Genomic DNA, 115,343 nt, shown 5'->3' with positions numbered 1-115,343 from the left:
GGGCTTTGGGCCCGGAGAGCTCGAGAATGGTCTGGCCGCCGCTGACGTTGACCACGGAGATGTGCTGGCCGTCCAGCGCCTTGCGCAGACGCTGTTCGACCTCGAACTCCTGGCCGCTCGGCACGATCAGCAGCCACTCGTCCGGCCCCAGCCACTGCAGCGAAGTCTCGCCACTGGCTACCAGGGTCAGGGCCACCGGCAGCTCCAGGCCCAGGGCGCTGTGCACGCCACCAGCGAAAGCCGGGTCCTTGGCGTCACCACGGATCACCAGGTGGCCGAGGAGCTTCTTCTCGCGCAGGGTAACCCCTGCGCTGCTCTTGCCTTTGCGCGCCAGCTCGTCGAGGCCGGCGTGGTACAGCGGCGATTCGGCATGGGCGGCATCAGGACGCTGTTTGTAGACGTTCACGTTAGACATTCTGGCGGTCCCCTTTCGGGTCATAGAACACGGAGCTGCAGATTTCGGCTTCGATCACGCTGCCATCGGCCAGCGGCGCGAACACGCGCTCGCCCATGCGCTTGAGGCCACCCTTGACCACGGCCATGGCGAAGGAATAACCCAGGGTCGCGCTCATGTAGCTGGAGGTGACGTGGCCGACCATCTTCATGGGGATGGACTGCTTCGGATCGAACACCAGCTGGGCGCCTTCCGGCAGCACCTTGTTCGGATCGATGGGTTTGAGGCCCACCAGTTGCTTGCGGTCTTCGCGCAGGCAGTCCTCGCGGTTCATGCCACGCCAGCCGATCCAGGAGAAGGCCTTGTTGCGACCGACGCACCAGCCCATGTTCAGGTCGTCCGGGGTCACCGAACCGTCGGTGTCCTGGCCGACGATGATGAAGCCCTTCTCGGCCCGCAGTACGTGCATGGTTTCGGTGCCGTAGGGGGTCAGGTTGTACTTCTTGCCCGCCTCGACGATTTTTTCCCAAACGCCCAGGGCATAGTCGGCCTGCACGTTGACTTCGTAGGACAGCTCACCGGTGAACGAGATGCGGAACACTCGTGCCGGTACGCCACCCACCAGGCCTTCCTTCCAGGTCATGAAGGGGAAAGCATCCTTGTCCAGGTCGATGTCGGTAACTTCGGCCAGCAGCTTGCGGCTGTTGGGGCCGGACAGGGTCATGGTGGCCCAGTGGTCGGTGACCGAGGTGAAGTACACCTTCAGTTCCGGCCATTCGGTCTGGTGGTAGATTTCCAGCCATTCCATCACCCGAGCGGCACCGCCGGTGGTGGTGGTCATGATGAAGTGGTTCTCGCCGACGCAGGCGGTCACGCCGTCGTCGAAGACCATGCCATCTTCCTTGCACATCAGGCCGTAGCGGGCCTTGCCCACGTCCAGCTTGGTCCAGGCGTTGGTGTACACGCGGTTGAGGAACTCACGCGCATCCGGGCCCTGGATATCGATCTTGCCCAGGGTGGAAGCGTCGAGGATGCCCACGCTGTCACGCACGGCCTTGCATTCGCGGGCCACTGCGGCGTGCATGTCTTCGCCGCGCTTGGGGAAGTACCACGGACGCTTCCACTGGCCGACGTCTTCGAACTCCGCACCCTGCTCCAGATGCCAGCGCTGCATCGCGGTGTAGCGCTTGGGCTCGAACAGGTGACCGCAGTGACGACCGGCTACCGCGCCGAAGGTCACCGGGGTGTAGTTCGGGCGGAACATGGTGGTGCCCATCTCGGCGATGCTGATGCCCATCGAACGGGCGGCAATGGCCAGACCGTTGATGTTGCCCAGCTTGCCCTGGTCGGTACCGAAGCCCAGCGCGGTGTAGCGCTTGACGTGTTCGACCGACTCGAAACCTTCACGGGTGGCCAGTTCGATACCGGCGGAGGTGACGTCGTTCTGCAGGTCGACGAACTGCTTCGGCGCGCGGGAAGTGGACTTGTCGTGGGGCACCTGGAACAGGCCCACGGACGCTTCTTCCTTACGTTTCTCGGTCTTGGGCAGAGTGCCTTCGACCAGTTTGAAGCCGGCTTCGCCAGCAGCCTTGGCACCGGCCTCGAAACCGTCGGCCAGAGCATCGCCCAGACCGAACACGCCATTCACGGCACCGGCGCAGATGCGCTTCTGGAAGCCCTCGCCGGGCACGAAGGCGAGGATGTCTTCACGCCAGGTCGGCTTGCCGCCCAGGTGCGACGCCAGGTGTACCACCGGGCTGTAGCCGCCGGAGCTGGCAATCAGGTCGCATTCCACCACTTCACCCGGACTGGTGACCTTGTGGCTCTTCAGATCGATGGCGCAGATGCGGGCACCTGTGACGCGCTTGCTGCCACGCGCCTCGACCACGGCGCTGCCGGTGAGGATACGTACGCCACGGGCGCGGGCCTCTTCGACCCAGGCACCGCGCGGGTTGCTGCGGGCGTCGGCCACGGCCACCACTTTCTGGCCGGCGTCGAGCCAGTCCAGCACGACACGGTAGGCGTAGTCGTTGTTGGTGGACAGCACCAGTTGGCGGCCCGGGGCCACACCATAGCGATTCACGTAGGTGGAGATGGCGCCGGCGAGCATGTTGCCGGGGACATCGTTGTTCGAATACACCAGCGGACGCTCGTGGGCACCGGCGGCCAGCACCACACGCTTGGCGCGGACGCGATGAACGCGGTGACGGGCCTGGCCATGGGGCGCGACTTCGCCCAGGTGGTCAGTCAGGCGCTGATGGATGGTGAGGAAGTTGTGGTCGTGATAGCCGTTCACCGTAGCGCGCGGCAGCAGGGTCACTTCCGGCAGTTTCGCCAGTTCAGCGATGGCCTTGGCCGCCCATTCCGAGGCGGGCTTGCCGTCCAGGGTCTCGCGGGTGTCCAGCAGGCTGCCGCCGAACTCTTCCTGCTCGTCAGCCAGGATCACGCGGGCACCGCTGCGGCCGGCGGCCAGTGCAGCGGCGATACCAGCAGGGCCGGCGCCGACCACCAGCACGTCGCAGTACTGGTTCAGGTGGTCGTAGATGTCCGGGTCGACTTCCAGGGGCGCACGACCGAGGCCGGCGGCCTTGCGGATGTACTTCTCGTAGGTCAGCCACAGGTTCTGCGGATACATGAAGGTCTTGTAGTAGAACCCGGGCGGCATCATGCCACCGCCGACCTTGCCGAGGATGCCCATGACGTCGTTGTTCACATTCGGCCAGCCGTTGGTGCTGGTCGCCACCAGGCCTGCATAGAGGGCCTGCTGGGTGGCACGTACGTTCGGCACCTGGGAACTTTCGGTGGAGCCGATCTGCAGCACGGCATTGGGCTCTTCCGCACCGGCGGCGACGATGCCGCGCGGACGGGAGTACTTGAAGCTACGGCCGATGATATCGACGCCGTTGGCCAGCAATGCGGCTGCCAGGGTGTCGCCGGCAAAGCCCTGATAGTTCTGGCCGTTGAAGGTGAAGGTCAGCGGCTGGCTGCGATCGACGCGGCCACCCTTGGGAAGGCGATTGACCTGGCTCATGCCGTTACTCCTGCGGTCGCGGCTTTCTTGTCGCCGACGTTGGCCTCGGTGACAGTGGGCTTCTCACCGATCTTGTAGGTTTCGAGGATCTCGTAGCTCACGGTGTGGCGCGTGGCGTTGAAGTATTTGCGGCAGCCGGCAGCGTGCACCCACAGCTCGTGGTGGATGCCGCGCGGGTTGTCGCGGAAGAAGATGTAGTCGCCCCACTCCTCGTCGGTGCAGGCGTTGGCGTCCAGGGGGCGCGGAATGTGCGCCTGGCCCTTGGCATGGAATTCCTCTTCGGAGCGCAGCTCGCCACAGTAGGGGCAGAAAATGTGCAGCATGGCGATTCTCCTTAGTGAGCCACGGCAGCGGCGCCGTGCTCGTCGATCAGTGCGCCGGTATGGAAACGGTCGATGGAGAAGGGCTTGGCCAGCGGGTGCATCTCGCCACGCGCCAGGCTCGCCGCGAAGACGTGGCCCGAACCCGGAGTGGCCTTGAAGCCGCCGGTGCCCCAGCCGCAGTTGAAGAACAGGTTCTTCACCGGGGTCTTGGAGATGATCGGGCAGGCGTCCGGGGTGGTATCCACGATGCCGCCCCACTGACGGTTCATGCGCACGCGGGAGAGGATCGGGAACATCTCCACGATGGCCTGCAGGGTGTGTTCGATGGTCCCGTAGGAGCCACGTTGGCCGTAGCCGTTGTAACCGTCGATACCGGCACCGATGACCAGGTCGCCCTTGTCCGACTGGCTGATGTAGCCATGCACGGCGTTGGACATGATCACGCTGTGGATGATCGGCTTGATCGGCTCGGACACCAGGGCCTGCAGCGGGTGGGATTCCAGCGGCAGGCGGAAACCGGCCTGCTTGGCCATGTGGCCGGAGTTACCGGCGGTGACCACGCCGACGCGCTTGGCGCCAATGAAACCGCGATTGGTCTCGACACCGATCACCGCACCATCCTGCTTGCGGAAACCGAGCACCTCGGTGTTCTGCAGCAGGTCGACGCCCAGGGCGTCGGCGGCGCGAGCGTAGCCCCAGGCTACGGCGTCGTGACGGGCCACGCCCCCACGACGCTGAACGGTGGAACCCATGATCGGATAACGGGTGTTCTTGCTGCAGTCGAGGAAAGGAATCTCCTCGGCTACCTGGCGGGCGTCCAGCAGTTCGCCGTCGACGCCGTTCAGGCGGTTTGCGTTCACCCGGCGCGCCGAGTCACGCATGTCCTGCAGGGTGTGGCAGAGGTTGTAGACACCGCGCTGGGAGAACATCACGTTGTAGTTCAGGTCCTGGGACAGGCCTTCCCACAACTTCATCGCGTGCTCGTACAGCTGTGCCGCCTCGTCCCACAGGTAGTTGGAGCGGACGATGGTGGTGTTGCGCGCGGTGTTGCCGCCGCCCAGCCAGCCCTTCTCCACCACCGCGACGTTCTTCACGCCGAATTCCTTGGCGAGGTAGTAGGCAGTGGCCAGGCCATGGCCGCCACCACCGACGATGATCACGTCATAGACCGGCTTCGGCGTCGGATTGCGCCACATGCGTTGCCAGTTCTCGTGGTGGCTCAGGGAGTGCTTGAACAGGCCGAAGCCGGAATAACGTTGCATGCTCGGACTCCTGGATCAGCGGTAGACGGGGAAGTCGGCGCAGAGGCCGGCAACCTGCTTGGCCACCTGGGCTTCGACGTCGGCATCGCCGAGGTGGTCGAGGATGTCGCAGATCCAGCCAGCCAGTTCGGTGCTCTGCGATTCCTTGAAGCCACGGCTGGTGATGGCCGGGGTGCCGATGCGAATGCCCGAGGTCACGAAAGGCGACTGTGGGTCGTTCGGTACGGCGTTCTTGTTCACGGTGATGCCGGCGCGGCCAAGGGCGGCGTCCGCTTCCTTGCCGGTCTTGCCCTGCTTGATCAGGCTGACCAGGAACAGGTGGTTGTCAGTACCGCCGGACACCACGTCGTAGCCGCGATCGATGAACACCTTGGCCATGGCCTGGGCGTTGTTGATCACCTGGGCCTGGTAATCCTTGAAGCCGGGTTCCAGCGCTTCCTTGAAGCACACGGCCTTGGCGGCGATCACGTGCATCAGCGGGCCGCCCTGGGCGCCGGGGAATACGGCGGAGTTCAGCTTCTTCTCGATCTCTTCGTTGGACTTGGCCAGGATCAGGCCGCCACGCGGACCGCGCAGGGTCTTGTGGGTGGTGGTGGTAACCACATCGGCGTAGGGCAGCGGGTTGGGGTACAGGCCGGCGGCGACCAGGCCGGCGACGTGGGCCATGTCGACGAACAGCAGCGCACCCACCTTGTCGGCGATGGCACGGAAGCGCGGGAAGTCGAGGGTCTTGGAGTAGGCGGAGAAGCCGGCAACGATCATCTTCGGCTTGTGCTCGACAGCCAGGCGCTCGACCTCGTCGTAGTCGATCAGGCCGGTGGCGGTATCAAGACCGTATTGCACAGCGTTGTACAGCTTGCCGGAAGACGACACCTTGGCGCCGTGGGTCAGGTGGCCGCCGTGGGCCAGGCTCATGCCGAGGATGGTGTCGCCGGCGTTCAGCAGGGCCAGGTAGACGGCGCTGTTGGCCTGGGAACCGGAGTGCGGCTGGACGTTGGCGTAGTCGGCGCCGAACAGTTGCTTGGCGCGGTCGATGGCCAGCTGCTCGACCTTGTCGACGAACTCGCAGCCGCCGTAGTAACGCTTGCCCGGATAGCCTTCGGCGTACTTGTTGGTCAGGCCGCTGCCCTGGGCTTCCATCACGCGCTTGCTGGTGTAGTTCTCCGAGGCGATCAGCTCGATGTGGTCTTCCTGACGGTGCTCTTCTTCCTGCATCGCGCTGAACAGTTCGTCGTCGTAACCCTGGATCTGGTCTTGCTTGCTGAACATCGATGATCTCCTGCGACAACCCGCTGTCGTCTCTGTTGTTTTGGGGCCCGGAACCGACCACTGGAGGGCTGTCGGTATCTGCCTGTTGGGGCCGATTGTGCGAGTTAGCCCGACACCCCGTTTGCCTGTTTGCGACGTGTAAATGCCCAAACCTACCCTGCCGGCGAAGGAATACCGTTCGATTACCGGAGACCGCCTCGCTGAACCCCGGATGTCGGGCAGGGACGCCGCTGATGCAGGGCTGGAATGGGTGTAAGCTGGACCCCGGCGCCGGCCCGCTCCAGCGCCGCAAAACAATAAAAAGACAGAACTGCACTTCGACTTCTGCCTCACCCGCCAATACCCAAAAACGACAGTCGATGCAGCGGAGGAAGAACCAATGGCTGTTGCAAACCTTGCGGCGCCGTCCGTCGACGAATTCCAGGCCCAGCCCCGGCCGGCCGCAGTGAAGACCTTCGGCTTTCTGCTGATCCCCAACTTCACCACCATCGGCTTCGCCTCGGCGATCGAGACCCTGCGCATGGCCAACCTGGCCGCCAAGCGCACCCTGTTCCACACCTTGCTGATCGCCGCCGACCACGAACCAGTGCAGGCCAGCAACGGCATGCGCGTGGTTCCCGATCACAGCCTTGACGACGCCCCCGAACTGGATGCCCTGTTCGTCGTCGGCTCCAACCCCATGCCGACCCGCTATGACCGGCGCCTGCTCAACTGGGTGCGCAAGCTGGCCCAGCACGACGTGGCACTGGGCGGAATCTGCACCGGCAGCCACCTGCTGGCCAGCGCTGAGCTGCTCAAGGGCTATCGCTGCACGGTGCACTGGGAAGACATCGAGCAGGTGAAGGACAAGTTCCCCGGCATCGTCATCTCCAACCAGCTGTTCGAGCTGGATCGCGACCGTTACACCTGCTCCGGCGGCACGGCGTCCATGGACATGACCCTGCAACTGATCGCCCGTGAGCCGGGTGGCGTGGAGATCGCCACCCGCGCTGCCGAACTGCTGCTCTGCGACCGCATGCGCAGCGCCCGCGAACAGCAGCGCATCCCCTTGCGGCAGAAGCTCGGCCACGCACAGCCGAAGCTGAGCCAGATCGTCGCAATCATGGAAGCCAACCTGGAAGAACCCCTGGAACTGGAAGAACTGGCGCAGCTCAACGAAGTGTCGGTGCGCCAACTGGAACGCTTGTTCCACAAGTACCTGGACCGCACCCCCAGCCAGTACTACCTGGAACTGCGCCTGAACCGCGCCCGCGACCTGCTGCTGCGCAGCGAGTCGCAGGTCCGCGACATTGCCCTGGCCTGCGGCTTCGCCTCACCGGCGCACTTCTCCAAGTGCTACAGCCGCTTCTTCGGCCACTCGCCGCGCGGCGAGCGCAAGCAGAGTCCCTTGCACTCCTGATCGTCGACCGAGAACTGCAGGGGCGAACTCATTCGCCACTGCAAGGGAGTCGCCTTGAACCTCGCCGAAAACAAAAACGCCGCCCTCCTCTCGGGGGCGGCGTTTTCATTTCCGTACCTCGCGCGTCAAGCGTCCTGTTCAACTCCTCCGCTCAGGGCCACTACCGGCTTCTTTGCCAACAGCCAATAGGCCAGCCCTGATACCAGGATGGCGGGGAAGCTCGCGGTGATCTGCTCGGCTACGTCCTTGAACACATGGGCCAACACGAAGTACACCGCAAAACCTAGCACCAGCGCAGTGATACCCGCCGGGTTCCAGCCATTGCTGCCGTAATAGGCGCCGCCGGACTCGGCAAAGAGGTCGCGGTCGCTGATGCGCTTGCCGCGCACGCAGAAGTAGTCGACCAGGATGATGGTCCAGAGCGGGATGAACAGGCCGCCGATGACGCCGAGGAAGGTCTCGAAGTAATGCAGGAAGGAGTCAAAGGCCATGGGCACGAAGCACAGCGCCAGCTGGAGCACAACGATAATCGCCAGGGCCTTTTTCGGGGTCAGGCTCTTGAACGCCCCCAGCAGCCCCATGCCGGAGCCGTAGAGCACGGTGACGTTGGTGCTGACGGTGGCGAAGATCAGCACCAGGAAGGACACCAGGCCTAGCCCCAGGGTAGCCAGGGTGGAGCTGGGGTCGGAGTTGTTGGGGTCGATGCTGCCGGTTTGCAGTGCCACCCCGATCGTGCCGATGGCGCCGATCAGCATGAACCAGCCCTGCCCTACGTTGAGCCCCAGCCAACTGCCCACGGTGGCAGCCTTGCCGGTCTTGGCGAAGCGTGAGAAGTCCGCCACCTGGGCCCAGGTCCAGGAGAAACCGAAGGCCAGGTCAATGTAGAAGGCCACCGAGTGGGCCGGGTTCGCCACCTTGAACGCCATCAGCTCACCCAGATCCCACTGCGACAGCACGATGTAGCTGACCCAGACACCGAGCACCAGCAGCAGCACGCCTGCCACGCGCTCCAGATAGCGGATCGCCTCATGGCCAAGGAAGGTGATGATGCCCTGCGCCACGGCGGTCAGCAGTATGCCGAGCACCATCGGTCCCGCCGAGCCGGGCTGGCCGAAGGTCGGCCAGCCGAACGCTGCGCCGAACACGTGGGTGAGGGAAATAGCGGCAATGAAGCTGTTCACGCTGGGCCAGCCGATCAGCACCAGGAACTGGGCCACGCCGGTCAGGCGCGACCCCTTGGTGCCCAGGGCGGGACGGGCCACCACGGCCGTACTGGCACCGTAGCGGTAGCCGATATAGGCCACTGCCGCCCATGGAATCATCATCAACGGTAGCCAGAGGAGGCTGTACTGCAGGACGAAGACCATGCCCAGTGAAGCGGCCATGCCGCCGAAAAACCAGGAACCGGTGTTGATGCCGGAACCGAACCAGGTCCACACGGTGTCGCCGAAGCCGAAGCTGCGCTCCGCCGGTTTGACCTGATTGAGTCCGTACTCTTTGTGCGCGTCTGAATTCGACATAGCTGAAACTTCCTCGCGAACCGCCGCGGCGGTCACTTGTTGTAATTGTGAAGTCGCTTGTTCTGTTCGGGGTGGCGCAATGCCTCGTCAGGTGGGCGGGAACTCCTCGCGGATAGCGTCGGCAATGCCCTGGACGCAGACCTCCAGGATCAACTCGCCCTTCTCTCGGCTGGCCGTCTTCGCCGACGACAGAGTGCCCGGCGCCGGCGTACGGGCCGGGTCGACCGGAAACACGTCATAGGGTGGGAAGGTTGCAGGTGGGTGATCGACGACGCGGTCCAGGTCCACCAGGTCCGGGTACAAAGCCAGCATCAGGGAGGTCTCGAAGACGCCGCCGTGCTCGATGTCCCAGCCGAGGAAGCCCTCGGGATAGAGCTGCTGGATCACAGCCGGGTCCTTGACGAAGTCCCAGTAGGAGAGCACCACCACTTTGAAGTCCTGGATGCCGGCATAGCGCAGCTCGCGCAGGGCGAGGTCGATGCCTTCGACGATGAACATGGAATTTTCGTAGTGGCCGTTCATCAGTACCAGGCGACGCGCACCATGGCGCGCCAGCTCGCGGATGATGTCCTGCACCGTGCCAGTCAGGGTGGCGCCATCCAGGCTGGTGGTGCCGGGGAAGTGATTGCCGCCGCCGGACTTCTGCTGGGACTTGTAGCCGTACTGCAGCCCCGGCATGACCAGCGCACCAATGCGCTCGGCGACCCGCTTGCACACCGCCGTGGGCAGCAGCACATCGACGTTCATGCACATGTGATGGCCGTGCTGTTCCAGGGCGCCGACCGGCAGCATGAGCACGCAGTCACCTGCCGCGACACGCGCCTCGTACTCCTTCCAGGTCAGCTCACCTACAAAAACACTCTTGCTCATCGAAATACTCCAGGAATTGTCGGCGCCAGACGGACTTCCGCTCATGGCATTGCAGCAGAAGTGAATGGCCGACTTTTGTACGTATCCGACCCGAAGTTGGCAGGATCGCCAGTCCTCAGTCGTCCGCCAGTGCGCGGTGCGCCGTCTCGCAGATGCACAGCATCGCCAGCAGGGCCACGGCCGCCGCTGCCACCAGCATCCAGGCCGGTGCGAGCTTGTCGCCGGTCTGGCTGATCAACCAGGTGGCGATGAAAGGCGCGGTGCCGCCGAACAGGGCATTGGCCGTGTTGAAGCTGAAGGCGAAGCCGCTGTAGCGCACTCGTGTCGGGAAGACCTCGGCGAGGAAGCACGGCAGGGTGCCGTCGTTCATTGCCAACATCAGCCCGAAGGCGATCTGGATCAGCAGGATGAAGGCGAAGCCCTGCCCTTCGAGCAGACCGAACAGCGGCACCGTGAGCCCCAGGAACAGCAGCGACGCACCGATCAGCATGGTTTTGCGGCCGAAGCGGTCGGACAGCTTGCCCATCAGGAAGATGAAACCGATGTAGGTCGCCAGCGACACGGTAGACGCCAGGAAGGAATCGGTTTCGTTCATGCCCATCTCGGTGGATAGATAGGTCGGCATGTAGCTGAGGATCAGGTAGAAGGCCACCGCGTTGAGGCAGGTGACGCCAATGGCCACCAGCACCTTCCTGCGGTGCACGCCCATGAGTTCGCGGATCGGCACTTTGTGCTCGGCTTCCTTCTTCTCCATCGCCTGTTCCATTTCGCGGAACTTGGGGGTGTCCTGCAGGTGCAGGCGAATGTAGCGGCCAATCAGGCCCAGCGGAGCGGCCAACAGGAACGGAATACGCCAGCCCCAGCTGTGCAGTTGCTCGGTATCGAGCTGCGAATAGAGCAGTGCCGCGAACAGCGAACCGAACAGCAACCCCGCCGCCGTACTGGCCGGCACCAGGCAGGTGTAGAAACCGCGCTTGTTGTCTGGCGCGTACTCGGCGAGGAAGGCCGCCGCGCCGGCGTATTCTCCGGAGGCGGAGAAGCCCTGCACCAGGCGGATCAGCAGGAGCAGCAGCGGCGCGAACATGCCCACCTGGGCGTAGGTCGGCAGCAGCGCGATGCAGAAAGTGGCGCCAGACATGATGAGGATGGACAGGGACAGGGCGTTACGCCGGCCGTAACGGTCGCCGATATGGCCCCAGACGATGCCGCCGATGGGGCGGACGATGAACGAAATGGCGAACACCGCGAAAGCCGCCAGCAGGCCGGTGGTCTTGTCGGTGGCAGGGAAGAACACGACTGCGATCACCGCGGCCAGATAGCCGTAGGCGGCGTAGTCGAACCACTCCACGAAGTTGCCCATGAAGCTGGCGGTCGCCGCGCGGCGGAGGGTGCTGCGCTCGATGCTGGCCATCTGGCTGTCGGACTGGCCATAGGCCAGGGTCTGGTTGGATGTACTCATTGGGCACCTCCGTCGATCGGGAGGTGCGCCTGGAAGACTGGAGTATGGACGGGAGCGCCCCGACCGTTGTTGAAGGACACACTGTCGGCCGCTCCCCGGAGGAGCGTTCCTGCAATAAACCTGACCATTGCCTGTACCTCTATTGTTATGTCGTGTTAGTTCGGCAGCGGGTAGTCAAAGGGCGGCGCGTGCGCGGGGCATGGGCCCCGTGAATGCCGCGCGTCGATTCTTGTTGTGGTGAGGCAAAACCACGGCCCGCGCAGGAGGTCGGCTCTGCGCGGGCGTGGTCTGGATCACTTGCGGATGATGTTTTTCTCCGGGCCGTAGGGGAACTTGGTGATGTTTTCGGCACCGTTCTCATTGACGATCAGGATGTCGTGCTCGCGGTAGCCACCGGAGCCCGGCAGGCCCTCCGGCAGCATGATCATCGGTTCCATGGACACCACCATGCCCGGCTCCAGCACCGTGTCGATGTCCTCTCGCAGCTCCAGCCCGGCCTCGCGGCCGTAGTAGTGGCTGAGGGTGCCGAAGGAGTGGCCGTAGCCAAAGGTGCGGTACTGCAGCACGTCGTGCTTGAGGAATATCTCGTTCAGCTCGCGGGCGATATCGCTGCAGCGCGCACCGGGCTTGATCAGCTTGAGGCCGGCTTCGTGCACCTCGACGTTGACCTGCCACAGCCGCAGGTGGTCGTCGGAGCAATGGTCGAGGAACAGGGTGCGCTCCAGCGCGGTGTAGTAGCCGGCGATCATCGGGAAGCAGTTGAGGCTGAGGATGTCGCCCTTGTTCACCTTGCGGGTGGTCACCGGATTGTGCGCACCGTCAGTGTTGATGCCGGACTGGAACCAGGTCCAGGTGTCCATCAGCTCCACTTCGTCGAAGGTGTCGGCAATGGCGCGGACCATGGCCTGGGTGGCGTGCAGCGCCACTTCATACTCCGGCACCTGGTCACGCAGCGCTTCCACCACCGCCGCGCCACCGATGTCGGCGATGCGCGCGCCGTGACGGATCATCACGTGCTCTTCGGCGGACTTGATCATGCGCATGCGCATGCAAGCGGCGGCCACGTCGACCAGTTCGGCCTCTGGATAGCGGGCGGCCAGCTTGTCGCGGTTCTGCAGGTTCAGGTGGTCGTGTTCGATGCCGATGCGGCGGGCCTTGGGCAGGGCCTGCTGGATGGCGACAAAGTAGTTATCGCGCTGCCAATCGGTGTAGACGATGTTGTCGGTGCCGACGGTGCGGCGCCACGGCTGGCCACCGTCGATGTTGGCGCTGATGCTGATGACGTCGTCCTGGGTGACCACCAGGGCATAGGGGCGGCCGAAGGAGCAGTAGAGGAAGTCGGAGTAGTAATTGATGTTGTGGTACGAGGTGAAGATCGCGGCGTCGATGTTCTCCGCTGCCAGATGAGCGCGCAGCTTGGCTTGGCGGTTGGCGTATTCCTGGGCGGAGAAGGTGGAGCGAACCTTGTCGCCGTTACGGATGCGGAGTGTCTTGGGCATTTGCATGGCGGTGAACCCTTGTTGTTTTCCACTGACTCGACACACCGGGCTGGTGGGCCGTTGGAAAGCATTGCAACAGAAGCCCCCCACCATCTTTTGTACGAATCCGACCCGAAATTGGTCAGATCCGCTGGGGCGCTCTGAGGCCAGGTCACCCTCTCCCGGAAGGCGAGGGTTGGGTGAGGGAAATGGGGTCGACTCGGGCTAGCCGGTAGGCGCGGACTGCTCTTCTGTAGGGGCGAATTCATTCGCCAAGGGCAGCACAGCTGCCCCGCCTGAAAGTCCCATTGGCAGGCCTTTGGTCTGCTTGGCGAATGAATTCGCCCCTACAAGGAAGTCGCCAACAGACCCACCAAAAAAACAGGCCCGAACCGTGCTGCCAGGCACGGGCGGGCCCTAAGGTGGTGCCACTCGGTATCAGTGCATGGCGCTGCGGCAGAGCTGCGGCTTGTCCAGCCGCTCGTTGCTGGGCGGGATGCCGAAGTGCTCGCGGTAGCACTTGGAGAAATTCTGCGCGGAGACGAAGCCGCAGCCGAAGGCCACCTGCACCACCGGCAGGGCGGTCTGGCGCAGGAGCTGACGGGCACGCAGCAGGCGCAGCTTGAGGTAGTAGCGTGATGGCGAGCAGCACAGGTACTTCTGGAACAGCCTTTCCAATTGGCGCCGCGACAGCTCGATGAAGCTGGCCAGATCATCCAGTTCGATGGGCTCTTCCAGGTTGGCCTCCATCAACGCGATCACTTCCTGCAGCTTGGGCTGCGCGCTGGCGAGGGCATCGCGCAGGGTCAGCCGGCTGGCCCAGGCCGGAATACTTTCGCCGTCCTGAAGCAGACCGGCCTCGGCCAGCACAGCGCGGGCAGACCCCAGGGCACCCAGCTTCACGCCGTGGGCAGACAGGTCGCGGAGTTGCGCGAGCAATCCGGAGTCGGCGAGTGGCGCGCCGTCGCCGCCGCAGAGGATCAGGGCGTCCAGTTCGCGTGCCTCGGCGAGGCTGCCTTCGGGCGTCAGTTGCATGCCGTTGTCGGCGCGCACCGGGGTGCCGTCGCAAGTCAGGGTGCACCAGCGATAGAGGCCCGTTGCGGACAACTGGTTGGCCAGCCGCAACGACTCCAGCGCACCGGCCAGGGCGATCAGGCTGAATTCGTCCAGCAGCAGGAAGCCGATGGATTCGAGGCGCTGCAGGGGCTTGGCAAGAGTCTGGAAGGCGCTCATGGCATCAGCACTCCACGGCACTCACGGCCAGACCACCGCGCGAGGTTTCCTTGTATTTGTCGTGCATGTCGGCGCCGGTGTCGCGCATGGTGCGGATCACCCGGTCCAGCGAGATGAAGTGCTCGCCATCGCCGCGCAGCGCCATCTGCGCCGCGTTGATCGCCTTCACCGCGGCAATCGCGTTGCGCTCGATGCACGGCACCTGCACCAGCCCGCCCACCGGGTCGCAGGTCAGCCCGAGGTTGTGCTCCAGGCCGATCTCGGCGGCATTCTCCAGCTGCGCCGGGGTCGCCCCCAGCACTTCCGCCAGCCCCGCCGCCGCCATCGCGCAGGCTGAGCCGACTTCGCCCTGGCAGCCCACTTCGGCACCCGAGATGGACGCGTTCTTCTTGCACAGGATGCCCACCGCCGCCGCGCCGAGGAAGAAGTTCACCACGTCGTCTTCGGTGGCCTCGGGGTTGAAGCGCATGTAGTAGTGCAGCACCGCCGGGATGATCCCCGCCGCGCCGTTGGTGGGCGCGGTGACCATGCGCCCGCCGGCGGCGTTTTCCTCGTTCACCGCCAGGGCGTAGAGGTTCACCCATTCCATGGCGCTCATGGTGCTGCCGATCACGTTCGGCTTGCCCAGTTCCTGCAGGCTGCGGTGCAGCTTGGCGGCACGCCGGCGCACGTTCAGCCCGCCGGGCAGGATGCCTTCGTGGCCGAGACCATTGCTCACGCATTCCTGCATGGCGTCCCAGAGTTTCAGGAGTCCGGCGCGGATCTCCGCCTCGCTGCGCCAGGCCTTCTCGTTGGCCAGCATCAGTTCGGCAATGCGCAGGTTGTGGCGCTGGCAGAGTTCCAGCAGCTCTTCGGCGCTGGAGAAGTCGTAAGGCAGCTCGGTGGTGTCCTGGTCGAGCTGACCGGAGCGGGCCTGGGCCTCGTCGACCACGAAGCCGCCACCGATGGAGTAGTAGGTGTCGCGGTGCAGCTCACCCGCCTCGCCTTCGACGATCAGCGTCATGGCGTTGGGGTGGTACGGCAAGTTTTCCTCGAGCAGCAGCAGGTCGCGCTGCCAGTCGAAGGCCACCGGGTGGCTGCCGCCCAACAGCAGTTCGCGGGACGCCTGCAGCGCCTCGATGCGCGGGGCGATCTGCTTCGGGTCGACCCGATCCGGCCATTCGCCCATCAGCCCGACCAGGGTCGCGCGGTCGGTGCCGTGGCCGACGCCGGTGGCCGACAGCGAGCCGTACAGGCGCACCTCGACCCGCGTCACCTGCTCCAGCAGGCCGCGCTCGCGCAGCGCCGTGGCAAACAGCGCCGCCGCCCGCATCGGGCCCACGGTGTGCGAGCTGGAAGGGCCGATACCGATCTTGAACAGGTCGAACACGCTGATAGCCATGCCGGTTCCCCGAATACATCTGTGGGAGCGATTTCAATCGCGATTGCAGGCCGCAGGCCTGCCCTTCCCTACAGGATTCTCCCGATCCGGCATCAGCAGAATCTGTCCGTATCCGACCCGAAAATGTACGGGGGCACCGCCCTCGCCCACAGAAACCGGGGATCATGCTGTGGATAAGCTGTAGAGCCACCGCCCAGCCCCAGGCACTGCGCCACTTCCAGCCAAATGGTCAATTCTTGAACCATTTCAGCCACTTGTAGAAAGAGCTGCCCCCAGAATCTGTGCAGGGGCTTGTGGATAAGGTGTGAGCGTCCGGCCAGGGGCCCGGTGGCCGGGGCCTTTGCCGGAACTGATCAGTAAATGCACAGCCCAGGGAAAATTAAACGCACGCTTAAATTTTGTAACCCGCGCCACCCCCGGCTTTGGCTGCTGGTATAAAAGTTTCCGTTCAAATTATGAGCAGCCCGAGACCCAGGCTAACGTTCAAGTCACAAGAACAACGGAGACCCGCCCCATGAATCCCGGCACCCAGGTAGAGGCTGATTTCATCGTCCTGCCCAGCGACACCGCCAAGGCCCTGCCCCTCTCCCCTGACGACGATTTCCCCGAGGTGTTCGCCACCTCACGCATGATCGCCCTGATGGAGCTGGCCGCATCGCGCTGCATGCGTCCCCTGCTGCAGGACGGCCAGCTCTCGGTGGGCGTCGGTGTGGATATCCGCCACCTCGGCGCCACCCCGGTGGGCGTCCGCGTATCGGCCCGCGCCACCTTCCTCGGTCAGGAAGGCAAACTCTACCTGTTCAAGGTCGAAGCCTTTGACGAGGGCGGCCTGATTGGCGAGGGCCAGCACAGCCGCGCCATCGTCGCCACCGACCGGCTGCTTGCCGGGGCCCATGCCCGCAACCAACGCTGAACCGAATTCCCCATGACACGACCCGATGCCCGGCCCCGGCGCTTGCGGCTGCCAGACGGCCGCACCCTGGCCTACCAGCTCTACGGCGCCAGCGAAGGCCGCCCGCTCTACTACTTCCACGGTTTTCCCGGCAGCCGCCTGCAAGCCGCGCTGCACCATGATCAAGCCCTGGCGGCCGACGTCTGCCTGGTAGCGCCGGATCGGCCCGGTTTCGGCTGGTCCGACTACCAGGCTGGTCGCAGCATCCTCGACTGGGCCGACGACGTGGCCTTCATGGCCGATACCCTTAGCCATCGGCGCTTCGGCGTGGTCGGCGTGTCTTGCGGTGGCCCCTATGCGCTGGCCTGTGCCCATCAGATGGGTCAGCGCCTGGACTACGTCGGGCTGCTGGCCGGCATGGGACCAATGGACATCCCCGAACTGCGTACGGCGCAATTGCCGGCTCTCAAGGTGATGTTCGGCCTTGCCCGCCTCCATCCCCACTTGGCCAGCCCGCTGCTGTCACTGGATCGACTGATGTTCCTGCACACCCCGGAGCGCGCACTGAAAGGCCTCGCTGGCCTTCTGGCAGAGCCGGATCGCCAGTTGCTGACAGATGATCCACTGGCTGCGCAAGACTTCGCGACCTTTCTGGCCGAGGCCTATCGCCAAGGCATTCGCGGTGCCTGCCTGGAAGCTGGGCTGATCGCCGCGCCCCGTCCCTACGCGCTGGAAGATATCCAGGCGCCCGTGCACCTCTACCAGAGCGGCCTCGACCGCCACGTACCGGAGGCCATGGGGCGCTATCTCCAGGCGCGCTTGCCCCGCGCGAGCCTGCGCCTTTACCCACAAGAGGGGCATCTTTCCATCGTGATCAACCAGTTCCCCCAGGTGCTGGCGGACTTTGAACATTCCCGGCAGAACGAGGCAGCCTGACATGAGTGATTCCCTGACCTACCGCGGTGCCGTCTATCCCTGGCATTGCGATCACATGGGTCACATGAACGTGATGTGGTACGTCGGCAAGTTCGACGAAGCGACCTGGCAGCTCTTCACGCTGTTGGGCCTGGCCCCTTCGCGCCTGCGCGGGGAGAACGCCGGGATGGCGGCGGTGGAACAGCGGATCGAGTACCGCCGCGAGCTGCATGCCGGGGATGTGGTGTCCATTCACTCGCGGGTGCTGGAAGTGAAGGACAAGTCGATCCGCTTCTGCCACGAGATGCGCAATGACGAGACCGGCGAGATCGCCGCCGTCACGACCCTGGTGGGCGTGCACCTGGACACCTTGGCACGCAAGGCCCGGGCATTTCCGGAAGATGTCCGCACGCGGGCGTTGGCCTGGCAGCCCGTCGACTGACGGCTATCCCCACAAAGCGTGGACGTTCCTGTGGACAAACTGTGGGAGCGGCCACGCAGCCCGCGAAATGCCTGGGCTGCAGCCGATCGAACAGATTGTGTTCAGCCGTTCAGCTGACTCAGGCAGGACTGGGACACCTTGATCAGGCGTTGGTGAGTCTGTTCGGGCAAGGGGGTTTTCTGGGTCTTCAACACTTCGAGTTCGGTGGTGCTGAACTCGCTGCTGACGCGGTCGGCGGCGCAACTGCAATAACGCTGTAGCTTGTCGCCGGGGACATTGGCCTGGGCACTGGTCTTGCACTCCTGAATGAAGTGGTCGCGCTCGCCGCTCGGCCATTCGGCGGCTACGGCCGGCAGGCCGACCAGCACGGGGATGAACAGGGCAATCAGGGTCGGGTAACGCATGTCGGTTCCTCCTTCCTGGGCAGGGCGTCGCCGTGAGGCGGGCTCTTGGTTTCTGAGGGTTGGATGGCCTCGGGAGTTCCCCTTGCCTGACCAGGCGCCAGCCATGGAAAAGGATGTCGCCTCTAACGAATCCCAAGCGTCCAACCTGGCGTAAAGTTAGGCCCCATACGCCTGTGCCTGCAGGCGAACGGACAGAAGGACCAGGACATGACCGACCAGACCCAGCAATTCGCCAGCGACAACTACTCCGGTATCTGCCCGGAAGCGTGGGCCGCGATGGCCGAGGCCAATCGTGGCCATGAACGCGCCTATGGCGATGACCAGTGGACCGCGCGGGCCGCCGACCATTTCCGGGACTTGTTCGAAACCGACTGCGAAGTCTTCTTCGCCTTCAACGGCACCGCGGCCAACTCCCTCGCCCTTGCCTCTCTGTGCCAGAGCTACCACAGCGTGATCTGCTCCGAGACCGCCCACGTCGAGACCGACGAATGCGGCGCGCCGGAATTCTTCTCCAACGGGTCCAAGCTGCTGCTGGCCAAGACCACCGACGGCAAGTTGACCCCCGAGGCAATCCGCGAGATCGCCCTGAAACGCCAGGATATCCACTACCCCAAACCCCGCGTGGTCACCCTCACTCAGGCCACCGAGGTGGGCACCGTCTACCGCCCTGAGGAAGTCCGCGCCATCAGCCAGGTGTGCAAGGAGCTTGGCCTGAACCTGCACATGGACGGAGCGCGCTTCTCCAATGCCTGTGCCTTCCTCGGCTGCTCGCCGGCTGACCTGACCTGGAAGGCCGGGGTGGACGTACTCTGCTTTGGCGGTACCAAGAACGGCATGGCAGTAGGCGAGGCCATCCTCTTCTTCAATCGCGAGCTGGCCGAAGATTTCGACTACCGCTGCAAACAGGCCGGCCAGCTGGCTTCGAAAATGCGCTTCCTCGCCGCTCCCTGGGTTGGCCTGCTGCAGGACGATGCCTGGCTGCACTACGGCAAGCACGCCAACGCCTGCGCCCAGCTGCTGGCCGAACTGGTTGCCGACGTACCGGGCGTGAGCCTGATGTTCCCGGTGGAAGCCAACGGCGTGTTCCTGCAGATGTCCGAGCCGGCGCTGGACTACCTGCGCGCCAAGGGCTGGCGTTTCTATACCTTCATTGGCGCCGGTGGTGCCCGCTTCATGTGCTCCTGGGACACCGAGATGGATCGCGTGCGTGAATTGGCCGCGGATATCCGTGCGGCGATGGGGGCCTGATCCACGCCTCCCGCTTCCTTCCCCTGTGGGGGCGAATTCATTCGCTAAGGGCCGCGCAGTTGCGCCCTTGTCGCTCCGGCGGGCAGGCCTGCGGCCTGCATAGCGATTGAAATCGCCCCCACAAGTTTCTCCCACAGACGTGCGCCCCGCCCTTTTCCCGCCTTACCCCCGTTTTCCGTGGATCACGCTGTGGACAATCTGTAGAGCCAAGGCTGCAGCCCGCGCCAGCCGTGGCATCCCAGTACTTGGATATTTTCTGATCTATTTCAAGAACTTGCGATTTATTCCACACAAAATCTGTGCAGCGAAAGGTACACAAACTGTGGAAAACTTCCTGAAGCCCTAGTCTCGCCTGCGATACACCGAATTGTTCATCTTTTGACCAAGCAACATCAGCGGGCCGATTACCCCCAGATCATGTGGATAAGACTGTGGAAAATCTGTTGATGCCGCTGTATAGCTAAAGCCCCGTCTTTTCTGGCCTTCAGCCTTTTTCACACAAAATAGATCCCGCTCGCCGAAAACTTTCACACAAAAGTCGTGAAGAACCCTGTGGAAAAACTCTTTGCAAGTCACCCAAAGCCAGCATTCGCGGGCTGTACAGCCTGTCGATCAATTACCGATCAGTCGAACTTTTTTGCTTCCGAACGCCCCTGATCGCACCTTGAACGGTGGAAAACCCTGCTCTTACTCACAAAGCCGGTGGAGCCTTCTGTGGACAAGCTGTACAGACACTTGCCGGGACCAGGAATGGCGCGGCCTGCAGTGATTCGTACATTTTTCAAGCAATATCAACAGGTTGCGGAAAGCGCCGGACATCCGGGGCAGGCATGGGGCGCCTGCCTATACTGGAAACACCCAGTGTGCGGAGGTACTCATGGCGAACTACTCGGTGGAATCCATTCGAACGGTCGCCCTGGTCGGCCATGGCGACAGCGGCAAGACCAGCCTGACCGAAGCCCTGCTGCAGAGCAGCGGCGCGATTGCCAGCGCCGGCAGTCTGGAGCGCGGCGACACGGTTTGTGACTTCGATCCACTGGAGCGTGAGTACCGCCACTCCCTCGCCTCGGCCCTGGCGCACTGCAGCCACGCGGGTGCCGAACTCAATCTGATCGACACGCCCGGCTACCCGGACTTCATCGGCCAGTCCATTGCCGCCCTGGCGGCGGTGGAAACCGCACTGGTGGTGGTCAATGCTCAGAGCGGCATCGAGCTGACCACGCGCCGCATGATGGCTATGGCCGCCGAACGCGGGCTGTGCCGGATGCTGGTGGTGAACAAGATCGACGCCGAGCGGGTCGATCTCCCCGCCTTGCTGGCCAACCTGCGGGAAGTCTTCGGTAAGGAGGTGCTGCCGCTGAACCTGCCAGCAGACAATGCGAGCCGCGTGGTGGATTGCTTCTTCGAGCCGGCCGGCGATGCCGACTTTTCCTCGGTGGCCGAAGCGCACCAGGCCCTGGTCGACCAGGTCGTGGAAGTAGACGAGGAACTGATGGCGCGCTACCTGGAGCAGGGCGAGATCGCTCCGGCGGAACTGCACGAACCCTTCGAGCGGGCACTGCGCGAAGGGCACCTGATTCCCCTGTGCTTCACCTCTGCACGCACCGGTGCGGGAGTGGCCGAGTTGTTGGATATCCTTGCGCGCCTGGCTCCCAACCCAACTGAGGGCAACCCCCCGCTCTTTCTCAAGGGCGAGGGAGCGGATGCCATAACCTTCCGTTCCCGGCCTGACCCACAGCAACACGTACTGGCCCACGTCTTCAAGGTGGTGATCGACCCCTTCGTGGGCAAGCTGGGCATTTTCCGTGTACACCAGGGCACCCTGATGCGCGACATGCAGTTGTTCGTCGGCGATGGGCGCAAGCCTTTCAAGCTCGGTCATCTTCTGCGCCTGCAAGGCAAGCGCCATGAGGAAGTGACCCGACTGGTCCCCGGTGATTTCGGTGCCCTGACCAAGGTGGACGAAGTGGAATTCGATTCGGTCCTGCACGACTCCCACGACGAGGACCAGATTCATCTCAAGCCCCTGGATTTCCCAGCGCCCATGCAAGGCCTCGCAATCGAGGCCAAACGCCGCGGCGATGAACAGCGCATCGCCGAGGTGCTAAGCCGGCTGCAGGCAGAGGACCCGTGCGTGAAGCTGGACTACCAGGCTTCCACCCAGGAGACCGTGTTGCGCGGCATGGGCGAGCTGCACTTGCGCTACCTGCTGGATCGCATCACCGGCACCTACAAGCTGGAAGTGGAAACCCGTCCGCCCAAGGTCCCTTATCGCGAAGCCATTACCCGCCCCGCCGAGGGGCACAGCCGACACAAGAAGCAGACCGGCGGCGCCGGCCAGTTCGGCGAGGTGTTCCTGCGCATCGAGCCATTGCCGCGCGGCAGCGGGTTCGCCTTCACCGATGAGGTGAAGGGCGGCGTGATTCCGTCGCAGTTCATACTCTCGGTGGAGAAGGGCGTGCGCTCGGTACTCGCCTGCGGGCCGCTGGCGGGCCTTCCGGTAGAGGACCTCAAGGTCACTGTCTATGACGGCAAGCACCACCCGGTGGACTCGAAGGACATCGCTTTCCAGGCTGCCGGACGCAAGGCCATGCTCGATGCCCTGCGCGCCGCCTCCGAAGTGGTGCTCGAACCAGTGGTGGCGGTAGAAGTAACCGCGCCGGAAGCCAATCTTGGGGATATCACGACGGACCTCATCGGCCGTCGCGGCCAGGTCACCGGTACAGAGTCGCTGTCCCAGGGCCTCGCGCTGGTATTCGGCCAGGTTCCCCTGGCAGAGCTGGACGGCTACGCCGGTCGCCTCAAGGCAATCACTCAGGGCCATGGCGCCTTCAGCATGATCCTCAGCCACTACAGCGCCGCGCCGCAGGACGTGCAGCAGAAACTTGCCGGGAGCTACAAGGCGGTGCAGGAGGAGGATTGAAGCGGGTGCAACTGCGGTGTTGTCTTCTGTAGGAGCGAATTCATTCGCGGAAGCGGACCGAAAGTTCGTCGTGAACCTTTCACGATTGAAATCGCTCCCACAGCCGGTTTGCTACTCACTCAGACCAACCCCTCCGCCTTCAACGCCGCCTGCACGGCCGGGAGTGCTGCTACGCGCCCCTGGAAGGCCTGGAGATCGGGGCAGTCGGAGATATCCATGTTCACGAAACCGGTCCAGTTGGTCACCGTGAAGAGATAAGCATCCGCCGCAGTGAAGGCATCGCCGGTGAGGAACTGGCGACCATGCAGCTGTTGCGAAATCCACAGCAGGCGCCGGTGAGCCATGCCGGCGTAGGTGGCCTTGGCCTTTTCATCCAGTGCCGAGTTGAACAGGGCACCCAGTGTCTTGTGCACTTCGCTGTTGATGAACGCCTGCCACTCCATGACGCGATAGCGCAGCAAGTCGCCATGTTGCGGCATCAGGTCGGTGCGCCCGGCCTCGTCGCACAGGTACTGGCAGATCACCGGCCCTTCGGTCAGCGTCTGGCCGTTGTCCAGCTCCAGCAGTGGCACATAACCCTTGGGATTGCTGCGGTAGTAGTCCCAGTTGTCCGCCGTCTTGTGTGTAGCCAGGTCGACCTTCTCCAGGGTGAAGGGCTTGCCGATATCGCACAGGACGATATGCACAGCGAGGGAACAGGCTCCGGGGGAGTAATAGAGTTTCATGGCATGGGCACCTCAGGCAGGTCGCAAGGGACCGGCGCAGGCAGCGCGCCGGCGGAAAAAGGCCCGGACAAGCATAGCGGGGGTTACCCCCACGAACAGTGGACCAGGCTGTGGACAAGCTGTTCGTGCCTGGCGCTTGCCCGCAAGCTGCGCCTTCTGCCGAAGTTTGGTGGTTTTTTCAGCGAATTCAGCAAGTTGCACACAACAGCAGTGCAACGCTGCGTCCACAAGCTGTGGATAGATGGCGCCAGCCCTCGACCGACGCGGGCTGGCAGGAACTGCTCAGAAAACCATCAGTAGTCGATGGACACATCGCCCTTGGGAACGCTGCAGCAGGAAAGGATGTAACCCTCGGCGACGTCTTCGTCGGTGATGCCACCGTTGTGTTCCATCTCCACCTCGCCAGCAGTCTTCATCACCTTGCAGGTTCCGCAGATGCCCATGCCGCAGGCCTTCGGGATGTGCAGGCCGACCTTGGCGGCAGCCGAATGCACGGTTTCGCCCGGCGCCACGCGGATGCTCTTGCCGGTGCTGGTGAACTCCACCAGGTTCATGTCGCCCGCCGGCACTTCGGCAGCGGCTTCGGCCGCCTCGGCAGCATGTTCATTAACTTCCGCGCGAATTTCTGGCGGCGTCGGGCCGAAGGCTTCTTCGTGATAGCGCTTCATGTCGAAGCCGGCAGCTTCCAGCAGGCGCTTGATCGCCGCCATGTAAGGCGTCGGGCCACAGCAGAAGATCTCGCGCTCCATGAAGTCGCCAGCGATGAGGTCGAGCATCGCGCGGCTCAGGTAGCCGCGATAACCGGACCAGGTTTCGCCGATTTCGTACTTCTCGCAGATCAGGTGCAGCTTGAAGTTCTCGATGCGCGAAGCCATGTGGCGCAGTTCGCGGTGATAGATGATGTCCTTCGGCGTCCGCGCGCTATGGACGAAGATCATGTCCACCGCGCCATTGGTGTCGAAGAACCAGCGCGCCATGGACATCACCGGGGTGATGCCGACACCACCGGAGAGGAACAGCACCTTTTCCGCCGGGAAGTCGATGGCATTGAACAGGCCGACCGGGCCGTGCACTGGAATCACGTCGCCTTCTTTAAGGTTGTCGTGCAGCCAGTTGGAGACCTTGCCGCCGGGCACGCGCTTGATGGTCAGGGAGAAGCTGTAGGGCACCGACGGCGAGCTGGAGATGGTGTAGGAGCGCATGATCGGCTGGCCGTCGATCTCCAGCTCCAGGGTCACGAATTGCCCCGGCTTGAAGAAGAACACCATCGGTTGGTCGGCCATGAAGCAGAAGGTGCGTACATCCCAGGTTTCCTGGATCGCCTTGACGCAGCGAACCATGTGCCGGCCGTTGGTCCAGGTCTGGGTCGTGATCGGATTAAGGAAGTTGTTGGTCATGGACGCTGCTCCGCGCGTGGCCGGATATCGGCCTAATGTGGCGGATTGTGAATAACGCAAAAACGGCCCATTTACCTGTCCGCGACATTCACATGCTCATCGCGACCTGCCAGCAACCACCGGGGCTTGCGCGTCGGAAACGGATGTTCCCATGTCGCCCGTAGACAAGGTCGTACCTCCCAGCGCCAGCACACTCATTCCCAGCCGAACCATAAGGCTTCCGAGCGAACCACCCTCGCACCCGCAGCAGGGCAGCCAATCGGCAGGCGAGAAACGAGGGCAGGTCACGCCGCCTTGCGTGACAACCGAACCAGCCACTTATTTGCGGCGGTCGCCGGCGCGACCTGCCATTGAGGAGTTACCGATGGACGTCACTTCCACCCTGAGCCTGGGCGATCCGCTTGAACCCGCACGCAAGGCCACGGCCGAAATGCTCCGCGAACGCGATCACAGCTTCTCCCTGCCGCAGCCGTTCTACAACGATGAACGCCTGTTCCAGATCGACATGCAGGAGATCTTCCACAAGGAGTGGCTGATCGCCGGCATGACCTGCGAAATCCCCGCCAAGGGCAACTACCTGACCCTGCAGATCGGCGACAACCCGATCATCGTCATTCGTGGCGCCGAGGGCCAGGTTCATGCCTTCCACAACGTCTGCCGCCACCGTGGCTCGCGCCTTTGCGTCAGTGAAAAGGGCAAGGTCGCCAAGCTGGTCTGCCCCTACCACCAGTGGACCTACGAGATTGACGGTCGCCTGCTGTTCGCCGGCACCGAGATGGGCGCCGACTTCGACATGAAGGAATACGGCCTGAAACCGGTGAACGTGAAGACCGCCGGCGGCTATATCTTCATCTCCCTGGCCGAGAACCCGCCGGCCATCGACGATTTCCTCGCCACCCTGGCTCACTACATGGAGCCGTACGACATGGAGAACACCAAGGTGGCCGTGCAGACCACCTTGAAGGAAGCGGCCAACTGGAAGCTGGTGCTCGAGAACAACCGCGAGTGCTACCACTGCAACGGTTCGCACCCGGAGCTGTTGAAGACCCTGCTGGAATGGGACGACGTCACCGACCCGCGCGCCAGCCAGGCCTTCAAGGACCAGGTCGCCGCCTGCACCAAGGCCTGGGACGAGGAGAAGATCCCCTACGCCCACGCCAGCTTCGGCCTGCGCAACCGTATCGTGCGCATGCCCCTGCTCGACGGCACCGTTTCCATGACCATGGACGGCAAACAGGGCAGCAAGAAACTCATGGGCCGCATCAAGAACCCGGACCTGGGCTCCATGCGCATCCTCCACCTGCCGCATTCCTGGAACCACTGCATGGGCGATCACATGATCGTGTTCACCGTGTGGCCCATCAGTGCCCAGGAAACCGTTGTCACCACCAAATGGCTGGTACACAAGGACGCGGTAGAAGGTGTGGACTACGACGTGCAGCGCCTGCGTGAAGTCTGGGATGCCACCAACGACCAGGACCGCCGCCTGGCCGAAGAGAACCAGCGCGGCATCAACTCCACGGCCTACCAGCCCGGCCCGTACTCCAAGACCTACGAGTTCGGCGTGATCAACTTCCTCGACTGGTACAGCGAACGCATGCTCAACAACCTGGGCGATACCCCGGCCACCAAGCTGCGCCAGGTCAACGAGTAATTCATCCAGAGAGCTCCGCGAGGCGACCTCGGTCGTCCTCCTGGAGCCGGAGGAACAGCCATGTCCGTATGCCTGGGCTTCGCTATTCTCCTGACGTTTTACGGACTGGCCTCGAGCCTGCTCAAGGCCTGGTCCGAACGATCACACTGAGGTCCCCAAGGACCACCCTCGCCCTCGTCGGGATGTCGGCCCTGACGGGGGCTTTTTTTGCCGGCCATTCCTGATCGCTGCGAGCCAGCGCCCTTCCTGACACACCGTCAACCAAGAAAAACCTTCAATGATCTCCAGATACTCAGAGAGATTGGTTGTGTGAAATTTCCCATTCCAGACGAATTGAGGATAAACACACACTCCTTATAGGAAATCTCCGAAGGATGCGAAGCGACTTCAGACGGACCGCGAATTCCTACAGAAAAATCGGAAACCTCAAGATCTAGTACGTCAGAGCCGTCTGATCTTTACTGACCCTACGTCAGACAGAGGGTAATGCCATGAAGAAAATCCTTATCTCCGTAGCGCTGCTGCTGACCGTAATTTCAGCGGTTTCTCACGCAAGCGACGGTAAGACGACTCATGGAGTCATTCACTTCGTAGGAAGCATTGAGAGGGGGCCATGTGAGTATTCCACAGCCACCTGGCACCGGCATGCGGGTCGCGCCAACGGCATCAGCCCAAACGGCGCCGGAGCAGTCCCCGCCGCGAGCGGGCTGTGCGCAGGAGTGGCTGACACGTCCTCCATCAGCACCTTTGAAGTCGCCAGCACCTCCAGCTCGACGATCCGCGGCAAGGTGGTGGTAGTCACGTTCAACTGAATGCACCAGGCCCCCACCGGACCTTGTCAGGCCCCGGTGGAGGCAGCGCCCCACCGCACGTTCTATCGCAGAACAGAGGGTGTTTAATCACGAAATGTCGGGTCTTCCATCAGGTGATCCGAGATACGGATCGACTACGCCCTCGCGCAGAATCCATTCCAACCCGGGCAGGCACACAAGCTCCTGAACGTCGGGCTGCACCCGGGTCTGAAACCGACGCCTCGCCTGACTTCCTTTCTTTGCACGCTTCGCCACAAAGCACCAAGAGACTCGCGAAAGCCATGCAACAGGGCCGCTGACAAGTTTCACGACGTTTTCCAGCCCCGCCGAAAGTGGCCTTGAGAAATCGGCGAGAAACGAGCTACCGACGTCGTCGTAAATTCCTTACAGAGCCAAGAACCCCATCCGACATACCCAAAACTCAACAGGGATTATCGTGGCCCGGCATTTCGATGCAGCACTTTTCGTGATCAATTTATCTTGGAGTAAAGAATGAAAAAGCTCTCCCTCGCGTTCCTCGCCACGTCCGTCATCGCCGCCAGCGGCTCCGCCTTCGCCGCCACCGATGCTGGTCATGGCCAGATCAACTTCACCGGCATGATCAACAACGACGCCTGCTCGGTCGAAGGCGCCGCCGGCAAGGACAAATCCGTTTCCGTACCTATGGGCACCGTCTCCATCAAGGACATGGGCAGCGACACCGCACCAACCGGTGGCCGCCTGGCAGCCGCTGACTTCAACCTGAAGATCAACTGCAACGAAGGCACCAAGGTTGCCATGCTGTTCGACGCCAAGTCCGGCTCCGGCGTCGTTGCCGGTAAAAAGGTCCTGGCCCTGAACCCCGGCACCGAGTCCGCCAAGAACGTCGGCATCGCCATCATGGACAGCAATGGCCAGATCGTCGACCTGAGCGCCCCGGCTACCGCCAAGATCGAGAGCGAGCTGAACGGTGCCGACGCCACCCTCACCTTCTCGGCCGCCTACGTCACCACCGCTGACCCGAAGTCCGCCACTGCGGGTAAAGGTGACGCGACCCTGCCGTTCACCCTGCAGTACGAATAAGCCGGTACTGCGTCCCTGAAGATGGGCGAGGCCACCCGGCCTCGCCACCTCCCTGGTACCTGGTGGTAAAACCTATGCTCCGTCGTACGATCTCTGCCTGCCTGGGCGCACTGAGCCTGGTGCTGGCGTCCCAAACTTTCGCGGGAATATCCCTCAGCTCCACCCGCATCATTCTCAACAGCGCCGACAAAGAGGCCAGCGTCACCGTCCGAAATGGCGGCCAAGATGTCCTGGTCCAGTCATGGATCGATAGCGCAAATGACACGGACGCCCCCCCACCTTTTGCCGTGACCCCACCCCTGGCACGCGTCCCGGCGAACGAGCAGCAGTTACTTCGCGTCCTGTTCGAGGGTAGCGGCATGCCCGGCGACAGGGAGTCGGTGGTGTGGCTGAACGTCCAGGAAATCCCCCAGGCCACGGCTGCCGAGAACACGCTGCAACTGGCGGTACGCCAGCGGATCAAGGTGTTCTTCCGCCCGGCGGGCCTGAACGGTGAAGCCAGCAAGGCCCCCGAGCAACTGCAGTGGCAGTTGGTGTCCAAGGCCGGCAAGACAGAGCTCAAAGTGCGCAACCCCGGCAACTATCACGTGTCCATGAGCGACGTGAAGCTGGGAAGCGAAGTGGCCGTCGAATCCGTGATGGTCGCACCTGGCGACGAGAAGACGTTCGGCATCCCGCGTCCGATCTCCGCGGGCTCCGTCGAGCTGTCGTTCTCCAGCATCAATGACTACGGCGCACAGGTGCCTTACTCCGCACGGCTCTCGACCGGCAGCTCCGCGGGCACCTCGGCAAAACGCTCCGACCGGGCGTCGTAACGGCCCCTTCCCTAATCCTCTGGTTCACCTCTGGCGGGCGTCACAGGCTCCTGCCTGGCACCGCTCATTCACCGGGGGTGAACCAGGCTTTTCGCAGGCATTGAGAAATGAGCAATTGGCCCAGTCACCCATCGGAGCAGAACGCGAAGTTGGCGGCAGCCAACCGGCAGCCCCCGCCGATGATACGCCCCAGCAGACTCGCGCTAGCCATTGCCCTGGCTCTTCCCTCGATGGTATTCGGCGCCGAGCATCCCGAACCGCTGCCGGTGGAAGATCCACAGATCGAATCGTTCAACACCACCTTTCTGAAAGGCGCGCCTTCCGCAGTCGATCTGCAGAACCTTCTGCAGGCTAACAGCGTCCTGCCCGGCAACTATCGGGTTGACCTTTACACCAATGGAATACTGGTCGGCCGCCGGGACATCGACTTCCTGCGCAACCCGCAAACCAGTGTCGTCGAGCCCTGCCTGAACTTCGACCTGCTGCAGTTGTTGGGCATCGACATGGCCAAGCTGATAGAGCAAGGCAGGCTCAGCCCCGAGGCGGACGATACCTGTCTTGATCTGGCGACGCTGATCGACCAGGCCGTACTGCGTTTCGACTCGACCCGCCTGCGCCTGAACGCCAGCATCCCCCAGGTCGCCATGCTTCGGGGCCGTCGTGGCTACGTTGATCCGGCGCTCTGGGACAACGGCGTCAACGCGGCTTTCGTCAACTACCAGTTCAATGCCAACCGGAGCCGGGATGACTACGGCCGGCAGACTGCCAACAACATGGGCCTGCGAAGTGGCATCAACCTCGGTTCCTGGCGCCTGCGCAACGAATCCAACTATCGGACCGGTACTGGCCGGCCGAGTACCTTCAAGAGCAACCGCACCTATCTGCAGCACGATGTCACCCGCCTCAAGGGGCAGTTCACCCTGGGCGAGATCTACTCCGATGCCGACCTGTTCGACAGCGTGCGCTATCGCGGCATCAAGCTGGCGTCCGACGAAGCCATGCGCGCAGACAGCGAGCGCGGATACGCGCCGGTCATTCGCGGCGTGGCGGAAACCAACGCAACGGTGGAAATCCGCCAGAACGATTACATCCTCTACTCCACGACCGTTTCACCGGGTCCGTTCGAGATCAGCGACATCTACCCCACCGGCTCCAATGGCGACCTGGAAGTCACCATCATCGAGGCTGATGGCCGCCGCCGAGTGAGCCGGCAGGCCTTCTCCAGCCTGCCGACCATGGTCCGCGAAGGTCAATTGAAGTACAGCGTTTCAGCCGGTGAGTTCAACAGCAACAGTGATGACCAGCAGACGCCTGGGTTTGTCAGCGGTACTGCAGCCTATGGCGTGAGCAGCAACCTCACCAGCATTGTCGGCGCCCAGGCGACCCAGGATTTCAACGCCGTTTCGGTCGGTGCCGGCCGCAACACGTCGCTTGGCGCTGTGTCAGTCGACCTGACCCACTCAGCCAGCAAGGTGCGCGGACTTTCCGCGCGTGGTAACAGCTTGCGGGCGCTGTACGCCAAAACCTTCACCGGAACCGATACCAGCTTCACCCTGGCGGCCTACCGCTATTCCACCGAGGGCTACCGGACGCTCTCCGATCATGTCCAGGAGCTCAGCAGCGGCATGCCGGCTACCAGTGGCCGCTCGAAAATCCGTACCGACCTGACCGTCAACCAGACCCTGGGCCAGCGCCAGTATGGCAACCTCTACATCAACGCCAGCGACGAGCGCTACTGGAATCGTGGAGGATCGCGCAGCTATTCCGCCGGCTACTCCAATGGCTGGCGCGACGTCAGCTACAGCTTCAGCGTGAGCCAGACGCGAAACATCGGCTCCTCCGGCCAGTCGAACGACGACACCCAGTTCAACCTGTCCGTCTCCTTCCCGCTGGGGTCGAGACCACGCGCGCCACGTGCCTATGTCTCGACCACCAGCCAGAAGCACAGCGACAGCACCCAGGTAGGGGTTAACGGCTACCTGTCCGATGACAACGATACTTCCTACTCGGTGCAGGGCAGCAAGAACAGCGGCAGTGGCAGCTCAGCATCGGCCAGCCTGAACAGCCGCACGTCGATGGCGGACATAACCCTGGGTTACAGCAAAGGCAGCGGCTATACGGCAGAGAGCCTCACCCTGGCCGGCTCCGTTGTCGCCCATGCCGGCGGGATCAACCTGGGCCAGCCAGTGGGCGAGACGTTCGCCCTGGTGGAAGTCCCCGATATCCCAGGCGTTGGCCTCAGCAACTACAGCGGTGTGAAAACCGGTTACAACGGCTATGCGGTAATGCCCAACGCCCAACCCTACCGGGTCAACTGGATCACTCTGGACACTCGCAACCTTGGCGGCGGTATCGAAATCGAAAACGCCACGCAGCAGGTGGTACCACGCCGCGGAGCTATAGTCCGGGCCCGGTACGAAGGGAAAAAGGGTCGCCGCGTCCAGTTCCAGCTGTTCGACAGCCTGGGCGAGCCTATTCCGTTCGGCGCCTCGCTGGAGGATGCCAGTGGCAAGCAGCTCGCCATCTCGGACCCGAGCGGACGGGCTCTGGCTATGGTCGAAGAAGAGCAGGCCACGCTGACCATCAAGTGGAGCGGCAAGCAGTGCTCCGCCCCCTACGCGCTACCGCCGCAGGACAAATCCAGCAACTACCAGCGCTATCGGCTCAACTGCCAGGGCTGACGGACGAAAAGTCAGCCTTCGGGTCGTTCTGCAAGGTCATTGCGACGGGCGAATTCGATCAGCTCCAGCAAAGACCCGAGGTTGAGCTTCTGCTGAATGCGAGTCTTGTAGGTGCTGATGGTCTTGTTGCTAAGCAGCATGCGCTCGCCAATTTCCTTGTTCGACAGGCCGGTCGCCAGGTACTGCAAAACCATCAGTTCCTGGTTGGACAACCGCTCCACCAGCTCACTTTCGCTCAGCACGGGTGTCTGGCTGCCATTCAGCGAAGTGGACGGAAAGACCGTGAATCCAGCGTTGATGGCGTTGATGGCCGTCAGCAGGTTCTGCAAGTCCTCTTCCTTGCTGACAAAGCCCTTTGCCCCTGCCTGGAAGCAGCGCTGGGCGAAGCCCTCCGCCGATTGCGAGGTCAGCACCAGCACATGACTGTCCAGTCCCAGCGCCTGGATTCGCGAGATGACATTCAGGCCATCGAGACGTGGAATGCCGATATCCAGAATGACGATATCCGGCTCATGCTGGCGGATCAGCTGCAAGGCATCGACGCCATTGTCAGCCTCACCGACGACTTCCATCCCATTGCGCTCCAGCAACATGCGGACGGCCATGCGAATCACTGGATGATCGTCGACGATCAGGGCACTTCTCATTGCAACCTCGAAAAAGGGGCCAGACATCCATGACGCTGCACCCAAATTTGGCCGAAGCCGACCACCGATGAAATTTCCTACAGCCGCCTAGGAAGCATCGCCTAGCTGGAGGCGTGCATCGCTATGTAACTTGGCCGTTATCCCAAATTATGTCGAGCCCGCCATGAAGAACCTGAGCATTCTGGTCCTGGAAGACGAACCGTTCCAGCGCCTGATCGCTGTGACCGCCCTTCGGCAGCTGGGGCTCGTGAATATCCACGAAGCGGAGGACGGTGCCAGCGCCTTGTCCCTGCTCAAATCCTGCGGCGGGGTCGACATCGCGTTCTGCGACCTGCGCATGGCCGGCATGGATGGAGCAGCCTTCCTCCGCCATGCCAGCCAGGCCGGCGTCATCCGTTCGGTGATCCTCAGCAGCGAAGTGGAACCCGAGCTGCGTCAAGCGACAATAGCCATGATCCGCTGCCTTGGATTGGACTTCCTCGGTGACCTCGGCAAGCCCTTCGACATGCAGCGCGCAGCCGGCCTGCTGGAACGCCACGCCGCACTTCCGGCAAGGATAGAAGCCTTCACCACGACGAGCGCGCCACCCACTCTGGAGGAGATCCTCGAGGGCCTGGCGCAAGGTGAATTCGAGCCGTTCTTCCAGCCGAAGGTGTGCATGGAAAGCGGTGAACTGCACGGCGCAGAAGTTCTCGCGCGCTGGCGCCACCCACAGCGGGGCCTGTTGTCGCCGGGCCATTTCCTGCCCGTCATGGAACGCCATGGCCTGATCGATCGCCTGTTCTGGCAGCTCGTCGAACAAGGCCTCGAACTGCAACAGGAACTCGCCCGCAGCGGCCGTCAGGTGAACCTCGCCTTCAATATCCATCCCCGGCAACTGGGCAACCTCGACATCGCCGAGCGCGTTGGCCTGGCCTTGGAATCGGCTGGGCTGCCAGGCTCCGGACTGACCTTCGAGCTCACGGAAAACGGCCTGGTAGAAGCGCCAGCAGCCAGCCTGGAAAGCCTCGTTCGCCTGCGCCTGATGGGTTGTGGACTGGCCATGGATGACTTCGGTGCCGGCTACTCATCACTGGATCGCCTGTGTGAACTGCCCTTCAGCCAGGTCAAGCTGGATGCCGCCTTCGTCCGCAAGCTGAACAACCAGCCACGCAGCCGGGCGATCATCAGCAGCGCCGTCGCCATGGCCGATGCCATGGACCTGACCCTGGTGGTGGAAGGTGTGGAAACCAACGAGCAGCGTGACCGTCTGCTGTCACTCGGTTGCAAGGTGGCGCAGGGGTTTCTCTTCGCGCGGCCACTGGATCGCAGTAGCTTCCGTAACCTGCTGGCCAATCATCCGCAGCCCGGAATTCACTGATCCCCCTGGGCCATCTCTGCCAACAACGCGCTTTCCAGCTCCAGCATCGCCCCGCGCAGTCTGTCCGCACCCGCGCGCAGGTCGGAGGGTTGTGGCGCTGGTAGCTTGCACGCCTGTTCGAGACTGTTGCAGGCGGCGATCAGCGTCTCCGCCCGGATCACGCGTGCGGCACCCTTGAGTCGGTGGGCGAGTTCCGCCAGTGCCGGCGCATCGCTCTTCCCGGCCAACTCGACCAAGGGCGCCAGATCCCGGCGATTGGTCTCCAGCAACTCGTTCACCAGATTGCGGATCAGCACGCTATCACCGCCGGTTAGCGGTGCCAGTGGCGACAGGTCGAACAGCGCGGGACCCGTCGATGCTGGCGTCGAGTTCGTATCGGCCACGGGCACGCCTCCAGACGCCCCCCAAAGCTTTTCTTCCAGCAGGTCGAGGCCGATTGGTTTGATCAGGCAGTCGTCCATGCCAGCCTGCAGTCCCCGCTCGACTTCTTCCGGCTGGGCATCGGCCGTAAGCCCGAGAATAAGCGTCGGCGGACGCAGCCCCTGGCGCTCTTCGGCGCGAACAGCGCGGGCAAGGTCGGCGCCACTCATCCGAGGCATGTGGCAATCGGTGGCAATCACATCGAACGGATACGCCCGCCAGGCAGCGAGGGCCTCCACGCCATTCTCGACCGCAACCACTTCGTGTCCCAGGTAACCCAGTTGCTGGGCGAGGATCTGCCGATTCACCGGGTGATCATCGACCACCAGCACGCGCAACCTGCGGCGTTGCAGTACGCCATCGGACGAGGGCAGCGCCGGCTCGTCGACAGACTCGAGACGATGCAGGCGCAGCTCCACGTCGATCCGCGTGCCCTGGCCGGGCGTGCTGGTCAGGCTCAGCCGGCCACCCATCATTTCGCAGAGCGACCGGCTGATGACCAGCCCCAGGCCTGCGCCTTCTGTCTGGTGATTGCCACGCTCCACCTGGGCGAAGGGGCGGAACAGCCGCCCTTGCTCCTCCTGCGAGATACCGATGCCGGTGTCTTCGACAGCCAGATGGACACGCAGCAGTTCGCCTTCCAGTTCCTCACCGTGGATGTGCACACGAACATTGCCTTCGCGGGTGAATTTGATGGCGTTGCTGATCAGGTTGGAGAGGATCTGCTTGAAGCGCAGGGCGTCCACCAGCACGTCGCCCTGGATACTGGAATCGATATCCAGCAACAGGCTCAAGCGTTTCTGCCGCGCCAGCCCGTCGAACACCCTTGCCACCGACTCCACCAGCTCGCGCAGGCTGGCCCGTTGTGGCGCCAGGCTGAGCCGGCCCGACTCGATACGGGCGATATCGAGGATGTCGCCGAGCAGCGCCAGCAAGCTTCGCGCCGAGCCGTAGGCGACTTCGATGCTGGAGCGGTCGATGGGCTGATCGGCAGCGCGCTTCAATGCCAGCTCGAGGATTCCGATCACGGCGTTCATCGGCGTACGGATCTCGTGGCTCATGGTCGCGAGGAACGTAGTCTTGGCCCGGCTGGCTTCATCGGCCAGGTTCTTGGCCGACTCCAGCTCCTGCACCAGATGACGATGCTCCGTGATGTCGAGCCACCCGCAGATCACGCCCTTCACCTTGCCGGTGGAGTCCTGGAAGGGCTGGATCCAGTGATCGATCCACAGGCTCTTGCCGCCGAGTCGAACGTGGTGGACGCCCTTGATCATCCGCCCTTCCGCCATGGCCTGGAGGTACAGGCGGTGGAATTCCGGTGCTGCCTCGAAAACATCCGCGGGCAGCTCCATCGCGGTGAGGCCACGCCCCTGTTCCGGAGCCAGTCCGAGGCTGGTCGAATAGCTGCGGTTGCACGATAGCAGCCGCCCCTCGGTATCCCGCACATAGAGCGGTGGCGGCATGCTGTCGGTCAGGGTTTCGATGAAGCGCAGCTCGTCGCTGAGCTGGCGCTCGGCCGTCTGTCGGCGACGCACCTCGCGCCGCAGGTGCAGGACCCAGGCCAGAACGAGCAGCAACAACAGGGCCGAACCGATGAGGATGCGCTGAATCAGCGTGCTGTAGTCGCGCCAGGTCTGCGGGCTCATGCCCTGGCTTCCGCGCCAGCGATTGGAGGCTGCGTTCAGCTCGTCCGGCGAAATGCTGGCCAGGGCTTTCTCGATGATCGAGTACAACTCGGTATCGGCGCGGCGCACGGCGAAATTGGCAAGCGCCGGTTCGATGGGTACCAGGGTCGCGATCTTCAAACTGTTCTCGAACAGGGGCACGGTGTAGTACTGCGCCACCGGCATTGCCACCAACGCATAGTCAGCCTCGCCGGACCGGACCATGTTCATGGCATCCAGAGAGGAAACGGCGTCGACCAGTTGCATCTCCGGGTAGACCCGGTGGACCTCTTCCCGGGCCACGTTACCCCGGCTGACGGCCAGGCGCTGACCGCTCCTCCCGATCGGCTCGGCCTGCCCGCCTGCGTCCATGCGCGCCACCAGCACAAAGGGGCTGCTGGCGATAGGCCGGGTGAAGCGCAGCTGGCCTTCGCGCTCCTTGCTGGGGGTCAGGATGGCCAGGTCCGCATCGCCGCTTTGCAGGTTTTCGAGTTGGCGTGCCGGCCCCCCGGCATGACTGACTGCCTCGAAGCGCAGCCCGGTGCGTACCGAGACCATTTCCAACAGGTCCGCCACAACGCCACGCAACTGCCCGCTCTCGTCGAAGTACGCCAGCGGTGCCTTGTCGTCGTCTATCACCAGCCGCACGACTGGATGGGATTGCGTCCAGCGTGCTTCCTCGGGGGTTAGCGGCTGCAGGTCGCGCACTGGAATCACACCAATGCCCATCCAGCGCCGGGATATCTCGTCGAGCCGCGCCCGGCCAACCGCCCGCAGTGTGGCATCGAGGCTACGCAACAGGCGCTGGTCCTGCTCCCGAACGATGAATGCGATACCGACATCCGGCTGGTCGACAAAGCGGTCGAACCTGGCCATGCCGTAGAAGTTGCGGTTGAGCTGGTAATAGACCGGAAGCAGGTCGCCAAGCAGCAAGTCAGCCTCGCCGAACGCCACCGCCGCCAGACCATCCTCCACCGATCGGGCAACAACCTGCCGCGCGCCGGGATAACGCTGGCCGAGGGCCTGGTCGTGCCCAGGCACCAGGGCTACGGTGATGCCGGCAAGGTCCTGCGGGAAGTCGCGCTTATCGTCATAGCGGCGAAACAGCGCCAGGCGATCGGTCGCAATGGGCAGACTGCGAACGACCGGCAGGCCGGCACCGTCCTGCCCGTCGCCAACCAGCAGGTCAATCTCGCCGGCGACCAGGGCCTGCAGCAGGGCCGGCCGGTCAGCATAACGACGCAGCCGGACCTGCATGCCGAGCAATTGCTGGACCAGTGCCATAGCGTCGGCCGCGATGCCCTCGTAGCCACCAGCACGTCCGATGATTTCCATGGGCGCGAACTCGCCACCCGCAACCCCCAGCACCAGCTCGCGCTTTTGCCGTAGCCAGTGCCAGTCTTCCTCGCTGATCAGCAGTTCCTGCTGGTCGACCACCAGTTGGCTGGAAAGGACTAGTGGGCGGGCATCCTCCCAAGCGTAGGCAGCTGTCCCGGCCAGAAATAGCCAGCAGAGGAACAGGACAGGCAGCAGCCGTGCTCTGGAAATGAAATTACAGGTCACCTGGCCAGTCCGCCTCGAAGAATTGAATGAACAGAACATTAGTTGAGATAGGGCACTTTAATCGGGCTGGGGAACACTCCAGGAAGCTTGCCTACAGGCGCTGTAGGAAACTTCCTAAACGTCAAATCAAAAGGCAAACCGCCAATATACTTCCGGCCCTGAACATTCACCCGCTACTTGAGATACCCAAAAACAGTGCTGGCAAGCCTCAAGGGCAGGTGAAAGTTAGTACGAAGTTATCGGATCAGTCTGAACGACAAGTTGCTTAGATTCTGAATAGGATTTCAGTTAATGCCAACTTGACTCATCTCGGCGCTGAGCGAAACGAACCCAAACCTCAATGGGCCGGCGTGGCCATCCGCATCTTCGATAGCCCCCCCGTTTTCAACGGCAATTTCAGAAGGCCTGTGAGCGCTCCGTACTCATTGGAAACCTGACATGGAGAACCAACAGATGAACAAGGTACTGCTGATCGACAATCAGTCCATGATCCGATTTGCAACTCGTGTACTGCTGGAGCGAGAAGACTACGAAGTGGTCGGTGAGACCGAGAGCGGAGTAGAAGGCCTGAGCATGGCGCGTGCGCTTCGCCCCGACCTGGTGATTCTGGATATCGCCATTCCCAAGCTCGATGGCCTGGAAGTGCTGGGCCGGCTCAGCAGCATGGACGCCAACCTCAAGCTGCTGGTGCTGACATCGCTGCCGGCCTCGCTGTATGCCAACCGCTGCCTGCAGGCGGGCGCCACCGGATACATGTCCAAGCAGGAACAGGCGGTCAGCCTGATCTCGGCCGTGCGATCGGTATTGTCCGGGTACAGCCTGTTCCCCAGCACCGTGCACCTGCCGGATTCCTCGCAGCGCGGAGAATGCAGCGATAGCCATCTGCTGGATACGCTGTCCGACCGCGAGCTGGCGGTCCTGCAGAATCTGGCTAATGGCAAGAACAACCAGGAAATCGCCAAGCAGCTGTTCATCAGCCACAAGACAGTAAGTACCTACAAATCCCGTTTGATGGACAAGCTGAAGACCCGCAACCAGGTCGACCTGATCGACTTCGCCCGCCGTTACGTGGTACCCACCCCCTGAGCGCACACGCCAGCCTGGTTTGACGCCGCCTCAGCGAGGCGGCGGCAGACCGATCACACAACCCACGTGCCGAGGCCGTGGCAGTTCGCAATGAGCCGCAGCGATTACCTCGACCTTCGCCGCCACAGGGGCAGCGAAAACCGCCGACCGCGAGGCCTCGGCATCCACGTTCATCAGCATCTGCTCGCTGGCCGCCAGCAACTCATCTCCCCCCTTCAGATACAGCCCGTGGTGGATTTGCAGCCGCTTGGCGTCATGGCCGAGCAGTTGCGTGCGCACCTCCACTTCGGCACCCAACTTCACCTCCGCCAGGTAATTGAGATGGCATTCCAGCGTGAACAGCGTGTGCCCCGTGACGGCACGTCCCTTTTCGTCAAGGCCGATTTCGTCCATCAAGGCATCGGTGGCGTAGCTGAAGATCAGCAGGTAGAACGCATCCCGCAGGTGACCGTTGTAGTCCACCCAGTCTGGAAGGACGGCGGTGCGGTAGGTAGTCAGGGCTGTGGGCATGCTATGGCTCCGATACAGGATGTTGGGCTGCGCTCCGCTCAGCACCAACCTACCGCATTCCCGTAGGTTGGTGCTGGCCTGCGAGGTCCAACGAATGGATCACTCGGCGAAGGCGAAACCGTGTGCCGACTTCGTTTCGCGGACGGCGCCAAGGACCGCCAGCAGGCAGTCGTCACGGTAGCGCTCCAGCTCGGCGATGCTGCGCGACCCCTGTTGCTCGGACGTGCCCTCCACCACCCGGTCGATCAGGGCGTCGGTCAGTTCCGGCGCCGGCAGGTAGGTCCACGGCAGTTGCAACGCCGGGCCGAACTGGGCCATGAAATGCCGCATGCCGGCATTGCCACCTGCCAGGGTGTAGGTCAGGAAAGTCCCCATGAACGACCAGCGCAAGCCGGCGCCGAAACGGATGGCATCGTCGATCTCGCCGGTGCTGGCCACGCCGTCATTCACCAGGTGCAGCGCCTCGCGCCAGAGGGCTTCGAGCAGGCGGTCAGCGATGAAGCCGGGCACTTCCTTGCGTACGTGCAGTGGACGCATGCCCAGTGCGGTGTAGATTTCGATCGCGGCCTGGACAGCCTCTGGCGCGGTTTTCTCACCGCCTACCACTTCCACCAGCGGCAGCAAATAGACGGGGTTGAACGGGTGGCCAACCACGCAGCGCTCCGGATGAACCGCGTCAGCGTAGAACTCGCTGGGCAGCAAGCCCGAGGTGCTCGAGCCGATGATCACATCCGGACGTGCTGCAGCGCTGATCTTCGCGTGCAGGTCGAGTTTCAGATCGAGACGTTCGGGAGCGCTTTCCTGGATGAAATCGGCATTGCGCACACACTCCTCGATGGTCTCGACAAAGCGCAGGCGCTCCTGCGAAGCACCGGGCGCCAGCCCCTGTTTCTGCAGCGCAGGCCAGGCATTGGCGATGCGCGAACGCAGGGCGGCCTCGGCACCGGGAGCCGGGTCCCAGGCGATGACGTCGAGGCCGTGAGCCAGGGCGCGGGCGATCCAGCCGCTGCCGATGACGCCGCTGCCGAGGGCGGCAAAGGTCTTGATCTGAGTGACGAAGGACATAGTGGCTCCTGGACGGGCAAATCGAATTGGGTTTCCGGGGAAACAGTCCGTAGGAGCGAGCTTGCTCGCGAAGCTCCTGGAAGCGTCATTCGCGAGCGAGCTCGCTCCTACACGTGCGTACGGTCAGCGGCGCTTGAGCTTCATCTTTTCGCGCCCTTCAGCCGGAGTAAGGGCACGGCCGCCAAGGCGCTGGATGATCTCGATGGCCCGTTCCACCAACTGGCCATTGCTGGCGTGCACGCCACGATCCAGCCAGATGTTGTCTTCCAGGCCTACGCGGACGTTTCCGCCCAGCAGCATTGCCTGGGCCACCATCGGCATCTGCGAGCGACCGATGCCAAAGCCTGCCCAGGTGATGCCCGGCGGCAGGTTGTCGGCCATGGCCTTCATGGTGGTGGTGTCGGCCGGTGCGCCCCACGGGATGCCCAGGCAGATCTGGATCAGTGGATCTTCCAACAGGCCTTCCTTGAGCATCTGCTTGGCGAACCAGAGATGGCCGGTGTCGAAGATTTCCAGCTCGGCCTTCACGCCGAGCTCGGTAATGCGCTTGGCGCCGGCACGCAGTTGTGCCGGGGTGGAGACGTAAATGAAGTCGCCATCACCGAAGTTCAGGGTGCCGCAATCAAGGGTGCAGATTTCCGGCAGCAACTCCTCCACATGGGCCAATCGCTCCAGTGGGCCGACCAGGTCGGTGCCGGTGCCGAACTCCAGGGGCTGCTCGCCCTTGCCGATTTCCAGGTCGCCGCCCATGCCGGCGGTGAGGTTGATGATGATGTCGGTGTCGCTCTCGCGGATGCGCTCCACCAGCTCGCGGTACAAGGCCACATCGCGGCTCGGCTTGCCGGTCTTCGGGTCGCGCACATGGCAGTGCGCGACGGTGGCGCCGGCCTTGGCGGCTTCGATGGCGGCGGCAGCGATTTCCTTCGGAGTGACGGGAATGGCCGGATGCTTGCCGACGGTATCGCCGGCGCCGGTGACGGCACAGGTGACGATGACTTCGTAGTTCACGGTTGTTTCATCCTTCTGCGAGGCGATCGGAAACCGTGCGCGGGCTGGCCCGCGCACTGGGCGGTGCGTTGAGTTACTTCAGCGAAGCGAGGGCGCTATCAATGCCACTCTTACCGTCGAAGGTGGTGATCCCGGCGAGCCAGCCCTTGACCACTTCAGGGTTGGCCTTGAGCCATTGGCGGGCGACCTTGGCCGGGTCCTGCCGCTCCATGATCGGCTGCATCAGCTCCGCCTCCTGCGCGCTTGTGAAGCGCAGGTTGGTCAGCAGGCGATCTGCGTTGGGGCAGCGTTGGGCGAAGTCCGGAGCGGTGACAGTAGAGACCGTGGCGGCGCCATCATTGGGGCCGAACACGTCCTCACTACCGGTGAGGTAGGTGATGGGCATCTGAATGTTCATCGGATGCGGCTTCCAGCCGAAGAAGACTACCGGCTTGTTGTTCTTCACCGCGCGCTTGACCGCCGTGAGCATGGCCGCCTCGCTGGACTCCACCAGCTTGAAGCCGCCCAGGCCGAACTGGTTGGTGTCGATCATCTTCTGGATCGCGGTATTGGCGCCGGAACCGGACTCGATACCGTAGATCTTGCCGTCGAGCTGGTCCTTGAACTTCGCGATATCGGCAAAGGTGCGCAGGCCCGACTCAGCGGTGTAGGTGGGTACGGCGAGTACGGCGATGGCATCGCTCAGCGAAGGCTCTGCGGCGACCTTCACCGACTTGGCTTCGAGGAAGGGCTTGATGTTGTCGTCCATGATCGGCTTCCAGTAGCCGAGGAAGACGTCGACCTGTTTCTTCTGGATGCCGGCGAAGATGATCTGCTGCGAGGCCTGGGTCTGGCTGGTCTGGTAGCCCAGGCTGCCAAGCAGTTCGTTGGCAACGGCGGTGGTGGCGACAACGTCGGTCCAGCCGACCACGCCTACGCGGATCTTCTGGCAACTGGCGTCTTCGGCGGCGAATGCGGCGGAACTGGAGAGGGCGAACAAACAGCAACCAGCGAATGCAGTAAGACGTTTCATTGATGCTCCCCTTGCGGCCAAACGGTTCATGTATTTGTTGTGCAGGAGCCGGGGGCGACTCCTTCCGTTTTCGGGCGCCACTACAACCCGATGGACACAAATTACGCAGCGTTGCGCCCAACGATTCGAACTAAAACGACCACCTGTTGAACAGGAACGACCACCTTTCTTGCGCTCTCCTGGCCATTCCCTTTTAGTGGGTTATCCCACCCGTGGAAACCGATCATGTCCCAGACTTTCAGCTTCCTTCTGCTGCCTGGCTTCTCGATGATGGGACTGATGTCGGCGGTGGAACCCTTGCGGGTGGCCAACCGATTTCGCGGCGAGCTTTACCGCTGGCACCTGCTCAGTCTGGACGGCGGGCCGGTAGCGGGCAGCAATGGCATGTCGCTGAATGTCGACGGCGGGCTGGAGACTCCACCGGACGGGGATTGCCTGTTCGTGGTCGCCGGCTTCGACCCGCTCGCCAGCTTCGGCCCACGTCTGGCCCACTGGCTAAACCGAGCCGAGCACGAGGGGTTGCTGCTGGGGGGGATCGATACCGGCAGCTTCGTGCTGGCCGAAGCCGAGCTGTTCAGCCGGCAGCGCCTGACCCTGCACTGGGAAGCCATCGAGGCTTTCCAGGAGCGCTACCCGGCGCTGAGCGTCACCCAGGAACTCTTCGAGATCGATGGACGGCGCATCACCAGTGCCGGCGGTACCGCCAGCCTCGACCTGATGCTCACCCTGATCGCCCGCAGCCACGGCGAAGCCCTGGCGCTGCAGGTATCCGAGCAGTTCGTGCTGGGTCGCATCCGCACCCAGCAGGACCACCAGCGCATGCAGGTCGCCAGCCGCTTCCATGTGCACAACAAGAAGCTGGTGCAGGTGATTGGCGAAATGGAGCGGCACAGCGAGACACCGCTGACTTCGCGGGAGCTGGCTGAACTGGTGAGCGTCACGCCGCGCCAGCTGGAGCGGTTGTTCCGTCTGCACCTGAAGGAGACGCCGTCGAACTTCTACCTCGGCCTGCGCCTGGAGAAGGCCAGGCAGCTACTGCGCCAGACCGACATGAGCGTGCTGGAGGTAGCGCTGGCCTGCGGCTTCGAGTCCTCGTCCTACTTCTCCCGCGCCTACCGCGCGCGCTTCAACACCTGCCCGAGCCAGGACCGGCATGAGCATCCGGATCAGGAGCCTGTGGGGGCGAATTCATTCGCCAAGCAGGCCGCAGGTCTGCCCTGAAACCTTGCAGGGGCAACCAGGCCACCCTTGGCGAATGAACACGCCCCTGCAAGGAACAAACCGCTGGCTACGCCACCCTCCCCTGCTCCGCCAGCGCCTGCTGGACCAGGGGATGCAGGCTTTCACCGTGGTGTTCCACTTGCCAAGCCATCAGTTCGATACGCATGGCCGGCGTCCAGAAGCTCTGCAGGTGTGTACGCACCCCCTTCACAGCCTGCTCCTTGTCCGGTTCGGAGGCGAAGAACTGGGCGATCTGGTTGGCCATCTTGATCAGGTTGTCGGTGCTCATCGGCGTACCTCGACTTTTTCGGTCCTGCGGCGTTCCTTCAGCAGGCGCCGCTGTTCGTCACTGAACTGCTGATACCGTTTCTGCCATTCGGAGGGCTGGTAGACCCTTGAGACCTCCACCGCCGTCACCTTGTATTCCGGGCAGTTGGTGGCCCAGTCGGAGTTATCGGTGGTGATCACGTTGGCCCCCGATTCGGGGAAGTGGAAGGTGGTGTACACCACGCCCGGCGCCACCCGCTCGGACACCTTGGCACGCAGTACCGTCTGCCCGGCGCGACTGCCCACGCCCACCCAGTCGCCTTCGTTGATACCCCGGCTTTCGGCATCGCTCGGGTGGATTTCCAGGCGATCCTCCTCATGCCAGGCAACGTTGTCGGTACGTCGGGTCTGGGCGCCGACGTTGTACTGGCTGAGAATGCGGCCGGTGGTCAGCAGCAGCGGGTAGCGGCTGTTGACCTTTTCTTCGGTGGGCACATAGCCGGTGAGCATGAAGCGCCCTTTGCCGCGTACGAACTCCTCGATGTGCATGGTCGGGGTGCCGTCCGGGGCGGCGTCGTTGCACGGCCACTGCAGGCTGCCATGGCGATCCAGCTCGGCGTAGCTGACGCGCGTAAAGGTCGGCGTCAGGCGCGCGATCTCGTCCATGATCTCGGAGGGATGCTTGTAGTCCATGCGATAGCCCAGCGCATTGGCCAGGGCCACTGTGGCTTCCCAGTCGGCCTTGCCGCCCAGCGGGTCCATTACCTTGCGCACCCGCGAGATGCGCCGCTCGGCATTGGTGAAGGTGCCGTCCTTCTCCAGGAACGAGCTGCCCGGCAGGAACACATGGGCGAACTTGGCGGTTTCGTTGAGGAAGATGTCCTGCACCACCACGCACTCCATCGCCGACAGAGCGGCAGTGACGTGCTGGGTGTTGGGGTCGCTCTGGGCGATGTCCTCGCCCTGGCAGTAGAGGGCTTTGAAGGTACCGCCGAGGGCCGCCTCGAACATGTTGGGAATGCGCAGGCCCGGATCGGGCTGCAGGGTTACGCCCCAGGCCTGTTCGAACTGGTGGCGCACCGCGTCGTTGGAGACGTGACGGTAGCCCGGCAGCTCGTGGGGGAAGGAACCCATGTCGCAGGAACCCTGGACGTTGTTCTGCCCGCGCAGCGGGTTCACGCCGACGCCCTCGCGGCCGATGTTGCCGGTGACCATGGCGAGGTTGGCGATACCCATGACCGCGGTGCTGCCCTGGCTGTGCTCGGTAACGCCGAGGCCATAGTAGATGGCCGCGTTGCCGCCGGTGGCGTAGAGGCGGGCGGCGGCGCGGATGTCGTCAGGCGACACGCCACAGATCGGCCCCAAGGCTTCAGGCGAGTTTTCCGGCTTGCTGACGAAGTCGCGCCAGCGGGTGAAATCCGTTGCCTCGCAACGGGCGTCGACGAAGCTCTGGTTGACCAGGCCCTCGGTGACTATCACGTGGGCCAGGGCGTTGAGCATGGCCACGTTGGTGCCCGGACGCAGCGCCAGGTGCAGCTCGGCGCGGGCGTGGGGGGAATCCACCAGGTCGATGCGCCGTGGGTCGATGACGATCAGTCGCGCGCCCTCACGCAAGCGCCGCTTGAGCTGGGAACCGAACACCGGGTGGGCATCCGTGGGGTTGGCGCCGATCACCAGCACCACGTCGGCCTGCATCACCGAGTCGAAGCTCTGGGTGCCGGCGGACTCGCCCAGGGTCTGCTTGAGGCCATAGCCAGTGGGCGAGTGGCAGACGCGGGCGCAGGTATCGACGTTGTTGTTGCCGAAGCCGGCGCGCACCAGCTTCTGTACCAGGTAGGTTTCCTCGTTGGTGCAGCGGCTGGAGGTGATGCCGCCGATGGAATCTCGCCCGTACTTGAGCTGGATTCGCCGGAACTCGCTGGCTGCATAGGTAACCGCCTCGTCCCAGCTGACTTCCTGCCAGGGGTCGTCGATGTGCTTGCGGATCATCGGTTTGGTGATGCGGTCCGGATGGGTGGCGTAGCCGAAGGCAAAGCGGCCTTTGACGCAGGAGTGGCCGTGGTTGGCCTGGCCATTCTTGTCCGGGACCATGCGCACCAACTGGTCGCCCTTCATCTCGGCGCGGAAGGAACAGCCCACGCCGCAGTAAGCGCAGGTGGTGATGACGCTGCGCTCCGGCTGGCCCATCTCGACCACGCTCTTTTCCATCAGCGTGGCGGTCGGGCAAGCCTGTACGCAGGCGCCGCAGGAAACACACTCGGAGTCGAGAAAATTGTCGCCGCCCGCGGCAGCGACGCGAGACTCGAAGCCACGGCCGCTGATGGTCAGGGCGAAGGTGCCCTGGGTTTCCTCGCAAGCACGCACGCAGCGGTTACAGACGATGCACTTGCTCGGGTCGTAGTCGAAATAGGGGTTGGAGACGTCCTTCTGCTCATCCAGGTGATTGGCGCCGTCGTAGCCGTAGCGCACCTCGCGCAGGCCCACCTGGCCGGCGACCGTCTGCAGCTCGCAGTTGCCGTTGGCCGAGCAGGTCAGGCAGTCCAGCGGGTGATCGGAGATGTACAGTTCCATCACATTGCGGCGCAGGGTGGCGAGCTTGGGCGTCTGGGTATGGACCACCATGCCTTCGCTCACCGGCGTGGTGCACGAGGCCGGATAGCCGCGCATGCCGTCGATCTCCACCAGGCACATACGGCAGGAGCCGAACGCTTCCAGGCTGTCGGTGGCGCACAGCTTGGGGATGGTGGTGCCAAGCAGCGCCGCGGCACGCATGACCGAGGTGCCGGCCGGCACGCTGATCTCGCGGCCGTCGATGCTCAGGCTGACCTGCACGTCGCTTTCGCGGGCCGGAGTGCCCAGGTCGATGTCGCTGGCAGGATCGAAGATATTGATCATTGGTCGGCCTCCACTGGCTCAAGACCGAAGTCGGCAGGGAAATGCTTGAGAGCGCTGGTCACCGGGTAGGCGGTCATGCCGCCAAGAGCGCAGAGCGAGCCGTAGGTCAGGGTGTCGCAGAGGTCCTTGAGGAGAATCACCTGCTCGTCCCGCGCGGCGGCATTGGGAGCCGCCAGCAGGCGGTCCACCACTTCCACGCCCCGGGTGGAGCCGATACGGCACGGCGTGCACTTGCCACAGGACTCCTCGGCGCAGAACTGCAGGGCGAAGCGGGCCATGTGGGCCATGTCCAGGCTGTCGTCAGCGACCACCACACCACCGTGACCGAGCATCGCGCCCATGGCGGCGAAGGCCTCGTAGTCCAGCGGCGTATCGAATTGCGACGGCGGCACCCAGGCGCCCAGCGGGCCGCCCACCTGCGCGGCCTTCAGCGGGCGGCCACTGGCAGTGCCGGCGCCATAGTCTTCCACCAGCTCGCGCAGGGTCAGGCCGAAGGCGCGCTCCACCAGGCCGCCGTGACGGATGTTGCCGGCCAGCTGGAAGGGCATGGTGCCCAGCGAGCGGCCCATGCCGAAGTCCCGGTAGAACTGCGCGCCACGGGCGAGGATGACCGGCACCGACGCCAGGGTTAGCACGTTGTGCACCAGGGTCGGCTGGCCGAACAGGCCTTGCAGCGCCGGCAGCGGCGGCTTGGCACGGACCACGCCGCGCTTGCCTTCGAGCGAGTCCAGCAGAGCGGTCTCTTCACCGCAGATGTAGGCACCGGCGCCTACGCGCACTTCCAGGTCGAAGGCCAGGCCACTGCCGCCCACGTCTTGGCCAAGGAAGCCTGCGTCACGAGCAATGGCCAGCGCGGCGTTCAAGTTGTCCACAGCCTGCGGGTATTCGGAGCGGACGTAGATGTAGCCCTTGGTTGCGCCGACAGCGAGGCCGGCGATGGCCATGCCTTCGATCAGCAGGAAGGGGTCGCCTTCCATCAGCATGCGGTCGGCGAAGGTGCCGGAGTCGCCCTCGTCAGCGTTGCACACCACGTACTTCTGCTCGGCCACGGCCCCGCGCACGGTGCGCCACTTGATGCCGGCCGGGAAGGCTGCGCCACCCCGGCCACGCAGGCCGGAATCCAGCACAGCGGCGACGATATCGTCGCCCTTCTGGCTGATCGCGCGGCTCAGGCCCTCGAAGCCGTCGTGGGCGCGATAGTCATCCAGTGACAGCGGCCGGGTGATGCCGGCCCGGGCAAAGAGCAAGCGCTGCTGACTCTTCAGGTAGGGGATTTCCTCCACCGGCCCCAAGGCCAATGGATGGGCGCCCGCATTGCCTTGCAACGCGTCCAGTAACGACGGCACGTCTTCAGGTGCCACCGGACCGAACCCCAACCGACCCTCGGCGCTGTCCAGCTCCACTAGCGGCTCCAGCCAGTACAGGCCTCGGGAGCTCGTGCGCTTGATCTCCAGCGGCAGATTGCGCTGTTCGGCCTCGTGGGCGAACGCAGCTGCCACGTCGTCTGCCCCGACAGCGCGGGCGACGGAATCACAGGGAATGCACAGCCTCAGCATGAACCGTCCTCCAGGCAACCGTTCACCAGGGAACGCAAGCGCTCGGGCGTGAGCCGTGCATGCACGCGACCATCCAGTTCGAGGGCCGGCGAACAGGCGCAGGCGCCCAGACAGTAGACCGGTCGCAAACTGATCTGGCCATCGGCACTCGTACCGTGGTCGTCCAGCTCAAGTTGCTCGCGCAGCTGCGCAGCCAACTGTTCGGCACCCATGCTCTGGCAGGACTCGGCGCGGCACAGGCGCAGGGTATGGCGCGCCGGCGGCGTGGTGCGGAAGTCGTGGTAGAAGCTGATCACACCGCGCACTTCGGCCAGGCTGAGGTTGAGTGCATGAGCGATTTCGGGAATAGCGACGTCGGGGATGTACCCGACACCACTCTGGATGGCATGCAGGATCGGCAACAGGGCACCGGGGGCGCTCTTCTCGCGCTCCAGCACACTGTGGATCAGAGGCAGGTGAAGCGTCTCATCGGGCATACAGCGTTCCTCTGCTTCGCGGACGACAGGTCAATGCCATTCGTCGTCCGGAGGTATCGGCTGCGGCTCACCTGCCACGTCACGGAGCGTGGCCTTGCGGCGGCCGTCCTTGCGCCCTGTCCGGGCGTCTTTGCGCACTAGTCCAGAGCATTCGGGGAGCTTGCCATTCCCGCCATTCGGGAATTTCACCCCTGCGACCCTGCGCATCCTGAAACCGACCTTGGGGGAAATCGGCGCTCTTACCTTCTTTATAGGTGCTTCGCGCGCGTACTTGGGGCGAGGCGGACCTGTGGTGCTTCCGGGGATCAACTGATGCACTCCTGCAGGAGCGAATTCATTCGCGAAAGGGCTGCGCAGCAGCCCTTGTTGCTCCAAGGGCACGCCTTCGACGTGCAATCGCGAATGAATTCGCTCACACAGGCCGGTGCCAGCGCCTTGGAACCCCCCCCATCCGAACCCCGCTTGCCCATTCGCGACCGGCTTGACGCTTTCGGCAATACCCCGGTCGCTTTTGCGCGATAGCGCCGGATTCCCCAGGGATATGCTCCCCTCAAAGCGCCGGCAGAAGATTCGGCGCATGGATAACAGGGGACAGCCTGATGAGCCCAGCCGAACTGCACGCCGACAGCATCGTCATCGACGGTCTGATCATCGCCAAGTGGAACCGTGAACTCTTCGAAGACATGCGCAAGGGCGGCCTGACCGCAGCCAACTGCACCGTGTCGGTCTGGGAGGGCTTCCAGGCGACGGTGAACAACATCACCGCGAGCAACAAGCTGATCCGCGAGAACGGCGACCTGGTGATTCCGGTGCGAACCACCGCCGACATCCGCAAGGCCAAGGAGCAAGGCAAGACCGGCATTCTCTACGGCTTCCAGAATGCCCATGCGTTCGAGGACCAGATCGGCTACGTCGAGGTGTTCAAGCAGCTGGGCGTGGGCATCGTGCAGATGTGCTACAACACCCAGAACCTGGTCGGCACCGGCTGCTATGAGCGCGACGGCGGTCTCTCCGGCTTCGGTCGCGAGATCGTCGCCGAGATGAACCGTGTCGGTGTCATGTGCGACCTCTCCCACGTGGGTTCCAAGACTTCCGAAGAAGTCATCCTCGAATCCAAGAAGCCTGTCTGCTACTCCCACTGCCTGCCGTCCGGCCTGAAAGAACATCCACGCAACAAGTCCGACGAAGAGCTGAAGTTCATCGCCGATCACGGCGGTTTCGTCGGCGTGACCATGTTCGCTCCCTTCCTCGCCAAGGGCATCGATTCGACCATCGACGATTACGCCGAAGCCATCGAGTACGTGATGAACATCGTTGGCGAAGACGCCATCGGCATCGGTACCGACTTCACCCAGGGCCATGGCAAGGAATTCTTCGAGTGGCTGACCCACGACAAGGGTTACGCCCGCCGCCTGACCAACTTCGGGAAAATCGTCAACCCGCTGGGCATCCGCACCGTGGGCGAGTTCCCCAACCTCACCGAAACCCTGCTCAAGCGCGGCATGCCCGAGCGCGTCGTGCGCAAGGTCATGGGCGAGAACTGGGTCCGCGTGCTGAAGGACGTCTGGGGCGAATAAGCGCTCTTCGCCCCTCTCCCTCTGGGAGTGGGGCCGGGGGTGAGGGATGTCGAATCCCGCTCGCACCCCCTTAAACCCTCACCCCAACCCTCTCCCAGAGGGAGAGGGGGTTAATTCGGCCCGCAGCCGGGCCCAATCGAATTCCGGAGCTAGAACAACATGGCCAAACACGCCCCCGAACTGCCCATCGAAGTCGACAGCGAAACCGGTGTCTGGACCACCGACGCCCTGCCGATGCTGTACGTGCCCCGTCACTTCTTCGTGAACAACCACATGGGCATCGAGGCCGAACTGGGCCCGGAGCGCTACGCCGAGATCCTCTACAAAGCCGGCTACAAGTCCGCCTGGCACTGGTGTGAGAAGGAAGCCGAATGCCATGGCCTGGAAGGCGTGGCGGTGTTCGAGCACTACATGAAGCGTCTGTCCCAGCGCGGCTGGGGCCTGTTCCAGATCGAATCCATCGACCTCGACAAGGGCACCGCCGAGGTGCGCCTGAAGCACTCTGCTTTCGTCTACGTGTACGGCAAGGTCGGTCGCAAGGTCGACTACATGTTCACCGGCTGGTTCGCCGGCGCCATGGACCAGATCCTCCAGGCCCGTGGCAGCAGCATCCGCACTGTCGCCGAACAGGTGTACAGCGGCTCCGAAGAAGGCCACGACGACGGCCTGTTCATCGTCAAACCTCTGTAAGGCGAGGAAAGGGCAATGGCATTCGAAGCAATGTTCCAGCCGATTCAGATCGGCAAACTCACCATCCGCAACCGTGTGCTGTCCACCGCCCACGCAGAGGTCTACGCCACCGACGGCGGCATGACCACCGACCGCTATGTGAAGTACTACGAAGAGAAGGCCAAGGGCGGCATCGGCCTGGCCATCTGCGGCGGTTCCTCGGTAGTGGCCATCGACAGCCCCCAGGAGTGGTGGAGCTCGGTGAACCTGTCCACCGACCGCATCATCCCGCACTTCCAGAATCTGGCCGACGCCATGCACAAGCACGGCGCCAAGATCATGATCCAGATTACCCACATGGGGCGTCGTTCCCGTTGGGATGGTTTCAACTGGCCGACCCTGATGTCGCCGTCCGGCGTCCGCGAACCGGTGCACCGCGCTACCTGCAAGACCATCGAGGTAGAAGAGATCTGGCGCGTGATCGGCAACTACGCCCAGGCCGCGCGCCGGGCCAAGGAAGGCGGCCTGGACGGCGTCGAGCTGTCTGCCGTGCACCAGCACATGATCGACCAGTTCTGGAGCCCGCGCGTCAACAAGCGTACCGACGAGTGGGGCGGCACCTTCGAAGGCCGCATGAAGTTCGGCCTGGAAGTGCTCAAGGCCGTACGCGCTGAAGTCGGCGACGACTTCTGCGTCGGCATGCGTATCTGCGGTGACGAATTCCACCCGGACGGCCTGTCCCACGACGACATGAAGCAGATCGCCAAGTACTACAGCGACACCGGCATGATCGACTTCATCGGCGTAGTTGGCTCGGGTTGCGACACCCACAACACCCTGGCCAACGTGATCCCGAACATGAGCTTCCCGCCGGAGCCCTTCCTGCACCTGGCGGCCGGCATCAAGGAAGTGGTCAACGTCCCGGTCCTGCATGCGCAGAACATCAAGGACCCGAACCAGGCCACCCGCATCCTGGAAGGCGGCTACGTGGACATGGTGGGCATGACCCGCGCCCACATCGCCGACCCGCACCTGATCGCCAAGATCAAGATGGGCCAGGTTGACCAGATCAAGCAGTGCGTTGGCGCCAACTACTGCATCGACCGCCAGTACCAGGGCCTGGACGTGCTCTGCATCCAGAACGCCGCCACTTCCCGCGAATACATGGGCGTACCGCACATCATCGAGAAGACCACCGGCGTGAAGCGCAAGGTGGTCGTCGTCGGCGGCGGCCCGGCTGGCATGGAAGCGGCGCGCGTGGCGGCCGAGCGTGGCCACGACGTGACGCTGTTCGAGAAGAAGGATCAGCTCGGCGGCCAGATCACCATCGCTTCCAAGGCGCCGCAGCGTGACCAGATCGCCGGTATCACCCGCTGGTACCAACTGGAGATCGCGCGCCTGGGCGTCGACCTGCGCCTGGGCACCGCGGCCGACCCGGACACCATTCTCGACCTCAAGCCGGACATCGTCGTCCTGGCCAACGGTGGCCATCCGTTCCTGGAGCAGAACGAGCACTGGGGCGCGGCGGAAGGCCTGGTGGTCAGCAGCTGGGACGTGCTCAACGGCACCGTGGCGCCGGGCAAGAATGTGCTTGTCTACGACACCATCTGCGAGTTTGGCGGCATGTCGGCAGCGGACTATCTCGCCGAGAAAGGTGCCCAGGTTGAAATCGTCACCGACGACATCAAGCCGGGTATCGCCATGGGCGGCACCACCTTCCCGACCTACTACCGCAGCATGTACCCCAAGGAAGTGATCATGACCGGCGACCTGATGCTGGAGAAGGTCTACCGCGAGGGTGACAAGGTGGTGGCGGTACTGGAGAACGAGTACACCGGCGCCCGCGAAGAGCGCGTGGTGGACCAGATCGTCATCGAGAACGGCGTGCGTCCGGACGAGGGCCTGTACTACGCGCTCAAGGAAGGTTCGCGCAACAAGGGCCAGATCGACGTGGAGGCACTGTTCGCCATCAAGCCGCAGCCCTGCCTGAGCCAGCCCGGCGACGGCTACCTGCTGTTCCGGATCGGCGACTGCGTGGCCCAGCGCAACACCCACGCGGCGATCTACGACGCTTTGCGTCTGTGCAAGGACTTCTGATGAGCGCTCCCCTCTCCCTCTGGGAGAGGGGCCGAGGGTGAGGGGTGGCAAGGGCCGGTACGGACTCCCAGTAACGCCAAGCTTCCCTCACCCCGACCCTCTCCCAGAGGGAGAGGGAGCCATCCGTGCCGCTTCCAGGTCCCGGTAGGAGACCAACAATGCTGAACACCCTTCTTCCCATCCTGCTCTTCGCCGCCCTCGGCCTTGCCGTGCTTGGTGCCGCGAAGCGCTTTTTCATGTGGCGCCGGGGTAGACCCGCGAAGGTCGACTGGATCGGCGGCCTCATGAAGATGCCACGCCGCTACCTGGTGGACCTGCACCATGTGGTCGAGCGCGACAAATACATGTCCAAGACCCACGTGGCGACTGCCGGCGGTTTCGTGCTGTCGGCCCTGTTGGCGATCGTGGTGCATGGCTTTGGCCTGCACAGCCGGATCCTCGGCTTCGCCCTGCTCGCCGCCACCGTACTGATGTTCGTAGGCGCCCTCTTCGTCGCCAAGCGCCGCAGCAATCCGCCGTCCCGCCTGTCGAAGGGGCCATGGATGCGCCTGCCGAAGAGCCTGCTGATGTTCTCGGCGAGCTTCTTCATCGCCACCTTGCCGGTGGCCGGCATCCTGCCGGAAGGCTTCGGCGGCTGGTTCCTCGCCGGTATCCTCGCCATTGGCGTCGCCTGGGGTGTTTCCGAGCTGTTCTTCGGCATGACCTGGGGCGGCCCCATGAAGCACGCCTTCGCCGGTGCGCTGCACCTGGCTTGGCACCGCCGCGCCGAGCGCTTCGGCGGCGGCCGTTCCACCGGCCTCAAGGCGCTGAACCTGAACGACCCCGAGGCGCCCCTGGGCGTCGAAAAGCCTACCGACTTCACCTGGAACCAGTTGCTCGGCTTCGATGCCTGCGTGCAATGCGGCAAGTGTGAGGCCGTGTGCCCCGCCTTCGCCGCCGGCCAGCCGCTGAACCCGAAGAAGCTGATCCAGGACATGGTCATCGGTCTCGCTGGCGGTAATGACGCCAAGTTCGCCGGCAGCCCGTATCCGGGTATCCCGCTGGGCGAACACGCCGGTGGCCCGCACCAGCCGATCGTGGTCCAGGGCGGCAAGGGTCTGGTGGAAGCGGACACCCTCTGGTCCTGCACCACCTGCCGGGCCTGCGTCGAGGAATGCCCGATGATGATCGAGCACGTCGATGCCATCGTCGACATGCGCCGTCACCTCACCCTGGAAAAGGGCGCCACTCCGAACAAGGGCGCCGAGGTGCTGGAAAACCTGATCGCCACCGACAACCCCGGCGGCTTCGCCCCTGGCGGTCGCCTGAACTGGGCCGCTGACCTGAACCTGCCGCTGATGAGCGAGAAGAAGCAGGCCGACGTGCTGTTCTGGGTCGGCGACGGTGCCTTCGACATGCGCAATCAGCGCACCCTGCGAGCCTTCGTCAAAGTGCTGAAGGCCGCCAACGTCGACTTCGCCGTGCTCGGCCTGGAAGAACGCGACAGCGGTGACGTGGCACGGCGCCTGGGTGACGAGGCCACCTTCCAGCAACTGGCCAAGCGCAACATCGCCACCCTCAACCAGTACCGTTTCAAGAAGATCGTTTCCTGCGATCCGCACAGCTTCCATGTGCTGAAGAACGAGTACGGCGCCCTCGGTGGCAGCTACGAAGTCCTGCACCACAGCACCTACATCAACGAACTGGTGCAAGGTGGCAGCCTCAGCCTCGGCCAGCACAAGGGCGGCAGCGTGACTTACCACGACCCGTGCTACCTGGGCCGCTACAACGGCGAGTACGAAGCTCCGCGCGCCGTGCTCAAGGCCATCGGTATCGAAGTGAAGGAAATGGAACGTTCCGGCTTCCGTTCCCGTTGCTGCGGCGGTGGTGGCGGCGCGCCGATCACCGACATTCCCGGTAAGCAGCGGATTCCGGACATGCGCATGGTGGACATCAAGGAAACCGGCGCCGAGCTGGTGGCCGTGGGCTGTCCGCAGTGCACCGCGATGCTCGAAGGCGTGGTAGCGCCCCGCCCGGAGATCAAGGACATCGCCGAACTGGTAGCCGACGTGCTGATCGAGGCGCCGGTGGAAGCAAAAAAGCCTTCGGCGGTTAAAGCTGCCGTGGAGGTGGCGTGATGGTAGGCACAGCACTGGCAGCACGTGGAGGAGCGAGCTTGCTCGCGAACCGCCACGGCGCCGACGTGATCCCCTTCGAGAGCAAGCTCGCTCCTACGATGCATTCCGACTCGCCATTGGAGACCCGCCCATGAGCGACATCATCCGCCGCGACCCGCGTGCCGAGTGGATCGCCCGCAACCGCCTGCACCCCCTGCATGCCGCCATGCAAAACCAGGGGCAGACGAGCTGGATGGGCCCCAACGGCCTGATCCGCAAGAATCCCCACGCCGCGGCTGCCGGATTCATCGGCCCCAACGGCGTAAAACGCATTGACCGCAGCGGTGCCCAGCAGGGCACTGCCGGCAAACGCAGCGCCGCCAGCGAGGTGATACAGCTGCCGCTGCACGTGATCGAACAACCGGCCTTCCACATCTGCGTCGTGCCGGACATGGTCGGTGGCCGTCTGTCCAGCCACGACAAGGACCTCCTCGGCCTGGCCAACAAGCTGGCCGGCAGCGAGGGTGCGGTGGTTGCCGTGCTCTTCGGCGAGGACAAGGAATCGGCCTTCGACACCGCAGGCGTTGACCGCATCCTGCGTATCGAAGGCAGCGAGTTCGATGGCTACTCACCGGAAGCCCGCGTGTTGGCGTTGAGCGCCGTGGAAAGCCAGTTGGCCCCACGTCACTGGCTGCTGCCCGATAGCCGCACCGGTGGCGGCGAACTGGGTCGTCGGCTGGCCGCGAAGCTGGGTGAGCGCCCGGCCACCCGCGTCTGGCAGGTCGCCAATGAACAGGCCACCGGACGCGCAGGTGCGGGTCGCGAAGACCTGGTACGCAGCGTGCCCCGTCTGATCCTCGCTGCGGCCGAGTGCGCAGAACCGGTCAGCGAAACCCGTCATGAAGCCCGTGAGCTGGACCTGACAGCGAACATTGCCCACAGCCTGCCACGCATCGAGGATCTCGGCCCGGTAGCCGTGGACCCGGCGCAGATCCCCATGGCCGAAGCGGAGTTCATTCTCTCCGGCGGCAACGGGGTGAAGGATTGGGCACTGTTCCACGAGGCCGCCGGGGCCCTGGGCGCTACCGAAGGTGCTTCCCGCGTGGCGGTGGACGACGGCTTCATGCCGCGCAACCGCCAGGTCGGCGCCACCGGTACCTGGGTCACCGCACGGGTCTACCTGGCCGTGGGCATCTCCGGCGCCATCCAGCACCTGCAGGGCATCGGCGCCTGCGACAAGGTGGTGGCGGTGAACATGGACCCGGGCTGCGACATGATCAAACGCGCCGATCTCTCGGTGATCGGCGACTCCGGCGCCATCCTCGCCGCGCTGATCCAGCTGGCCACCGAATACCGTCAGGGAGGGGCACGCGATGCCGCATGACGCACTGAAGATCGTCAGCCTGGTCTCCATCGGCGCGCATCCCACCTCGGGCCGTGCGCGCCGCGCCGACCAGGATGCCCGCGCGGTGGAACTCGGCCTGCGCCTGGCGGGCCCACGCCTGCGCGTGTTGCATGCCGGCAACCCCCATGAAGAAGCCTTGCGCGCCTACCTGGGTATGGGTCTGGATGAACTGATCGTCCTCGAGCAGGGACCGCAGGACGACGCCCTGCATTCGCTGGGGGACTTCCTCCGCGAGAGCGGCGCCCAGCTGGTGCTCACCGGCAGCCAGGCGGAAACCGGCGAAGGCTCGGGGCTGCTGCCCTACCTGCTGGCCGAACGCCTGGGCTGGCCGCTGGTAGTAGGTCTTGCCGAGGTGGAGAAAGTCGAAAATGGCGTGGCCCAGGTGCTGCAAGCCCTGCCTCGTGGCCAGCGCCGCCGGCTGAAGGTGCGCCTGCCCTTCCTCGCCAGTGTCGACAACGCCGCACCCACTGCGCGGCAGAGCGCGTTCGGCCCGGCCCGGCGGGGTCGCATCGAAGCGGAAGACGTCGAGCTGGTGGAGGATGTACTGTTCGCCGAGGCCCAGCTGCAACCGGCCCGCCCACGGCCCAAGCGGCTCAAGGTGATCAAGGCCAAGACCGGCGCCGAGCGGATGAAGGCGGCGACCGCCAAGGCATCAGGCGGTGGCGGCCAGGTACTCAAGGATGTCTCGCCGCAGGCGGGCGCCGAAGCTATCTTCAAACTGTTGCTGGAAGAGGGCGTGCTGCGCTGATCGCGCAGCACCTGACGCGGAGGAATAGCGCGATGATGCATGCCGATCTGATCGACCAGGAAGACTTTCGCGAGCGCCTGGTGGCGCTGGGAATCAGCATACCGCCAGGGGTGAGCGCCGAGCAGGCCTGCGAGCAGGCCGTGAGCGGTCTCAGCCCGGAGCGCGCGGTCGCCCTGCGGCGCCTGGTGGAAGAGTTGCTGGGGGGCAGCGCCACGCTGTTGCCGAACGTGCGCGAAGCCATTTCGCGCACCCTGCTGCCGGCACTGGTGCCACGCTGACACGCTGAATCCGGGAAACGAGAAAGGGCGCCAATGGCGCCCTTCTTCATTCCCGTAGGGTGCGCACGGCGCACCGCGGGGATTACGTGGAGCGCACGGCGCACCCTACCCACTCGTCGCGGGAGCGAATTCATTCGCTCCCGCGGGCCGAGAATTCACACCACCCGCACGCTGGCGAAGGTGGACTCGCCCTGGGCGCGGCTCAGTGCGACGCCGGCGGTGGACGGCGCGTTACGCACCAACTCGTCGGGCACCGGCATCAGGGCCACCACGTTGGCGTTCTGGCCGGCACGTTCGTCGCGTGGCGGAATGCCGAAGTACTCGCGGTAGCACTTGGAGAAGTGCGGCGTGGAGACGAAGCCGCACACCGAGGCCACTTCGATGATCGACATGGCGGTTTGCTTGAGCAGCTGACGCGCGCGGATCAGGCGCAGCTTCAAGTAGTAGCGCGACGGCGAGCAGTGCAGGTACTTCTGGAACAGGCGCTCCAGCTGGCGGCGCGAGACGTCGACGTAGCAGGCCAGTTCGTCGAGGTCGATGGGCTCTTCCAGGTTGGCCTCCATCAGCGCGACGATTTCCTGCAGCTTCGGCTGGTTGGTACCGAGCATGTGCTTGAGCGGCACGCGCTGGTGGTCCTGTTCGTTACGGATGCGCTCGTAGATGAACATCTCGGAGATCGCTGCTGCCAGTTCACGACCGTGCTCGCGGGCGATCAGGTGCAGCATCATGTCCATGGGCGCAGTGCCGCCGGACGAGGTGTAGCGATTGCGGTCGATGGAGAACAGGCGGGTACTGATGCCGGCACGCGGGAAAGCTTCCTGCATCGCCGCCAGGCATTCCCAGTGCACGCTGCATTCGAAGCCATCGAGCAGCCCGGCCTTGGCCAGCGCCCAACTGCCGGTGCACACGGCACCCAGTTGACGGCCCTGCCGAGCCTGGGACTGCAGCCATTGCACATGCTCGCGACAGACGCTGTGCTGGATATCGACGCCGCCGCAGACGATCACGGCATCCAGGGCCGGAGCATTGTCCAGGCCGCTGTCGGGGGTGATTTGCAGGCCGTCACTGGCGCTGACCGGGCGGGCGCCCTGGCTGAGGGTGTACCAACGGTAGAGTTCGCGACCGGAAAGGTGGTTGGCCATACGCAGCGGTTCCACCGCGGACGCCAGGGAAATCAGGGTGAAGTTGTCCAGCAGGAGAAAACCGATGGACTGGGGAACACGGTTCTGGGGTTGAGCCCCTTGGTTGAACTGTGACATTAGCGAAACCCTCAGACTAGGCACGGGCGGAGCCCCGTTTCGGGGCTTTTTGTTATGTCCTGGTACGGCTAAACCAGGTGATACCAAATCTAGGCAAAGGTCGTGCCTATCTTGATTGGTCATTCAATTAAAAATGGCGAGTTTCATCCAAGGCCCGTGCCACTGGGCCTAGGTGAGAGCGACAGAATCATTCTGTTTACGACTGCCCCGGCCCGTGCATTCCGGGGCCTGGGGCCTTAGGTAGCACTGGAGGTGTCAGCAAATGTCACCCCGCGCCGTAGGACACAATCGTCAGTAACAGACGAATGGCTCACACCGTGACCATCCGGTCTTACTCATTGCCACCGCTTTGCGCACCAGGACGGGGCAGCGGCGGGCAGGCTGGTCGATGAAGGCTCAACACTCGATCGCGCTGACAGCCAGACCACCGCGTGAGGTTTCCTTGTACTTGTCGTGCATATCGGCGCCGGTGTCACGCATGGTGCGGATCACCCGGTCCAGCGAGATGAAGTGCTCGCCATCGCCGCGCAGCGCCATCTGCGCCGCGTTGATCGCCTTCACCGCGGCAATCGCGTTGCGCTCGATGCACGGCACCTGCACCAGCCCGCCCACCGGGTCGCAGGTCAGCCCGAGGTTGTGCTCCAGGCCGATCTCGGCGGCATTCTCCAGCTGCGCCGGGGTCGCCCCCAGCACTTCCGCCAGCCCCGCCGCCGCCATCGCGCAGGCTGAGCCGACTTCGCCCTGGCAGCCCACTTCGGCACCCGAGATGGACGCGTTCTTCTTGCACAGGATGCCCACCGCCGCCGCGCCGAGGAAGAAGTTCACCACGTCGTCTTCGGTGGCCTCGGGGTTGAAGCGCATGTAGTAGTGCAGCACCGCCGGGATGATCCCCGCCGCGCCGTTGGTGGGCGCGGTGACCATGCGCCCGCCGGCGGCGTTTTCCTCGTTCACCGCCAGGGCGTAGAGGTTCACCCATTCCATGGCGCTCATGGTGCTGCCGATCACGTTCGGCTTGCCCAGTTCCTGCAGGCTGCGGTGCAGCTTGGCGGCACGCCGGCGCACGTTCAGCCCGCCGGGCAGGATGCCTTCGTGGCCGAGACCATTGCTCACGCATTCCTGCATGGCGTCCCAGAGTTTCAGCAGTCCGGCGCGGATCTCCGCCTCGCTGCGCCAGGCCTTCTCGTTGGCCAGCATCAGTTCGGCAATGCGCAGGTTGTGGCGCTGGCAGAGTTCCAGCAGCTCTTCGGCGCTGGAGAAGTCGTAAGGCAGCTCGGTGGTGTCCTGGTCGAGCTGACCGGAGCGGGCCTGGGCCTCGTCGACCACGAAGCCGCCACCGATGGAGTAGTAGGTGTCGCGGTGCAGCTCACCCGCCTCGCCTTCGACGATCAGCGTCATGGCGTTGGGGTGGTACGGCAAGTTTTCCTCGAGCAGCAGCAGGTCGCGCTGCCAGTCGAAGGCCACCGGGTGGCTGCCGCCCAACAGCAGTTCGCGGGACGCCTGCAGCGCCTCGATGCGCGGGGCGATCTGCTTCGGGTCGACCCGATCCGGCCATTCGCCCATCAGCCCGACCAGGGTCGCGCGGTCGGTGCCGTGGCCGACGCCGGTGGCCGACAGCGAGCCGTACAGGCGCACCTCGACCCGCGTCACCTGCTCCAGCAGGCCGCGCTCGCGCAGCGCCGTGGCAAACAGCGCCGCCGCCCGCATCGGGCCCACGGTGTGCGAGCTGGAAGGGCCGATACCGATCTTGAACAGGTCGAACACGCTGATAGCCACGAGGCAACTCCGGTAAGGATCACACTTGGCGCCATGATCGACATTTCAACGAAGCAAGGACTTCCCACACCGACTTGCTCGTATCCAAATACGTCGTGCCCGATGCACGGAACGGCCTGCCCTTGCGGGAGCGAATTCATTCGCGAAAGGTGTACGCAGTGACTCCACAAGGAAGAAAGGGGCAGGCCCAAGGCCTGCAATCGCGATTGAAATCGCTCCCACAGGCGATCCCGCGCTCCCACCTGTTTCCTTGCATTACCCGCGACAGATAAGTTCTGAGTGCGACCGGGTCGGTAGTCAGGCGATGCGTCTGGCCCGCATCATTCCCGCGCCCGGGGGCGGGGGCCTGCAGCAGTCCGACAGCCACGCGAGTCCGGAAAACGACAATAAATCCTGCTGTGGATGGACCCTTCCCATGACTCGACCCACCACTCCCCTGCTGGCAGCGTCGCTGCTGGCTGTGTCCCTGTTCAGTGCCCAATCGACCCTGGCCGCCGCCGATCCAGAACGCTGTTCCACGGTGCATTTCGCCGACGTCGGCTGGAGCGACATCACCGTCACGACCGCCGTCACCCGCCACGTGCTGAGCGAGCTCGGCTACATCACCAAGGTCAAACGCCTATCGGTGCCCGACACCTACAAGACGATGAGTGACGGCAAGATCGATGTCTTCCTCGGCACCTGGATGCCGGCAAGCGAAAACGACATCCGCCCCTACCTGGATAAAGGCACGGTGGAGAGTCTCGGCGCCAACCTCACCGGCGCCAAGTACACCCTGGCGGTAAACCAGGCGGCCTGGGAAGGCGGTGTCAAGAGCTTCGCCGACCTGGCGAAGTTCAAGCAGCAGTTGGGCGGCAGGATCTACGGCATCGAACCAGGTAACGACGGCAACAAGCTGATCCAGAAGATGATCGCGGGGAACACCTTCGGCCTTGCCGACTTCAAACTGGTGGAGTCCAGCGAGGGCGGCATGCTGTCCCAGGTGAAGCGCGCCGAGCACCTCAAGCAATGGGTGGTGTTCCTCGGCTGGGAGCCGCACCCCATGAACAACCAGTTGCAGATGCATTACCTGGAGGGAGGGGACGACTGGTTCGGCCCGAATTACGGGGGCGCCACGGTCTACACCACCGTGCGCAAGGGCCTGACACAGGAGTGCCCGAACCTGGGGCGACTGTTGAAGAACCTCAAATTCAGCCTGGCCATGGAGAACCACCTGATGGAGGCCATACTGAATCAGAGCACCAATCGTAGACGCGAAGCGAAGGCATGGCTGAAAGCCAATCCCGACACCCTGGCTGCCTGGCTGCAGGGTGTCACCGCGCGTGACGGCAGCGCGCTACCGGTGACCCTTACCCAGGCCAAAGCGCCGTGATGCGTCGCACCCTGCGATATCCATAGGCCATGTCGTCGCGCAACATATGAACGTCGCAAACCGACAATTGCCAAGGCCTCAAGGCTTTATCGTTGAGTCACCCGATTTCGTCGCTGTCGGTTCCCGTGGACCGGCAGACCGTGAGCACACCGCTCCGGACCGAAGAACACAAGCGGCGACCTCCCCCCGAATAGAGGTCGGCCTAATAAGAAATTTCGGAAGTACGCGCACCTCCGGCCGAGGTGCTGAACCCGCCCAGGGAATGGGTTTCGTAACACTGCCAGAGGGCTGCGAGGTTCTCGAAACATTGTTATCCACACAGGCAAGACAGTCGGCATCACCGGGCTGAGCGTCGTCGAGCGCCGGTTCTGGCTCCGTGTAGCTGTCCTGGATGTCTACTGAAGGGGAAATATCCCATGCAGTCTGGAAAGATCGTGGTTCAAAACCTCTACAAGGTTTTCGGGCAACAACCACAAGAAGCAATCGATTTACTCAAGCAGGGCTGGAGCAAGGAAAAGATCCTGGCTGAGCGCGGCGCCGTGATTGGCGTCAGCGACGTGTCTTTCAGCGTCAACGAAGGCGAGATCTTCGTGCTGATGGGCCTGTCGGGTTCGGGCAAGTCGACCCTGATCCGCTTGATCAACCGTCTTATCGAGCCAACCGCCGGTGACGTGTTCATCGACGGGCAGAACGTCGCCAAACTACCCACGTCGCAATTGATCGACCTGCGTCGCCGCGACATGAGCATGGTGTTCCAGTCCTTCGCCCTGATGCCCTCGCGCTGTGTGCTGGACAACGCGGCCTTCGGCCTGGAAGTAGCAGGCAAGAGCAAGAAGGAACGCGAGAAGCGCGCCATGGAAGTGCTGGAGCAGGTCGGCCTGGCCAGCTTCGCCCACAAGTATCCCCATGAACTCTCGGGCGGTATGCAGCAGCGTGTGGGCCTGGCCCGCGCCCTGGCCGTGGACCCGTCGATGATCATCATGGACGAGGCCTTCTCCGCCCTCGACCCACTCAAGCGCCGCGAGATGCAGGATGTGCTGCTGGACCTGCAGAAGAAGCACAGCCGCACCATCATCTTCGTGTCCCACGACATCGAGGAAGCCATGCGCATCGGTTCGCGCATCGGCATCATGGAAGGCGGCAAGCTGATCCAGGTGGGCACGCCCCAGGAGATCATCGAGAACCCTGCCAACGACTACGTGCGCAACTTCTTCAACACGGTCGATACCAGCCGCTACCTCACCGCTGGCCAGCTCAAGTCCGACAGCGTTCCGCTGTTCGTGCACAACGGCAAGGCGCCGGACGCACAGACGGTCTGCCAGAAGCTGCAGGCCCTGGACAAGCACTACGCCTTCATCGTCGACGAGAAGAACAACTTCCGTGGTTCCATCAGCCTCGAGAAGATCGCGCTGCTGGTCGAGGGTGGCCGCACCCTGGACCTGGAGCAGAACCTGCTCAAGCACATCGACCCAGTACCGGAAGACCTGCCACTCGACAGCGTCATCCAGCGCCTGGTGATCAACGAGGGGCCGATCCCGGTGGTCGACCAGAGTGGCCGCTATAGCGGTGCGATCAGCAAAGGCCGCCTGCTGAGCCGCCTGCGGGGAGAATGACGATGAGCGAGAAACTGGATCTTGGCAGCTGGGTGAATGACGTCGTCCAGCACCTGCTCGAAAACTACAGCGGCGCCTTCGAAAGCGTCGGCAACGTGGTCAGCGGCTTCTCCGAGCTGATCGAACGCTTCCTGATGTGGCCGCCGGCCTGGGTGCTGATTGCCGTATTCGTCGGCCTCGGCCTCTGGCGCATCGGCGTCAAGTTCGCCCTGTTCACCGCCGCATCGTTGATCCTGATCGTGCTGACCGGCTTCTGGGAGCAGACCGTGGTCACCCTCGGCCTGACCTTCTCGTCCACCTTGATCAGCCTGTTGCTCGGTATCCCGCTGGGCATCTGGGCGGCCAAGAGCGAGCGCGTCGCCGTGATCATCCGCCCGGTGCTGGACTTCATGCAGACCATGCCTGCGTTCGTCTACCTGATCCCGGCGGCCATGCTCTTCGGCCTCGGTCGCGTGCCCGGCATCATCGCCACGGTGATCTTCGCCATGCCGCCGGCGGTGCGACTGACCGCCCTGGGTATCCGCCAGGTGAACAAGGAAATCGTCGAGGCCGGTCAATCCTTCGGCTGCAACAGCTGGCAACTGCTATACAAAGTGCAGCTGCCGAATGCCATGCCGTCGATCATGGCCGGCGTGAACCAGACCATCATGATGGCGCTGTCCATGGTGATCATCGCGTCGATGGTCGGCGCCGGCGGTCTGGGTAACGACGTACTCGCCAGTATCCAGCGCCTGGACATCGGCCTGGGCTTCGAAAGCGGCATGGCCGTGGTACTGCTGGCGATCATCCTCGACCGCATCACCGAAAGCTTCGGTACCCGCCAGACATCGACCCGTGGCAGTGTCTTTGGCCGGCTCGGAGCCAAACTGCAGCGGCAGCAAGCGCACTAAGAACGCTTCACCTTTTCAATGTCAGGGAGTCGCTAATGAAAAAAATGAAGAAAGTCGCTGCATTGGGCCTGCTGGCCTGCGCGCTGGCCCAGGGTGCCTGGGCTCAGGAGCCGCAGAGCTGCAAGCAGGTTCGTTTCGCCGAGATCGGCTGGGCCGACATTGCCGCCACCACCGGCGTTGCCATGGTGCTGACCGAAGGACTGGGCTACACCCCGCGCAAGATCATGGCGTCTGTGCCCATCGCCTTCACCGGCGTGAAGAACAAGCAGATCGACGTCTTCCTCGGCTACTGGGCGCCCTCCATGGACGCGGTGATCGAGCCCTTCACCAAGGACAACGGCGTGAAGGTGCTGCCGACCCCCAACCTGGAAGGTGCCAAGTACACCCTGGCAGTTCCTACCTATGCAGCTGACGCTGGCCTGAAGAGCTTCCAGGACATCACCAAGTTCAAGGACCAGCTGGGCGGCAAGATCTACGGCATCGAGCCAGGCAACGACGGCAACCTGCTGATCGACAAGATGATCAAGGGCAACCAGTTCGGCCTGGGTGAGTTCCGTATGGTCGAGTCGTCCGAGGCGGGCATGCTGGTCCAGGTGCAGCGCGCGGTGAAGAAGAAGGAGCCAGTGGTGTTCCTGGGATGGGCACCGCACCCGATGAACACCCAGTTCGACATCACCTACCTGGCTGGCGGCGATGACGTGTTCGGCCCGGACTATGGCGCTGCCAAGGTCTTCACCGTGGTACCGCCGGACTACGAACAGCGTTGCGCCAACGTCGGCAAGCTGCTGAACAACCTGCAGTTCAATGTCGAAATGGAAAGCCAGCTGATGGAGAAGATCCTGGAGAAGGAAGATCCGGTGAAAGTCGCCACCGGCTGGCTCAAGGCCAACCCGGCCGTGCTCGACAAATGGCTGGCCGGCGTTACCACCTATGACGGCCAGGACGGCGCTGCTGCCGTGAAGAAACACATCGGCCTGTAATCCCCGGGCTCCTTCACGGAGCCCATTTCCTTGCATTTCGCCAATCGTGGCCCGGCGACGGGTCACGACGGGCACCGTCGCGAACCCGCCAGAGAACGGGCCATCGACCACGTAGTTGGCTGCCAATCCCACCTGATGGAGCAATACGTATGCGCAAGTTGAAATCCCTGTACCTGAAAACCCTCGGCGTCGCCGCCCTTGCCCTCGGCATGGGCATGGCCAACGCCGCTGACAAACCAACCCTGAAGATCGGTTTCGTGAACGGTTGGGACGACAGCGTCGCCGCCAGCTATGTCGCGGGCGAAATCCTCAAAGAGAAACTCGGTTATGGCGTCGAACTGAAGCCCGTCGAGCCGGCGATCATGTGGCAAGGCGTGGCCCGTGGCGATCTGGATGCCACCCTCTCGGCCTGGCTGCCCGCCACCCATGGCGAGTACTTCGAAAAGCTGAAGGACAAGGTCGTGGTGCTGGGCTCCAACTACAAGGGCGCCAAGATTGGCCTGATCGTCCCTGACTACGTGCAGGCCAAGTCCATCGAAGACCTGAACACCTACAAGGCCGACTTCGACGGCAAGATCACCGGTATCGACGCTGGCGCGGGTGTGATGCGCCGCACTGAGGATGCGATCAAGCAATACAACCTCGACATCAAACTGATGCCCAGCTCCGGCCCGGCCATGGCCACCGCCCTTACCCGCGCCGAGAAAGCACAGAAGCCGATCGTCGTGACCGGCTGGATTCCGCACTGGATGTTCGCCAAGTGGAAGCTGCGTTTCCTGGAAGACCCGAAGAAAGTCTATGGCGATGACGAGCACGTCGACACCGTGGTCAACCCTGGCCTGGAAGCCAAGGCCGCCGATGCCACCGCCTTCCTGAAGAAATTCTCCTGGAGCGGCGAAGAAGTGGGGGCCGTGATGCTGGCCATCCGCGAAGGCGCCAAGCCGGAAGCCGCTGCCAAGGAATGGATCGCCAAGAACCCGCAGCGCGTGGAGGAGTGGCTGAAGTAAGCCACGCTCGCGCAGTCCAAACGCCCTCGCCGGCCCTGCCTGCGGGGGCGTTTTGCTTTCAGGGAGTCCTGTGGGGTGAAATCATTCGTCAAGGGCGGCGAAGCTGCCCCTTTCAATCCCAGAGAGCAGGCCGTCCCTTCCCCCGATCAACCCGCTCGATTGATCGATCAATCAAATTCCCCCTAGACTGCGCGCTTCCAATTCCCACGCAAAATGGTGGAAGTACCCGATGCCCAAGGTCGGAATGCAGCCGATCCGTCGCTCGCAGTTGATCCAGGCCACCCTCGAAGCCGTCGACCAGGTGGGGCTCGGCGATGCCAGCATCGCCTATATCGCCCGCATCGCCGGCGTCTCAAATGGCATCATCAGCCACTATTTCCAGGACAAGAACGGCCTGCTGGACGCGACCATGCGCCACCTGATGGGGGCCCTGAGCAGCGCCGTACGCCAGCGACGCGCCGCCTTGCGCGAAGACACCCCCCGCGCGCACCTGCGTGCGATAGTCGCCGGCAACTTCGACGACAGCCAGGTCAGCGGCCCGGCCATGAAGACCTGGCTGGCCTTCTGGGCCGCCAGCATGCACCAGCCTTCCCTGCGTCGACTGCAGCGCATCAACGACCACCGGCTCTATTCCAACCTGTGCTGCGAACTGCGCCGTACCCTGCCCCAGGACCAGGCGCGTTCCGCCGCCCGCGGCCTGGCGGCGCTCATCGACGGTCTGTGGCTACGCGGCGCCCTCTCGGGTGATGGTTTCAATATCGAGCAGGCATTGCAGATCGCCTACGACTACCTGGACCAGCAACTGGCCAAGGCCGAGAGCTGATCCCTGAATTCGTTCGCGATGGGCAGCGCAGCTGACCCATTCAACATACCGGGGCAGACCTTCGGCCTGCTTGGCGATTGAAATCGCCCTACAGGACAAGCGCCCAGGCGTCATAAAAAAGCCCGGTCCAGAGACCGGGCTTCTTCATTGCAGAGTTGTTGGCCGATCAGGCCGCTTCGCCATGCAACTGGACGACTTTCGGGTGCTTCGGCGCTTGCTCCAGCGCCGCCACGTCGGCCTTCATCTGCTTGAGCAGGGCGAACATGTAGAGCAGCAGCACTACCGAGAACGGCAGGCCCGCCAACACGACCACTGTCTGCATCGCCGTGAAGTTGCCGGCGAACAGCAGGCCGATGGTCGCCAGGGTCACCACTACGGACCAGAAGATACGCAGCCAGTTGGGCGCGTCTTCGTCCAGGTCGCCTTCCTCGCGAGACAGGTTGGCCAGCATCACCGAGCCGGAGTCGGCAGGCGTGAGGAAGAGCACGAAGCCAACACAGATCGACAGGCCGATCACCGCCTTGGACCAGGGGTAATGCTCCAGCAGCAGGTAGATGGACATGGCCGGCTGCTCCAGCGCGGCTTTGCCGAGATCCGCTGCGTTCTGGTTCATCACCAGGTCGATGGCACTGTTACCGAATACCGACAGCCAGGCCAGGGTGAATCCCAGCGGAATCAGAAGCACGCCGCTGACCAGTTCGCGCACGGTGCGCCCACGGGAGATACGAGCCACGAACATGCCGACGAAGGGCGCCCAGGAAATCCACCAGGCCCAGTAGAAGAGGGTCCACAGGCCCATCCACTCTTCGCTTTTGCCGGACTGTCCGGTGTAGACGTAGAGGTCGAAGGTCTTCAGCACCAGGCCGTTGAGGTAGTCACCGAGGTTCTGCACGAAGCCGTTGAGCAGGTGCAGCGTCTCGCCGGCCAGCAGCACGAACACCAGCAGGCCGCTGAACAGGATGATGTTCAGGTTGGACAGGCGGCGGATGCCTTTCTCGATCCCGGATACCGCGGCCAGGGTGGCTACCGCGCTCATCACCAGGATCACCGCCAGCAGTGAGCCCTGGCTATGGGGCAGGCCGAACAGGTATTCGAGGCCGGAGGACACCTGCAGCGAACCGATACCCAGGTTGGTCACCAGGCCCAGCAGGGTCACGAAGATGCCGAAACAGTCCACTGCATTACCCACCGCGCCCTTCATACGGCGCTCGCCAAACAGTGGGTAGAGCGCCGAACGCAGCGCCAGGGGCTTGTTGTGACGGTAAGCGAAGTAGCCAACCGCCAGGCCCACCAATGCATAGATGGCCCAGCCGTGCACACCCCAGTGAAGGAAGGTCAACTGCAATGCCTGGCGCGCGGCGGCCTGGCTGCCCGGCTCGCCTTCCGGCGGGTTGTAGAGGTGGTCGATGGGTTCGGACGCCGCGAAGTACAGCAGCGAAATGCCGATGCCCGAGGAAAACAGCATGCCGGCCCAGGCGCCGTAGCTGAAGTCCGGACGGCTGTCGTCAGCACCCAGGCGCAGGTTGCCGTAGCGGGAGAAGGCGACATAGAGGACGAAGAACAGGTACGCACCGATGGCCAGCATGTAGTACCAGCCGAAGCTGCGCGACAGCCAGGCCTGGGCCTTGCCGAGCACGCTGCCGGCGCCCTCGGGGAACGCAATCAAGGCAACCGTGAGAAGCATGATCAGCGCAGTGGAGCCGAAGAACACGACCGGGTTCAGGCGCACCTTCTCATGATTTTTTGTTGTTGGAGCTTTACTCATTTGGAAATACCAAGGCAGTGAAAGCAGGCGCCCACAGGGCGCAACGACAGACCCGCGCCCGCGACCGGCGACGGGTGGCAACCCCCGGCCGAAGGCCTGAAATCAGGTGCGGCGAACTGCCGCATCCCGTTCCATGGTGCGCAGCTTATTCTTTGTTGTTTGAACGTTCAATAAAAATAAAGTAGGCTGATTTTCGACCTACCGGAATGGTTCCGGAAGCGGAGGAAACCCATGCCAAAAGTCGGAATGCAGCCCCTGCGGCGCACCCAACTGATTCACGCCACACTCGAGGCGGTGGACCAGGTAGGCATGGGCGACGCCAGCATTTCCTACATTGCGCGGCTCGCCGGGGTTTCCAACGGAATCATCAGTCACTACTTCCAGGACAAGAACGGACTGCTGGAAGCCACCATGCGCTTCCTCATGAACGATCTGCAGGACGCAGTGCGCAAGCGCCGCAAAGCCATGCGCGACGACAGTGCGCGCGGCTACATCCGTTCCATCATCGACGGCAACTTCGACGAGACCCAGGTCAACGGCCCGGCCATGAAGACCTGGCTGGCCTTCTGGGCCAGCAGCATGCACCAGCCGTCCCTGCGCCGTTTGCAACGCATCAACGACCTGCGCCTCTACTCGAACCTCTGCTGGCAGTTCCGCCGCGAACTCGATGTGGAAAGCGCCCGTACTGCAGCGCGTGGCCTGGCCGCCCTAATCGACGGCCTCTGGCTGCGCGGCGCGCTCTCCGGCGAAGCCTTCGAAACCGAGCAGGCCCGCCGGCTCGCCTACGAATTCCTTGATCAACAACTGACCAAGCAGGCGGCCTGAGCCGCCCGCCTTGCGCATACAACACCTAGAGAGGACAACCACCATGGCCCGATTCGAAGAACAGAAGCTCTACATTGGCGGCCGCTACGTCGACTCCACCAGTGGCGCCACCTTCGAGACCATCAACCCGGCCAATGGTGAAGTCCTGGCCAACGTCCAGCGCGCCGGCAAGGAAGACGTCGAACGCGCCGTCGCCTGCGCCATCGAAGGCCAGAAGGTGTGGGCCGCGATGACTGCCATGCAGCGTTCGCGCATCCTGCGCCGCGCCGTGGATATCCTGCGCGAGCGCAATGACGAACTGGCCGAACTGGAAACCCTGGACACCGGCAAGCCGCTGGCCGAAACCCGCGCCGTGGACATCGTCACCGGCGCCGACGTGATCGAGTACTACGCCGGTCTGATCCCCGCCATCGAAGGCGAGCAGATCCCGCTGCGCGAAACCAGCTTCGTCTACACCCGCCGCGAGCCCCTGGGCGTGGTCGCAGGTATCGGCGCCTGGAACTACCCGGTACAGATCGCCATGTGGAAGTCCGCCCCGGCCCTGGCCGCTGGCAACGCGATGATCTTCAAGCCCAGCGAAGTCACCCCGCTGACCGCCCTGAAACTGGCCGAGATCTACACCGAAGCCGGCGTGCCGGACGGCGTATTCAACGTGCTGACCGGCAGCGGCCGTGAAGTCGGCCAGTGGCTGACCGAGCACCCGCAGATCGAGAAAATCTCCTTCACCGGCGGCACCTCAACCGGCAAGAAGGTGATGGCCAGCGCCTCCAGCTCCTCGCTGAAGGAAGTCACCATGGAACTGGGCGGCAAGTCGCCGCTGATCATCTTCGAAGATGCCGACCTCGACCGCGCCGCCGACATCGCCGTAATGGCCAACTTCTTCAGCTCCGGCCAGGTCTGCACCAACGGCACCCGAGTGTTCGTGCCGCGCGCCCTGCAGGCCCGCTTCGAGGACAAGGTGGTCGAGCGCGTGAAGCGCATCCGCCTGGGCAATCCGGAAGACGCCAACACCAACTTCGGCCCGCTGACCAGCTTCGCCCACATGGAAAGCGTGCTCGGCTACATCGAAGCCGGCCGCAAGGAAGGCGCACGCCTGCTGATCGGCGGCGAGCGCGTCACCAGCGGTGAATACGCCAAGGGCGCCTACGTGGCCGCGACCGTGTTCAGCGACTGCACCGACGACATGACCATCGTCCGCGAGGAAATCTTCGGCCCGGTGATGAGCATCCTGGTCTACGACACCGAAGAAGAAGTGATTCGCCGCGCCAACGACACCGACTACGGCCTGGCCGCTGGCGTCGTGACCCGTGACCTGGCCCGCGCCCACCGTGTGATCCACAAGCTGGAAGCCGGCATCTGCTGGATCAACACCTGGGGCGAGTCCCCCGCCGAAATGCCGGTGGGCGGCTACAAGCAGTCCGGTGTCGGCCGCGAGAACGGCCTGACCACCCTGGCCCACTACACCCGCATCAAGTCCGTACAGGTCGAGATGGGCGACTACTACTCGGTGTTCTGACCGACGCCAGCGCCCAGGCGGCCCGGAGCATACCGGGCCGCACCATAGAACAAGATGCCGTGCCCCGGAGGCGACTCCGGTTTTTCTAGCAGGTAAGCCACATGTCCCAAGAATTCGATTACATCATCGTCGGCGCCGGTTCCGCCGGTAACGTGCTGGCCACGCGCCTGACCGAAGACGCCGATGTCAGCGTCCTGCTGCTGGAAGCCGGCGGCCCGGACTACCGCCTGGACTTCCGTACCCAGATGCCCGCCGCCCTCGCCTATCCGCTGCAGGGTCGCCGCTACAACTGGGCCTACGAGACTGATCCGGAGCCCTACATGAACAACCGCCGCATGGAGTGCGGCCGTGGCAAGGGCCTTGGCGGTTCCTCGCTGATCAATGGCATGTGCTACATCCGCGGTAACGCCCTGGACTTCGACGGCTGGGCCAAGGCCCCGGGCCTGGAGGACTGGACCTACCTGGACTGCCTGCCCTACTTCCGCAAGGCGGAAACCCGCGACATCGGCCCGAACGACTTCCACGGTGGCGACGGCCCGGTGAGCGTGACCACGCCCAAGACCGGCAACAACCCGCTGTTCCACGCCATGGTCGAGGCCGGCGTGCAAGCTGGCTTCCCGCGTACCGACGACCTCAACGGCTACCAGCAGGAGGGCTTCGGCCCCATGGACCGTACCGTGACCCCGGAAGGCCGTCGTGCTGCCACCGGTCGCGGCTACCTGGACCAGGCGCGCAACCGCCCCAACCTGACCATCGTCACCCACGCCCTTTCCGACCGCATCCTGTTCAGCGGCAAGCGTGCCATCGGCGTTGCCTACCTCAAGGGCAACAGCGACACCCCGATCACCGCGCGTGCCCGCCGCGAAGTGCTGGTGTGCAGCGGCGCCATCGCCTCGCCGCAACTGCTGCAACGTTCCGGCGTCGGCCCTGCTGCCCTGCTGCGCGATCTCGACGTTCCGGTCGTACATGACCTGCAAGGCGTAGGCGCCAACCTGCAGGACCACCTGGAGCTGTACCTGCAGTACGCCTGCAAGGAGCCGGTGTCGCTGTTCCCCGCCCTGCAATGGTGGAATCAGCCGGCCATCGGCGCACAGTGGCTGTTCCTCGGCACCGGTCTGGGCGCCAGCAACCAGTTCGAAGCCGGTGGTTTCATCCGTACCCGCTCGCAGTTCGAGTGGCCGAACATTCAGTTCCACTTCCTGCCGGTAGCGATCAACTACAACGGCAGCAATGCGGTGAAGGAACATGGCTTCCAGGCCCACATGGGTTCCATGCGCTCGCCGAGCCGTGGTCGCATCCACCTGAAGTCGAAGGACCCGCGCCAGCACCCGAGCATCCTGTTCAACTACATGTCCCACGAACAGGACTGGCAGGAGTTCCGCGACGGTATCCGCATCACCCGCGAAATCATGGGCCAGCCCGCACTCGACCCGTACCGTGGCCGCGAGCTGAGCCCGGGCGCGAACCTGAAGTCCGATGCCGAGTTGGACGAGTTCATCCGAACCCACGCCGAAACCGCCTTCCACCCATCCTGCTCCTGCAAGATGGGCACCGACGACATGGCTGTGGTGGACGGCCAGGGCCGCGTGCATGGCATGGAAGGCCTGCGGGTGGTGGACGCCTCGATCATGCCGGAGATCATCACCGGCAACCTCAACGCGACCACGATCATGATCGCCGAGAAGATCGCCGACCGAATCCGCGGGCGCAAGCCGTTGCCGCGCAGCACCGCCGACTACTACGTGGCGGGCGACAAGCCGGTGCGCGGAACCCCGGTTCGCAAGCTGTAAGGCACCTGCGCAACAACGAAGGCCCCTGGTGCAGCGCACCAGGGGCCTTTTCGTTTCGGGTCAATTTCCCTTGTGCGAATTCATTCGCGATCCGCGTGGCATCCCATTGCGGTTGAAACCGCTCCCACATCGGATTCCTGTTCGGCAACCCTACTCCGGCAGGTCCTGCCGAATCATCCAGTGCCCGCTGGGCGGCATCAGGCGGCTGATGTCGAATCGCTGAAGGCTGTCCTTGTCGATGACTTCGATTCGCGGGCTGACCCGCTGCGGCGACTGTTTGCCCTCCAGCGCACGGATCGCCAGATCCACTGCGACCCGTGCCTGGATAACCGGCGAGTCAGTGGGCGAGGCGAGGACCGTGCCGTCGGCGATTTCTTCCAGCACCCGCTCCGTGGCATAGAGCGAAACCACCTGGGCCTTGTAGCGGCTGCCGCCAGTACGCACCAGGTGGCCAGCAAAGGCCGCGGCCTCGGCATTGCCAAGGATGTAGTCGAGTCCGGGCTCACGCGCGAGTAACTGGCGCACCAGCACCGCCTGGGTGGAGCGGTCCACCGGGCCGTAGCCACCGCTTATCAGCGTCACCCCAGCCTGCGAGCCGAACTCTTTCAGCCCACGTTCGGCATCAGCGACCCAACCGGCATCCTCAGGACCCGGCAACCAACCCACGCGCACCGGTCGCCCGCCGCTGTGATCACGGATGTAAGCCATGGCCGCCTTGGCCATATCGGCAAAATCCACCTGGGACATCGCGGTGATGCCCGGGCAGTCGATGCGGTTGATCAGGTCGATCACCGGGACCTTGTCGCGATGCAGCAGGGCGATCTCGTCGCACAGCCCCTTGGCACCGATTGCGGCGATCACATACGCATCGGCGGCGAGCTGGATGCAGCGGGTCAGTTGCGCGCGCTGCATGTCCGGGAACTGGTAACCGCCGGCCTCGTAAACGCCGAGCTGTATGCCCTGGCGCTGCGCTTCCTCATCCAACCCCCAGGCCACGCCCCACCAGTAACGGTCCATGCCGTGGGGCAACAGGGCACAAATGCGCCAGGGCTTGCTCGCGCCGGTGAGCGGCCGGTAGCTGGCATCGCGTCCATCCACCTCGACCTGCAACGGAAACCACTCCGCGGCCAGGCAAGGGGCGGCGCTCATCAAGCTCAGCAGCAGCGCACAGAGGGTCCGCATGGAGACATTCCTTCCATGGTATGGGTTGGGAGGTTCGGATACTGGCAAGCCTAGCAGCCGTCGGCCAGTACGCCGTGATCCTTCGCGGGTGGAAAGGGAAGCGGCCGGCGCCTAAAGTGCGCAGGGTCCCGTAAGTAAGGATCGACATGGCCGAGCCCGTCTCCCTCGATGCCCGCACCACCCGCATGCTGCCCTGGCTGGTGGCGGTGGCCTTCTTCATGCAGGCCCTCGACGGCACCATCCTCAACACCGCCCTGCCCGCCATGGCCCGCGACCTTGCCGAAGACCCGCTGCGCATGCAGTCGGTGATCATCGCCTACATGCTGACCGTGGCCCTGCTTATTCCGGCCTCCGGCTGGATCGCCGACCGTTTCGGAACACGCCGGGTGTTCTTTGGCGCCGTGCTGCTGTTCAGCCTGGGCTCGTTGTTCTGCGCGCTGTCCTCGAACCTGCCGCAACTGGTGGGCGCTAGAGTGGTGCAAGGCCTTGGCGGCGCTCTGATGATGCCGGTGGGCCGGCTGGTCGTGCTGCGCGCCTATCCACGCACGGAGCTGGTGCGGATCATGAGTTTCATCACCCTGCCCGGCCTGGTCGGTCCGCTCATCGGTCCGACCCTGGGCGGCTGGCTGGTGGAATACGTCAGCTGGCACTGGATCTTCCTGATCAACATCCCGGTGGGCCTGGTCGGCGGACTTGCCGCGTGGCGCTTCATGCCCGACCTGCGCGGCAGCGGATCGGTCCGGCTGGACCTCTTCGGCTTCCTGCTCTTCGGCACCGCCATGGTGCTGATCACCATCGCCCTGGAAGGCCTGGGTGAGCTTCACCTGCCCCATGTGCGGGTGATGCTCCTGCTGCTCGGCGGCCTGGCCTGCCTCGCCGTCTACTGGCTGCATGCAGTGCAAGTCGAGCGGCCGTTGTTCGCGCCTTCGCTGTTTCGCACCCGGACCTTCGCCGCCGGCATTCTTGGCAACCTTTTCTCGCGTCTCGGCAGCGGCGCCTTGCCCTTCCTCACACCGCTGCTGTTGCAGGTCGCGCTGGGTTACCCACCAGCCCAGGCAGGGATGACCATGATCCCCCTGGCGCTCTCGGCCATGGCCGCCAAGCCCCTGGCCAAGCCCTTGCTGGACCGCCTCGGCTATCGCCGCCTGCTGCTCGGCAACACGGTGCTGCTGGGGGCGATGATCGCCAGCCTGTCGCTGATCGACGCCAATACACCCTACCCGCTGCTGCTCCTGCACCTGGGAGTACTGGGAGCGGTGAACTCGATGCAGTTCACGGCGATGAATACCGTCACCCTGCTGGACCTCGACGACCACCAGGCCAGCAGCGGCAACAGCTTGCTGTCCGTGGTGATGCAGCTGTCCATGAGCCTCGGCGTAGCGGTGGCGGCGGCGTTGCTCGGCGGCTTTGGCAAACCCGACGCGCCCAGCGTGCTGGAGGCCTTCCAGGCGACCTACTTGTGTGTTGGTGCACTGACCCTGCTGGCGGCGGCAATCTTCTTCCAGTTGCCGCCCGATAGCGGGCGTGCGGTGCGCCGCGTGCACCGCGATATCGACGAGTGACGGGGGAGGCGCGCAGGAGCCTGCTAAACTGCGCGCCATTTAGACTTTCAGGCCCGCCCCGTGACCACCACCGCCTTCTCTTCCCTGCCCCTCTCCGAGGCTACCCTGGCCAACCTGGAGACGCTGGGCTACCGCGACATGACGCCGATCCAGGCCCAGGCACTGCCGTTGATCCTCAAGGGCAAGGACCTGATCGCCCAGGCCAAGACCGGCAGTGGCAAGACCGCTGCCTTCGGCATTGGCCTGCTGGAGCCGCTCAACCCGCGCTTCTTCGGCTGCCAGGCACTGGTGCTCTGCCCCACCCGCGAGCTGGCCGATCAGGTGACCAAGGAAATCCGTCGCCTGGCTCGTGGCCACGGCAACATCAAGGTGCTGACCCTCTGCGGCGGCGTCCCGTTCGGTCCCCAGGTGGGCTCCCTGGAGCATGGCGCCCACGTCATCGTCGGCACCCCTGGCCGTGTCCAGGAGCACCTGCGCAAAGGCACTCTGGTGCTCGACGGCCTCAACACCCTGGTGCTCGACGAAGCCGACCGCATGCTCGATATGGGCTTCTACGACAGCATCGCCGATATCATTGGCCAGTTGCCGGCGCGTCGGCAGACCCTGCTGTTCTCCGCCACCTACCCAGCCGGCATCGCCCAACTGGCCAAGACCTTCATGCGCGAACCGCAGCAGGTGAAGGTCGAAGCCCTGCACGACGACAGCCAGATCGAGCAACGCTTCTACGAAATCGACCCGCGTCAGCGCATGGATGCCGTACTGCGCCTCTTGCAAAGCAACCGTCCGCAGTCCTGCGTCGCCTTCTGCCATACCCGCCAGCAGTGCCAGGAACTGGAAGCCCATCTGCGCGACAACGGCATTTCCGTGCAGTCGCTGCATGGCGACCTGGAACAGCGCGAGCGCGACCAGGTGCTGGCCCTGTTCGCCAACCAGAGCTGCAGCGTGCTGGTGGCCACCGATGTCGCCGCTCGAGGCCTGGACATCGCCGGCCTGGAAGCGGTGATCAACGTCGAGCTGTCCCGCGACCCGGAAGTGCACATCCACCGCGTCGGCCGCAGCGGCCGCGCTGGCGAGAAGGGCCTGGCCCTGAGCCTGGTGGCGCCGGCCGAAGCCAACCGCGCCCAAGCCATCGAAGACCTGCAGCAAGCTCCGCTGAGCTGGCAGCGCCTCGATGAATTGATCGTGAAGAACCGCGATCCCCTGCTGCCGCCCATGGCCACCCTGTGCATCAATGGTGGCCGCAAGGAGAAACTTCGCCCCGGCGACATCGTCGGCGCCCTCACCGGCGAGGCGGGGATTCCGGGCAGCCAGGTGGGCAAGATTGCCGTCTTCGACTTCCAGGCTTTCGTCGCGGTCGAGCGCGGGATTGCCAAGCAAGCGCTTAAACGCCTCAGTGAAGGCAAGATCAAGGGACGCACCTACAAGGTTCGCATCCTCTGACCTGCGTCGGAATCCGACCTCTGCGAACCATTCGCAGCGCAGTCATTCCGACGTGCAGGAGGCCTTGTCAGGGGCTGGACAGGCCGTGGCGGGCGAAGATGGACTGATAGGTGCCGTCTTCGCGCATGGCCTCCATGGCCTGGTCGAACTCCTCCACCAATTGCCGATGCCGTGGGTGGCTACGGCGCACCAGGATGTGCAAGCCATTCTCGCTGAGCGGCCGGGGCAGGAACTCCAGCTGGTCGCGAATGCCCGCCAGCTCTCCATTGAGGTAGAAGCGCGCTACCAACTCGTCTTCCAGGGTCAGTTGCACACGCCCGGCGGCAAGCATTCGTGCCCCCATCTGGAAGTTCTTCACCGGCACCTTGCTCAGTCCCGCATCGGCATCGAAGCTCGGCAGATAGCTATAGCCACGCACCACGGCAATGCTCTGGTGTTTCAGATCGGCCGACGACTGGAACAGGAAATCGCTGCCCTTGCGCTTGAGGAAGAGGACGCGATTGGTCAGGTACGGCTTGGAGAACTCACCGTAGCCCGCTCGCTCCTCGCTGTACCAGGCATTGACGATCAGGTCGTAATCGCCCACCTGGACTCCGCGTAGGGCGCGAGCCCATGGCACCTGGACAAACTCGGGGCGGTGCCCGGCGCGCTTGAGCGCGGTGCTCACCAACTCGCTCGCAAGTCCATTGCCCGGCAGACTGGCATCGGTGAAGGGCGGCCAGACATCGGCGGCCATGCGCAAGGTTTCAGCAGGGGCACTCGCGGTGGCGAGAAGCAGGGCGAAGAAGGCAAAACCACAGCGTCGTCTCATGCAAAGGCATCCGAGAACAGGTCTGGCCGGCAGGTAGCCAAGACTGCACGAAAACTTCGGCAGCGACCAGATACCCGGTACTTCCGTGCCTGATTCAGCGACCCCGCAATGTGACTCGCGCCGCGCTCCAGCATCGAATGCGACAGGGTGGCTGACAGCGCCACCCGCTGCCCTTAGGCTGTACCCGGCAGCACAGCCGTACACGGACATTCGCCCACAAGGCCCCTATGCCCTCGACCCGATTCACTCAAACGCTGCGCCGCCTCTGGGCGCTGGACAAGTTCAGCTACAGCCTGCGCGTCTTCGTCGCCCTCACTGGGAGCATGGCGCTGTGCTGGCAGCAGGACCGCCTGGACCTGCTGATTCCACTCTTCCTCGGCATCATTGCCAGCGCCCTGGCAGAAACCGACGACAGCTGGCAGGGGCGCCTGACGGCACTGCTGGTGACCCTCGGCTGCTTCAGCGTCGCCTCGCTGTCCGTGGAACTGCTGTTCCCCTATCCATGGGTCTTCGTCGGCGCCCTGGCCGTGGCCAGCTTCGGCCTGACCATGCTCGGCGCCCTTGGCGAGCGCTACGCCACCATCGCCTCAGCGACGCTGATCCTCTCCATCTACACCATGATCGGCGTCGACCAGCGCGGCGGTGTGCTCACCAACCTCTGGCAGGAACCCGCCCTGCTGGTGGCCGGCGCCGCCTGGTACGGCCTGCTCTCGGTACTCTGGCAGGCGCTCTTCACCCACCAGCCGGTGCAGCAGAGCCTGGCCCGGCTGTTCCGCGAGCTGGGACAGTACCTCAAACTGAAGTCAGCGCTGCTGGAACCGGTGCGCCAGCTCGACGTGGAAGCCCGTCGGCTGGAACTGGCGCGGCAGAACGGCAAGGTCGTGGCCGCACTGAACGCAACCAAGGAGATCATCCTGCACCGGGTCGGCAACGGCCGGCCCGGCCCAAAGGTCAGCCGCTACCTCAAGCTCTACTTCCTGGCGCAAGACATCCACGAGCGCGCCAGCTCCTCCCATTACGCCTATAACGAGCTGGCCGAAGCCTTCTTCCATAGTGACGTACTCTTCCGCTGCCAACGCCTGCTGCGCCAGCAAGGCGGCGCCTGCCAGGCACTGGGCCGCGCGATCCAGATGCGCCAGCCCTTCGACTACCTGGACGGAGCCCAGGCCCTGGAAGACCTGAACAAATCCCTGGAGCACCTGCGCATCCAGAGCAATCCGGCCTGGCGCGGCCTGCTGCGCTCGCTCAACGCGCTGGCGCGCAACCTCGGCACCCTTGACCGCCTGCTGATCGATGCCAGCAACCCCGACGCCCTCGCCGAAGCCCAGGACGCCAGCCTGCTGGATCGCTCGCCGAAAGGACTGAAAGACGTCTGGGAACGCCTCAGGCAGAACCTCACCCCCACATCCCTGGTGTTCCGCCACGCGCTGCGCATGGCCCTGGCCCTGACCGCCGGCTATGGCGTGCTGCACCTGATCCACCCCGAGCAGGGCTACTGGATCCTGCTGACCACGGTATTCGTCTGCCAGCCCAACTTTGGCGCCACCCGGCGCAAACTGGTACAGCGGATCGTCGGCACTCTGCTCGGCCTGGCGCTGGGTTGGGCGCTGTTCGACCTGTTCCCCAGCGCCCTGGTGCAATCGGTCTTCGCGGTGGTCGCCGGGGTGATCTTCTTCGCCACCCGCGCCACTCGCTACACCCTGGCCACGGCCGCGATCACGCTGATGGTGCTGTTCTGCTTCAACCAGATCGGCAACAGCTACGGCCTGTTCCTGCCACGTCTGGTGGACACGCTGCTCGGCGCGCTGATCGCCGGCCTGGCGGTGATCTTCATCCTGCCCGACTGGCAGGGTCGCCGGCTCAACCAGGTGGTGGCCAACACGCTCGCCTGCAACAGCCGCTACCTGCGGCAGATCATGCAGCAGTACGCCATCGGCAAACGCGACGACCTGGCCTACCGCCTGGCCCGACGCAACGCCCACAACGCCGACGCGGCGCTGTCCACCACCCTCTCCAACATGCTCATGGAGCCGGGCCACTTCCGGAAGGAAGCGGACATCGGCTTCCGCTTCCTGGTGCTTTCCCACACGCTGCTGAGCTATCTCTCCGCGCTCGGCGCGCACCGCAGCGAAACCCCCGGTGAAGCCCTGACGCCGACCATCAATGAAGCCGCCGAACAGATTGCCGAAAGCCTGGACTGCATCGCCCAGGGCCTGACCGACCGCCGCCCGATCAGTATCCATCGCGACGAGGAGGATGCACTCGCCAAGGCCCTGGAGCAGCTTCCGGAAGACATGGACGACCGCCCACGCCTGGTGCAGACCGAGCTGGGACTGATCTGTCGGCAGCTAGGGGCGCTGCGGACCCTGGCGGCGCATCTGCTGAATGAGGGGAAGGTGGCGTAGGAGAGTCATCCGCCGCCTGCACCACATGCCTTGTGGGAGCGAATTCATTCGCGAATGCTTTCCCACAAGTCGTAGGGGTTCATCCGTTCGCTACATTCAGTGAATTCCCAGCTTCGGCAGGCGCCGGCTTCTGCCACGGACTTTTACAGTCTTTGCCTTCGACATCAGGACGCAATGGACATGCCGAGCAAGGACCTCAGGGCGGGCAGAATTTCTCTGCCCGGCCAGATCTACCACATCACCACCACTACGGAAGGCCGACGGCCCCTGTTCAGGGACTTCACCCACGCCCGAATCGCCATCGCCGAGCTACGTCGCTTGCATGAGCAGAATGTGATCAATTCATTGGCCTGGGTACTGATGCCTGACCATCTGCATTGGCTGTTTCAACTCAGGGGACCCATCTCCCTTTCGACCGTCGTCAAGGTCTTCAAGGGGCGGTCCGCGAGACAGCTCGGAATGCAGTCGGGCATTGACGGCGTGGTCTGGCAGCCCGGGTTCCATGACCACGGTTTGCGGCGGGACGAGGATGTGTTGAAGGTCGCTCGCTATATCGTGTCCAACCCTTTGCGGGCAGGATTGGTGGCCCACATCGGCGACTATCCCTTCTGGGACGCACACTGGCTCTGAATGGAACCGAGCCCGTGGGGGCGAGTTCATTCGCGATGCGGGCCACTGGCCTGCCTCATCCTGCCGAATTCATTCGCGGTTTTCGCGAATGAATTCGCTCCTACAGGAAAACGCCCTGAAACCCCGGATTACGCCCCCATCAACTCCTTGATCGTCTCCCCCACCTTCCGCACCGCCGCTTCGATCGCCGGGGTCGGCTTGGAGGAGTAGTTCATCCGCAGGCAGTTCCGGTACTTGCCGGAGGCGGAGAAGATGCTGCCGGCGGCGATCTGTACGCCTTTGGGCAGCAAGGCGCGGTTCAGGCGCAAGGTGTCGAAATCCTCGGGCAGCTCCACCCACAGCATGAAGCTGCCCTGGGGCCGGCTGGCGCGGGTGCCTTCGGGGAAATAGCGCATCACCCAGTCAATCATCTGGTCGCGGCTGTGTTGGTACTGGCTGCGCATGCGCCGCAGGTGCGGTTCGTAGTGGCCCTTGCCGATGAACTCGGCCAGCGCCAGTTGCGGCTGGGTCGCCGTGGCGCCGGTGGAGATGTACTTCATGTGCAGCACGCGGTCGAGGTAGCGGCCGGGAGCGATCCAGCCGACGCGAATACCCGGCGCCACTGTCTTGGAGAATGAACTGCAGAGCAGCACACGGCCGTCGTCGTCGAAAGACTTGATGGTGCGCGGACGCGGGTACTGGTAAGCGAGGTCGCCGTACACGTCGTCTTCCAGGATCGGCACGTCGTAGCGCTGGGCCAGCGTGACCAGGGCGCGCTTGCGTGCCTCCGGCATGATGTAGCCCAGCGGGTTGTTGCAGTTCGGGGTGAGCTGGATCAGCTTGATCGGCCACTGCTCCAGGGCCATTTCCAGCGCCTCCAGGCTGATGCCGTTGAGCGGGTCCGTGGGCAGCTCAAGGGCCTTCATGCCGAAGCCCTTCAGGGTCTGCATGGCGCCGTGGAAGCTCGGCGAATCCACCGCGACTATGTCACCCGGCTCGCACGTGGAGCGAATCGCTACCGACAGCGCCTCGTGGCAGCCAGTGGTGATGACGATATCGCTGGCGGGGATCTGGCAACCGGAATCCAGCGCCAGGCGCGCCACCTGTTCACGCAACGCCTCGGTGCCGTAGATGCTGTCGTAGTAGAGGCCGCTGCCGTCCTGGCGTCGGCTGATCTGGCCGAGGCTGCGCAACAAGGGTTTCAAGGTCGGGCTGGTGATGTCAGGCATGCCGCGACCGAGTTGCAGGACGTTGTCCTTGGCGCTGCGCTTGATCAGATCGAGCACGTCGTTCCACTGCGATACATCCACCGGCCGCTGCGGCGCGCGGCTCATCGCCGGCAGCGCGGGTGTCTGACGGCGCGGCGGCACGAAGTAGCCGGACTTCGGCCTGGGTTCAGCCAGTCCGCCATCCTCGAGAATCCGGTAGGCCTGCTGCACCGTGCTCAGGCTCACGCCGTGCTCCAGGCTCAGTGCACGCACCGAAGGCAGGCGGTCGCCGGGGCGGTAATAGCCCTGTTCGATGCGCTCGCCAAGAGTTTCGGCCAGTTTGATGTAGAGCTTCATGACAGTCTCCTGAATCGGAGTTAACACGCAGCAGGACCATTACAGATGGGTGCTGAACTGGGGATTCAGATAGAAAACCACGCAATCTGTATGAAGAAAATATACAGATCGTGAATCTGTATTGTGAAATTGCCGACGGACATCATGTTCTCACCCCGATCCACCACAGGGCATGAGGAACGCAATGATGAACGGCCTGAGCGATGTACGCCTGACTCTCCACGCACGGGAACTGGAACAGGAGCAGCGCACGCCTGTATCCCTCGCATCCGCCCTGTCGGGCAATCGCTGGGACCGTTTCTGGATGCGCCTGCACACCCGTCGCAAGCTGCTGGAACTGGATGACCACGCCCTGCGGGACATTGGCCTGACCCGCGAACAAGCGCTGGATGAGGCCCTCAAACCCTTCTGGAGAGTCTGAGGGCCGGCCCGGCTGCTTCCTCAGGCGAGACGGAAGCGGCCGGTGTTCTGGGTCAGGGCGTGGCTGCCCTGCTGCAGCTGCTGGGCGGCCACCTGGACGGACTGCGCGCCCTGCAGCAACAGGTTGGCGGCCTGGTCCACCTGCTGGATGCTGCCGCTCACCTCGTCCGCCGTGGCGGCCTGCTGCTCGGAAGCGGTGGCAATCTGCGCCAGGCGATCACTCACCCGCTGCACCGCCTCGGCGATCCCGGAAAGGTCGGCGCCCATGGCCAGCACGTTATCCACGTCGGTTGCGGCCTGGCCGAAGGCGGCCTCGATCTGTGCCACGGTCTCGCCCACCACGGTCTGCAACGCTGCGACCGTTTGCGCGATCTCGGCGGTCGAGTCCTGGGTACGCCGGGACAAGCTGCGCACTTCGTCCGCCACCACGGCGAAGCCACGCCCCTGCTCGCCGGCCCGCGCCGCTTCGATAGCGGCGTTCAGCGCCAGCAGGTTGGTCTGCTCGGCGATGCCCTTGATCACATCCACCACCTGGTTGATCTGCCGGGTCTGCTCGCGGAGCTGCTGCAACGCAGCCACGCTGTTGCCCAGGTTGCTGCTGAGCTGATTCATGCTGGCGCTGGTGCGCGCGCTGCGCTGGTTGCTCTGCATGGCGATCTCACGTGTGTGCAGCGCATCACGGGCGGCGTCCTCGCAACTCGAAGCGACGCTCTGGGCAGTTGCAGCCAACTGGGTGGCGGCAGCGGCAATCTGGCTGACCTGGCCCTGCTGCTGTTCCACTGATACCAGCGTATTCCGCGCCTGGTTGCTGAGCTGCTCGACCGTGCCGCCCAGCTGTTCGCTTTCGCGATTCACCCCCAGCAACGACTCGCGCAATTGCGCCAGGGCTGCGTTGAGGGCCTCGGCAATGCCCGCAAGGTCGTCGCGTCCATGGACCCTCGCCGTGACCCTGAGATCACCGCCGCGCAGCCCTTCGGTCGCTTCGGTGATGCTCGCGGTGCCCCGGCGGATGGACTGGTTCAGGCACAGGAGCATGTACAACGCCAGCAGCGTCAGCGCCGCGAACCCCCCCATCACCTCCGTCATGCTGCCCAGCGCTTGTTCGCGATACTCGCCCAGGCGCGACGCCATGCGTGCCTGCAGTGCCTGCTGCAAGTCCTGCAGGCGACCGTTCAGTGCGTCCACCAGACTGACGAACTGCGCAGGTGTCAGGGTGAAAGGCGTTGACTCGAAGACCTGTTTGTCCACCCCGGCGAGGAAGCCGGCCATGCCTTCGTCCGCTGCGGCGAACGGCGCTTCCAGCGCGCTCATGTCACCCGGCGCCAGGGCCAGCGCCTTGCGGGCCTTGCGCAACTGGCGCGCGGTGTCCCCCAGGGCGCGACGCAGGTCGCGCAGAGCCACCCGGCTCTGCAGGGTGAAGTGCTGCGCCACCAACGCCCCATGGCCGTTACTGGCGAAGCTGCCCAGGGTTTCCTGCAGGCGCGGTTGCACGCTGGTGAGCTGCTCCATCATCAGATAGGTGTCGAGCCAGGGATCGAGGATCAGCCCGGAATCGGTGGCAACCTGTTCGCGCAGTGCCTGGAGCACCTGCAGGATGCCCTGGTAGCGCTCCAGCCCGTCGGGAAGCGCCAGGGACAGTACCCCGTCCAGCTTCACCTGACTGGCACGCCCCTGGAGCTCATCGAACAGCACCTGGCTCTGCCCGGCGATGCCTTCCACCTTGAGCTGCACCGCCACCTGATCCAGCGCCTTGGCCAATGCGGCGGCACGCTGTTCCAGCGCCGGGCGCGCGCGCTCGTCGCCACCCTTGAGGCGCGCCAGCAGGAAGCGCTGGCCATCGAGTTCATGCTGCACGACGGAAAGGGCCTGCACGACTCGCAAGCCGCTCAGTTCGCCGTCCACGACCCCGAGGCGATCACGGTAATCACCAACTATCACGGACAGGGCATAACCCAGGGGCAGGATGAACAACAGGAAGAGCAACTGGAACTTGCGGGCGAAACTGAAGCGCTCGAGTAGGCGTACCCCTGGCGTGAGCAAAGCTGTCATTGCGACCCCTCGTCTGGTTCCGGTCACCCGTGCCAGGCGGGAGGGTGTCTCCCGGGCAATGTGTCCGGCCTTTCGTTCTTTTTGTGGAGGACTCCCCTGGGAACGGGGATTAACCGCCGGAGAATAGTAGCTTTGTGCTATTGCACAGAAGAGGCCGGTCACGATCTCGACCGAGGATGTCGCGCGGCTGTATCAGGGCCAGGGCTTCCAGTCCCGAGACGGCTTGTTCAATGGAGCCTGCAGCCGCTGGAAGCCAGGTTGCGCCTGGAGCTTGCGCAAGGCTTCGGTCAGGCGCTTGTCCACGTGGCTGCCACGCGGGGTATCCGGTACCAGCCACCTCACCGGATAGAGGCCGAAATCCTGGGCGCGCAGTTGTTCACGCAGTCCCAGGCGATCGATTTCGTGTTCGGTCTCGTTCACGGCGAAGACGTAGCCATCGATGCGGCCGCGCACCAGCTTCTGCAGGCTGGCCTCGATGCTGTTGCCAGACAGCGCCGGAAAGCCAAGCCAGGGCGCATGGGCGCGATCAGTCTCGACCTTGTAGGGAAAGGCCAGGCTGCGCAGGGCCGGTGTCACGGTCGGCGCGGCGAGCTGCTCCTGTAGCTCATCCACGCGCCAGCTGTGTCCCAGCAGCGGCATCAGTTGCGCCTGCTGGCCGGCATCGAGACCGCTTGCGGCCAGCCGCTCGCTACTGAGCGCATGGGCCGGATCAAGCAACTGGGCGACGCTCAGGCTATTGGCACGCCGGGTGAACAGGCCGAATCGAACCTCCCAGAGCAGGCCCGAGCCATAGCGCAACCCAGCCGGCAAACGCGGCAGGTTGCCGAGAAACGGCACCTGGAACTCGCACTGACCGTTCTGCAGCAGGTGAAAGGTGCGTGCGAAAGGGATGATCTGCAGCTCGAAATCGATATCCGGGAGCTGCTGGTCCATGGCTCGAACCAGGTCCAGCAGTGGTCCGGTGCCATCCGCTTCGGCCAGTCCGGGGACTTCAGCCACGGCCACTCGCCATTGCTCGGCAGCCGCGACGGTGCCGGCCCAGCACAGGCACAAACCGAGGTACAGCAGCGAGAGTCGGCGCATGAAACACCCCAGGGCAGCGGTACGCCTGAGTATAGGTGCGCCCTCTATCGCAGCAGGCTGACCATGCGCTGGATCGCATCCTGGTGCGCGGACACCAGGGCCAGACCACCGTCGGCGTCCAGGGCATCCAGCGGAGGCGCCAGCTTACGGTAGGCGGCCAACTGCTCGATGGCTGGCAGCCGGGCCTGTCGCCCCTCATCGCGCAGGGCGTGGTAGAGCCCCAGGTTTACCAGATCAATCAGGCTGAGCCGGCCGCCACTGTCGACGTCCCACTGCCTGACGCTGCGCACGACGTCGATGTAGCTCTGATCCACCGCCCATTTCTTCAGCACGATCACACTCAGGGACTGGCCGTACTCCTGGCAGAGACGTGCGTAGACCTCTGGGCTCGGGACCTGGCTGGCGTCCTTGAAGGCGGAGAGCACCGCCAGATCGCCGACATCACAGAGCAGGCTGGCCAGCATTGCGTGGTCTGGCGAGGTGAAACCCAGGGGGCGGGCAAGCACCGCACTGATGGCGGCATGACGTGTAAGCCGTCCCCAGACACCGATGAACAGTTGCTTGTGGGCGGCGCTGTGGAGGGTGAAGAGACTTTTCAGGCTGTGGATCAGGGTGATGCGATCCACCTCCTGCAGGCCGAGCAGACGGATCACATCTTCCAGCGTCCGCGGCGGCGTGCTGGAGCGGAACATGATGCTGGAGGCGTGCTTCATCAGCAGCGCGCTGAGTGCCGGGTCCTTGCTGATCACCTGCTTCAAACGCGCGACGGATACGTTCGGGTCGGCCAGGGCGCGGCGGATGTCCAGGGTGATCATTGGCAGGCTGGGGAGTTGCTCCTCGCCATTCATCAGCTGCGTGACCACCTTTCGGTAGATCGAGTAATCCGACTCTGCTGCGCTCAACACGGTTCTCCCCATTTTTTGTGGCCGCAGTGTAGCTATGCGCCATCACGGCGCCCATGGGAGTCTGATGCCAATCGGACGGATTGCTCAGGGCAGCGGCACGCCATAGGGCCTGGCGAGATCCTTCAGCCGACCATCGGCACGCATCTGTTTCAGCACACGACCGATGTCGTCGCGCAGCTGTCGGTGGGATTCCCCCCTGGGCAAGGCGAAGTAGCCGACCTGGGTATCGATCACCGGCGTGAGCTTTCTCACCTTGCCGGAGATGCCCAGCTCCACTATGCGCGGCCGGGAATCGCGCTCGTTGCTCGCGGCCAGGTCGGCGCGGCCCGCCATCAGCAGCCGGAACGCCAGTTCGACCGAGGGCGTTACATGCAGGTCCAGCTGGCCGCGCATAGCCTCGAATCGCTCGCCGTAGATCCAGCCATGGATGATGGCGATCCGTTGTCCCTTCAGGCTTGCCAGGGTGCCGTCCCAGGCGGAGGACGTCTCACTGCGCGCGTAGAACACCACGCTGTCGCGATAGAAGCCGGGCTCGGCAAACTGGAAGCGAAGCTCCCGTGCGGCGGTCCGATAGGGGCCGATCAGCACATCGGCGCGGCCCTCCTCCACCAGCTTCTGGGCGCGCGCCCAGGGGTAGCTTTCGAAGCGCACCTGATCGCCCAGGTCGCTGGCGATCGCACGCATCACGTCGATGCCCAGACCACTGGGTGCGCCCTTGGCATCGAGGACATAGATTCCGGGGAATTCGGTGCCGACCGCGAGCAGTTCACGGCCATCGGCGAAGGGGATCAGGCCCAGCACCCAGAGAATGACGCAGAGGGTACGAAATCTCGGACGCATGTCCGCGGGCCTCGGTCGGCTGCTACCTATGAGCCTAGTCGGGCAGACATTGCTTTTCATGCCCCCGTGCGCTGGAGCCGAACACCGATGCTGGACCGATGGCGCGTGATCCGATCAAAGCGACGAGCCAGCTCCGGTCAGGTCGGCAGTTCTCGCCAGGTAAGGTAGATGCGCAGGTCGAACTCCAGCTGGTGGTAGCCAGGCAGCATGTGCTCGCAGAGCTGGTAGAAGGCCTTGGTGTGATCGCGCTCCTTCAGGTGCGCCAACTCGTGGACCAGGATCATCTGCAGGAACTCCGGAGCGGCTTCCTTGAACAGCGAGGCGACGCGGATTTCCTTCTTCGCCTTGAGCTTACCGCCCTGAACCCGCGATATCGCGGTGTTCAGGCCAAGGGCCTTGTGCACCACATCGAGCTTGTTGTCGTAGAGCACCTTGTCCGGCGCCGGAGCGTTGCGCAGGTGCTCCTGCTTCAGGGCCATGGCGTAGCTGTACAGCGCCTTGTCGCTCTGCACCTCATGCCGTCCCGGGTAACGCCGCTCCAGGTAATCACCGAGACGGCCGGTGGCGATCATTTGCGCGACCTGGTCCTGGAGGCTGGCCGGGTAGCCACGGAGGTACTTGAGACTGGTCATGACGAAACAGGCGGAAATTGAAGGCGCGACAGTCTACCCGAGCAGGGCGAACCGCGAGCGTCTCCCGACCAGTCGACTGCCTCCCGAAAAGTTCCCAGGGGCTTTGCGACGCAGTTCAAGGTTCCAGCAAATTCCCCTTCGAGCGCACCACAGACATCGCTGATAGCACCGAGCCAGAGCCTTTCAAAAAACCGGCGCGGCTGATCAGAAAATTTCCTTATCCATCAAGGCCGGTCATTTCCGGCCGTTTTCTGCTGCCCACGGAAAGGCAATATCGCAATACTGGCCAATGCCAGATTTGACGTATTATTGACGCCAATATGCCGACAATCGGTAACTGACAAAGGCACCAGCGCCTTCGTATAAAGCGCTCGCGAGACGGCCAAACGCCTTCGGACGAAACGGCGGGCAACTGCCACATGCAACCTCACTTTTGGTTCGAGCGACATTGGCCGGAACACTGTCCTGCATTCGTGTGACGTGGACTCGCAGCGCCCGACCGGAAGCTTCTTTCGAGAACTCCGTGATGATCGACCTCTCCACCTGGAACCTGACCCTTCCCGTAGGCGTACCCGCTGTCACCATCGAAACCCCGCTACTGGTGGGCGGCTACCGCGACTACTACTTCCAGAATGACGGCGCCACCGTGCGCTTCTGGGTACCGGTAAACGGCAGCACTACTGCCAACGCCGTCTACCCACGCAGCGAACTGCGCGAAACCTATGCCGATGGCAAGCTGCGCAACTGGACCTACCCCAGCGCCGACAACCTGCTCAGCGCCAACCTTGCGGTCAGCCAGGTACCCTCCACCGGCAAGCTGGTAATCGGCCAGATCCACGCCTACGGCAGCACCAGCCCCATGCTCAAGCTGGAGTACCAGTTCAAGACCAAGACGCAGACCGCCAACATCGTCGCCAAGGTGCGCAACTCCCCCGACGACGAAACCAGCGTGGTGATCCCTTTGCTCAGCGGCATCCCGCTCAACCAGCGCTTCAGTTACGTGATCGACCTGACACCCAACGGTCTGCTCAGCGTCATGGTCAATGGCAGCCTGTGGAGCCAACAGCTCTCCACAGCCTGGGCGCCGAAACCGCTGTACTTCAAGGCGGGGGTGTATGCGCAGGACAACGAGGGATATGAGACGGAAGCGGGAGCGGCGACCTTCTACAGCCTGAAGATCGAGCATCGGGCGCCTTGAGCCCCCTCCCCCCTGGCCCCTCTCCCTGAAGAGGAGAGGGGTGACTCGCGCCTGAATGCATGCAGACGCTGGAAACTGGGCGTGATGCCGAACTCAAACGACGGCCTTGGTACAAACTGGCGCCCCTCTCACTCAGGGAGAGGGGCTGGGGGTGACGGGCTCGACGCACCGCGCCAGCGCCTTCGGATCGAGCAACGAGCAGGGGTCACCGCCCAGATAGCTGCGATACACCCGCAGCAGATCCCCTTCGCTGATCCGGCAATCGCCCGCCGGGCACTGGCTGGCGAACTCGAAGCGCCCAGCGGGCGGGTCGGCCAGGCGGATCTTCAACGACGGCCAGCCGGACGGTTTCGCCGCCGACGGCGTGAACAACCAGACGCCCTTACGCTGCACCAGGGCGCCGCCGGCTTCGGCATAGTCGAAGACGAACATCAGGGTGCGCGATGTCTTGGTGGTGCAGTCGGTGCGATCCAGGCATTGCTGCGGATCGCTGGCTACCGGCTCGGGCGGCGGCGCAGGGGCCACCGGCGGCTGGCCGGCGCAACCCGTGAGCAGCAGGGCGAAACCCATCATCAGGGGCAGGCGCATCGGAAACTCCTGTTGCCGGATACGAAAGAGCCCCGCATGGCGGGGCTCCTCGTGAAGCACGACGGGATCAGTTGACCTTGGCGGCCAGCTCGCCCTTGGCGTAACGCTGGAACATACCTTCCAGGGAGACCGGCTTGATCTTGGAGGCGTTGCCGGCAGTGCCGAAAGCTTCGTAACGGGCGATGCAGATGTCGCGCATGGCTTCGACAGTCTTGGCGAAGTATTTGCGCGGATCGAACTCGGCCGGGTTCTTGGCCAGGAAGCTACGGATGGCACCAGTGGAGGCCAGACGCAGGTCGGTGTCGATGTTGACCTTGCGCACGCCGTACTTGATGCCTTCGACGATCTCTTCGACCGGCACACCGTAGGTTTCCTTAATGTCGCCGCCGAACTCGTTGATGATCGCCAGCCAGTCCTGCGGAACGGAGGAAGAACCGTGCATCACCAGGTGGGTGTTGGGGATGCGCTTGTGGATTTCCTTGATGCGGTCGATGGCGAGGATGTCACCGGTCGGCGGCTTGGTGAACTTGTAGGCGCCGTGGCTGGTGCCGATGGCGATGGCCAGGGCGTCCACCTGGGTCTTCTTGACGAAGTCGGCAGCCTCTTCCGGGTCGGTCAGCATCTGGCTGTGATCCAGGATGCCTTCCGCGCCAACGCCATCTTCCTCGCCGGCCTGGCCGGTTTCCAGGGAACCCAGGCAACCCAGTTCGCCTTCCACGGACACGCCGCAGGCGTGGGCGAAGGCAACGGTCTGCTGGGTAACGCGGACGTTGTACTCGTAGTCGGACGGGGTCTTGCCGTCTTCACGCAGGGAGCCGTCCATCATCACGGAAGAGAAGCCCAGCTGAATGGAGCGCTGGCAGACGTCGGGGCTGGTGCCGTGGTCCTGGTGCATGCACACCGGGATGTGCGGGAATTCTTCGATGGCAGCCAGGATCAGGTGGCGCAGGAAGGGAGCGCCGGCATATTTGCGAGCACCCGCGGAGGCCTGCACGATCACCGGGGAATCGGTCTTGTCGGCCGCTTCCATGATGGCGCGCATCTGTTCCAGGTTGTTGACGTTGAAAGCCGGAACGCCGTAGCCGAATTCGGCGGCGTGGTCCAGCATCTGGCGCATGCTGATGAGTGCCATGGTGTTTCAGTCTCCCGATTGGGTGGGCTGTCAAATTACAAAGCCTGCCGCAGGGGCAGGCCGGGTTCAAGTTCCCGGGGAGGAGCGGTCATCCGCCAACCCCGGGGGAAATCAAAAACGGGTCAGAGGGCCTTGCAGCCGCGACCGATCAGATCATCGGTCGCCACCCAGTAGACCAGGCCTTCATCACCCTTGGTGTGGAAAGCCAGGTTGCCGTCGCTGTAGAGCGCGCCGGAGCCCGAGGGTTCCCGCTTCAGGCGGTGGACGATGTCACCACCACCCAGGCGCAGGTCGATGCTCTCCTGAGTCGCATCACTGAAACGCCACAGCACTTCGGCCTGGCTGTCGCAGACCCAGCGGGCCCAGTCGTCGCTGGGGGCCTGCTGACCAGCGCAACCCGCCAACAGCGCGACGCCCGCGAAGGCGAACCATCCTTTCATCCACGTCTCCTTGGGGGATGGCTCCGGCCATCCGCGCACCGCTCCGTCATGGGCAGTGCTGTTGTCCTTCATCGCTCATAGTGGGGTCGCCACTGGCCTGAGCCTCCACCCGCTGGTCGTCCTGGTTGCTCGGGACTATCACCTGGGGCGGGCTGATCACTTCACAGGTGCTGGACGGCTTGCCACCGGCACAACCCCAGAGTCCAGCACAGAGAATCAGCAGAATCGCAGCGTAGCGCATGGCAGGCACTCCTCTTTGCATCCCCTATCAAGGGACCACGGGGGCCTGCCATGGTTTAGGCCTTTTACACCAGCGACACTGATCTTCACGGCCTCGCGAGCTAGAAAAGAGCAAGGCGAAAATGGCTGAAGACGCGGAGTTTACGACTGTAAATGAGCAGTCTGAAGCCATTTTCAACGCAGCTATTCCGACGCGCAGCAGGCCGTTACGCCTTGGCGCGCTGCTCCAGCACTTCCACGGCGGGCAGCACCTTACCTTCGACGAACTCCAGGAAAGCGCCACCGCCGGTGGAGATGTAGGAGATCTGCTCGTTCACGCCGTACTTGTCGATCGCGGCCAGGGTGTCGCCACCGCCGGCGATGGAGAAGGCCGGGCTTTCAGCGATGGCCTGGGCCAGGACTTTGGTGCCGTTGCCGAACTGGTCGAACTCGAATACGCCGACCGGACCGTTCCAGAGGATGGTCTTGGAGGACTTCAGCAGCTCGGCGAACTGGGCAGCGGTCTGCGGACCGATGTCCAGGATCATGTCGTCGTCGGCGACGTCGGCAATGGCCTTGACGGTAGCAGCGGCGCTCTCGGCGAACTCCTTGGCAACCACCACGTCAACCGGCAGCGGCACGCTGACCTTCGCGGCGATGGCCTTGGCGGTATCCACCAGGTCGGCTTCGTACAGGGACTTGCCCACCTTGTAGCCGGCGGCAGCGAGGAACGTGTTGGCGATGCCGCCACCAACGATCAGTTGGTCGCAGATCTGCGACAGGGAATTCAGAACGTCCAGCTTGGTGGAAACCTTGGAGCCGGCAACGATCGCGGCCATCGGACGGGCCGGGTTACCCAGGGCCTTGCCCAGGGCGTCCAGCTCGGCGGCCAGCAGCGGGCCGGCCGCAGCGACCTTGGCGAACTTGGCCACGCCGTGAGTGGAGCCCTCGGCGCGGTGGGCGGTGCCGAAGGCGTCCATCACGAAGACGTCGCACAGCGCCGCGTATTGCTGCGCCAGCTCATCGGCGTTCTTCTTCTCGCCCTTGTTGAAGCGCACGTTCTCGAACAGCACCACCTGGCCGGGGGCAACGTCGACGCCGCCCAGATAGTCGGCCACCAGCGGCACTTCACGGCCCAGGGCCTTGCTCAGGTAGTCAGCCACCGGCTTCAGGCTGTTCTCTTCAGAAAACTCGCCTTCGGTGGGACGGCCCAGGTGGGAGCAGACCATTACCGCCGCGCCCTTCTCCAATGCCAGCTTGATGGTCGGCAGGGAGGCAAGGATGCGCGCATCACTCTTCACGACGCCGTCCTTCACCGGCACGTTGAGATCCTCACGGATCAGCACGCGCTTACCCTGGAGGTCGAGGTCGGTCATTTTCAACACGGTCATGGGGTCAGTCCTTCACGGGGGCTGGTAGTTAACGAGAAGCAGCGGAAACCCGCAGATAGTGGTCTGCGGTATCGAGCATACGGTTGGCGAAGCCCCATTCGTTGTCGAACCAGGCCAGCAGGTTGACCAGGCGCGGGCCGGACACACGGGTCTGGCTGCCGTCGACGATGGCGGAATGGGGATCGTGGTTGAAATCGCAGCTGGCGTGGGGCAGCTCGGTGTAGGCCAGGAGACCTTTCAGCGGACCGCTTTCGGCGGCTTCGCGAAGCACACGATTGATTTCAGCGGCCGACGTGTCGCGGGCAGTCTGCAAGGTGATGTCCAGGCAGGACACATTCACCGTCGGCACCCGGATCGCCTTGGCCTGAATGCGCCCGGTCAACTCAGGCAGCAGGCGCTCGATACCACGGGCGAGCCCGGTGGATACCGGAATCACCGACTGGAAGGCGGAGCGGGTGCGGCGCAGGTCTTCGTGGTGGTAGGCGTCGATCACGGGCTGGTCGTTCATCGCCGAGTGGATGGTAGTAATGGAGACGTACTCCAGACCCACGGACTCGTTGAGAAGTTTCAGCAGCGGTACGCCGCAGTTGGTGGTGCAGGATGCGTTGGACACCAGTTTCTCGGTGCCGGTCAAGCTGTCCTGATTGACGCCAAAGACGATGGTGGCGTCGATGTCCGACTCGTTGGACATCGGCTGGGACAGCAGCACACGCGGCGCGCCGGCAGCGAGGAAACGCTCGGCCTGCTCGCGGTGCGTGTACTGGCCGGAGCACTCCAGCACCAGATCCACGCCCAGGGCGGCCCAGTCGATGCCCTCAGGCTCGGCGTGGCGCAGCACCTTCACGCAGTCGCCGTTGATGTGCAGGCAATCGCCGTCCACGCGGACTTCGCCAGGGAAGCGGCCGTGGGTGGAGTCGAAGCGGGTCAGGTATTCGATGCTGGCCTGATCGGCCAGGTCGTTCAGCGCGACGATCTCGAAGCTCGCCCCGCCACTACGCTCGTGGAGCGCGCGCAGCACGCAACGGCCAATGCGGCCGTAGCCGTTGAGGGCGACTTTGAAGGGGCGGTTGCTTGGCATGGTGCGCTCGCAGGGCCGGAAAGGAAGAAGAAACCCCGTAGGAGCGAGCCTGCTCGCGAAACAAACGCTTCGCGAGCAAGCTCGTTCCTATTAACGGGTCAGACGTCGAGCAGTTCTTCGGCGGTGGCGACGATGTTGTCGACGGTGAAACCGAAGTGTTCGAACAGTGCAGCGGCCGGCGCCGACTCACCGAAGGTGGTCATGCCGATCACGCGACCTTCCAGGCCGACGTACTTGTACCAGAAGTCCGCATGGGCAGCTTCGATGGCGATACGCGCGCCAACCTGTACCGGCAGCACGGCCTGCTTGTACGCGGCGTCCTGCTGGTCGAACAGGCTGGTGGACGGCATGGACACCACGCGCACCTTGCGACCGGCGGCGGTCAGCGCCTCGAAGGCCTGGACAGCCAGGCCCACTTCGGAGCCGGTGGCGATCAGGATCAGTTCCGGTTCGCCGTCGCTGTCCTTCAGCACATAGCCGCCACGGGCGATGTTCGCGACCTGGTCAGCGTCGCGAGCCTGGTGGGGCAGGTTCTGGCGGGAGAAGATCAGCGCGCTCGGGCCATCATTGCGCTCGATGGAGGACTTCCAGGCCACGGCGGATTCCACCGCGTCGGCCGGACGCCAGGTGTTCAGGTTCGGGGTGCAGCGCAGGCTGGCCAGTTGCTCCACCGGCTGGTGAGTCGGGCCGTCTTCGCCCAGGCCGATCGAGTCGTGGGTATAGACGAACAGCACGCGCTTCTTCATCAGCGCAGCCATGCGCACGGCGTTGCAGGCGTATTCCATGAACACCAGGAAGGTGGCGCCGTAGGGAATGAAACCGCCGTGCAGGGCGATGCCGTTCATGATGGCGCTCATGCCGAACTCGCGAACGCCGTAGAACAGGTAGTTGCCAGAGGCATCCTCGGCGGACACACCCTTGCAGCCCTTCCACAGGGTCAGGTTGGAGCCGGCCAGGTCAGCCGAGCCGCCGAGGAATTCCGGCAGCAGCGGGCCAAAGGCATTCAGGGCGTTCTGGCTGGCCTTGCGGCTGGCGATGGTTTCGCCCTTGGCGGCCACCTCAGCGATATAGGCATCGGCCTTGGCGGAGAAGTCGGCCGGCAGCTGGCCCTTGATGCGGCGCTGGAATTCAGCGGCCAGTTCCGGATGGGCGGCGGCGTAGGCCTTGAAGCGCTCGTTCCACTCAGCCTCGCGAGAGGCGCCGGCGGCCTTGGCGTCCCACTCGGCGTAGATGTCGGCCGGGACTTCGAAGGGCGCATGGTTCCAGCCCAGGGCGGCGCGGGTCAGGGCGATCTCGTCGTTGCCCAGCGGGGCACCGTGGCACTCTTCCTTGCCCTGCTTGTTCGGCGAGCCGAAGCCGATCACGGTCTTGCAGCAGATCAGGGTCGGACGGTCGCTGGACTTGCGCGCGGTCTCGATGGCGGTCTTGATCTCATCGGCGTCATGGCCGTCGACGTTGCGGATCACCTGCCAGCCGTAGGCTTCGAAGCGCTTCGGAGTGTCGTCGGTGAACCAGCCGTGGACTTCGCCATCGATGGAGATGCCGTTGTCATCGTAGAAGGCGACCAGCTTGCCCAGACCGAGTGTGCCGGCCAGTGCGCAAACTTCGTGGGAAATGCCTTCCATCATGCAGCCATCACCGAGGAACACATAGGTGTTGTGGTCGACGATGTTGTGGCCGTCACGGTTGAACTGGGCAGCCAGGGTCTTTTCGGCGATGGCGAAGCCAACAGCGTTGGCGATGCCCTGGCCCAGCGGACCGGTGGTGGTCTCGACGCCGGCGGTATAGCCGTATTCCGGGTGGCCCGGAGTGCGACTGCCGAGCTGGCGGAAGTTCTTCAGGTCTTCGATGGTGAGGTCGTAGCCGGTCAGGTGCAGCAGCGAGTAGTTCAGCATCGAGCCGTGGCCGTTAGACAGCACGAAGCGGTCACGGTTGGGCCATTCGGGGTTGTTCGGGTTGTGCTGCAGGTAATCCCGCCAGAGCACTTCGGCGATATCGGCCATCCCCATGGGGGCGCCGGGGTGGCCGCTGTTGGCTTTCTGCACAGCATCCATGCTTAGGGCACGAATGGCATTGGCACGCTCACGACGGCTGGGCATCGCTTATCTCCTGCAGGTCTGAATAGACGGCTAATCGAAAAAAGGCCGCTATTTTCGCCCAGCCGGCAGGTCGCGGGCAATCACAGATGGTCGCTGTTCACCGGTCAGTTGCGCGAAAGTCCTCCCGCAGCCGCAAGGCAGGGCGCCTGGAACAGCTCTCCGTGCCAGAGTCCGGCCAGTGTCCGCGCCATCACTTGCAGCCAGATCAGCGCCAACCCGAGCGCCAGCGCCGCGCCAATCGGCCCGAAGAAGTCCATGCCGGTGCGCCGCTGGAGTTCAAAGGTGGCCAGGGTGAACACCGCCAGGGGGAAGGTGAAGCCCCACCAGCCCAGGTTGAATCGCATGTCCTGGCGCAGGTGGCGACGGGTGCAGAACAGCGCCATCACCAGCCACCAGAGCGCGGCGCCCCACAGCAGCAGGCTACCCAGCAGGCCAAGATCACGAGCGAGTTCCGCCACGCCCGCCAGTGGCGTGTCGGCAAAGGCAGCGGGCATGGCCTTGCCCAGGCTCAACAGCCCGAGGCAGCCAGTGGCCAGCGGCCCGACTGGCAGCCAACTGGTGGCGGCGAATTCGCTGCCCGGCAGCTTGTGCAGGGCCAGGCGCAGCAGCACCAGAGTGATCAGCGAGAACGCCAGGCTAAGGGACACGCCCCATAGCAGGTAGCCGACCACCAGCATCTGCCGCGCTGCTTCCGGGGCAAGATGCGGCGCCAGCACTCCGGCTGCGGCGGCGGCCACTTCCGGCGCGACGATGGGCAGCAGCCAGACTGCAGTGAGCTTCTCCAGGGCGTGATCCTGGCGGGTGAACATCAGGTAAGGCACCAGCAAGGCTGCGCCCAGGGCCAGCACCACATCCAGCCACCAGAGGCCATGGGCAAGGGCGATCACCTGGGAGCCCCAGTGCGGCGCGCCAAACAGCACCAGGCCATTGATCAAGGTCGCCAACCCCATGGGGATGGCGCCGAGGAACATCGACTGCACCGGGTGCAACAGCATGGGCCGCACGGTGTCGCGGAACAGCAGGACGCGGGCAAGGAACAGCAGGGCGAAGCCGCCAAAGAGCACGGCGTTGAACAACCACAGGCCTTCCGCAAGCTGCGCCTCGATCGCCCCGCCCCAAGGCAGTGCCGCCACCACCAATGCCAGCGCGCCAGTACCCATGGTCATGGCAAACCAGCTGGGCGTGAACTGACGAACGAAGGCGAAGGGTTCGGCAAGACGGGTGAAGGGGCGAGGCATCGCGGACTCCGGTCGGGTGATCCCGTGGCGGGATGAATGTCGGAGCCAGAGTAGGGAGCGCTGTGCTATATGAAAAATACATATTCAGCATCTTTGGCATGCCTTTCATCTATGAATCTTCATCACCTCAAGGTCTTTCTCGCGGTCGCCGAGAGCGGCAGCGTCAGCGCCGGTGCAGCACGCCTATTCATCAGCCAGCCGGCGGTGACACGGGAAATCCGTGACCTGGAAGCCAGCATCGGCCTGCCACTGTTCGATCGACGCCCGCGCGGAGTGAGTCTGACCGAAGGCGGCCAGCGGCTGCTGCATTACGCCCAGCGCATCTTCGCCCTGGAGGAAGCAGCCGAGCGCGACCTGCGCGGTTTCGCCAGCCTGGACGATGGCGAACTGCGCCTGGGGGCCAGCGCCACCCTGGGCAGCTACCTGCTGCCGGAGTTGATCGAGGGCTTCCACCGACTGCACCCCTGCGTGGCGATCGACCTGTCCGTGAGCAATACCCGCGAGGTGGCCGCGCAACTGGAGGACGGCAGCATCAGCCTGGGATTCGTGGAAGGCGCCTTCGATGAGCAGGCCTTCGCCAGCCACCTGCTGGACCGTGACCGCCTGCTCCCGGTTGCCGGACCGGCGCACCCATTGGCCGGGCGCAGTGGACTCGACGCACGGGAGCTCGCCGGTCAGCCCCACTACCTGCGCGAGGAAGGCTCAGCCACCCGCGCCAGCGTCGAGCAGGCCTACCGCGAGCGCGGCATAGAAGTGCGCGCGCGCATGTCCATCGGCAGCACGGAAGCGCTCAAGCGGCTGGTGCAGGATGGCCGTGGCATTGCCTGGCTCTCGCCGCACATGGTTCGCGAGGAACTGGCCAGCGGCCGTCTGGTACGCCTGGAGGTAGCGGACCTGCGTATCGAGCGCTCTTTGCATGCCATCTGGCGGCCGAAGCAGAACCTGAGCCCCGCCCCGGCCGCTTTCCTCGATCTGGTGCGAAAGGCCGACTAACCGTCGATCACCCAATATCAAAACTTTTTGATATTGGCATTGCGACGACCGGGACCGGGGGCTAGACTGCGCCACCTATGAGCCTGCGCGTACCCCAGATCCGTCATGACGACAGCGACGAGCTGGCCGCCCTGTGCAAGGCCGGCGGTGATCCGCTGCGCCTGAACGTGCTGCGGGTGCTGGCCAACGACTCGTTCGGAGTGCTGGAGCTGGCGCAGATTTTCGCCACCGGCCAATCCGGCATGAGCCACCACCTCAAGGTGCTGTCCCAGGCAGGCCTGGTGGCCACCCGGCGCGAAGGCAACGCGATCTTCTATCGCCGTGCCCTGGCGCAGAACGAGCGGATCGGCGGCATGTTGCACGCGGCCCTGCTGGCCGAAGTGGACGAGCTGGAGCTACCGACAGACATCGCCGGGCGCATCACCGAAGTGCATGCCCAGCGCGAAGCGGTCAGCCGCGACTTCTTCGCCCGTGCGGCGGAAAAATTCCAGGCGCAGCAAGACCTCATCGCAGGATTGCCGCAATACCGTGACAGCGTGCTGGCATTGCTTGACGCACTGGGTTTCGAATCCGGCTCCACCGCCCTGGAAGTCGGCCCCGGCGACGGCGGTTTCCTGCCAGATCTGGCACGGCGATTCAGCCAGGTCACGGCGCTGGACAACAGCCCGGCCATGCTGGAACTGGCGCGCATGCGCTGTAACGAAGAAGGCCTCGGTAACGTAGAACTGCGACTGACCGATGCCCTGAATGACGAGCAGGCGGCCGCCGACTGCGTGGTGCTGAACATGGTCCTGCACCATTTCGCGGCGCCGGCCGATGCGATGAAACAATTGGCCCAGCGAGTGCAGCCTGGCGGCGCGCTGCTGGTGACCGAGTTGTGCAGCCACAACCAGAGTTGGGCCAGGGAGGCCTGCGGCGATCTATGGTTGGGCTTCGAACAGGACGACCTGGCCCGTTGGGCCAATGCCGCGGGGCTCACGCCCGGCGAGAGCCTCTACATTGGCTTGCGAAACGGCTTTCAGATTCAGGTGCGGCACTTCGCCAAACCGGATTCACGAAGCGAACTCACCCACCGGTAACGAATAGGAAAACCGATAGATGAGCGAATACTCCCTGTTTACCTCCGAATCCGTGTCCGAAGGCCATCCGGACAAGATCGCCGACCAGATTTCCGATGCCGTCCTCGACGCCATCATCGCCCAGGACAAGCACGCTCGCGTTGCCTGCGAAACCCTGGTCAAGACTGGCGTTGCGATCATCGCCGGTGAAGTCACCACCTCCGCCTGGGTCGACCTGGAAGAGCTGGTGCGCAAGGTCATCATCGACATCGGCTACGACAGCTCCGACGTCGGCTTCGACGGTGCCACCTGCGGCATCCTGAACATCATTGGCAAGCAGTCCCCCGACATCAACCAGGGTGTTGACCGCTCCAAGCCGGAAGACCAGGGCGCCGGTGACCAGGGCCTGATGTTCGGCTACGCCAGCAACGAAACCGACGTGCTGATGCCTGCCCCGATCTGCTTCTCCCACCGCCTGGTGGAGCGTCAGGCCGAAGCGCGCAAGTCCGGCCTGCTGCCGTGGCTGCGTCCGGACGCCAAGAGCCAGGTCACCTGCCGCTACGAAGGCGGCAAGGTCGTCGGGATCGACGCCATCGTGCTGTCGACCCAGCACAACCCCGACGTGAAGTACTCCGACCTGCGCGAAGGCGTGATGGAGCTGATCGTCAAGCACGTGCTGCCGGCCGAGCTGCTGCACAAGGACACCCAGTTCCACATCAACCCGACCGGCAACTTCGTGATCGGCGGCCCGGTGGGCGACTGCGGCCTGACCGGTCGCAAGATCATCGTCGACTCCTACGGCGGCATGGCCCGTCACGGTGGCGGCGCATTCTCCGGCAAGGACCCGTCCAAGGTTGACCGTTCGGCTGCCTACGCCGGCCGTTACGTGGCCAAGAACATCGTCGCCGCCGGTCTGGCCGAGCGTTGCGAGATCCAGGTGTCCTACGCCATCGGCGTGGCCCTGCCGACCTCCATCTCGATCAACACCTTCGGCACCGGCAAGATCAGCGACGAGAAGATCGTCCAGCTGGTTCGCGAGCACTTCGACCTGCGTCCGTACGCGATCACCAAGATGCTCGACCTGCTGCACCCGATGTATCAGCCGACCGCGGCCTACGGCCACTTCGGTCGCAATCCCTATGAAATGACCTACGGCGAAGACACCTTCACCGCGTTCACCTGGGAGAAGACCGACAAGGCCGAAGCCCTGCGCATCGCCGCCGGCGTCTAAGCCCTGACCGATCTGCAGAAAGCCCCGCCTCGTGCGGGGCTTTTTGTTGGGCAACCGGGGCGATCCCGAATGCCCACAACCAACCACGCCCGAACGGACAAGCGATTCAGCGCCCGCTGACAAATCCCGCTCCTAGACTGGCCGCCTTCCCGATGAGCAAGGAGGCTCGCCATGAAACCCTGGACATCCCTTCTCTTCTTCCTTCCCGGCCTCGCCCTGGCCGACGCCTGCCCTGATTGGCAAAGCGACCGCGCCAAAGCCGAACTTGCATCCCTCGCAAACCGAATCGCCGACTGGGATTTCGCCTATCACAGCGAGGGCCGCGCGACGGTGGACGACGAACTCTACGACCAGGCCCGTACGCGACTCGCCCTCCTGCGTGACTGCTTTCCCGATGCAGCATCGCCAGTACGCGATCCCCTTGCGGGCAACCCCGGCAAGACCCTCCATCCGGTTGCTCAGACGGGCCTAGACAAGTTGCGGGACATCGACGACCTGCGCCGTTGGATGGGCCAACGCCGTGACCTCTGGGTCCAGCCCAAGGTGGATGGCGTAGCCGTCACCCTGGTCTATCGCGAAGGCCGCCTGGTCCGGGCCATCAGCCGGGGCGACGGCAGCCAGGGGCAGGACTGGACGCATCAGGCCAGGCGCATTGCCGCCGTTCCCGAGCGTCTGGCCGGCATCGACGACGCCATACTCCAGGGTGAGCTGTACTGGCGGCTGGAAGGCCATGTACAGGCACAACGCGGGGGCCAGGGTGCACGCGGCAAAGTAGCCGGATTGCTCAATCGACGGGCGCTGGCCAAGCACGATGCCCGCGGCATTGGTTTCTTCGCCTGGGACTGGCCGGACGGGCCGGCGCAGATGGAAAAGCGCCTGCAAGGCCTTCAGGCCATGGGTTTCGCCGATGCCGTGGCGCTGAGCCGTCCCGTCGCAAGCGCCGAAGAAATCGCTGCCTGGCGCGAACGCTGGTACCGCTCGCCACTGCCGTTTGCCAGTGACGGCATCGTCATTCGCCAGGGTACGCGGCCCGCGGCAGGGAGTTGGAAGCCGCAACCGCCGAACTGGGCCGTGGCCTGGAAGTACCCGTTCGCCAAGGCCTTGGCGGAGGTGCGTTCAGTAGCGTTCAAGGTGGGGCGCACCGGTCGGGTCACGCCGCTGCTGAAACTGTCGCCGGTCGAACTGGATGGCCGGCGCATACAACGCGTCGGCCTTGGCTCGCTCAGGCGTTGGCATGAACTGGATATCCGCCCCGGCGACCAGGTCGCCATTGCACTGGCCGGTCTCACCATTCCACGGCTTGAATCCGTGGTTTTGCGTGCTACCGAACGGCCCTTGGTGGAGGCGCCTTCGCCCAGCCGTTATCACGCCCTCAGCTGCTTTCGCCCGGAACCCGGTTGCCAGGAGCAGTTCCTTTCACGCCTTGAGTGGCTGGGTGGCCCCAAGGGCCTGGCGCTGGAAGGGCTGGGACGCGGAACCTGGGCGCGTTTGGAACTGAATGGCCTGTTGGGCTGGTTGGATCTGGACGCCGCCGCATTGGCGGCTAGGCCGGGCATCGGCGCGACGCGCGCGACCGCCCTGGCGGAAATTTTCCAGCAAGCCCGTGGGCGGCCTTTCAGGCAATGGCTGCACGCGCTGGGGGTACCGCCCGCAGGCGCGAAGGAGCCGGAGGGGGGCTGGAAGGCGCTGGCGGGCAGGACAGCCGCGCAATGGCAAAAACTGGCGGGCGTCGGGCCGGGCAAGGCCAGACAACTGGTGGCCTTCTTCCAGCACCGCGAGGTACTCGCGCTGGCGGACCACCTTGAGGTCACCGGGGTAGATGGATTTTCCGCGCCTCAGTAGGCGCGGAACTCCTTGTGACAGGCCTCGCAGCTGTCTTCTACCTTCTGCACCAGCGGCGCAACGCCCTGGGCGGTAACCGGACGGGCCTGGGCTGCGCTGGCAAGCTGGCCTGTGCTGGCCTCGAGCTCACGCACCAGTTCCTTGAAACGCTCCTGGCGCTGCCAGACCTCGTCACGAGCAGCGCTGTCCGCGTCGCCTTCCTGAACCTGCGGGAAGTGCTGCCAGGGCTCGCGGGACAGTTGGTCGAGCTTGGCCGCCCCAGTGGCGAAGCGCTGCTCGTCGAAGCTGATACGGCCGCGCAGCATGCCGCCGAGATCCTCGCTGGTGCGCAGCATCTCCTTGAAGATCGCCTGGCGCTTGCCCAGCGGCGAATTGGGGTCCACGCCACCGCAGGCGGCAAGGCCCAGGCAGGCGGCAGCAAGGATCAGAAGCTTCATGGCTTTCATCGACAGGATCACGGGTAGGACTGGAGGCGGGCGACAGTATCCCCACCTGTCCGGCAAATACCAAGCCTGGCGACAGTTTGTCGCAGAACATGGAATTGGAGATCCGCGCCGTAGCGACGCGCTTCTCCAGCCACAATCAGGTCGTTCGCAGCCAAGGAGAAAACCGATGAAGCGACACCTTTCCCGCCCGCTCGCCCTGATCGCCAAACGCCAGGCCAAGCTGGAGGAGGTGCCAGCCGAGCTGGCCGCCGCGCAAGAGGCCTGGGACCGCTGACCGCGGGGATCAGACGGAAACGACGAACACTGCCACGATCAAGCTCATGCCGGCGAACCACACCACGGAACGCAACGCAGCCCAGTCGGCCAGGTAGCAGATGAAATACAGCACGCGGCTGGCGATGAAGGCGACAGCGAGCATATCCAGAGTGTCCTGGCTGGCGGTGCCGGCCAGGTGGCCGATGATCACCGCCGCAACGAACGCCGGAGTGACTTCGAAGGCATTGAGCTGCGCGTTGTGGGCGCGCTTGCGCCAGCCATCGAGACTGGCGAGAAACGAGCGCGGATCGTGGTTCTGGCGGAAACCGAAATCACCCCCGGTGAACTTGGCCGCGGCGGTGGACAGGTAGGGCAGGAACAGCGCGATCAGTACGCACCAGTAGGCAAGGGTCATGGCAGCTCCGTGAGGGTCGGGTCAGGCGGCGAGCCTGCCCTCCCCTTTCACACACAGCCATGGCCGGCCGTTCGCAATGATCGGCACCTCGGCCAATGGCGCGGCCTATTCCTTGAACTGGTCCTTGATGTAGGTGATCTCCCGCTTGCCATGGGGCGCCGGCAAGCCATCTTCGCCAATGTTGACGAAGACCATCTTGTCGATGGTCAGGATGCTCTTGCGGGTGATCTTGTTACGCACTTCGCAACACAGGGTGATCGAGGTGCGGCCGAACTCGGTGGCGGTGATGCCCAGCTCGATGATGTCGCTCTGGCGCGCCGAGCTGACGAAGTTGATCTCGGAGATGAACTTGGTGACCACGCGCTGGTTGCCGAGCTGGATGATGGCGTAGATGGCCGCTTCCTCATCGATCCACTTCAGCAGGCTGCCGCCGAACAGCGTGCCGTTGGGGTTGAGGTCTTCGGGCTTGATCCATTTACGCGTATGGAAGTTCATGCAACGTCCTCCTTGTGTGGGATGGAATGGATCATGAACGGCCATCCACCGCTTGTCGCGGCAAGGCTTTCAATGGCGGCGATAGGTGCTCGTCGGGGCGACGGAAAGCCTTGGGCTTGCCCGCCAGCGTCGCTATAATCCGCAGGTTTTCCAAACGACCGGCACAGCCCGGTCGTTCCCGCCTCCCTTCCGAGGGGCGCTGCAGCAAGTGGTGCCTGTTTCGAATCAGGCTCCGCCTGTCAGGCTCGGAAGGGGCGTAGACCCGGTCGGCAACCCGCTGATCGACAAACGCATCAACGGCGCCCATTCGCACACTACGAATGGAGACTCACGCATGAGCGCTGTCATGACGCCTGCCGATTTCAACGACTTCAAGGTCGCCGACATTTCCCTGGCCGCCTGGGGCCGCCGCGAGCTGATCATCGCCGAATCCGAAATGCCCGCCCTGATGGCCCTGCGCCGCAAGTACGCCGGCCAGCAGCCCCTGAAAGGCGCGAAGATCCTCGGCTGCATCCATATGACCATCCAGACCGGCGTGCTGATCGAGACCCTGACCGCCCTGGGCGCCGAAGTGCGCTGGTCGTCCTGCAACATCTTCTCTACCCAGGACCAGGCCGCTGCCGCCATCGCCGCCGCCGGTATCCCGGTCTTCGCCTGGAAGGGCGAGACCGAGCAAGAGTACGAGTGGTGCATCGAGCAGACCATCCTCAAGGACGGCCAGCCGTGGGACGCCAACATGGTGCTGGACGACGGCGGTGACCTGACCGAGATCCTGCACAAGAAATACCCGCAGATGCTTGAGAAGATCCACGGCATCACCGAAGAAACCACCACTGGCGTGCACCGTCTGCTCGACATGCTCAAGGCCGGCACCCTGAAAGTCCCGGCGATCAACGTCAACGACTCGGTGACCAAGAGCAAGAACGACAACAAGTACGGCTGCCGCCACAGCCTGAACGACGCCATCAAGCGCGGCACCGACCACCTGCTGTCGGGCAAGCAGGCACTGGTGATCGGCTACGGCGACGTGGGCAAGGGCTCGGCCCAGTCCCTGCGCCAGGAAGGCATGATCGTGAAGGTTTCCGAGGTCGACCCGATCTGCGCCATGCAGGCCTGCATGGACGGCTTCGAAGTCGTTTCCCCGTACAAGAACGGCCTGAACGACGGCACCGAAGCCAGCGTCGACGCCGCGCTGCTGGGCAAGATCGACCTGATCGTGACCACCACCGGCAACGTCAACGTGTGTGACGCCAACATGCTCAAGGCCCTGAAGAAGCGCGCTGTGGTCTGCAACATCGGCCACTTCGACAACGAAATCGACACCGCCTTCATGCGCAAGAACTGGGCCTGGGAAGAAGTGAAACCCCAGGTGCACAAGATCCACCGCACCGGCAATGACGGCTTCGACCCGCTGAACGAGGACTATCTGATCCTGCTGGCCGAAGGCCGCCTGGTTAACCTGGGCAACGCCACCGGCCACCCGAGCCGGATCATGGACGGTTCCTTCGCCAACCAGGTGCTGGCGCAGATCCACCTCTTCGAGCAGAAGTTCGCCAACCTCTCGGCTGACCAGAAGGCCCAGCGCCTGACCGTGGAAGTGCTGCCGAAGAAGCTGGACGAAGAAGTGGCCCTGGAAATGGTCAAGGGCTTCGGCGGCGTGGTCACCCAGCTGACCCGCCAGCAGGCCGACTACATTGGCGTGACCGTGGAAGGCCCCTTCAAGCCGGACACCTACCGCTACTGATGGTCCGGGTGGACGGGCCCGTCCCGTTCACCCCCGTTTTCAGCCTGGCGGAGGGTACGCCCTCCGTCTCTAGCTCCCGAGCCTGGAAAGACCCATGTCCCAAGAACGCCGTTACAGCTTCGAGTTCTTCCCCGCCAAGACCGAAGCCGGGCACGAAAAACTGATGGCCACCGCCCGCACACTGGCCAACTACCAGCCGGATTTCTTCTCCTGCACCTATGGTGCCGGCGGCTCCACCCGCGACCGTACCCTGCAGACCGTGCTGCAGCTGGACGGCGAGGTGAAGGTGCCTACCGCCCCGCACCTGTCTTGCGTCGGCGACAGCAAGGCCGAACTTCGTGCCCTGCTGGCCCACTACAAGGACGCCGGTATCCAGCGCATCGTCGCCCTGCGCGGCGACCTGCCATCGGGCATGGGCATGGCCAGCGGCGAGCTGCGCTTTGCCAACGAACTGGTAGAGTTCATCCGTGCGGAAACCGGTGACCACTTCCATATCGAAGTCGCCGCCTACCCGGAAGTCCACCCCCAGGCGCGCAGCTACGAGGCCGATCTCGCCAACTTCGTGCGCAAGGTCAAGGCCGGCGCCAGCAGCGCGATCACCCAGTACTTCTTCAACGCCGACAGCTACTTCTACTTCGTCGAACGTGCTCGCAAGCTGGGTGTGGATATCCCGGTGGTACCGGGAATCATGCCGATCACCAACTACAGCAAGCTGGCCCGCTTCTCCGACGCCTGCGGCGCGGAAATCCCGCGCTGGATCCGCAAGCAACTGGAGGCTTATGCCGATGACGTGCAGAGCATCCAGTCCTTCGGCGAGCAGGTGATCACCGAGATGTGCGAACAGCTCCTCCAGGGCGACGCCCCTGGCCTGCACTTCTACACCCTGAACCAGGCTGAACCGAGCCTGGCGGTCTGGAAGAACCTCAACCTGCCGCGTTGAGTTCTGCGTAGAAGACAAGAAGGCCGGGCACTGTCCCGGCCTTTTTATTTATGTACAAGCGATTTGAATCGCGAATGAATTCGCTCCCACAATCGGTGCCGGTTTCGCCAGTACGCCGCATCACCCTCACATCCTGCTTATCGGGATAACCCCCGGTTATTTGCGGCCAGCGCCCACCAGATCGGTGTTTCCGGGTTTCTGCTCCCTCCCCGTCGCTTCCCGCACGTCCACCATCCTCACCTTTGGCTATGGGCATAAGGATTATTCAGAGGTCAGGACGCCACCGCCTTACCTAGGATGCCCCCGCACCTGTCATCAGGCTGCAAAGAAGCGTGTGCCCGGCGGGTCTTTCCGCGGGCCTTCTTTGACCAGGCGGAGAGCATCATGAAAAGAACAACAAAAGGCGCGGGGACCATGTATCCCAGCGTTCTGGCCCTGGCTGTAGCACTCTCGAGCGCGCAACCTGCAAAAGCCGCCAGTTTCAATATCGGGGAAATCGAGGGACGTTTCGACTCGTCGCTGTCCATCGGCGCCAGCTGGGCGATGGACGAGGCCGACGCTGCCTTCATCGGCAAGGCCAACGGTGGAACCGCGTCGACCCGCACCAGCGACGACGGACGACTGAATTTCAAGAAGGGCGAAACCTTCTCGAAGATCTTCAAGGGCATCCATGACCTCGAACTCAAGTACGGCGACACCGGCGTCTTCCTGCGCGGCAAGTACTGGTACGACTTCGAGCTGAAGGATGAGCACCGCCCGCTCTACGACATAGACGACAGCGGCCGCGACAACGCGGCCAAATCATCCGGCACCCAGCTGCTGGACGCCTTCGTCTACCACAACTACCTGATCGATGACCTGCCGGGCAGCGTGCGTGCCGGCAAACAGGTGGTGAGCTGGGGCGAAAGCACCTTCATCGGCAACGGTATCAACGCCATCAACCCCACCGACGTTGCCTCGTTCCGTCGACCGGGCTCGGAGATCAAGGAAGGCCTGATCCCGGTGAACATGCTCTACGCCACCCAGGGCCTGACCGAGAACCTCTCGGTGGAAGGCTTCTACCAACTGGAGTGGGACAAGACCGTTCTGGACAACTGCGGCACCTTCTTCGGCAGCGACACCGCGCCCCAGGGTTGCAACCTCGGCATGACCACTTTCGGCACCGACTTCGATCGTGACCCTGCACGCTATGGCTGGGTACCGCGCGAGGCCGACGACGACGCCCGCGACGGCGGCCAGTTTGGCGTGGCCCTGCGCTGGCTGGTACCGGAGCTGAACGACACCGAGTTCGGCTTCTACGCGCTCAACTACCACAGCCGCACCCCGGAGAGCGTGTGGACCGTGGGCCGCCCCAGCCTGGCCGCCATCAACGGCGCGCCAGGCCCGGCGACTGCACGCTACCACCTGGCCTACCCCGAAGACATCCGCCTCTACGGCATCAGCTTCGCCACCACCACCCCGGATGGCACCGCGTTGTCAGGCGAGATCAGCCACCGGCCGAACATGCCGCTGGCGCTCAATGGCACCGATGTTTCCACCGCGGCCAGCGTTGGCCAACTGACGGACCTGCTGCGCCTCAAGGGCCTGGCAATCTTCGATACCGACTGGGCCGACACGGCGCCCGGCAGCCCGGTGCAGGGCTACAAGCGCATGCCCTTCACCCAGGCCCAGGTCACGGCGATACACAGCTTCGACCAGGTGCTGGCCGCGGACCGCCTGAACATCGTCGGCGAGGTGGGCTTCAGCCATATCGGCGACCTCGGCTCCACCGACGGTACCGACCTGCGCTTCGGCCGCAGCAGCGTCTACGGCATGGGCTCGCTGGCGGGGGACGGCACCGCGACCATCCCCGGTGTGGGCACGCTGCGCGGCAACCAGCTGTGCACCCGCCTGCTTAACACCGCTAACCCCGACCAATGCACCGACAAGGGTTTCTATACCCAGAACTCCTGGGGTTACCGCCTGCGCGCGCAACTGGAGTTCAACGACGCCATCGCCGGTGTGAACCTAAAGCCCAACCTGGCCTTCGCCCATGACGTCGAGGGCTACGGCCCGTCCTTCACCGAAGGCAACAAGTCGGTGAGCGTCGGCCTCGACGCCGACTACCTGTCCACCTACACCGCCAGCCTGAGTTACACCGACTACTTCGGCGGCGACTTCAACACCAACACCGACCGCGACTTCCTCGCCTTCAGCGTCGGCGCGAGCTTCTGAGGTCCCTGCACATGAGATTGAACATGATCGATTCACGACTCCTGCGCGCCGGCTGCATCGGCCTCGGCCTGATCGCCACCCAGGCATTGGCCGCAGTGCCTGTCGACCAGGCCACGCGCCTCGGCGCCGACCTCACGCCCATAGGCGCGGAGAAGGCCGGCAATGCCGATGGCAGCATCCCGGCCTGGACCGGTGGCCTGGCCAAGGACGCCGGCACCCGCGATGCCGATGGTTTCCTTTCCGACCCGTATGCCGCCGACCAGCCGCTGTTCACCATCACTGCGCAGAACGCCGAGCAGTACAAGGACAAGCTGACCCCAGGCCAGTTGGCCTTGTTCAAGCGCTACCCGGACAGCTACCGGATTCCGGTGTACCCGACCCGTCGCTCCATCAGCCTGCCCCAGGGCTACCTGGACGCCAGCCGCGAGAATGCCACCCACACCCAGCTGGCGGAAAACGGCAACGGCCTGCAGAACTACAAAAGCGGCGGCCTGCCCTTCGCCATCCCGAAGGACGGCCTGGAGGTGATCTGGAACCATATCGGCCGCTACCGGGGGCTGTCCCTGCAGCGCCAGGTGGTGCAGGCCTCGCCCCAGGCCAATGGCGCCTACACGCCGAGCCTGGTCAAGCAGCAGTTGGCCTACCCGGTGGGCCTCTCCGATTACTCGCCCACGGAGATGGAGAACATCCTCTACTTCTACCGCGAGGAATTCCTCTCTCCGGCGCGCTTGGCCGGCGGTGTGCTGCTGATCCACGAGACCATCAACCAGGTCAAGGAACCGCGCATGGCCTGGCAGTACAACGCCGGCCAGCGCCGCGTGCGTCGCGCGCCGCAGATCGCCTACGACAGCCCCGGCGCCGAAGGCATGCGTACCCTGGACGACTTCGACATGTTCAATGGCGCGCCGGATCGCTTCGACTGGAAGCTGGTGGGCAAGCAGGAGCTGTACATCCCCTACAACTCCTACAAGCTGGGTTCGCCCAAGCTGAAGTACAGCGACATCATCAAGCCCGGCCACCTCAATCCTGAGCACACTCGCTATGAGCTGCACCGTGTCTGGCATGTGACCGCGACCCTGAAGCCGGGCCAGCGCCACATCTATTCGCGACGCGATCTCTTTATCGACGAAGACAGCTGGCAAGCCGCCGAAGCAGACGCCTACGACGGTCGCGGCAACTTGTGGCGCGTTTCCGAAGGTCATACCAGCTTCTTCTATGATCAGCAGATGCCCCTGTTCAACGCCGAGACCCACTACGACGTGCAGTCTGGTCGCTACGCGGTGAATGCTCTCTACAACGAAGAGAAGAACGCCTACCAGTTCGGCATCAACTACAGCCGCAAGCAGTTCACTCCCAACGCCCTGCGCGCCACGGGTATCCGCTGATTTGCATCGTGCTCCACCTTGGCGGCCCTCGGGCCGCCTTTTTCTTGACCGGATCGGGCCATGGACACCTTGTAGGGGCGATTTCAATCGCCAGGCAGGCCGAAGGTCTGCCCTTGAATACTGCTGGGGGCAGCTACGCCACCCTTGGCGAATGAGTTCGCCCCTACGGGAGAAGCGAATCCGCGAACGCTCTGCATAGCCGCACCGGCTGAAACGTCTCTTTACAGCACCCGGCCCACTTTTTGCCTTACAGTCGGCCCCACCACCGAACTCATCCGGGCCCATTCATGAAGTTGCACCAGCTCCGCGCCATTGTCGCGATCTGCGAGAGTGGCAGCATCCAGGAAGCCTCGCGGCTGCTCCACATTTCCCAGCCCGCCCTGTCCAAGGGCATCAAGGAACTGGAAGCCGAACTCGGCGTACCTCTGCTGGTGCGTTCCAACCGCGGCATCACCCTCACCGAATTCGGCGAGCGCCTGGTACGCCGCGCGCGGCTGATCCTCGAAGAGGTGCGCCGCGCCCGTGACGAGATCGAAACCCTCAAGGGCGTCATGGACGGCAAGGTCTCCATCGGCGTCTCTCCGGTAACGCCCGGCGCCCAGTTCATCGCCAGCCTCAACCGCTACCGCAAGCGCTACCCCAAGGTGCAGGTGCAGATCCACGAATTGCGCCCCTCCAAGCTGATGGAGGGCCTGCGCGAAGGCCTGCTGGATCTGGTGCTCACCTCCCTGCCCGCCTCCCGCAGCAGTGACGGCTTCCACTGGACCGAACTGTTCACCCAGCCGACGGTGCTTGCCGTGCGCAAAGGCCATCCGCTGCGCCATGTGCGCACCCTGAACGAGTTGCGCGACCAGGAATGGCTGCTGCAGGACTCACTGGAGCAGTCACGGGTCGGCTGGATGTTCGAGAACTATCAGGTGGAGCCGCCGGAGCGGATCATCGAATGCGCCTCGGTGGTGTTGTTCTCCGAACTGGCGCTGAATACCGATGCGATTAGCTATTGGTCGCTGCGGGTCCTCGACCATGTGCGCAAACTCGGCCAGGAACTGGAGATGATCGATCTGGTGGAACAGGTGCCGCCGATGAACATCTCGCTGGTGTGCCGCGACCAGGAACTGATGACGCGCGAAGCCCAGGCGCTCACCGACGAGCTGGTCTACGCCTACAAGAACCCCGCTGCCAAGGCCGGCCAGTCGCTGAACCCCACCTCCTGAGGCAATCCGCCTCGTCCCACCGTGCTGCCGTCGCCGCAGTGCGTGCATAACCAAAGCCGATACGCATGCCCAGAGGTGATTATCCCGGCCACCCTGGGCTGCGGCATGCTGCGCGCCATGCTGAACACGACAACAAGGGCAAACCATGCAGCTCATCCCACAGATCCTGGCCTGGCAGGATGAATTCGCGCAGATTCGGCGCCAGATCCACCAGCATCCCGAACTTGGCTTCGAGGAACGGATCACCAGCGAATTGGTGGCCGGCTACCTTCGCCAGTGGGGCTATGAAGTTTTCGCGGGCGTCGGCGGTACCGGCGTCGTCGGCGTGCTGCGCAACGGCAGCAGTGCGCGCAGCATCGGTATCCGCGCCGACATGGACGCCCTGCCGATCCAGGAAGAAAGCGGCGTCCCCCATGCCAGCTGCGAAGCCGGCAAGATGCACGCGTGCGGCCATGATGGGCACACCACCATCCTGCTTTGCGCAGCACGCTACCTCGCCGAAACCCGCCGGTTCGACGGCACCCTCAATCTGATCTTCCAACCCGCAGAGGAAACTCTGGGTGGTGCGCGACGCATGATCGAAGACGGCCTGTTCGAGCGCTTCCCCTGCGATGCGGTCTACGCACTGCACAACATGCCGGGACTGCCGGTGGGGGCTTTCCTGACCCAGCCCGGCGCCATGAGCGCGTCGTCCGACGTGGCGACCATCCGCCTGATCGGCGTCGGTGGACACGGCGCCATGCCACACAAGGCCCGCGATCCCATCGTCGCTGCCGCCGAGTTGTTGCTGGCGCTGCAAACCATCGTCGCGCGCAACGTGCCAGCCGGCGAAGTGGCCGTGGTCACCGTCGGCGCCATCCAGGCCGGTGAGGCCCATAACGTGATCCCGGATGTGGCCACGCTGAAGCTCAGCGTTCGCTCCACCCATCCGGATATCCGCAAGCTGCTGCGCCAACGTATCAGCGAGATCAGCCAGGGCGTCGCCCAGGTCCATGGCATCGAGTTGGACCTGGACTACGAAGAGCGCATCGGCGTGCTGATCAATACCCCAGCCGAAACCGCACTGCTGCAACAGGTGGCGCGTGAGCTGGTGGGTGAGGAAGCGGTGCTGACGAGCGTTCCCAGCGGTTATCTCGGCAGCGAGGATTTCGCCTCCATGCTGGAAGTGCGGCCCGGCTGCTACATGGTGCTGGGTAACGGCAACAGCGGGCCGAGCGGCTGCATGGTCCACAACCCCGGCTACGACTTCAACGACGCGGCCATCCCTTTCGGCGCCAGCCTCTGGGCACGCCTGGTGGAAACGAGCCTGAACGAGGCAAACGCATGAACGCCCCTTCCGACAGCCGCCGCCCGCTGGTGGTAGCGCTGCTGATGACCGTGATGGTCATCAGCGTGCTCGACAAGAGCATCTTCGCCTTCGCCGGCCCGCAGATCATCGACGAGCTGAAGCTCTCACCCGAGCAGTTCGGCTTCATCGGCAGCGCATTCTTCTTCCTCTACTCCATTTCCGGCGTGCTGGTGGGCTTCCTCGCCAACCGCCTACCGAGCCGCGGCATCCTCGCCGGCATGTCGGTGGTGTGGATGGCCGCCCAATTGTTGACTGCCCTTTCCAGCAGCCTCTTCGCCCTGGTGGCGAGCCGCATGCTGCTTGGCGCCGGCTGCGGCCCAGGCACCGCGGTAACCCAGCACGCCTGTTTCAAATGGTACGACCGGCGTGAGCGAGTCCTTCCCGCTGCCTTGATCCAGGTGGCGATCATGCTCGGAGCCATCCTCGGCGCACTCTCGCTGCCGCTGCTGATCCAGCACCTGGGCTGGCGCTCCGGCTACCTGATCCTCGCCACCATCGGTCTCGTCTGGCTGGTGCTGTGGTTGATGGTGGGCCGCGAGGGCGGGCACGATGACGCCGAGAACGAACCGGGCCATGGCGCCGTGTCCTACCGCCACCTTTTGCTGAACCGAACTTTCGTCTTCATCACCCTGTCCGGCTTCTGCACCTACCTGCCCACGGCACTGATCTACAGCTGGGTTCCCACGTATCTGCAAAAGGGCCTGCACATGAGCCCAATGCAATCCGGCTACGTGGTAATGGCAGCCACTGTCGGGGTGATCGTCCTCAACCTGGTGGTTTCCGGCCTCTCCCAGCGCGCCCTCAAGCGTGGCGCCAGTGTGCGGGTGGCCATGGCCCTGCCGCCAGTGGTGGCCTGCCTGATCGGTGGCGTCGCCCTCAGCTTGATGGGCTTCTTCGAACAGGGCCTGCTCGCCACGCTAGGCCTCTACCTGCTGGGCGGGATCGTGGTGAACCTGCTGCCCGCCTTCGCCAACTCCATCGTCGCCTACATCGCCCCAGCCCGACAGCGCGGCAGCATGTTGGCCATCCACATCGGCCTGATGACCAGCGCCGGCATGCTCGCCCCCCACGTAGTCGGCCAGGCCATCGGTTGGGAAGGCGGCGATCTGGTCCTCGGCTTCGAGTTGGCCGTCGGCCTGTTCGGTACAGCCCTGCTGGCCGGAGGCCTGCTGGGCCTGTTTCTGATCGACCCCGAGCGCAGCCGCCAGAAACTCGCCGCTCGCGCAGCCCAATCCCCCAACGCCCCGGCCCCGTGCCAGGCCTGAGTCAGGAAATCGCTCCATGTATCAACGTGTCAAAGCCCCGCAGCAGCGGCCCGCCACCCTCGAGTTGCAACCCACCTGGCGCGAGGCCGAGGTCGAAGACGGCTTCTGCGTGGTCGCCGTTGGCGACATCATCATCACCCACGCCATCGCCCAGAAGCTCAAGCGCAAGTCGCCGGAGTTGCTGGCAATCCTCGGCCGGGGCGATGTGGTGGTCGGCAACTACGAAGGCTCGGCCATCGACCTGAAGACCTACGACGGCTACCCGGAAGCCGAGTCCGGCTTCGCCTGGCTGATCAGTGACCCGGACGCCCCGGCGGACCTCGCCGCCCTGGGCTTCAACCTGATGGCCCGCGCCAACAACCATGCCCTGGACTGGGGCGCGGCAGGCATGCGCATGACCAATGAGCTGCTGGATGCCGCCGGCATCGCCCACGCAGGAACCGGCGCCAGTCTCTCCGCCGCTCGCGCCCCGGCCTTCGTCAACACGGACTGCGCGCGGGTGTCACTGATCTCCTACGCAACCACCTTCGAAGCCAATTCACCGGCCAACGATGGCCTCGGCGTGGTGCCGCCGCGTCCCGGCCTGAACCCGCTGCGCACAACGCCCCATCGACTGGTATCGGCCGAAGACTTCGCCGTACTCAAGCGCCTCAACGACCAGGAAGCGTTCCAGGACCATTACCTGCTCAAAGCCCTCTACGGCCAGCACAGCGTGCACCTGGGGATGGCACTGCACTACCGCGTCGACCCAAGCGCCGCGCCGGGCTCCCTACGCATCCACTACGAGTGC

General features: G+C 64.0%; 93 protein-coding genes, 1 pseudogene and 1 riboswitch (2 of these 95 only partly in view). Of the genes and pseudogenes, 48 read left to right on the top strand and 46 right to left on the bottom strand.

From position 1 onward, the window contains the following. The 5 genes in view from SA496_RS28125 to glyA are tightly spaced (at most 15 nt apart) and all read right to left on the bottom strand, a layout consistent with a single transcriptional unit that may run on beyond the window. Nucleotides 1-415, bottom strand: the 5' portion of a protein-coding gene (locus SA496_RS28125; protein WP_120653442.1) for a sarcosine oxidase subunit gamma. 215 nt of this gene lie to the left of the window's left edge; the window shows 415 of its 630 coding nt (coding positions 1-415); it begins with the start codon at nt 413-415; its stop codon lies beyond the left edge, outside the window. Beyond that, complete coding sequence (locus SA496_RS28120; protein WP_153920355.1) at nt 408-3,425, bottom strand: sarcosine oxidase subunit alpha; 3,018 nt, start codon at nt 3,423-3,425, stop codon at nt 408-410. The genes SA496_RS28125 and SA496_RS28120 overlap by 8 nt, the downstream gene beginning before the upstream one ends. Continuing rightward, the gene (locus SA496_RS28115; protein ID WP_120653444.1) at nt 3,422-3,748 is read right to left on the bottom strand and encodes a sarcosine oxidase subunit delta; all 327 of its coding nucleotides are present in this window, start codon (nt 3,746-3,748) and stop codon (nt 3,422-3,424) included. Before SA496_RS28115 ends, SA496_RS28120 begins: the two co-directional genes overlap by 4 nt. 11 nt (nt 3,749-3,759) lie before the next feature. Further along, nucleotides 3,760-5,010 (bottom strand): sarcosine oxidase subunit beta, encoded by a 1,251-nt coding sequence (locus SA496_RS28110; protein WP_120653445.1) that lies wholly within the window; start codon nt 5,008-5,010, stop codon nt 3,760-3,762. Between the two features lie 15 nt (nt 5,011-5,025). Next, the gene (gene glyA / locus SA496_RS28105; RefSeq protein WP_120653446.1) at nt 5,026-6,279 is read right to left on the bottom strand and encodes a serine hydroxymethyltransferase; all 1,254 of its coding nucleotides are present in this window, start codon (nt 6,277-6,279) and stop codon (nt 5,026-5,028) included. Nucleotides 6,280-6,658: 379 nt separating this feature from the next. Here glyA and SA496_RS28100 point away from each other — a divergent pair, with 379 nt between their 5' ends. Beyond that, entirely contained in the window at nt 6,659-7,678 is a 1,020-nt protein-coding gene (locus tag SA496_RS28100) for a GlxA family transcriptional regulator (RefSeq protein WP_120653447.1), read from the top strand. A gap of 125 nt (nt 7,679-7,803) precedes the next feature. On the opposite strand, the gene SA496_RS28095 is transcribed toward SA496_RS28100, so the two are convergent. The 6 genes and pseudogenes from SA496_RS28095 to SA496_RS28070 form a co-directional block, all read right to left on the bottom strand. Then, complete coding sequence (locus tag SA496_RS28095) at nt 7,804-9,198, bottom strand: purine-cytosine permease family protein (RefSeq protein ID WP_330114802.1); 1,395 nt, start codon at nt 9,196-9,198, stop codon at nt 7,804-7,806. A gap of 87 nt (nt 9,199-9,285) precedes the next feature. Beyond that, nucleotides 9,286-10,068, bottom strand: a complete 783-nt coding sequence (locus SA496_RS28090) for a creatininase (RefSeq protein ID WP_120653449.1) — start codon at nt 10,066-10,068, stop codon at nt 9,286-9,288. 115 nt (nt 10,069-10,183) lie between these two features. Continuing rightward, complete coding sequence (locus tag SA496_RS28085) at nt 10,184-11,527, bottom strand: MFS transporter (RefSeq protein ID WP_330114801.1); 1,344 nt, start codon at nt 11,525-11,527, stop codon at nt 10,184-10,186. Nucleotides 11,528-11,820: 293 nt separating this feature from the next. After that, a complete protein-coding gene (locus tag SA496_RS28080; RefSeq protein WP_330114800.1) occupies nt 11,821-13,032 on the bottom strand; it encodes a M24 family metallopeptidase in 1,212 nt (403 codons plus the stop codon). A gap of 438 nt (nt 13,033-13,470) precedes the next feature. Then, nucleotides 13,471-13,914 (bottom strand): annotated as a pseudogene (locus SA496_RS29395) (helix-turn-helix domain-containing protein); the annotation flags it as partial. A 328-nt stretch (nt 13,915-14,242) separates the two neighbouring features. Further along, complete coding sequence (locus SA496_RS28070; protein WP_330114798.1) at nt 14,243-15,619, bottom strand: L-serine ammonia-lyase; 1,377 nt, start codon at nt 15,617-15,619, stop codon at nt 14,243-14,245. A gap of 514 nt (nt 15,620-16,133) precedes the next feature. On the opposite strand from SA496_RS28070, the gene SA496_RS28065 reads away from it, so the two are divergent. From SA496_RS28065 to SA496_RS28055, 3 genes are read left to right on the top strand one after another with little or no spacing between them, the layout of a single operon-like run. Then, complete coding sequence (locus SA496_RS28065) at nt 16,134-16,532, top strand: thioesterase family protein (RefSeq protein ID WP_120653455.1); 399 nt, start codon at nt 16,134-16,136, stop codon at nt 16,530-16,532. A gap of 12 nt (nt 16,533-16,544) precedes the next feature. Continuing rightward, a complete protein-coding gene (locus SA496_RS28060; protein WP_330114797.1) occupies nt 16,545-17,447 on the top strand; it encodes an alpha/beta fold hydrolase in 903 nt (300 codons plus the stop codon). A 1-nt stretch (nt 17,448) separates the two neighbouring features. Beyond that, nucleotides 17,449-17,868 (top strand): acyl-CoA thioesterase, encoded by a 420-nt coding sequence (locus SA496_RS28055; protein WP_120653457.1) that lies wholly within the window; start codon nt 17,449-17,451, stop codon nt 17,866-17,868. Nucleotides 17,869-17,969: 101 nt separating this feature from the next. Here SA496_RS28055 and SA496_RS28050 read toward each other — a convergent pair whose 3' ends face one another. Then, the gene (locus SA496_RS28050; protein WP_120653458.1) at nt 17,970-18,272 is read right to left on the bottom strand and encodes a hypothetical protein; all 303 of its coding nucleotides are present in this window, start codon (nt 18,270-18,272) and stop codon (nt 17,970-17,972) included. Nucleotides 18,273-18,479: 207 nt separating this feature from the next. Between SA496_RS28050 and SA496_RS28045 the strand changes: the two genes are divergently transcribed. Both SA496_RS28045 and fusA read left to right on the top strand, forming a co-directional pair. Continuing rightward, the gene (locus SA496_RS28045) at nt 18,480-19,520 is read left to right on the top strand and encodes a threonine aldolase family protein (protein ID WP_120653459.1); all 1,041 of its coding nucleotides are present in this window, start codon (nt 18,480-18,482) and stop codon (nt 19,518-19,520) included. Nucleotides 19,521-20,397: 877 nt separating this feature from the next. After that, the gene (gene fusA / locus SA496_RS28040) at nt 20,398-22,443 is read left to right on the top strand and encodes an elongation factor G (protein WP_330114796.1); all 2,046 of its coding nucleotides are present in this window, start codon (nt 20,398-20,400) and stop codon (nt 22,441-22,443) included. Between the two features lie 119 nt (nt 22,444-22,562). On the opposite strand, the gene gstA is transcribed toward fusA, so the two are convergent. Next, nucleotides 22,563-23,168, bottom strand: a complete 606-nt coding sequence (gene gstA / locus SA496_RS28035) for a glutathione transferase GstA (protein WP_120653461.1) — start codon at nt 23,166-23,168, stop codon at nt 22,563-22,565. Between the two features lie 293 nt (nt 23,169-23,461). Then, nucleotides 23,462-24,565, bottom strand: coding sequence for a glycine-betaine demethylase subunit GbcB (gene gbcB / locus SA496_RS28030; RefSeq protein WP_153917539.1), 1,104 nt, complete (start codon nt 24,563-24,565; stop codon nt 23,462-23,464). Nucleotides 24,566-24,929: 364 nt separating this feature from the next. On the opposite strand from gbcB, the gene gbcA reads away from it, so the two are divergent. The 5 genes from gbcA (at nt 24,930) to SA496_RS28005 (ending at nt 31,589) form a co-directional block, all read left to right on the top strand. After that, nucleotides 24,930-26,219: a glycine-betaine demethylase subunit GbcA gene (gene gbcA / locus SA496_RS28025; protein WP_120653463.1), complete on the top strand. Its 1,290-nt coding sequence runs from the start codon at nt 24,930-24,932 to the stop codon at nt 26,217-26,219. A 491-nt stretch (nt 26,220-26,710) separates the two neighbouring features. Continuing rightward, nucleotides 26,711-27,031 carry a hypothetical protein gene (locus SA496_RS28020; RefSeq protein ID WP_120653464.1) on the top strand — a complete coding sequence of 107 codons (321 nt, stop codon included), beginning with the start codon at nt 26,711-26,713 and terminating at the stop codon, nt 27,029-27,031. Nucleotides 27,032-27,523: 492 nt separating this feature from the next. Then, the gene (locus tag SA496_RS28015; protein WP_120653465.1) at nt 27,524-28,093 is read left to right on the top strand and encodes a fimbrial protein; all 570 of its coding nucleotides are present in this window, start codon (nt 27,524-27,526) and stop codon (nt 28,091-28,093) included. 74 nt (nt 28,094-28,167) lie between these two features. Beyond that, a complete protein-coding gene (locus SA496_RS28010; protein ID WP_330114795.1) occupies nt 28,168-28,908 on the top strand; it encodes a fimbrial biogenesis chaperone in 741 nt (246 codons plus the stop codon). A 230-nt stretch (nt 28,909-29,138) separates the two neighbouring features. Continuing rightward, on the top strand, nt 29,139-31,589 hold the full coding sequence (locus SA496_RS28005) for a fimbria/pilus outer membrane usher protein (protein ID WP_330115670.1): 2,451 nt from the start codon (nt 29,139-29,141) through the stop codon (nt 31,587-31,589). A gap of 11 nt (nt 31,590-31,600) precedes the next feature. On the opposite strand, the gene SA496_RS28000 is transcribed toward SA496_RS28005, so the two are convergent. Next, nucleotides 31,601-32,236: a response regulator transcription factor gene (locus SA496_RS28000; RefSeq protein WP_120653468.1), complete on the bottom strand. Its 636-nt coding sequence runs from the start codon at nt 32,234-32,236 to the stop codon at nt 31,601-31,603. Nucleotides 32,237-32,399: 163 nt separating this feature from the next. Here SA496_RS28000 and SA496_RS27995 point away from each other — a divergent pair, with 163 nt between their 5' ends. Next, nucleotides 32,400-33,596 (top strand): EAL domain-containing response regulator, encoded by a 1,197-nt coding sequence (locus SA496_RS27995; RefSeq protein WP_330114794.1) that lies wholly within the window; start codon nt 32,400-32,402, stop codon nt 33,594-33,596. On the opposite strand, the gene SA496_RS27990 is transcribed toward SA496_RS27995, so the two are convergent. After that, complete coding sequence (locus tag SA496_RS27990) at nt 33,590-37,243, bottom strand: ATP-binding protein (protein ID WP_330114793.1); 3,654 nt, start codon at nt 37,241-37,243, stop codon at nt 33,590-33,592. The genes SA496_RS27995 and SA496_RS27990 overlap by 7 nt on opposite strands. Before the next feature lie 453 nt (nt 37,244-37,696). Here SA496_RS27990 and SA496_RS27985 point away from each other — a divergent pair, with 453 nt between their 5' ends. Next, nucleotides 37,697-38,329: a response regulator transcription factor gene (locus SA496_RS27985; RefSeq protein WP_120655299.1), complete on the top strand. Its 633-nt coding sequence runs from the start codon at nt 37,697-37,699 to the stop codon at nt 38,327-38,329. A gap of 30 nt (nt 38,330-38,359) precedes the next feature. Here the strand turns inward: SA496_RS27985 and SA496_RS27980 are convergent, their stop codons facing one another. The 4 genes from SA496_RS27980 to choX all read right to left on the bottom strand — a co-directional run bounded on the left by SA496_RS27980 (nt 38,360) and on the right by choX (nt 41,924). Further along, nucleotides 38,360-38,839, bottom strand: a complete 480-nt coding sequence (locus tag SA496_RS27980; RefSeq protein ID WP_120653471.1) for a thioesterase family protein — start codon at nt 38,837-38,839, stop codon at nt 38,360-38,362. A gap of 99 nt (nt 38,840-38,938) precedes the next feature. Beyond that, nucleotides 38,939-39,904, bottom strand: coding sequence for an L-carnitine dehydrogenase (locus SA496_RS27975; protein WP_120653472.1), 966 nt, complete (start codon nt 39,902-39,904; stop codon nt 38,939-38,941). Between the two features lie 123 nt (nt 39,905-40,027). After that, complete coding sequence (locus SA496_RS27970) at nt 40,028-40,912, bottom strand: 3-keto-5-aminohexanoate cleavage protein (protein WP_120653473.1); 885 nt, start codon at nt 40,910-40,912, stop codon at nt 40,028-40,030. Nucleotides 40,913-40,985: 73 nt separating this feature from the next. Beyond that, nucleotides 40,986-41,924, bottom strand: a complete 939-nt coding sequence (choX, locus tag SA496_RS27965; protein WP_120653474.1) for a choline ABC transporter substrate-binding protein — start codon at nt 41,922-41,924, stop codon at nt 40,986-40,988. Between the two features lie 225 nt (nt 41,925-42,149). Here choX and SA496_RS27960 point away from each other — a divergent pair, with 225 nt between their 5' ends. Continuing rightward, nucleotides 42,150-43,145: a GlxA family transcriptional regulator gene (locus tag SA496_RS27960; protein ID WP_120653475.1), complete on the top strand. Its 996-nt coding sequence runs from the start codon at nt 42,150-42,152 to the stop codon at nt 43,143-43,145. A gap of 67 nt (nt 43,146-43,212) precedes the next feature. Here the strand turns inward: SA496_RS27960 and SA496_RS27955 are convergent, their stop codons facing one another. The 4 genes from SA496_RS27955 to SA496_RS27940 are packed head-to-tail and all read right to left on the bottom strand — an operon-like array spanning nt 43,213 to nt 48,339. Beyond that, the gene (locus SA496_RS27955; RefSeq protein WP_120653476.1) at nt 43,213-43,434 is read right to left on the bottom strand and encodes a formate dehydrogenase subunit delta; all 222 of its coding nucleotides are present in this window, start codon (nt 43,432-43,434) and stop codon (nt 43,213-43,215) included. Then, nucleotides 43,431-46,307, bottom strand: a complete 2,877-nt coding sequence (gene fdhF, locus SA496_RS27950) for a formate dehydrogenase subunit alpha (protein WP_153917545.1) — start codon at nt 46,305-46,307, stop codon at nt 43,431-43,433. Before fdhF ends, SA496_RS27955 begins: the two co-directional genes overlap by 4 nt. Further along, on the bottom strand, nt 46,304-47,863 hold the full coding sequence (locus SA496_RS27945; protein ID WP_330114792.1) for a formate dehydrogenase beta subunit: 1,560 nt from the start codon (nt 47,861-47,863) through the stop codon (nt 46,304-46,306). Before SA496_RS27945 ends, fdhF begins: the two co-directional genes overlap by 4 nt. After that, the gene (locus SA496_RS27940) at nt 47,857-48,339 is read right to left on the bottom strand and encodes a formate dehydrogenase subunit gamma (RefSeq protein WP_120653479.1); all 483 of its coding nucleotides are present in this window, start codon (nt 48,337-48,339) and stop codon (nt 47,857-47,859) included. Before SA496_RS27940 ends, SA496_RS27945 begins: the two co-directional genes overlap by 7 nt. Nucleotides 48,340-48,938: 599 nt before the next feature. Between SA496_RS27940 and SA496_RS27935 the strand changes: the two genes are divergently transcribed. From SA496_RS27935 to SA496_RS27905, 7 genes are all read left to right on the top strand, one after another. Next, on the top strand, nt 48,939-49,916 hold the full coding sequence (locus SA496_RS27935) for a dipeptidase (RefSeq protein WP_120653481.1): 978 nt from the start codon (nt 48,939-48,941) through the stop codon (nt 49,914-49,916). Between the two features lie 159 nt (nt 49,917-50,075). Further along, a complete protein-coding gene (locus SA496_RS27930; RefSeq protein WP_044871140.1) occupies nt 50,076-50,606 on the top strand; it encodes a 4-vinyl reductase in 531 nt (176 codons plus the stop codon). A gap of 15 nt (nt 50,607-50,621) precedes the next feature. Beyond that, nucleotides 50,622-52,682 carry a dimethylglycine demethylation protein DgcA gene (dgcA, locus tag SA496_RS27925; protein ID WP_120653482.1) on the top strand — a complete coding sequence of 687 codons (2,061 nt, stop codon included), beginning with the start codon at nt 50,622-50,624 and terminating at the stop codon, nt 52,680-52,682. A gap of 158 nt (nt 52,683-52,840) precedes the next feature. Then, a complete protein-coding gene (gene dgcB, locus SA496_RS27920; protein ID WP_120653483.1) occupies nt 52,841-54,799 on the top strand; it encodes a dimethylglycine demethylation protein DgcB in 1,959 nt (652 codons plus the stop codon). 130 nt (nt 54,800-54,929) lie between these two features. Then, complete coding sequence (gene etfA / locus SA496_RS27915; protein ID WP_153917553.1) at nt 54,930-56,162, top strand: electron transfer flavoprotein subunit alpha; 1,233 nt, start codon at nt 54,930-54,932, stop codon at nt 56,160-56,162. Beyond that, nucleotides 56,152-56,931, top strand: a complete 780-nt coding sequence (etfB, locus tag SA496_RS27910; RefSeq protein WP_120653485.1) for an electron transfer flavoprotein subunit beta — start codon at nt 56,152-56,154, stop codon at nt 56,929-56,931. The genes etfA and etfB overlap by 11 nt, the downstream gene beginning before the upstream one ends. A gap of 32 nt (nt 56,932-56,963) precedes the next feature. Then, nucleotides 56,964-57,209, top strand: coding sequence for a hypothetical protein (locus SA496_RS27905; protein ID WP_120653486.1), 246 nt, complete (start codon nt 56,964-56,966; stop codon nt 57,207-57,209). Between the two features lie 155 nt (nt 57,210-57,364). Here the strand turns inward: SA496_RS27905 and SA496_RS27900 are convergent, their stop codons facing one another. Together SA496_RS27900 and SA496_RS27895 are read right to left on the bottom strand one after the other, a co-directional pair. Continuing rightward, the gene (locus SA496_RS27900; RefSeq protein WP_120653487.1) at nt 57,365-58,468 is read right to left on the bottom strand and encodes a GlxA family transcriptional regulator; all 1,104 of its coding nucleotides are present in this window, start codon (nt 58,466-58,468) and stop codon (nt 57,365-57,367) included. 396 nt (nt 58,469-58,864) lie between these two features. Then, nucleotides 58,865-60,241 carry an L-serine ammonia-lyase gene (locus SA496_RS27895; RefSeq protein ID WP_330114791.1) on the bottom strand — a complete coding sequence of 459 codons (1,377 nt, stop codon included), beginning with the start codon at nt 60,239-60,241 and terminating at the stop codon, nt 58,865-58,867. 415 nt (nt 60,242-60,656) lie between these two features. Here SA496_RS27895 and SA496_RS27890 point away from each other — a divergent pair, with 415 nt between their 5' ends. The 6 genes from SA496_RS27890 to betI (SA496_RS27865) all read left to right on the top strand — a co-directional run bounded on the left by SA496_RS27890 (nt 60,657) and on the right by betI (SA496_RS27865) (nt 66,926). After that, nucleotides 60,657-61,613, top strand: coding sequence for a choline ABC transporter substrate-binding protein (locus SA496_RS27890; RefSeq protein WP_330114790.1), 957 nt, complete (start codon nt 60,657-60,659; stop codon nt 61,611-61,613). A gap of 416 nt (nt 61,614-62,029) precedes the next feature. Next, nucleotides 62,030-63,226 carry a quaternary amine ABC transporter ATP-binding protein gene (locus tag SA496_RS27885; RefSeq protein WP_120653490.1) on the top strand — a complete coding sequence of 399 codons (1,197 nt, stop codon included), beginning with the start codon at nt 62,030-62,032 and terminating at the stop codon, nt 63,224-63,226. Between the two features lie 2 nt (nt 63,227-63,228). After that, nucleotides 63,229-64,116 (top strand): ABC transporter permease, encoded by an 888-nt coding sequence (locus SA496_RS27880; RefSeq protein ID WP_120653491.1) that lies wholly within the window; start codon nt 63,229-63,231, stop codon nt 64,114-64,116. 35 nt (nt 64,117-64,151) lie between these two features. Further along, entirely contained in the window at nt 64,152-65,096 is a 945-nt protein-coding gene (locus tag SA496_RS27875; protein WP_120653492.1) for a choline ABC transporter substrate-binding protein, read from the top strand. Nucleotides 65,097-65,245: 149 nt separating this feature from the next. Next, entirely contained in the window at nt 65,246-66,103 is an 858-nt protein-coding gene (locus tag SA496_RS27870) for a glycine betaine ABC transporter substrate-binding protein (RefSeq protein WP_120653493.1), read from the top strand. Nucleotides 66,104-66,332: 229 nt separating this feature from the next. Further along, on the top strand, nt 66,333-66,926 hold the full coding sequence (gene betI / locus SA496_RS27865; protein ID WP_120653494.1) for a transcriptional regulator BetI: 594 nt from the start codon (nt 66,333-66,335) through the stop codon (nt 66,924-66,926). A 166-nt stretch (nt 66,927-67,092) separates the two neighbouring features. On the opposite strand, the gene SA496_RS27860 is transcribed toward betI (SA496_RS27865), so the two are convergent. Continuing rightward, nucleotides 67,093-68,637, bottom strand: a complete 1,545-nt coding sequence (locus SA496_RS27860) for a BCCT family transporter (protein ID WP_120655300.1) — start codon at nt 68,635-68,637, stop codon at nt 67,093-67,095. Between the two features lie 285 nt (nt 68,638-68,922). Between SA496_RS27860 and betI (SA496_RS27855) the strand changes: the two genes are divergently transcribed. The 3 genes from betI (SA496_RS27855) (at nt 68,923) to betA (ending at nt 72,822) form a co-directional block, all read left to right on the top strand. Continuing rightward, nucleotides 68,923-69,516, top strand: coding sequence for a transcriptional regulator BetI (betI, locus tag SA496_RS27855; protein ID WP_120653495.1), 594 nt, complete (start codon nt 68,923-68,925; stop codon nt 69,514-69,516). A gap of 43 nt (nt 69,517-69,559) precedes the next feature. Next, nucleotides 69,560-71,032: a betaine-aldehyde dehydrogenase gene (gene betB / locus SA496_RS27850; RefSeq protein WP_120653496.1), complete on the top strand. Its 1,473-nt coding sequence runs from the start codon at nt 69,560-69,562 to the stop codon at nt 71,030-71,032. Nucleotides 71,033-71,133: 101 nt separating this feature from the next. Next, nucleotides 71,134-72,822: a choline dehydrogenase gene (betA, locus tag SA496_RS27845; RefSeq protein WP_120653497.1), complete on the top strand. Its 1,689-nt coding sequence runs from the start codon at nt 71,134-71,136 to the stop codon at nt 72,820-72,822. Nucleotides 72,823-72,972: 150 nt separating this feature from the next. Here the strand turns inward: betA and torT are convergent, their stop codons facing one another. After that, the gene (torT, locus tag SA496_RS27840) at nt 72,973-74,004 is read right to left on the bottom strand and encodes a TMAO reductase system periplasmic protein TorT (protein WP_120653498.1); all 1,032 of its coding nucleotides are present in this window, start codon (nt 74,002-74,004) and stop codon (nt 72,973-72,975) included. Nucleotides 74,005-74,150: 146 nt separating this feature from the next. Between torT and mdtD the strand changes: the two genes are divergently transcribed. Next, nucleotides 74,151-75,566: a multidrug transporter subunit MdtD gene (gene mdtD, locus SA496_RS27835; protein ID WP_153918781.1), complete on the top strand. Its 1,416-nt coding sequence runs from the start codon at nt 74,151-74,153 to the stop codon at nt 75,564-75,566. Nucleotides 75,567-75,626: 60 nt separating this feature from the next. Next, nucleotides 75,627-77,006 (top strand): ATP-dependent RNA helicase DbpA, encoded by a 1,380-nt coding sequence (gene dbpA / locus SA496_RS27830; protein WP_120653500.1) that lies wholly within the window; start codon nt 75,627-75,629, stop codon nt 77,004-77,006. 67 nt (nt 77,007-77,073) lie between these two features. Here the strand turns inward: dbpA and SA496_RS27825 are convergent, their stop codons facing one another. Beyond that, entirely contained in the window at nt 77,074-77,817 is a 744-nt protein-coding gene (locus SA496_RS27825; protein WP_120653501.1) for a substrate-binding periplasmic protein, read from the bottom strand. Between the two features lie 227 nt (nt 77,818-78,044). Between SA496_RS27825 and yccS the strand changes: the two genes are divergently transcribed. Further along, nucleotides 78,045-80,222, top strand: coding sequence for a YccS family putative transporter (yccS, locus tag SA496_RS27820; RefSeq protein WP_120653502.1), 2,178 nt, complete (start codon nt 78,045-78,047; stop codon nt 80,220-80,222). A gap of 174 nt (nt 80,223-80,396) precedes the next feature. Beyond that, nucleotides 80,397-80,852 carry an REP-associated tyrosine transposase gene (locus tag SA496_RS27815; protein WP_417714988.1) on the top strand — a complete coding sequence of 152 codons (456 nt, stop codon included), beginning with the start codon at nt 80,397-80,399 and terminating at the stop codon, nt 80,850-80,852. A gap of 128 nt (nt 80,853-80,980) precedes the next feature. On the opposite strand, the gene SA496_RS27810 is transcribed toward SA496_RS27815, so the two are convergent. Continuing rightward, nucleotides 80,981-82,396 (bottom strand): aminotransferase-like domain-containing protein, encoded by a 1,416-nt coding sequence (locus tag SA496_RS27810; protein WP_120653504.1) that lies wholly within the window; start codon nt 82,394-82,396, stop codon nt 80,981-80,983. A 187-nt stretch (nt 82,397-82,583) separates the two neighbouring features. Between SA496_RS27810 and SA496_RS27805 the strand changes: the two genes are divergently transcribed. Beyond that, on the top strand, nt 82,584-82,817 hold the full coding sequence (locus tag SA496_RS27805) for a DUF1127 domain-containing protein (RefSeq protein ID WP_120655301.1): 234 nt from the start codon (nt 82,584-82,586) through the stop codon (nt 82,815-82,817). A 20-nt stretch (nt 82,818-82,837) separates the two neighbouring features. Here the strand turns inward: SA496_RS27805 and SA496_RS29390 are convergent, their stop codons facing one another. The 5 genes from SA496_RS29390 to SA496_RS27780 all read right to left on the bottom strand — a co-directional run bounded on the left by SA496_RS29390 (nt 82,838) and on the right by SA496_RS27780 (nt 88,325). Further along, the gene (locus SA496_RS29390) at nt 82,838-83,428 is read right to left on the bottom strand and encodes a methyl-accepting chemotaxis protein (protein WP_372240472.1); all 591 of its coding nucleotides are present in this window, start codon (nt 83,426-83,428) and stop codon (nt 82,838-82,840) included. A 1,629-nt stretch (nt 83,429-85,057) separates the two neighbouring features. Further along, nucleotides 85,058-85,948 carry a hypothetical protein gene (locus tag SA496_RS27795; RefSeq protein WP_330114788.1) on the bottom strand — a complete coding sequence of 297 codons (891 nt, stop codon included), beginning with the start codon at nt 85,946-85,948 and terminating at the stop codon, nt 85,058-85,060. Nucleotides 85,949-85,992: 44 nt separating this feature from the next. Beyond that, a complete protein-coding gene (locus SA496_RS27790) occupies nt 85,993-86,853 on the bottom strand; it encodes an HDOD domain-containing protein (RefSeq protein ID WP_330114787.1) in 861 nt (286 codons plus the stop codon). Between the two features lie 84 nt (nt 86,854-86,937). Then, a complete protein-coding gene (locus SA496_RS27785; RefSeq protein WP_120653508.1) occupies nt 86,938-87,693 on the bottom strand; it encodes a substrate-binding periplasmic protein in 756 nt (251 codons plus the stop codon). A 137-nt stretch (nt 87,694-87,830) separates the two neighbouring features. Further along, nucleotides 87,831-88,325, bottom strand: a complete 495-nt coding sequence (locus tag SA496_RS27780) for a YgjP-like metallopeptidase domain-containing protein (protein WP_120653509.1) — start codon at nt 88,323-88,325, stop codon at nt 87,831-87,833. Between the two features lie 526 nt (nt 88,326-88,851). On the opposite strand from SA496_RS27780, the gene SA496_RS27775 reads away from it, so the two are divergent. After that, on the top strand, nt 88,852-89,523 hold the full coding sequence (locus tag SA496_RS27775; RefSeq protein WP_120653510.1) for a polysaccharide lyase family 7 protein: 672 nt from the start codon (nt 88,852-88,854) through the stop codon (nt 89,521-89,523). A gap of 132 nt (nt 89,524-89,655) precedes the next feature. Here the strand turns inward: SA496_RS27775 and SA496_RS27770 are convergent, their stop codons facing one another. The 8 genes from SA496_RS27770 to SA496_RS27735 all read right to left on the bottom strand — a co-directional run bounded on the left by SA496_RS27770 (nt 89,656) and on the right by SA496_RS27735 (nt 97,708). Further along, on the bottom strand, nt 89,656-90,111 hold the full coding sequence (locus SA496_RS27770; protein WP_330114786.1) for a hypothetical protein: 456 nt from the start codon (nt 90,109-90,111) through the stop codon (nt 89,656-89,658). Nucleotides 90,112-90,178: 67 nt separating this feature from the next. Further along, on the bottom strand, nt 90,179-91,243 hold the full coding sequence (gene fba, locus SA496_RS27765; protein ID WP_120653512.1) for a class II fructose-bisphosphate aldolase: 1,065 nt from the start codon (nt 91,241-91,243) through the stop codon (nt 90,179-90,181). A 122-nt stretch (nt 91,244-91,365) separates the two neighbouring features. After that, nucleotides 91,366-91,683, bottom strand: a complete 318-nt coding sequence (locus SA496_RS27760) for an MliC family protein (RefSeq protein WP_120653513.1) — start codon at nt 91,681-91,683, stop codon at nt 91,366-91,368. A 46-nt stretch (nt 91,684-91,729) separates the two neighbouring features. Beyond that, complete coding sequence (locus tag SA496_RS27755) at nt 91,730-91,924, bottom strand: hypothetical protein (RefSeq protein WP_120653514.1); 195 nt, start codon at nt 91,922-91,924, stop codon at nt 91,730-91,732. Nucleotides 91,925-92,129: 205 nt separating this feature from the next. Then, complete coding sequence (locus SA496_RS27750) at nt 92,130-93,293, bottom strand: phosphoglycerate kinase (RefSeq protein WP_120653515.1); 1,164 nt, start codon at nt 93,291-93,293, stop codon at nt 92,130-92,132. A gap of 28 nt (nt 93,294-93,321) precedes the next feature. Next, entirely contained in the window at nt 93,322-94,371 is a 1,050-nt protein-coding gene (epd, locus tag SA496_RS27745; RefSeq protein WP_120653516.1) for an erythrose-4-phosphate dehydrogenase, read from the bottom strand. Between the two features lie 98 nt (nt 94,372-94,469). Next, nucleotides 94,470-96,470: a transketolase gene (gene tkt / locus SA496_RS27740; protein WP_120653517.1), complete on the bottom strand. Its 2,001-nt coding sequence runs from the start codon at nt 96,468-96,470 to the stop codon at nt 94,470-94,472. A 104-nt stretch (nt 96,471-96,574) separates the two neighbouring features. Further along, nucleotides 96,575-97,708, bottom strand: coding sequence for a TDT family transporter (locus SA496_RS27735; RefSeq protein WP_120653518.1), 1,134 nt, complete (start codon nt 97,706-97,708; stop codon nt 96,575-96,577). A 111-nt stretch (nt 97,709-97,819) separates the two neighbouring features. Between SA496_RS27735 and SA496_RS27730 the strand changes: the two genes are divergently transcribed. The 4 genes from SA496_RS27730 to ligB all read left to right on the top strand — a co-directional run bounded on the left by SA496_RS27730 (nt 97,820) and on the right by ligB (nt 102,832). Further along, a complete protein-coding gene (locus tag SA496_RS27730) occupies nt 97,820-98,701 on the top strand; it encodes a LysR family transcriptional regulator (protein WP_120653519.1) in 882 nt (293 codons plus the stop codon). A 77-nt stretch (nt 98,702-98,778) separates the two neighbouring features. Continuing rightward, nucleotides 98,779-99,780, top strand: a complete 1,002-nt coding sequence (locus SA496_RS27725) for an ArsR/SmtB family transcription factor (RefSeq protein ID WP_120653520.1) — start codon at nt 98,779-98,781, stop codon at nt 99,778-99,780. Between the two features lie 19 nt (nt 99,781-99,799). Next, a complete protein-coding gene (gene metK, locus SA496_RS27720; RefSeq protein ID WP_120653521.1) occupies nt 99,800-100,990 on the top strand; it encodes a methionine adenosyltransferase in 1,191 nt (396 codons plus the stop codon). Nucleotides 100,991-101,161: 171 nt separating this feature from the next. After that, nucleotides 101,162-102,832, top strand: coding sequence for an NAD-dependent DNA ligase LigB (ligB, locus tag SA496_RS27715; RefSeq protein WP_330114785.1), 1,671 nt, complete (start codon nt 101,162-101,164; stop codon nt 102,830-102,832). On the opposite strand, the gene SA496_RS27710 is transcribed toward ligB, so the two are convergent. From SA496_RS27710 to SA496_RS27700, 3 genes are all read right to left on the bottom strand, one after another. After that, nucleotides 102,826-103,278, bottom strand: a complete 453-nt coding sequence (locus SA496_RS27710; protein ID WP_120653523.1) for a c-type cytochrome — start codon at nt 103,276-103,278, stop codon at nt 102,826-102,828. The two genes, ligB and SA496_RS27710, sit on opposite strands and share 7 nt — an antisense overlap. Before the next feature lie 283 nt (nt 103,279-103,561). After that, nucleotides 103,562-103,948 carry an MAPEG family protein gene (locus SA496_RS27705; protein WP_330114784.1) on the bottom strand — a complete coding sequence of 129 codons (387 nt, stop codon included), beginning with the start codon at nt 103,946-103,948 and terminating at the stop codon, nt 103,562-103,564. Nucleotides 103,949-104,053: 105 nt separating this feature from the next. After that, nucleotides 104,054-104,443: an acyl-CoA thioesterase gene (locus SA496_RS27700; RefSeq protein WP_120653525.1), complete on the bottom strand. Its 390-nt coding sequence runs from the start codon at nt 104,441-104,443 to the stop codon at nt 104,054-104,056. A 185-nt stretch (nt 104,444-104,628) separates the two neighbouring features. Further along, nucleotides 104,629-104,755, top strand: a riboswitch (S-adenosyl-L-homocysteine riboswitch). A 22-nt stretch (nt 104,756-104,777) separates the two neighbouring features. Between SA496_RS27700 and ahcY the strand changes: the two genes are divergently transcribed. The 8 genes from ahcY to SA496_RS27660 all read left to right on the top strand — a co-directional run. Then, the gene (ahcY, locus tag SA496_RS27695; protein ID WP_120653526.1) at nt 104,778-106,187 is read left to right on the top strand and encodes an adenosylhomocysteinase; all 1,410 of its coding nucleotides are present in this window, start codon (nt 104,778-104,780) and stop codon (nt 106,185-106,187) included. A gap of 94 nt (nt 106,188-106,281) precedes the next feature. Further along, on the top strand, nt 106,282-107,127 hold the full coding sequence (gene metF / locus SA496_RS27690) for a methylenetetrahydrofolate reductase [NAD(P)H] (RefSeq protein WP_330114783.1): 846 nt from the start codon (nt 106,282-106,284) through the stop codon (nt 107,125-107,127). Nucleotides 107,128-107,511: 384 nt separating this feature from the next. Further along, nucleotides 107,512-109,341: a DUF1302 domain-containing protein gene (locus SA496_RS27685; RefSeq protein WP_330114782.1), complete on the top strand. Its 1,830-nt coding sequence runs from the start codon at nt 107,512-107,514 to the stop codon at nt 109,339-109,341. A gap of 23 nt (nt 109,342-109,364) precedes the next feature. Continuing rightward, nucleotides 109,365-110,726, top strand: coding sequence for a DUF1329 domain-containing protein (locus tag SA496_RS27680; protein WP_330114781.1), 1,362 nt, complete (start codon nt 109,365-109,367; stop codon nt 110,724-110,726). Between the two features lie 287 nt (nt 110,727-111,013). After that, nucleotides 111,014-111,940 (top strand): LysR family transcriptional regulator, encoded by a 927-nt coding sequence (locus tag SA496_RS27675; protein ID WP_330114780.1) that lies wholly within the window; start codon nt 111,014-111,016, stop codon nt 111,938-111,940. Between the two features lie 145 nt (nt 111,941-112,085). Then, complete coding sequence (locus SA496_RS27670) at nt 112,086-113,267, top strand: M20 aminoacylase family protein (protein WP_153918768.1); 1,182 nt, start codon at nt 112,086-112,088, stop codon at nt 113,265-113,267. Next, nucleotides 113,264-114,553, top strand: coding sequence for an MFS transporter (locus SA496_RS27665; protein ID WP_330114779.1), 1,290 nt, complete (start codon nt 113,264-113,266; stop codon nt 114,551-114,553). The genes SA496_RS27670 and SA496_RS27665 overlap by 4 nt, the downstream gene beginning before the upstream one ends. A gap of 16 nt (nt 114,554-114,569) precedes the next feature. Continuing rightward, a protein-coding gene (locus SA496_RS27660) for a CapA family protein (protein WP_330114778.1) crosses the window boundary here: on the top strand, nt 114,570-115,343 show its 5' portion. Its footprint extends 699 nt past the window's final position; only the first 774 of its 1,473 coding nucleotides appear in the window; its start codon is at nt 114,570-114,572; its stop codon lies off the right edge, out of view.

The organism is Pseudomonas sp. JS3066 (assembly GCF_036328175.1).
In the GTDB taxonomy this organism is placed as follows: domain Bacteria; phylum Pseudomonadota; class Gammaproteobacteria; order Pseudomonadales; family Pseudomonadaceae; genus Metapseudomonas.
This window is presented reverse-complemented; position numbering and strand designations above follow the sequence as displayed.

Bases quoted from the DNA above. Each gene is read 5' to 3' on its own strand.
- betA (WP_120653497.1), top strand. From the start codon at position 71,134: ATGTCCCAAGAATTCGATTACATCATCGTCGGCGCCGGTTCCGCCGGT.
- SA496_RS27960 (WP_120653475.1), top strand. From the start codon at position 42,150: ATGTCCCAGACTTTCAGCTTCCTTCTGCTGCCTGGCTTCTCGATGATG.
- SA496_RS27935 (WP_120653481.1), top strand. From the start codon at position 48,939: ATGAGCCCAGCCGAACTGCACGCCGACAGCATCGTCATCGACGGTCTG.
- gbcA (WP_120653463.1), top strand. From the start codon at position 24,930: ATGGACGTCACTTCCACCCTGAGCCTGGGCGATCCGCTTGAACCCGCA.
- SA496_RS28055 (WP_120653457.1), top strand. From the start codon at position 17,449: ATGAGTGATTCCCTGACCTACCGCGGTGCCGTCTATCCCTGGCATTGC.
- SA496_RS28015 (WP_120653465.1), top strand. From the start codon at position 27,524: ATGAAAAAGCTCTCCCTCGCGTTCCTCGCCACGTCCGTCATCGCCGCC.
- SA496_RS27675 (WP_330114780.1), top strand. From the start codon at position 111,014: ATGAAGTTGCACCAGCTCCGCGCCATTGTCGCGATCTGCGAGAGTGGC.
- fdhF (WP_153917545.1), bottom strand. From the start codon at position 46,307: ATGATCAATATCTTCGATCCTGCCAGCGACATCGACCTGGGCACTCCG.
- SA496_RS27710 (WP_120653523.1), bottom strand. From the start codon at position 103,278: ATGAAAGCCATGAAGCTTCTGATCCTTGCTGCCGCCTGCCTGGGCCTT.
- SA496_RS27900 (WP_120653487.1), bottom strand. From the start codon at position 58,468: ATGTCACAGTTCAACCAAGGGGCTCAACCCCAGAACCGTGTTCCCCAG.
- SA496_RS27875 (WP_120653492.1), top strand. From the start codon at position 64,152: ATGAAAAAAATGAAGAAAGTCGCTGCATTGGGCCTGCTGGCCTGCGCG.
- SA496_RS27890 (WP_330114790.1), top strand. From the start codon at position 60,657: ATGACTCGACCCACCACTCCCCTGCTGGCAGCGTCGCTGCTGGCTGTG.
- SA496_RS27685 (WP_330114782.1), top strand. From the start codon at position 107,512: ATGAAAAGAACAACAAAAGGCGCGGGGACCATGTATCCCAGCGTTCTG.
- SA496_RS27735 (WP_120653518.1), bottom strand. From the start codon at position 97,708: ATGCCTCGCCCCTTCACCCGTCTTGCCGAACCCTTCGCCTTCGTTCGT.
- SA496_RS27805 (WP_120655301.1), top strand. From the start codon at position 82,584: ATGAACGGCCTGAGCGATGTACGCCTGACTCTCCACGCACGGGAACTG.
- mdtD (WP_153918781.1), top strand. From the start codon at position 74,151: ATGGCCGAGCCCGTCTCCCTCGATGCCCGCACCACCCGCATGCTGCCC.
- SA496_RS27945 (WP_330114792.1), bottom strand. From the start codon at position 47,863: ATGCTGAGGCTGTGCATTCCCTGTGATTCCGTCGCCCGCGCTGTCGGG.
- SA496_RS28000 (WP_120653468.1), bottom strand. From the start codon at position 32,236: ATGAGAAGTGCCCTGATCGTCGACGATCATCCAGTGATTCGCATGGCC.
- fba (WP_120653512.1), bottom strand. From the start codon at position 91,243: ATGGCACTCATCAGCATGCGCCAGATGCTGGACCACGCCGCCGAATTC.
- betB (WP_120653496.1), top strand. From the start codon at position 69,560: ATGGCCCGATTCGAAGAACAGAAGCTCTACATTGGCGGCCGCTACGTC.
- SA496_RS27670 (WP_153918768.1), top strand. From the start codon at position 112,086: ATGCAGCTCATCCCACAGATCCTGGCCTGGCAGGATGAATTCGCGCAG.
- SA496_RS28100 (WP_120653447.1), top strand. From the start codon at position 6,659: ATGGCTGTTGCAAACCTTGCGGCGCCGTCCGTCGACGAATTCCAGGCC.
- metF (WP_330114783.1), top strand. From the start codon at position 106,282: ATGTCCCAAGAACGCCGTTACAGCTTCGAGTTCTTCCCCGCCAAGACC.
- SA496_RS27755 (WP_120653514.1), bottom strand. From the start codon at position 91,924: ATGCGCTACGCTGCGATTCTGCTGATTCTCTGTGCTGGACTCTGGGGT.
- SA496_RS28120 (WP_153920355.1), bottom strand. From the start codon at position 3,425: ATGAGCCAGGTCAATCGCCTTCCCAAGGGTGGCCGCGTCGATCGCAGC.
- SA496_RS28045 (WP_120653459.1), top strand. From the start codon at position 18,480: ATGACCGACCAGACCCAGCAATTCGCCAGCGACAACTACTCCGGTATC.
- SA496_RS28080 (WP_330114800.1), bottom strand. From the start codon at position 13,032: ATGCAAATGCCCAAGACACTCCGCATCCGTAACGGCGACAAGGTTCGC.
- SA496_RS27930 (WP_044871140.1), top strand. From the start codon at position 50,076: ATGGCCAAACACGCCCCCGAACTGCCCATCGAAGTCGACAGCGAAACC.
- SA496_RS27815 (WP_417714988.1), top strand. From the start codon at position 80,397: ATGGACATGCCGAGCAAGGACCTCAGGGCGGGCAGAATTTCTCTGCCC.
- epd (WP_120653516.1), bottom strand. From the start codon at position 94,371: ATGCCAAGCAACCGCCCCTTCAAAGTCGCCCTCAACGGCTACGGCCGC.
- ligB (WP_330114785.1), top strand. From the start codon at position 101,162: ATGAAACCCTGGACATCCCTTCTCTTCTTCCTTCCCGGCCTCGCCCTG.
- betI (WP_120653495.1), top strand. From the start codon at position 68,923: ATGCCAAAAGTCGGAATGCAGCCCCTGCGGCGCACCCAACTGATTCAC.
- SA496_RS27730 (WP_120653519.1), top strand. From the start codon at position 97,820: ATGAATCTTCATCACCTCAAGGTCTTTCTCGCGGTCGCCGAGAGCGGC.
- glyA (WP_120653446.1), bottom strand. From the start codon at position 6,279: ATGTTCAGCAAGCAAGACCAGATCCAGGGTTACGACGACGAACTGTTC.
- gbcB (WP_153917539.1), bottom strand. From the start codon at position 24,565: ATGACCAACAACTTCCTTAATCCGATCACGACCCAGACCTGGACCAAC.
- SA496_RS27785 (WP_120653508.1), bottom strand. From the start codon at position 87,693: ATGCGTCCGAGATTTCGTACCCTCTGCGTCATTCTCTGGGTGCTGGGC.
- SA496_RS27880 (WP_120653491.1), top strand. From the start codon at position 63,229: ATGAGCGAGAAACTGGATCTTGGCAGCTGGGTGAATGACGTCGTCCAG.
- SA496_RS28020 (WP_120653464.1), top strand. From the start codon at position 26,711: ATGAAGAAAATCCTTATCTCCGTAGCGCTGCTGCTGACCGTAATTTCA.
- SA496_RS28095 (WP_330114802.1), bottom strand. From the start codon at position 9,198: ATGTCGAATTCAGACGCGCACAAAGAGTACGGACTCAATCAGGTCAAA.
- SA496_RS27885 (WP_120653490.1), top strand. From the start codon at position 62,030: ATGCAGTCTGGAAAGATCGTGGTTCAAAACCTCTACAAGGTTTTCGGG.
- SA496_RS28065 (WP_120653455.1), top strand. From the start codon at position 16,134: ATGAATCCCGGCACCCAGGTAGAGGCTGATTTCATCGTCCTGCCCAGC.
- SA496_RS27750 (WP_120653515.1), bottom strand. From the start codon at position 93,293: ATGACCGTGTTGAAAATGACCGACCTCGACCTCCAGGGTAAGCGCGTG.
- SA496_RS28070 (WP_330114798.1), bottom strand. From the start codon at position 15,619: ATGGCTATCAGCGTGTTCGACCTGTTCAAGATCGGTATCGGCCCTTCC.
- choX (WP_120653474.1), bottom strand. From the start codon at position 41,924: ATGAAACGTCTTACTGCATTCGCTGGTTGCTGTTTGTTCGCCCTCTCC.
- dgcA (WP_120653482.1), top strand. From the start codon at position 50,622: ATGGCATTCGAAGCAATGTTCCAGCCGATTCAGATCGGCAAACTCACC.
- yccS (WP_120653502.1), top strand. From the start codon at position 78,045: ATGCCCTCGACCCGATTCACTCAAACGCTGCGCCGCCTCTGGGCGCTG.
- metK (WP_120653521.1), top strand. From the start codon at position 99,800: ATGAGCGAATACTCCCTGTTTACCTCCGAATCCGTGTCCGAAGGCCAT.
- SA496_RS28050 (WP_120653458.1), bottom strand. From the start codon at position 18,272: ATGCGTTACCCGACCCTGATTGCCCTGTTCATCCCCGTGCTGGTCGGC.
- SA496_RS28085 (WP_330114801.1), bottom strand. From the start codon at position 11,527: ATGAGTACATCCAACCAGACCCTGGCCTATGGCCAGTCCGACAGCCAG.
- torT (WP_120653498.1), bottom strand. From the start codon at position 74,004: ATGCGGACCCTCTGTGCGCTGCTGCTGAGCTTGATGAGCGCCGCCCCT.
- SA496_RS27955 (WP_120653476.1), bottom strand. From the start codon at position 43,434: ATGAGCACCGACAACCTGATCAAGATGGCCAACCAGATCGCCCAGTTC.
- SA496_RS27795 (WP_330114788.1), bottom strand. From the start codon at position 85,948: ATGCGCCGACTCTCGCTGCTGTACCTCGGTTTGTGCCTGTGCTGGGCC.
- SA496_RS27995 (WP_330114794.1), top strand. From the start codon at position 32,400: ATGAAGAACCTGAGCATTCTGGTCCTGGAAGACGAACCGTTCCAGCGC.
- fusA (WP_330114796.1), top strand. From the start codon at position 20,398: ATGGCGAACTACTCGGTGGAATCCATTCGAACGGTCGCCCTGGTCGGC.
- SA496_RS27975 (WP_120653472.1), bottom strand. From the start codon at position 39,904: ATGTCCTTCGTCACTCAGATCAAGACCTTTGCCGCCCTCGGCAGCGGC.
- SA496_RS28060 (WP_330114797.1), top strand. From the start codon at position 16,545: ATGACACGACCCGATGCCCGGCCCCGGCGCTTGCGGCTGCCAGACGGC.
- gstA (WP_120653461.1), bottom strand. From the start codon at position 23,168: ATGAAACTCTATTACTCCCCCGGAGCCTGTTCCCTCGCTGTGCATATC.
- tkt (WP_120653517.1), bottom strand. From the start codon at position 96,470: ATGCCCAGCCGTCGTGAGCGTGCCAATGCCATTCGTGCCCTAAGCATG.
- SA496_RS27700 (WP_120653525.1), bottom strand. From the start codon at position 104,443: ATGAACTTCCATACGCGTAAATGGATCAAGCCCGAAGACCTCAACCCC.
- SA496_RS27770 (WP_330114786.1), bottom strand. From the start codon at position 90,111: ATGCGCCTGCCCCTGATGATGGGTTTCGCCCTGCTGCTCACGGGTTGC.
- SA496_RS29390 (WP_372240472.1), bottom strand. From the start codon at position 83,428: ATGAATCAGCTCAGCAGCAACCTGGGCAACAGCGTGGCTGCGTTGCAG.
- etfA (WP_153917553.1), top strand. From the start codon at position 54,930: ATGAGCGACATCATCCGCCGCGACCCGCGTGCCGAGTGGATCGCCCGC.
- SA496_RS27775 (WP_120653510.1), top strand. From the start codon at position 88,852: ATGATCGACCTCTCCACCTGGAACCTGACCCTTCCCGTAGGCGTACCC.
- SA496_RS28090 (WP_120653449.1), bottom strand. From the start codon at position 10,068: ATGAGCAAGAGTGTTTTTGTAGGTGAGCTGACCTGGAAGGAGTACGAG.
- SA496_RS27905 (WP_120653486.1), top strand. From the start codon at position 56,964: ATGATGCATGCCGATCTGATCGACCAGGAAGACTTTCGCGAGCGCCTG.
- SA496_RS27705 (WP_330114784.1), bottom strand. From the start codon at position 103,948: ATGACCCTTGCCTACTGGTGCGTACTGATCGCGCTGTTCCTGCCCTAC.
- dgcB (WP_120653483.1), top strand. From the start codon at position 52,841: ATGCTGAACACCCTTCTTCCCATCCTGCTCTTCGCCGCCCTCGGCCTT.
- betI (WP_120653494.1), top strand. From the start codon at position 66,333: ATGCCCAAGGTCGGAATGCAGCCGATCCGTCGCTCGCAGTTGATCCAG.
- SA496_RS27825 (WP_120653501.1), bottom strand. From the start codon at position 77,817: ATGAGACGACGCTGTGGTTTTGCCTTCTTCGCCCTGCTTCTCGCCACC.
- ahcY (WP_120653526.1), top strand. From the start codon at position 104,778: ATGAGCGCTGTCATGACGCCTGCCGATTTCAACGACTTCAAGGTCGCC.
- SA496_RS28115 (WP_120653444.1), bottom strand. From the start codon at position 3,748: ATGCTGCACATTTTCTGCCCCTACTGTGGCGAGCTGCGCTCCGAAGAG.
- SA496_RS27940 (WP_120653479.1), bottom strand. From the start codon at position 48,339: ATGCCCGATGAGACGCTTCACCTGCCTCTGATCCACAGTGTGCTGGAG.
- SA496_RS28005 (WP_330115670.1), top strand. From the start codon at position 29,139: ATGGTATTCGGCGCCGAGCATCCCGAACCGCTGCCGGTGGAAGATCCA.
- SA496_RS27725 (WP_120653520.1), top strand. From the start codon at position 98,779: ATGAGCCTGCGCGTACCCCAGATCCGTCATGACGACAGCGACGAGCTG.
- SA496_RS27665 (WP_330114779.1), top strand. From the start codon at position 113,264: ATGAACGCCCCTTCCGACAGCCGCCGCCCGCTGGTGGTAGCGCTGCTG.
- etfB (WP_120653485.1), top strand. From the start codon at position 56,152: ATGCCGCATGACGCACTGAAGATCGTCAGCCTGGTCTCCATCGGCGCG.
- SA496_RS27760 (WP_120653513.1), bottom strand. From the start codon at position 91,683: ATGAAAGGATGGTTCGCCTTCGCGGGCGTCGCGCTGTTGGCGGGTTGC.
- SA496_RS27985 (WP_120655299.1), top strand. From the start codon at position 37,697: ATGAACAAGGTACTGCTGATCGACAATCAGTCCATGATCCGATTTGCA.
- SA496_RS27780 (WP_120653509.1), bottom strand. From the start codon at position 88,325: ATGACCAGTCTCAAGTACCTCCGTGGCTACCCGGCCAGCCTCCAGGAC.
- SA496_RS27870 (WP_120653493.1), top strand. From the start codon at position 65,246: ATGCGCAAGTTGAAATCCCTGTACCTGAAAACCCTCGGCGTCGCCGCC.
- SA496_RS27980 (WP_120653471.1), bottom strand. From the start codon at position 38,839: ATGCCCACAGCCCTGACTACCTACCGCACCGCCGTCCTTCCAGACTGG.
- SA496_RS28010 (WP_330114795.1), top strand. From the start codon at position 28,168: ATGCTCCGTCGTACGATCTCTGCCTGCCTGGGCGCACTGAGCCTGGTG.
- SA496_RS27810 (WP_120653504.1), bottom strand. From the start codon at position 82,396: ATGAAGCTCTACATCAAACTGGCCGAAACTCTTGGCGAGCGCATCGAA.
- SA496_RS27680 (WP_330114781.1), top strand. From the start codon at position 109,365: ATGATCGATTCACGACTCCTGCGCGCCGGCTGCATCGGCCTCGGCCTG.
- SA496_RS28110 (WP_120653445.1), bottom strand. From the start codon at position 5,010: ATGCAACGTTATTCCGGCTTCGGCCTGTTCAAGCACTCCCTGAGCCAC.